The sequence below is a fragment of the Aeromonas sp. FDAARGOS 1409 genome (genome assembly GCF_019048705.1).
In the GTDB taxonomy this organism is placed as follows: Bacteria; Pseudomonadota; Gammaproteobacteria; order Enterobacterales; family Aeromonadaceae; genus Aeromonas; species Aeromonas sanarellii.
Genome location: NZ_CP077395.1, coordinates 2162501 through 2277843 on the forward strand (window position 1 = coordinate 2162501; position 115343 = coordinate 2277843).

85 protein-coding genes, 2 tRNA genes, 2 rRNA genes and 3 pseudogenes (2 of these 92 running past the window's edge) are annotated in these 115343 nt (G+C 60.1%); 53 read left to right on the forward strand and 39 right to left on the reverse strand.

The features are described from left to right. From I6L39_RS10365 to I6L39_RS10375, 3 genes are all read left to right on the forward strand, one after another. Window positions 1-2446, forward strand: a 23S ribosomal RNA gene (locus I6L39_RS10365) (it extends 443 nt beyond the left edge of the window). A gap of 122 nt (window positions 2447-2568) precedes the next feature. After that, window positions 2569-2683: ribosomal RNA gene (rrf, locus tag I6L39_RS10370) — 5S ribosomal RNA — on the forward strand. A gap of 300 nt (window positions 2684-2983) precedes the next feature. After that, window positions 2984-3616, forward strand: coding sequence for a LysE family translocator (locus tag I6L39_RS10375; protein WP_216991714.1), 633 nt, complete (start codon window positions 2984-2986; stop codon window positions 3614-3616). 88 nt (window positions 3617-3704) lie between these two features. On the opposite strand, the gene fis is transcribed toward I6L39_RS10375, so the two are convergent. Then, the gene (gene fis / locus I6L39_RS10380; protein WP_005309538.1) at window positions 3705-4001 is read right to left on the reverse strand and encodes a DNA-binding transcriptional regulator Fis; all 297 of its coding nucleotides are present in this window, start codon (window positions 3999-4001) and stop codon (window positions 3705-3707) included. Between the two features lie 25 nt (window positions 4002-4026). Then, window positions 4027-4992, reverse strand: a complete 966-nt coding sequence (dusB, locus tag I6L39_RS10385; RefSeq protein WP_042076799.1) for a tRNA dihydrouridine synthase DusB — start codon at window positions 4990-4992, stop codon at window positions 4027-4029. A gap of 290 nt (window positions 4993-5282) precedes the next feature. Here dusB and I6L39_RS10390 point away from each other — a divergent pair, with 290 nt between their 5' ends. The 4 genes from I6L39_RS10390 to I6L39_RS10405 all read left to right on the forward strand — a co-directional run bounded on the left by I6L39_RS10390 (window position 5283) and on the right by I6L39_RS10405 (window position 10147). After that, window positions 5283-6689: a TolC family protein gene (locus I6L39_RS10390; protein ID WP_216991715.1), complete on the forward strand. Its 1407-nt coding sequence runs from the start codon at window positions 5283-5285 to the stop codon at window positions 6687-6689. Window positions 6690-6762: 73 nt separating this feature from the next. After that, a complete protein-coding gene (locus tag I6L39_RS10395; RefSeq protein ID WP_216991716.1) occupies window positions 6763-7767 on the forward strand; it encodes an HlyD family secretion protein in 1005 nt (334 codons plus the stop codon). Then, window positions 7767-8915 (forward strand): ABC transporter permease, encoded by a 1149-nt coding sequence (locus tag I6L39_RS10400; protein ID WP_216991717.1) that lies wholly within the window; start codon window positions 7767-7769, stop codon window positions 8913-8915. The genes I6L39_RS10395 and I6L39_RS10400 overlap by 1 nt, the downstream gene beginning before the upstream one ends. Next, complete coding sequence (locus I6L39_RS10405) at window positions 8915-10147, forward strand: ABC transporter permease (RefSeq protein ID WP_254203768.1); 1233 nt, start codon at window positions 8915-8917, stop codon at window positions 10145-10147. Before I6L39_RS10400 ends, I6L39_RS10405 begins: the two co-directional genes overlap by 1 nt. A 21-nt stretch (window positions 10148-10168) precedes the next feature. Here I6L39_RS10405 and I6L39_RS10410 read toward each other — a convergent pair whose 3' ends face one another. The 3 genes from I6L39_RS10410 to I6L39_RS10420 all read right to left on the reverse strand — a co-directional run bounded on the left by I6L39_RS10410 (window position 10169) and on the right by I6L39_RS10420 (window position 12532). Further along, complete coding sequence (locus I6L39_RS10410; RefSeq protein WP_216991718.1) at window positions 10169-10804, reverse strand: SDR family oxidoreductase; 636 nt, start codon at window positions 10802-10804, stop codon at window positions 10169-10171. A gap of 129 nt (window positions 10805-10933) precedes the next feature. Further along, window positions 10934-11788 carry a DnaA/Hda family protein gene (locus tag I6L39_RS10415; RefSeq protein WP_216991719.1) on the reverse strand — a complete coding sequence of 285 codons (855 nt, stop codon included), beginning with the start codon at window positions 11786-11788 and terminating at the stop codon, window positions 10934-10936. Window positions 11789-11863: 75 nt separating this feature from the next. Next, a complete protein-coding gene (locus I6L39_RS10420) occupies window positions 11864-12532 on the reverse strand; it encodes a DnaT-like ssDNA-binding domain-containing protein (RefSeq protein ID WP_216991720.1) in 669 nt (222 codons plus the stop codon). A gap of 257 nt (window positions 12533-12789) precedes the next feature. On the opposite strand from I6L39_RS10420, the gene I6L39_RS10425 reads away from it, so the two are divergent. Then, window positions 12790-13761 carry a response regulator gene (locus I6L39_RS10425; RefSeq protein WP_216991721.1) on the forward strand — a complete coding sequence of 324 codons (972 nt, stop codon included), beginning with the start codon at window positions 12790-12792 and terminating at the stop codon, window positions 13759-13761. A gap of 72 nt (window positions 13762-13833) precedes the next feature. On the opposite strand, the gene I6L39_RS10430 is transcribed toward I6L39_RS10425, so the two are convergent. The 3 genes from I6L39_RS10430 to I6L39_RS10440 all read right to left on the reverse strand — a co-directional run bounded on the left by I6L39_RS10430 (window position 13834) and on the right by I6L39_RS10440 (window position 16768). Further along, window positions 13834-15228: a peptide MFS transporter gene (locus tag I6L39_RS10430; protein WP_209795105.1), complete on the reverse strand. Its 1395-nt coding sequence runs from the start codon at window positions 15226-15228 to the stop codon at window positions 13834-13836. Between the two features lie 213 nt (window positions 15229-15441). Continuing rightward, window positions 15442-16353, reverse strand: coding sequence for a UTP--glucose-1-phosphate uridylyltransferase GalU (galU, locus tag I6L39_RS10435; RefSeq protein WP_209795104.1), 912 nt, complete (start codon window positions 16351-16353; stop codon window positions 15442-15444). Between the two features lie 94 nt (window positions 16354-16447). After that, on the reverse strand, window positions 16448-16768 hold the full coding sequence (locus I6L39_RS10440; protein WP_216991722.1) for a helix-hairpin-helix domain-containing protein: 321 nt from the start codon (window positions 16766-16768) through the stop codon (window positions 16448-16450). 167 nt (window positions 16769-16935) lie between these two features. On the opposite strand from I6L39_RS10440, the gene cysQ reads away from it, so the two are divergent. Next, on the forward strand, window positions 16936-17706 hold the full coding sequence (gene cysQ, locus I6L39_RS10445) for a 3'(2'),5'-bisphosphate nucleotidase CysQ (protein WP_216991723.1): 771 nt from the start codon (window positions 16936-16938) through the stop codon (window positions 17704-17706). Window positions 17707-17774: 68 nt separating this feature from the next. Here cysQ and I6L39_RS10450 read toward each other — a convergent pair whose 3' ends face one another. The 3 genes from I6L39_RS10450 to I6L39_RS10460 form a co-directional block, all read right to left on the reverse strand. Continuing rightward, the gene (locus I6L39_RS10450; protein WP_216991724.1) at window positions 17775-18071 is read right to left on the reverse strand and encodes a YciI family protein; all 297 of its coding nucleotides are present in this window, start codon (window positions 18069-18071) and stop codon (window positions 17775-17777) included. A gap of 24 nt (window positions 18072-18095) precedes the next feature. Beyond that, on the reverse strand, window positions 18096-18647 hold the full coding sequence (locus tag I6L39_RS10455) for a septation protein A (RefSeq protein ID WP_209795101.1): 552 nt from the start codon (window positions 18645-18647) through the stop codon (window positions 18096-18098). A gap of 90 nt (window positions 18648-18737) precedes the next feature. Then, window positions 18738-20243, reverse strand: coding sequence for an aminotransferase class V-fold PLP-dependent enzyme (locus I6L39_RS10460; protein ID WP_216991725.1), 1506 nt, complete (start codon window positions 20241-20243; stop codon window positions 18738-18740). 194 nt (window positions 20244-20437) lie between these two features. On the opposite strand from I6L39_RS10460, the gene I6L39_RS10465 reads away from it, so the two are divergent. The 3 genes from I6L39_RS10465 (at window position 20438) to I6L39_RS10475 (ending at window position 39300) form a co-directional block, all read left to right on the forward strand. Beyond that, on the forward strand, window positions 20438-21070 hold the full coding sequence (locus I6L39_RS10465; protein ID WP_209795099.1) for a hemolysin III family protein: 633 nt from the start codon (window positions 20438-20440) through the stop codon (window positions 21068-21070). Between the two features lie 185 nt (window positions 21071-21255). After that, window positions 21256-22917 (forward strand): putative transporter, encoded by a 1662-nt coding sequence (locus I6L39_RS10470; protein WP_216991726.1) that lies wholly within the window; start codon window positions 21256-21258, stop codon window positions 22915-22917. Window positions 22918-23139: 222 nt separating this feature from the next. Then, on the forward strand, window positions 23140-39300 hold the full coding sequence (locus tag I6L39_RS10475) for an Ig-like domain-containing protein (RefSeq protein WP_216991727.1): 16161 nt from the start codon (window positions 23140-23142) through the stop codon (window positions 39298-39300). Between the two features lie 166 nt (window positions 39301-39466). Here the strand turns inward: I6L39_RS10475 and mdtH are convergent, their stop codons facing one another. Next, window positions 39467-40660, reverse strand: a complete 1194-nt coding sequence (gene mdtH / locus I6L39_RS10480) for a multidrug efflux MFS transporter MdtH (RefSeq protein ID WP_042074011.1) — start codon at window positions 40658-40660, stop codon at window positions 39467-39469. A 206-nt stretch (window positions 40661-40866) separates the two neighbouring features. Here mdtH and I6L39_RS10485 point away from each other — a divergent pair, with 206 nt between their 5' ends. Next, complete coding sequence (locus tag I6L39_RS10485; protein ID WP_042074010.1) at window positions 40867-41766, forward strand: LysR family transcriptional regulator; 900 nt, start codon at window positions 40867-40869, stop codon at window positions 41764-41766. 57 nt (window positions 41767-41823) lie between these two features. Here the strand turns inward: I6L39_RS10485 and I6L39_RS10490 are convergent, their stop codons facing one another. Further along, window positions 41824-43590, reverse strand: coding sequence for a M4 family metallopeptidase (locus I6L39_RS10490; RefSeq protein WP_216989615.1), 1767 nt, complete (start codon window positions 43588-43590; stop codon window positions 41824-41826). A 348-nt stretch (window positions 43591-43938) separates the two neighbouring features. Here I6L39_RS10490 and I6L39_RS10495 point away from each other — a divergent pair, with 348 nt between their 5' ends. The 8 genes from I6L39_RS10495 (at window position 43939) to putP (ending at window position 52930) form a co-directional block, all read left to right on the forward strand. Further along, window positions 43939-44493: a GNAT family N-acetyltransferase gene (locus I6L39_RS10495; protein ID WP_209795053.1), complete on the forward strand. Its 555-nt coding sequence runs from the start codon at window positions 43939-43941 to the stop codon at window positions 44491-44493. A 37-nt stretch (window positions 44494-44530) separates the two neighbouring features. Continuing rightward, window positions 44531-45085 carry a GNAT family N-acetyltransferase gene (locus I6L39_RS10500; protein WP_216989616.1) on the forward strand — a complete coding sequence of 185 codons (555 nt, stop codon included), beginning with the start codon at window positions 44531-44533 and terminating at the stop codon, window positions 45083-45085. Between the two features lie 189 nt (window positions 45086-45274). After that, a complete protein-coding gene (locus I6L39_RS10505; RefSeq protein WP_216989617.1) occupies window positions 45275-46381 on the forward strand; it encodes a 1-acyl-sn-glycerol-3-phosphate acyltransferase in 1107 nt (368 codons plus the stop codon). A 310-nt stretch (window positions 46382-46691) separates the two neighbouring features. Further along, complete coding sequence (locus I6L39_RS10510) at window positions 46692-47162, forward strand: YhcH/YjgK/YiaL family protein (protein ID WP_216989618.1); 471 nt, start codon at window positions 46692-46694, stop codon at window positions 47160-47162. A gap of 300 nt (window positions 47163-47462) precedes the next feature. Further along, window positions 47463-48662: an acetate kinase gene (locus tag I6L39_RS10515; RefSeq protein ID WP_216989619.1), complete on the forward strand. Its 1200-nt coding sequence runs from the start codon at window positions 47463-47465 to the stop codon at window positions 48660-48662. A gap of 133 nt (window positions 48663-48795) precedes the next feature. Then, window positions 48796-50037: a mechanosensitive ion channel family protein gene (locus I6L39_RS10520; RefSeq protein ID WP_042074000.1), complete on the forward strand. Its 1242-nt coding sequence runs from the start codon at window positions 48796-48798 to the stop codon at window positions 50035-50037. 185 nt (window positions 50038-50222) lie between these two features. Then, the gene (locus I6L39_RS10525; RefSeq protein WP_209795048.1) at window positions 50223-51149 is read left to right on the forward strand and encodes a L,D-transpeptidase family protein; all 927 of its coding nucleotides are present in this window, start codon (window positions 50223-50225) and stop codon (window positions 51147-51149) included. 272 nt (window positions 51150-51421) lie between these two features. After that, window positions 51422-52930, forward strand: a complete 1509-nt coding sequence (gene putP, locus I6L39_RS10530; RefSeq protein WP_216989620.1) for a sodium/proline symporter PutP — start codon at window positions 51422-51424, stop codon at window positions 52928-52930. A 74-nt stretch (window positions 52931-53004) separates the two neighbouring features. Here the strand turns inward: putP and I6L39_RS10535 are convergent, their stop codons facing one another. The 6 genes from I6L39_RS10535 to I6L39_RS10560 form a co-directional block, all read right to left on the reverse strand. Next, window positions 53005-53610 (reverse strand): NAD(P)H-dependent oxidoreductase, encoded by a 606-nt coding sequence (locus I6L39_RS10535; protein ID WP_216989621.1) that lies wholly within the window; start codon window positions 53608-53610, stop codon window positions 53005-53007. 54 nt (window positions 53611-53664) lie between these two features. Further along, window positions 53665-54096, reverse strand: a complete 432-nt coding sequence (locus I6L39_RS10540) for a MerR family transcriptional regulator (RefSeq protein WP_216989622.1) — start codon at window positions 54094-54096, stop codon at window positions 53665-53667. 249 nt (window positions 54097-54345) lie between these two features. Next, window positions 54346-55371 carry a hypothetical protein gene (locus I6L39_RS10545; RefSeq protein ID WP_201887919.1) on the reverse strand — a complete coding sequence of 342 codons (1026 nt, stop codon included), beginning with the start codon at window positions 55369-55371 and terminating at the stop codon, window positions 54346-54348. 303 nt (window positions 55372-55674) lie between these two features. Next, window positions 55675-56103 carry a VOC family protein gene (locus tag I6L39_RS10550; RefSeq protein WP_216989623.1) on the reverse strand — a complete coding sequence of 143 codons (429 nt, stop codon included), beginning with the start codon at window positions 56101-56103 and terminating at the stop codon, window positions 55675-55677. A gap of 379 nt (window positions 56104-56482) precedes the next feature. Beyond that, window positions 56483-57076: an MliC family protein gene (locus tag I6L39_RS10555; protein ID WP_216989624.1), complete on the reverse strand. Its 594-nt coding sequence runs from the start codon at window positions 57074-57076 to the stop codon at window positions 56483-56485. Between the two features lie 94 nt (window positions 57077-57170). Continuing rightward, window positions 57171-57539: a DUF2061 domain-containing protein gene (locus tag I6L39_RS10560; protein WP_216989625.1), complete on the reverse strand. Its 369-nt coding sequence runs from the start codon at window positions 57537-57539 to the stop codon at window positions 57171-57173. Between the two features lie 178 nt (window positions 57540-57717). Between I6L39_RS10560 and I6L39_RS10565 the strand changes: the two genes are divergently transcribed. Further along, on the forward strand, window positions 57718-57939 hold the full coding sequence (locus tag I6L39_RS10565; protein ID WP_216989626.1) for a hypothetical protein: 222 nt from the start codon (window positions 57718-57720) through the stop codon (window positions 57937-57939). Between the two features lie 66 nt (window positions 57940-58005). Here the strand turns inward: I6L39_RS10565 and I6L39_RS10570 are convergent, their stop codons facing one another. Genes I6L39_RS10570 through I6L39_RS10580 form a run of 3 tightly spaced genes read right to left on the reverse strand, consistent with a single transcriptional unit; the run spans window position 58006 to window position 61218 of the window. Continuing rightward, window positions 58006-58860 carry a 23S rRNA (adenine(2030)-N(6))-methyltransferase RlmJ gene (locus I6L39_RS10570; protein ID WP_042073988.1) on the reverse strand — a complete coding sequence of 285 codons (855 nt, stop codon included), beginning with the start codon at window positions 58858-58860 and terminating at the stop codon, window positions 58006-58008. After that, window positions 58854-59315: a DUF2390 domain-containing protein gene (locus I6L39_RS10575; protein ID WP_042073986.1), complete on the reverse strand. Its 462-nt coding sequence runs from the start codon at window positions 59313-59315 to the stop codon at window positions 58854-58856. The genes I6L39_RS10570 and I6L39_RS10575 overlap by 7 nt, the downstream gene beginning before the upstream one ends. Beyond that, on the reverse strand, window positions 59308-61218 hold the full coding sequence (locus I6L39_RS10580; RefSeq protein ID WP_216989627.1) for an ABC transporter ATP-binding protein: 1911 nt from the start codon (window positions 61216-61218) through the stop codon (window positions 59308-59310). The genes I6L39_RS10575 and I6L39_RS10580 overlap by 8 nt, the downstream gene beginning before the upstream one ends. A gap of 146 nt (window positions 61219-61364) precedes the next feature. On the opposite strand from I6L39_RS10580, the gene I6L39_RS10585 reads away from it, so the two are divergent. The 3 genes from I6L39_RS10585 to I6L39_RS10595 all read left to right on the forward strand — a co-directional run bounded on the left by I6L39_RS10585 (window position 61365) and on the right by I6L39_RS10595 (window position 64453). After that, on the forward strand, window positions 61365-61775 hold the full coding sequence (locus tag I6L39_RS10585; RefSeq protein WP_042073983.1) for a CBS domain-containing protein: 411 nt from the start codon (window positions 61365-61367) through the stop codon (window positions 61773-61775). A 320-nt stretch (window positions 61776-62095) separates the two neighbouring features. After that, window positions 62096-63166 (forward strand): porin, encoded by a 1071-nt coding sequence (locus tag I6L39_RS10590; protein WP_042073981.1) that lies wholly within the window; start codon window positions 62096-62098, stop codon window positions 63164-63166. Window positions 63167-63508: 342 nt separating this feature from the next. Continuing rightward, the gene (locus I6L39_RS10595; RefSeq protein ID WP_042073980.1) at window positions 63509-64453 is read left to right on the forward strand and encodes a chemotaxis protein CheV; all 945 of its coding nucleotides are present in this window, start codon (window positions 63509-63511) and stop codon (window positions 64451-64453) included. Between the two features lie 65 nt (window positions 64454-64518). Here I6L39_RS10595 and I6L39_RS10600 read toward each other — a convergent pair whose 3' ends face one another. Next, entirely contained in the window at window positions 64519-65127 is a 609-nt protein-coding gene (locus I6L39_RS10600) for an arylesterase (protein ID WP_042073979.1), read from the reverse strand. 57 nt (window positions 65128-65184) lie between these two features. Between I6L39_RS10600 and I6L39_RS10605 the strand changes: the two genes are divergently transcribed. Then, complete coding sequence (locus I6L39_RS10605) at window positions 65185-65901, forward strand: ABC transporter ATP-binding protein (protein WP_042073978.1); 717 nt, start codon at window positions 65185-65187, stop codon at window positions 65899-65901. Window positions 65902-66063: 162 nt separating this feature from the next. Continuing rightward, on the forward strand, window positions 66064-68517 hold the full coding sequence (locus tag I6L39_RS10610; RefSeq protein ID WP_216989628.1) for an ABC transporter permease: 2454 nt from the start codon (window positions 66064-66066) through the stop codon (window positions 68515-68517). 42 nt (window positions 68518-68559) lie between these two features. Here I6L39_RS10610 and I6L39_RS10615 read toward each other — a convergent pair whose 3' ends face one another. Continuing rightward, on the reverse strand, window positions 68560-69465 hold the full coding sequence (locus tag I6L39_RS10615) for a TIGR01777 family oxidoreductase (RefSeq protein WP_216989629.1): 906 nt from the start codon (window positions 69463-69465) through the stop codon (window positions 68560-68562). Between the two features lie 235 nt (window positions 69466-69700). Between I6L39_RS10615 and I6L39_RS10620 the strand changes: the two genes are divergently transcribed. After that, on the forward strand, window positions 69701-71242 hold the full coding sequence (locus tag I6L39_RS10620; RefSeq protein WP_216989630.1) for a cyclic diguanylate phosphodiesterase: 1542 nt from the start codon (window positions 69701-69703) through the stop codon (window positions 71240-71242). 63 nt (window positions 71243-71305) lie between these two features. Here I6L39_RS10620 and I6L39_RS10625 read toward each other — a convergent pair whose 3' ends face one another. Together I6L39_RS10625 and I6L39_RS10630 are read right to left on the reverse strand one after the other, a co-directional pair. Next, window positions 71306-72487 (reverse strand): PLP-dependent aminotransferase family protein, encoded by a 1182-nt coding sequence (locus I6L39_RS10625; protein WP_042078047.1) that lies wholly within the window; start codon window positions 72485-72487, stop codon window positions 71306-71308. 188 nt (window positions 72488-72675) lie between these two features. Beyond that, entirely contained in the window at window positions 72676-73743 is a 1068-nt protein-coding gene (locus I6L39_RS10630) for a M28 family metallopeptidase (RefSeq protein WP_216989631.1), read from the reverse strand. Window positions 73744-74003: 260 nt separating this feature from the next. Between I6L39_RS10630 and trmB the strand changes: the two genes are divergently transcribed. The 5 genes from trmB to I6L39_RS10655 all read left to right on the forward strand — a co-directional run bounded on the left by trmB (window position 74004) and on the right by I6L39_RS10655 (window position 77826). Beyond that, window positions 74004-74717 (forward strand): tRNA (guanosine(46)-N7)-methyltransferase TrmB, encoded by a 714-nt coding sequence (gene trmB, locus I6L39_RS10635; RefSeq protein WP_042078043.1) that lies wholly within the window; start codon window positions 74004-74006, stop codon window positions 74715-74717. A 26-nt stretch (window positions 74718-74743) separates the two neighbouring features. Further along, window positions 74744-75076, forward strand: a complete 333-nt coding sequence (locus I6L39_RS10640) for a YggL family protein (protein WP_216989632.1) — start codon at window positions 74744-74746, stop codon at window positions 75074-75076. Between the two features lie 98 nt (window positions 75077-75174). Further along, a complete protein-coding gene (gene glsB, locus I6L39_RS10645; RefSeq protein ID WP_164884769.1) occupies window positions 75175-76095 on the forward strand; it encodes a glutaminase B in 921 nt (306 codons plus the stop codon). Between the two features lie 29 nt (window positions 76096-76124). Then, on the forward strand, window positions 76125-77417 hold the full coding sequence (locus tag I6L39_RS10650) for a sulfurtransferase (RefSeq protein WP_216989633.1): 1293 nt from the start codon (window positions 76125-76127) through the stop codon (window positions 77415-77417). A gap of 199 nt (window positions 77418-77616) precedes the next feature. Then, a complete protein-coding gene (locus tag I6L39_RS10655; RefSeq protein WP_042078035.1) occupies window positions 77617-77826 on the forward strand; it encodes a YgdI/YgdR family lipoprotein in 210 nt (69 codons plus the stop codon). Window positions 77827-77879: 53 nt separating this feature from the next. On the opposite strand, the gene I6L39_RS10660 is transcribed toward I6L39_RS10655, so the two are convergent. Both I6L39_RS10660 and I6L39_RS10665 read right to left on the reverse strand, forming a co-directional pair. After that, a complete protein-coding gene (locus I6L39_RS10660; protein ID WP_216989634.1) occupies window positions 77880-81443 on the reverse strand; it encodes an ATP-binding cassette domain-containing protein in 3564 nt (1187 codons plus the stop codon). Window positions 81444-81542: 99 nt separating this feature from the next. After that, complete coding sequence (locus I6L39_RS10665; RefSeq protein WP_216989635.1) at window positions 81543-82820, reverse strand: alpha/beta hydrolase; 1278 nt, start codon at window positions 82818-82820, stop codon at window positions 81543-81545. A 224-nt stretch (window positions 82821-83044) separates the two neighbouring features. On the opposite strand from I6L39_RS10665, the gene I6L39_RS20330 reads away from it, so the two are divergent. After that, window positions 83045-83179: a hypothetical protein gene (locus I6L39_RS20330; RefSeq protein WP_081843827.1), complete on the forward strand. Its 135-nt coding sequence runs from the start codon at window positions 83045-83047 to the stop codon at window positions 83177-83179. A 164-nt stretch (window positions 83180-83343) separates the two neighbouring features. Beyond that, window positions 83344-83565 (forward strand): hypothetical protein, encoded by a 222-nt coding sequence (locus tag I6L39_RS10670; protein WP_042078030.1) that lies wholly within the window; start codon window positions 83344-83346, stop codon window positions 83563-83565. A gap of 65 nt (window positions 83566-83630) precedes the next feature. Here the strand turns inward: I6L39_RS10670 and I6L39_RS10675 are convergent. Together I6L39_RS10675 and I6L39_RS10680 are read right to left on the reverse strand one after the other, a co-directional pair. Continuing rightward, a tRNA-Asn gene (locus I6L39_RS10675) sits at window positions 83631-83706 on the reverse strand. A 7-nt stretch (window positions 83707-83713) separates the two neighbouring features. Next, window positions 83714-83789: transfer RNA gene (locus tag I6L39_RS10680), tRNA-Phe, on the reverse strand. A 724-nt stretch (window positions 83790-84513) separates the two neighbouring features. On the opposite strand from I6L39_RS10680, the gene I6L39_RS10685 reads away from it, so the two are divergent. The 9 genes from I6L39_RS10685 to I6L39_RS10725 all read left to right on the forward strand — a co-directional run bounded on the left by I6L39_RS10685 (window position 84514) and on the right by I6L39_RS10725 (window position 98027). Then, window positions 84514-85668, forward strand: coding sequence for a site-specific integrase (locus I6L39_RS10685; RefSeq protein ID WP_216989636.1), 1155 nt, complete (start codon window positions 84514-84516; stop codon window positions 85666-85668). Window positions 85669-85712: 44 nt separating this feature from the next. Further along, window positions 85713-88013, forward strand: a complete 2301-nt coding sequence (locus tag I6L39_RS10690; RefSeq protein WP_216989637.1) for a DUF927 domain-containing protein — start codon at window positions 85713-85715, stop codon at window positions 88011-88013. A gap of 466 nt (window positions 88014-88479) precedes the next feature. After that, window positions 88480-89487 carry a CBASS cGAMP-activated phospholipase gene (locus tag I6L39_RS10695; protein ID WP_254203628.1) on the forward strand — a complete coding sequence of 336 codons (1008 nt, stop codon included), beginning with the start codon at window positions 88480-88482 and terminating at the stop codon, window positions 89485-89487. Then, window positions 89488-90639, forward strand: coding sequence for a cyclic GMP-AMP synthase DncV-like nucleotidyltransferase (locus I6L39_RS10700; RefSeq protein ID WP_216989638.1), 1152 nt, complete (start codon window positions 89488-89490; stop codon window positions 90637-90639). It abuts the gene before it with no gap. 5 nt (window positions 90640-90644) lie between these two features. Then, window positions 90645-92270 carry a ThiF family adenylyltransferase gene (locus I6L39_RS10705; protein ID WP_216989639.1) on the forward strand — a complete coding sequence of 542 codons (1626 nt, stop codon included), beginning with the start codon at window positions 90645-90647 and terminating at the stop codon, window positions 92268-92270. Continuing rightward, entirely contained in the window at window positions 92258-92743 is a 486-nt protein-coding gene (locus I6L39_RS10710; protein WP_216989640.1) for a Mov34/MPN/PAD-1 family protein, read from the forward strand. Before I6L39_RS10705 ends, I6L39_RS10710 begins: the two co-directional genes overlap by 13 nt. 344 nt (window positions 92744-93087) lie before the next feature. Next, window positions 93088-94238 (forward strand): IS3 family transposase gene (locus I6L39_RS10715; RefSeq protein WP_216989641.1). Its coding sequence is split into 2 segments (ribosomal slippage): window positions 93088-93325 and window positions 93325-94238, totalling 1152 coding nucleotides; the frame shifts between segments, so codons are not numbered across the junction. Window positions 94239-94922: 684 nt separating this feature from the next. Beyond that, on the forward strand, window positions 94923-95960 hold the full coding sequence (locus I6L39_RS10720; protein WP_216989642.1) for a hypothetical protein: 1038 nt from the start codon (window positions 94923-94925) through the stop codon (window positions 95958-95960). Window positions 95961-96254: 294 nt separating this feature from the next. Then, window positions 96255-98027: a tetratricopeptide repeat protein gene (locus I6L39_RS10725; protein ID WP_216989643.1), complete on the forward strand. Its 1773-nt coding sequence runs from the start codon at window positions 96255-96257 to the stop codon at window positions 98025-98027. A 299-nt stretch (window positions 98028-98326) separates the two neighbouring features. Here I6L39_RS10725 and I6L39_RS10730 read toward each other — a convergent pair. From I6L39_RS10730 to I6L39_RS10760, 7 genes and pseudogenes are all read right to left on the reverse strand, one after another. Further along, a pseudogene (locus I6L39_RS10730) lies at window positions 98327-98503 on the reverse strand (IS5/IS1182 family transposase); the annotation flags it as partial. A 275-nt stretch (window positions 98504-98778) separates the two neighbouring features. After that, window positions 98779-99870: a succinylglutamate desuccinylase/aspartoacylase family protein gene (locus I6L39_RS10735; RefSeq protein WP_216989644.1), complete on the reverse strand. Its 1092-nt coding sequence runs from the start codon at window positions 99868-99870 to the stop codon at window positions 98779-98781. Between the two features lie 324 nt (window positions 99871-100194). Continuing rightward, a complete protein-coding gene (locus I6L39_RS10740; protein WP_216989645.1) occupies window positions 100195-101436 on the reverse strand; it encodes a site-specific integrase in 1242 nt (413 codons plus the stop codon). Window positions 101437-101928: 492 nt separating this feature from the next. Further along, window positions 101929-102363 carry a DUF2787 family protein gene (locus I6L39_RS10745; protein ID WP_216989646.1) on the reverse strand — a complete coding sequence of 145 codons (435 nt, stop codon included), beginning with the start codon at window positions 102361-102363 and terminating at the stop codon, window positions 101929-101931. Continuing rightward, on the reverse strand, window positions 102360-102980 hold the full coding sequence (locus I6L39_RS10750) for a hypothetical protein (protein ID WP_216989647.1): 621 nt from the start codon (window positions 102978-102980) through the stop codon (window positions 102360-102362). The genes I6L39_RS10745 and I6L39_RS10750 overlap by 4 nt, the downstream gene beginning before the upstream one ends. Before the next feature lie 22 nt (window positions 102981-103002). Continuing rightward, the gene (locus tag I6L39_RS10755; protein ID WP_216989648.1) at window positions 103003-103305 is read right to left on the reverse strand and encodes a YkvA family protein; all 303 of its coding nucleotides are present in this window, start codon (window positions 103303-103305) and stop codon (window positions 103003-103005) included. Further along, on the reverse strand, window positions 103302-103850 hold the full coding sequence (locus tag I6L39_RS10760) for a hypothetical protein (protein WP_216989649.1): 549 nt from the start codon (window positions 103848-103850) through the stop codon (window positions 103302-103304). The genes I6L39_RS10755 and I6L39_RS10760 overlap by 4 nt, the downstream gene beginning before the upstream one ends. Window positions 103851-104719: 869 nt before the next feature. Here I6L39_RS10760 and I6L39_RS10765 point away from each other — a divergent pair. Then, window positions 104720-105202: a HEPN domain-containing protein gene (locus I6L39_RS10765; protein WP_216989650.1), complete on the forward strand. Its 483-nt coding sequence runs from the start codon at window positions 104720-104722 to the stop codon at window positions 105200-105202. 62 nt (window positions 105203-105264) lie between these two features. Here the strand turns inward: I6L39_RS10765 and I6L39_RS10770 are convergent. Beyond that, a pseudogene (locus tag I6L39_RS10770) lies at window positions 105265-105450 on the reverse strand (transposase); the annotation flags it as partial. Window positions 105451-105902: 452 nt separating this feature from the next. Between I6L39_RS10770 and I6L39_RS10775 the strand changes: the two are divergent. The 3 genes from I6L39_RS10775 to I6L39_RS10785 all read left to right on the forward strand — a co-directional run bounded on the left by I6L39_RS10775 (window position 105903) and on the right by I6L39_RS10785 (window position 110045). Then, window positions 105903-107627 (forward strand): S8 family serine peptidase, encoded by a 1725-nt coding sequence (locus I6L39_RS10775; protein ID WP_216989651.1) that lies wholly within the window; start codon window positions 105903-105905, stop codon window positions 107625-107627. 84 nt (window positions 107628-107711) lie between these two features. After that, the gene (locus I6L39_RS10780; RefSeq protein ID WP_216989652.1) at window positions 107712-108659 is read left to right on the forward strand and encodes an IS481 family transposase; all 948 of its coding nucleotides are present in this window, start codon (window positions 107712-107714) and stop codon (window positions 108657-108659) included. A gap of 165 nt (window positions 108660-108824) precedes the next feature. Beyond that, window positions 108825-110045 (forward strand): PKD domain-containing protein, encoded by a 1221-nt coding sequence (locus I6L39_RS10785; protein WP_216989653.1) that lies wholly within the window; start codon window positions 108825-108827, stop codon window positions 110043-110045. Between the two features lie 231 nt (window positions 110046-110276). Here the strand turns inward: I6L39_RS10785 and I6L39_RS10790 are convergent. Continuing rightward, window positions 110277-111065: pseudogene (locus tag I6L39_RS10790) on the reverse strand (IS3 family transposase); the annotation flags it as partial. Between the two features lie 197 nt (window positions 111066-111262). Between I6L39_RS10790 and deoC the strand changes: the two are divergent. The 5 genes from deoC to I6L39_RS10815 all read left to right on the forward strand — a co-directional run. Beyond that, the gene (gene deoC / locus I6L39_RS10795; RefSeq protein WP_216989654.1) at window positions 111263-111976 is read left to right on the forward strand and encodes a deoxyribose-phosphate aldolase; all 714 of its coding nucleotides are present in this window, start codon (window positions 111263-111265) and stop codon (window positions 111974-111976) included. 38 nt (window positions 111977-112014) lie between these two features. After that, window positions 112015-113544 carry an FGGY-family carbohydrate kinase gene (locus I6L39_RS10800; protein ID WP_216989655.1) on the forward strand — a complete coding sequence of 510 codons (1530 nt, stop codon included), beginning with the start codon at window positions 112015-112017 and terminating at the stop codon, window positions 113542-113544. Further along, window positions 113541-114869, forward strand: coding sequence for an L-fucose:H+ symporter permease (gene fucP / locus I6L39_RS10805; RefSeq protein ID WP_216989656.1), 1329 nt, complete (start codon window positions 113541-113543; stop codon window positions 114867-114869). The genes I6L39_RS10800 and fucP overlap by 4 nt, the downstream gene beginning before the upstream one ends. A 1-nt stretch (window position 114870) precedes the next feature. Then, a complete protein-coding gene (locus tag I6L39_RS10810) occupies window positions 114871-115245 on the forward strand; it encodes a VOC family protein (RefSeq protein WP_216989657.1) in 375 nt (124 codons plus the stop codon). Window positions 115246-115316: 71 nt separating this feature from the next. After that, window positions 115317-115343: the 5' portion of a DeoR/GlpR family DNA-binding transcription regulator gene (locus I6L39_RS10815; RefSeq protein WP_216989658.1), read on the forward strand. 735 nt of this gene lie beyond the right edge of the window; the window shows 27 of its 762 coding nt (coding positions 1-27); its start codon is at window positions 115317-115319; the stop codon falls past the right edge of the window.

Below are 115343 nucleotides of genomic sequence, written 5' to 3' on the forward strand. Positions count from 1 at the left end.
TGAACCAGTACCGTGAGGGAAAGGCGAAAAGAACCCCTGTGAGGGGAGTGAAATAGAACCTGAAACCGTGTACGTACAAGCAGTGGGAGCCCTTCGGGGTGACTGCGTACCTTTTGTATAATGGGTCAGCGACTTACATTTTGTAGCGAGGTTAACCGTATAGGGGAGCCGTAGGGAAACCGAGTCTTAACTGGGCGTCTAGTTGCAAGGTGTAGACCCGAAACCGGGTGATCTAGCCATGGGCAGGTTGAAGGTTGAGTAACATCAACTGGAGGACCGAACCCACTAACGTTGCAAAGTTAGGGGATGACCTGTGGCTGGGGGTGAAAGGCCAATCAAACTCGGAGATAGCTGGTTCTCCCCGAAAGCTATTTAGGTAGCGCCTCGGACGAATACTACTGGGGGTAGAGCACTGTTTGGGCTAGGGGGTCATCCCGACTTACCAACCCCATGCAAACTCCGAATACCAGTAAGTACTATCCGGGAGACACACGGCGGGTGCTAACGTCCGTCGTGAAGAGGGAAACAACCCAGACCGCCGGCTAAGGTCCCAAAGTTCTGGTTAAGTGGGAAACGATGTGGGAAGGCTCAGACAGCTAGGATGTTGGCTTAGAAGCAGCCATCATTTAAAGAAAGCGTAATAGCTCACTAGTCGAGTCGGCCTGCGCGGAAGATGTAACGGGGCTCAAACCAGGCACCGAAGCCGCGGATTCACGCTAAGCGTGAGTGGTAGGGGAGCGTTCTGTAAGTCTGCGAAGGTGTGTCGAGAGGCATGCTGGAGATATCAGAAGTGCGAATGCTGACGTAAGTAACGATAAAGGGGGTGAAAAGCCTCCTCGCCGGAAGACCAAGGGTTCCTGTCCAACGTTAATCGGGGCAGGGTGAGTCGACCCCTAAGGTGAGGCCGAAAGGCGTAATCGATGGGAAGCAGGTTAATATTCCTGCACGACTTGTAATTGCGATGGGGGGACGGAGAAGGCTAGGTGGGCCAGGCGACGGTTGTCCTGGTGAAAGTGCGTAGGTGGTGTTTCTAGGCAAATCCGGAGACACAACACTGAGACACGAGACGAACGCACCACGGTGCGGAAGCCATTGATGCCCTGCTTCCAGGAAAAGCCTCTAAGCTTCAGATTACAAGTCATCGTACCCCAAACCGACACAGGTGGTCGGGTAGAGAATACCAAGGCGCTTGAGAGAACTCGGGTGAAGGAACTAGGCAAAATAGAACCGTAACTTCGGGAGAAGGTTCGCTCTTGTTGGTGAAGTCCCTTGCGGATGGAGCTGACGGGAGTCGCAGTGACCAGATGGCTGGGACTGTTTATCAAAAACACAGCACTCTGCAAACACGAAAGTGGACGTATAGGGTGTGACACCTGCCCGGTGCCGGAAGGTTAATTGATGGGGTTAGCGCAAGCGAAGCTCTTGATCGAAGCCCCGGTAAACGGCGGCCGTAACTATAACGGTCCTAAGGTAGCGAAATTCCTTGTCGGGTAAGTTCCGACCTGCACGAATGGTGTAACCATGGCCATGCTGTCTCCACCCGAGACTCAGTGAAATCGAATTCGCCGTGAAGATGCGGTGTACCCGCGGCTAGACGGAAAGACCCCGTGAACCTTTACTACAGCTTGGCACTGAACATTGAACCTACATGTGTAGGATAGGTGGGAGGCTTTGAAGGCGTGACGCCAGTTGCGCTGGAGCCGTCCTTGAAATACCACCCTTGTATGTTTGATGTTCTAACGCAGGGCCCTGAATCGGGCTCGCGGACAGTGCCTGGTGGGTAGTTTGACTGGGGCGGTCTCCTCCCAAAGAGTAACGGAGGAGCACGAAGGTTGGCTAATCCTGGTCGGACATCAGGAGGTTAGTGCAATGGCATAAGCCAGCTTAACTGCGAGACGGACAGGTCGAGCAGGTACGAAAGTAGGTCATAGTGATCCGGTGGTTCTGAATGGAAGGGCCATCGCTCAACGGATAAAAGGTACTCCGGGGATAACAGGCTGATACCGCCCAAGAGTTCATATCGACGGCGGTGTTTGGCACCTCGATGTCGGCTCATCACATCCTGGGGCTGAAGTCGGTCCCAAGGGTATGGCTGTTCGCCATTTAAAGTGGTACGCGAGCTGGGTTCAGAACGTCGTGAGACAGTTCGGTCCCTATCTGCCGTGGGCGTTGGATGATTGAAGGGAGTTGCTCCTAGTACGAGAGGACCGGAGTGAACGAACCTCTGGTGTTCGGGTTGTCACGCCAGTGGCACTGCCCGGTAGCTAAGTTCGGAATCGATAACCGCTGAAAGCATCTAAGCGGGAAGCGAGCCCTGAGATGAGTCATCCCTGACCCCTTGAGGGTCCTAAAGGGCCGTTGGAGACCACAACGTTGATAGGTGGGGTGTGTAAGCGCGGCGACGTGTTGAGCTAACCCATACTAATTACCCGTGAGGCTTAACCATACAACACCCAAGAAGTGTTTCTGGCCTTGTAGCAAGTGCATGAACTACTAACAAATTCAGTGATAGTGACAAGCCAAGCGCAACATCACTACTCACGTCAGCTTTCTGGATTGAAGAATTTGCCTGGCGGCAATAGCGCAGTGGAACCACCTGACCCCATGCCGAACTCAGAAGTGAAACGCTGTAGCGCCGATGGTAGTGTGGCATTCGCCATGCGAGAGTAGGACACTGCCAGGCACCCAACACGAGAAACCCCGCTCATTTGAGCGGGGTTTTTTATTTGCCTGAAATTCGGCTCCCGCGTAGCCTTGCCTATCTTTACTCCGCTACTCCTCCGGCTTCTATTGCATCTGCCATCCCCTTTCCTCCGCACAAAGTGTCTGCCTGCCAAGGTGGTTACCAGTCGCCCTGGGGGCTCATGACCTTGGGTGCAATGAGTTACCATTCCTTTTTCTGATGATCACTATTGCGGCGGGAGGGAGTGACAAGCGTTGCCGGATCCTTAGACTGTGAATCTCATCGATAAGGGAGCTGTGTATGTTGGGGATCCACGATCTGGCGTTGTTTATCGTCTCCGGTCTGCTGTTGAACATGATGCCGGGACCGGATTCCCTGCTTATCATGCTGCGCAGCGGTTCACAAGGCTGGCGGGCCGGCTCGGTGGCGGCGCTGGGGATAGGAACGGGCACCATGGTGCACGTGCTAGCCGCAGCCCTGGGGCTGTCGGCCCTGCTGAGTACCTCGGCCGAGCTGTTCGCCGTCATCAAGCTGATGGGGGCGTTCTATCTGGTCTATCTGGGGATATCACTGCTCAGGCATAGGACTGGCGCTGCGGTCGCCGGGAATGAGGCTGTGGCACTGCCCAGGCTCTCCTATGGGCGGATCTTCCGGCAAGGGTTGCTCACCAATGTGCTCAATCCCAAGGTGGCGCTCTTCTTCCTCGCCTTCGTGCCCCAGTTTATCGATCCCGCTGCGCCGCAGAAGGCGCTGGCCTTCATCGTGCTGGGTTGCATCTTCAACCTCAACGGCATGATCTGGTGCCATCTGCTGGCGTTTTCCACCGAGTTTGCAAGCCGCAAGGTGCGATTGCCCGCCCGGGTAGCAACTTGGCTGAACCGCGTGATGGGAGGGCTGTTCGTGGGGTTAGGGGTCAAGTTGGCAGCCGAGTGACGGCCCGCGTCGAAATGACCGGCCATAGAAAAAGGCGTATCCCATCGCTGGGATACGCCTTTTTCCGCACTGCAGACAGGGACTGAGATCAGTTCATGCCGTAGCGCTTGAGCTTCTTGCGCAGGGTACCGCGGTTGATGCCCATCATCACGGCGGCGCGAGTCTGGTTACCACGGGTGTACTGCATGATCACGTCCAGCATGGGGGCTTCGACTTCGGAGAGAACCATATCGTACAGATCAATCACTTCCTGACCGTTCAACTGGGCCAGGTAGTTACGCAGGGCCTGTTGCACAGAGTCACGCAGGGGGCGTTGGGTCGGCTCGGCAGCGTGATTGTGAGTAGTTGTTACCAATGCATCAGAAGTCAGGGTTTGTTCGAACATATTCGGTCGGCTCTTTAGTTATGCGTTAACCTAATCCATCGAAATACGCTTCGAGTGCCTCAAGCTGTGCGTCTGCACAATCCAGGGCATTGAAGTGCTTACGGAATTCTCGGCCCGCCTCTTCTTCATCCAGATACCAGCCCACGTGTTTACGGGCAATGCGCGCCCCCAGATAGGCACCGTAAAACCGGTGCAGATTGGTGACATGCTCGTTCATCAGGGTGCGAACCTCTTCCCTGTCGGGAGGTGGCAGCTTGGTGCCCGTCTCAAGAAAATGGCGAATTTCCCGGAAAATCCAGGGTCGTCCTTGCGCAGCACGGCCGATCATCACGGCATCGACACCGGTATAGTCGAGGACATACCGGGCCTTCTCCGGGCTATCGATGTCGCCATTGGCGACAACAGGAATCGATACGGCCTGCTTAATCGCCCTGATAGTGTCGTACTCCGCTTCACCCTTGTAGAGGCAGGCACGGGTACGACCATGCACGGCAAGGGCCGCGATACCGCAATCTTCGGCGATTCGGGCGATCTCCTCGCCATTGCGGTTATCCGGATCCCATCCTGTGCGGATCTTCAAGGTGACAGGCACCTCCACCGCGTCCACCACGGCCCGGCAGATGGATCTGACCAGGTCTGGTTGGCGCAGCAGGGCGGAACCTGCCAGCTTCTTATTCACTTTTTTTGCCGGACATCCCATGTTGATGTCGACGATCTGAGCGCCCTGCTCCACGTTGTAGCGGGCAGCAAACGCCATCATCTCGGGGTCGGCACCGGCAATCTGGACCGATCGCAAGCCACCTTCTGCAGAGTGATCCATTCTCATCCGGGTTTTCTGGGTATCCCAGACATCCGGGTTGGCCAGCAGCATCTCGGAAACGGCCATGCCGGCACCCAGCCGCAAACAGAGTTCACGAAATGGTCGGTCTGTTACACCGGCCATGGGGGCCACGATCAGGGGAGTTTCAAGCGTGTGGGGACCTATCTGCATTACACGGTTACCATCGGCTTAGGGCGGCGTATATTACGCATTTTTTAGTCAGGAGAAAAGGTTAGTATTTGAGCGTCAGCCATTTTTTTCTGAAAAAAACGTCGCGCCAAGGCTTGCAAATTCAGGAGTGCTTGAAAATCGGGCATATTGTCTGGGAGCATGTTCAGTGTCAAATGGGTGAGGGGCGCGGTGAATTGTGAGTCTCCTTCCTTGGCCGGTTTAGGCTATGATAGCGGGCCTGAATCGAGCAAAAGCTCCACACAATTTCATTACAAACGGATCGGGGATGTATGACGGCAAGGTTCATCAAATTGCTCTGCCCATGCCTGCTGGGTGTCGTGCTGGGGTCGGCCCAGGCGCAGACGGTCAGCTTCAGCGAGGCCTGGAGCCGGGTCATCCAGCAGGATGACGGCCTGGCGGCGGAACAGGCCGGGGTGGAGAGGGCCCAGCAACTGCGGGAGGCGGCCAAGGCCATGTACCTGCCCAAGGTGGATGTGGGGGCCAGCTATACCCACCTCGATCAGCCGATGGAGCTGGACATGCTGGATCTCAACCCCATAGCCAACCACCCCGAGTTCGGCAAGGTGCTGGGGCCCGTCATGCAGGCGCTCAATCTCAGCCCGAGCGACTTCGTCACCCCGCTCACCAAGCAGAACGTGGTCACCAGTTCGGTCAAGATGCTGTGGCCGCTCTTTACCGGCGGGCGCATCGATGCGGCCCAGGATATTCGTCAGGCCCAGGTGAGCGAGGCCGAGCAGTTGCTGGTGCTCAAACAGCAGTCCACCTTCGAGAGCCTCTCCCAGACCTACTTCGGCGTGGTGCTGGCGGCCCAGGTGGTGCAAACCAAGCAGGAGATCGAGGAGGGGCTTGCCCATCACCTGGATCATGCCAACAAACTCGAGGCCCAGGGCCAGATCGCCAAGGTGGAGCGCCTTTCGGCCCAGTCGGCCTATGACAGGGCACGCATCGACACCCAGAAGGCGCGACGCAGTCTGGAGATCGCCCAGCTGGCCCTAGGTCACCTGCTCAAGCTCAAACAGGCTGAGCCCAATACCCGCCTCTTCATCAACGAGGGGATGCCACAGCTCGCTCCCCTGGTGCAGGAGACCCTGGCGGTGCACCCCGGCCTCAAGCTGCTGGCGGCCAAGAAGGAGCAGGCCCAGGGCATGATCAAGCTGGAGAAGGGCAAATACGCCCCCGAGCTGTTCCTGTTCGGCAACTACAACCTCTATGAGGATGACTCCATCGTCTCCAAGACCACACCGGACTGGCTGGTCGGGGTCGGGGTCAGCATGCCGCTGGTGAGTCGTGATGGCCGTTCCGAGACGGTCCAGGCGGCCAAGAGCGCCGAACTCCAGGTCAACCTGCTGCAAGCCAAGACCCGCCAGGATCTGGAGCTGCTGGTCGAGAAGACCTGGCGCGAGGCGGCCCAGGGGCTGGAGGAGTACCACTCCCTCTCCTCGACCCAGGCGCTGGCCGAGGAGAACGTGCGGTTGCGTGACAAGGCGTTCGGGCAGGGGCTCTCCACCTCGTTGGATGTGGTGGATGCGCAGACCCAGCTGGCCGGGGTCAAGACCCAGCGCGCCGCTGCCGCCTACCAATATGTGATCTCCCTGGCCCGCCTGCTGGCGCTCTCCGGCCAGATGAACAGTTTCAACCAGTATCAGCATGGCCAGGCCATCGAGGTGAACTCATGAGCACGCGCCACTCCGTTCCCGTTTTCATGTCCGTGTCGACCGCCAAGGGTCGCCTGTTTGCCGAGGTGAATTCATGAGTCATCCCCCCATCAAGAAGAAGATGAGCCAGGGCAAGCCCTGGTTGCTGCCCCTGGTCCTGGTGCTGCTGGTCCTCTGGCTCGGCTGGCGCTTCTGGCTGGCCTATCAGCCGGAACCGGTCCGGCTGCAGGGGCAGATAGAGGCGCAGCAGTATTCGGTCTCTTCCAAGGTGGCGGGCCGTATCGACGAGGTGCTGGTGAAGAAGGGGGATCAACTGGCCAGGGGACAGCTGGCGTTCACCCTGGCGAGCCCCGAGATCGAGGCCAAGCTGAGCCAGGCCAAGGCGGGCCAGGCGGCGGCCGGCGCCATGGCCGAGGAGGCCGAGAAAGGGGCGCGAGTCCAGCAGATCGCCGCCGCCAAGGATCAGTGGCAGCAGGCCAAGGCGGCCGCCCTGCTCCATGGCAAGACCTATGAGCGCATCGCCAGCCTGCACCGGGATGGCGTGATGTCGCTGCAAAAGCGTGACGAGGCCTGGACGGCCTGGCAGGCGGCGAAGTACAGCGAGGGTATGGCCTGGCAGCAATACCAGATGGCGCTGGAAGGGGCGCGGGAAGAGACCAAGGTCGCGGCCCGGGAGCAGGCCAAGATGGCGGCAGGGGGAGTGGCCGAAGTGGAGGCCTATCTGGCCGACACCCGCATCGCCAGCCCCCACGAGGGGGAAGTCGCTCAGGTGCTGCTGCGCAGCGGCGAGCTGGCCCCCCAGGGCTTCCCCGTGGTGACCCTGCTCGACATGAAGGATGCCTGGGCCCAGTTCCATGTACGTGAGGACCTGCTGCCAAGGTTCCCGGTCGGTACCGAGTTTGATGCCCGTATTCCCGGCCTGGGGGATCAGCTGGTGCGCTTCAAGGTGACCCATGTGGCCGTGATGGGGGATTTCGCCACCTGGCGTGCCACCGACACCCGCCAGGGGTTCGACATGAAGAGCTTCCAGGTGGAGGCGCGCCCCCTGCAGCCGGTTGACGGGCTGCGGGTCGGCATGAGCGTGCTGGTCGAGCTCTGATGGGACGCGAATGGCGGTTGCTGTGGCAGGACCCGATCGGCCGGGCGCTGGCGAGCTGGGTCCCCTTGGTGCTGATAGGGATCCTGTGCTGGATCTTTTCAGCCGGCCTGGCGCGGGATCTCAAGGTCGGTCTGGTGGATCTGGATCGCAGCCCCCTCTCCCGACAACTGGCGTTCTCTCTCGATGGTTCCGCCGGGCTCAAGATAGCGCGGCAGTTTGACGCCATCGACGAGGGGGCCAACGCCCTGCGGGGGGGCGACATCTACGCCCTGGTGGTGATCCCCCATCACCTGGAGCGGGACGCCCGCGAGGGGACCCAGCCCAGGGTGACGGTGTTCAACAACGGCCAGTTCATCCTGATCGCCAAGCTGGTCAACTCGGCGCTGGCCCAGGTGGTGGGGACTCTCAACGGCCAGGTAGGGGTACTGGAGGCCATGGCCGACGGCAAGGCGCTGCCCGGTGCGCTGGGGCAGTCGGTGCCCATCGCCAGCCAGGTGACGGCGCTCTACAACCTCAATTCCAGCTACGCCCAGTTTCTGTTGAGCGCCCTGTTGCCGGCGGTGTGGCAGATCCTGGTGGTGCTCTATGGCCTCAATGCCCTGGCCCGCACCGATCGCCTCGGGTTGGACTGGACCACCAGAGGGGTCTGGTTCGGCCTCTGGCGTACCCTGTTGCCCCATGTGCTCATCGGCTGGGGGTGGGGGCTGGCGTGGAGTCTGCTGCTGTTCAAGGGGCTGGGGTACCCCATGCAAGGCAGTTGGCTGGTGCTGACGGTGGGGTTGGGGCTGGCCTCGGCCGCCTGCGTCACCATGGGGGCCTTCTTCTACGCCATCATCCGGGATCCGGCGCGGGCGCTCTCTCTGGCCGGTGCCTACACGGCGCCGGGATTCGCCTTCATGGGGGTCACCTTTCCGGTCAGCGCCATGGGGGATGTGGCCCAGTTCTGGCGCAGCCTGCTGCCCATCTCTCACTATGTCGAGCTGCAGATAGGCCAGAGCAACTACGGCCAGCCGCTGGCGGCGGCACTGCCCCAGCTCGGGGCACTGCTGCTGTTTCTGCTGCCCCTGCTGTTGGTGGTGCGCCGTTACCGGCAGCAGGCGGAACTGGTCCGTCAATCCGTCGCAATCGCCGAGAAGGAGCCTGAGTGATGCTGGGATTTGTCGATCTGTTGCGCCTTGAGCTGCGCACCCTCTTGGCGGATCGCGCCATCATGCTGACTCTGTTTGGCGGCGTGCTTTTCTACTCCTTCCTCTATCCGCAGCCTTACCTGCACCAGCTGCCGCGGGAAGAGCCCGTGGTGGTGGTCAACGAGGATGGCAGCCAGCTCTCGCGCCAGCTGGAGTTCATGGCCGATGCCACGGCGCAGGTCAAACTGGTGGCGCGGGCAGACTCCCTCGATGAGGCACGCCAGATGATGGTGGCCGGGAAGGCGAGCGGCATCTTGCACATCCCCCGCCATTTCTATCGGGACCTGATGCTGGGCAGGAGCGTGACCCTGGGCTATGCGGGCGATGCCTCCTACTTCCTGGTCTACGGCACCATAGCCGAAGGGCTGGCCCAGGCGGGGGGGACGCTCGCCGCCCAGATCAAGGTGGCCCGGCTGCTGAGCCATGGGGAGGCGCTGCCCCAGGCCGCCATGGGCTGGAATGCGGTGGCCCTCAACGTGCTGCCTGTGTTCAACCCCACCATGGGCTATGTGAACTATGTGGTGCCGGCGGTATTCGTGCTGATCCTGCACCAGGTGCTGCTGATGGGCACCGGCATCCTGGGGGCGACCCAGAACCAGCGCAGCCGCCGTGGGGAGTCAGGTTACTGGCAGAGTGCCCCCGTGCTGGCGCTGCTGCTGGCCCGCACCCTGGTGGTGGGGGGGCTCTTCGTGCTGCCGGTGACCTACTTCTTCGGCTTCTGCTTCGATCACTACGGCATTGCCCGCACTGCGGCGCCGGGGGCGCTCTGGCTGTTCACCCTGCCGTTCCTGCTGGCGACCACCTGGCTTGGGGTGGTGCTGGGGGCCCTGGTCAGTCGCCGCGACCTGCCGACCCAGGTGGTGCTGGTGTCATCCCTGCCGCTGGTGTTCCTCGCCGGCTTTATCTGGCCCCTTGAACTCATTCCGGCGCCCCTCAACTGGCTGGCCCAGTGGGCGCCGAGCACGCCGGCCATCGAAGGCTTCCTGCGCCTCAACCAGATGGGGGCGAGCTTTGCCCAGGTCTCTGCCTACTGGTGGCAGCTATGGGGGCTGGCACTGCTGTATGGAACACTGGCGTGCCTGCTGCTGCGCTGGCGCCAGCAGTCCCCGGCAGGCAAGAGGGATAGACCGGATGGCCCGGTCGCAGACCGCGCAGGGGCCCCCTTCACCGGCAACGGTCAGCCCCTGGGCTGACCGTTTTGCTATTCGCCCCGCTCACCCCCGGCTGAGGCCGGGATCGCCGATGGCGTAGATCTGGCCAAGGGCCTGCGGGTCGGTGAGCAGTTGCATACCCCGTATCGCCACATCCTGGCGGCGCACCAGGCCGTGTAGCTCCTTGTTCTGGCTCAGCTCGGCCTGTCCCGTCGCCTCCCCATCCTGCAAGCCGGCCGGCCGCAAGATGGTCCAGTCAAGGGTGCTGGTCTGCAGCCAGCTCTCCGCCAGACTCTTCAGACGCACCTCGTGACCGAAGGCCTCCCGCGCCCGTTGGGGCAGGTATTGCCAGCTATCGCCACAACCTAGGGAGGTCACCAGCAGCAGGCGGCTGAGCCCGGCCCGCTCCATCTCGTCGATCACCAGGCGATTGCCCAGGTAGTCGACGGGCTCGGCCTGGCGGAAGCTGCCGAGGGTGGAGATGACTCGCGCAGCGTTGCCGGCTGCCTGGCATGCCATGGTCACGGCCTGTGGGTCCAGGGCATTCCCGGTGACGACCTCGACACCCAGAGATTGCAGTTCGGCGGCCATGTCGGCATGGCGCACCAGGGCGACGACCCTGTGACCCTGGCGCAGCGCCTGCCCGGTGAAGGCACGGCCCAGCCCGCGGCTGGCACCGAAGATGAGTGTGGTTGGCATGAGAGGCTCCCTTTGAAGAAAAGGGTTAGCCTAGGAGGGCGCAGCCCTCCTGTAAATGAGAGCCGTTTTTATTTGTGAGGACGAGAGGGGAAATGACGGGCCGGACGTCGGGGACGCCGGCCCGAGGAGTCAACCCTGATAGTTGCCTATGCTGGGGCGACGGCTGGGGCCGCTCAGGTGAATGTCCACCGGGTTGAACGCCTTGATCGCCTCGAAGCTGAAGTCGCCGATGGCCTGATGCAGGCTCTGGGGGCCGTGGTTGGTGATGATGATGACGCTTTTCGACAGGTTGCGGCGCCGGCGCAGCAGGTGGCCGAGGAAGCTGGACTGGCTCTCCGCCATCTTGGCGCGGTTGGCCGCCACCTCGTCGATGATCAGCAGATCCACCTCTTCCAGGGCGCGGCGGTACTGGTTGCGCTCCTCCTGATCCTGGATGACGTTGAAGAAGAGCCGGTCCACGATGGAGGCCCACTGCTGGAAGATCACCGATTTCTGATGGCGCGCGATCAACTCGTGGGCCACGGCGCCCGCCAGGGTGGACTTGCCGGTGCCGTAGTCGCCATAGATGAGCATGCAGCCGCCGCCGCTCTTCTCCCAGTGCTCGAAGCCGCTGATGAAGTAGCGGGCTGTTTCGATGGGATACTGCAGGGCGGGGTCGCTCGCATCCATCTTGTCGAAGATCCAGTCCGGATTGAGATCCGCCTGGGCGATCAGCTTCTGGATCCGCTCCTGGCGCGCCGCCTTCTGCAGCTCGCGTACCTCGGCGTTGGCCTTGGCGTCATACTCCTTGCGCAGGGTCTCGTAGTCGTACTGAGTGCCGCCGGTCTGGGCCTGCAGGCGGCGGATGCGCTCGAGCAGGCCACCCACATGCCGGCTCAGCTCGGGATCGCGCACGCGCTGATCCTGTTTGGCCTTGGCGATCTTCTGGCGTCTTGCCTCGATCTCCTGCAGCTCCTCGCGCAGTGGGTCGTGCGGATCTGTCATGAATGGCTCCTTCTGCGAGGGAAATGGCAAGCGTCTGATGATACGGCTAATGGTGCCAGCGGCGAATACCCGGGATCAATCATTCTCCGGCTCCTGAGCGAGACGCTTGGCCACTTCGATCATCTCCTGTGCCCGCTTGCTCGGGCCCGTCTCGGCCGGGGCCGGGGTGATCTGCTGATATCCCGCTACCACAGTCGGTTGGCGACGGGCATAGCGCCGACCCTTAAGGGCGCGAATGAATTTCAGCATCCACTGGTGCTGGGAATCGAACACCTCGGGGCGGCCGAGCCAGTAGGCGATGAACTCGCCGAGATCCTCCTCGCTGTAGCTGGCGTCGATCACTCCGCACAGGCGGGCGAGGGCGGGCAGCTCTTCATCCGGCCGCCACTGCAGGTGCATCTGGAACGGCCGCTCCGGCAGCGGGCTGCGTACCCGCTGGCTCAGCAGTGGCAGCAGGAAGGGGCACTGATGGTAGTGCTCACTGTCAGCCTGCGCCTCGACCTGCAGCAGTTCGGCCTCCATCAGCTCGTCGAGTAGCTCGGTCAGCTGGCGGGCGTTGACCTGATAGCTGAAACTGCCGGGATTGCCCGGATCGACGACCGCCAGGGCGCGACCCAGTTCAGGGTAGTTGAGCCTTTGCTGCCGATTTTCCAGCACCAGCCGGCGCAGCTGCAGGGTATAGAGGCTGCGTGCCGGATGGGAGAGTCTGGGATGGGCGAGGGCGCTGTATTCGGCTGGCGTCATGGTCTGCTTCACGATCTGGAGTGGGGGGCATTATCCCTCATGGCGGGGTCTCACACAATTCGAGACGACCCTGGACGGGACATCCGCTCGTCAAGGCGGCCATGACCGCACAGGGAGTGTTGATAAAATAATCAGTCCATTTCAAATGGTTGGCAGACATCGCGACCGTTGGCGGCAAGATGGAGTGGCGGGATTCAACCCCCATGATCTAGTCTTAATGCTCAAATAACCATTTGACTAATAAGAGCTTTGTCAAGATGTCAAAAGCCGGACTACGGATCTTGGTGGTGGAAGACGAAGCGGTTTTTCGCCACTCGCTGGTATCTTATCTCGAGCACGACGGGGCCTGCGTCTTCCAGGCCGAGGATGGAATAGAGGGGCTCTCGGCGGCGGCGCTCTATCACCCCGATGTCGTGTTGTGTGACCTCAACATGCCGAACATGGATGGCCATGAGGTGATCGCCTGCCTCAGTGCCCGCTACCCCGAGGTGCCCGTCATCGTCATCTCAGGCCAGGATCAGATGGCTGCGATCGAGCGGGCGCTGCGGGCGGGGGCCCGTGACTTCTTCATCAAGCCGGTGGATGACTATGAGCAGATCCGGCGCAGCATCGATCAGTGCCTGATGCACAACGGCCAACACAGCCAGCAACTGGAGCTGATGGAACACATCGACTTCTTCCGGGGACACGATCTGGCTTCCAGTCGCCTGCTGGCCTGGCTGGCACCGCCGGGCATGCAGGAGTGGGGACCCTGGCAGGTGACCTTTGCCGGTATGGGGAACCTCTTCATCCCCGATACCTTCAAGCTGGACGACAAGCTGCTGGTGCTGGTGATGGAGCTGCCTATCCTCGGTGTGGACGCCGCCTTCTGCGGGGCCCTGGTGCGCTCCCTGATGAACGGCCCCTATCGCCAGTTCCAGCAGCAGGAGAGCCGACTCCTGACCCAGCCACACAGGCTGCTGGACTACCTCAACCTGCAATTGCTGGAATCTGGCCTGCGCCACTCCTTCGCCATGGCAGCGCTGCTGTTCGATCAGGAGGACGGACTGGTCTTCGCCAATGCCGGTCTCACTTCCCCCCACTGGTTGATGCGTTGTGGCGGGTTGCCGCTCGGCCTGATGCGCAGCAGCCGCTATGCGCTGCACAGGCGCAGCTGGCATGAGCCGTTCGAGCTGCTGTTTCGCAGCGACAGCGGCAGCGCCCTGAAAATGCAGGTACGCCATCACTGAGCACGCCGACGACGGCACAAACAAGCAGGGCGCCCATGGGCGCCCTGCTTGCATTGCACAATCCTGACCGAATCAGACGGTGGCGGACTGCAGCTTGTTCTCCTGCTCCGGCTCCTTGGCGGGGCCTTCGGCACCGTGCATCCAGTAGACCAGGCGGTTGGCCATGGTCAGCAGGATCAGGGCGCTGATCACGGCGGCCAGGGCGATGCCACCGAAGATGGCCATGGCACCGGATTCGCCTACGAAGGAGCCGATGAAACCGGCGGCATAGTTGGCCAGGGCCACGAAGCCGAACCAGGCACCCATCATCAGGGAGGCCAGGCGCAGCGGAGCCAGCTTGGTCACCATGGAGAGGCCGATGGGGGAGAGGCAGAGCTCGCCCAGGGTATGGAACAGGTAGGCGCCGACCAGCCAGAACATGGAGGTCTTGACGGCCTGATCACCCCCCTGCTCCAGCACGGCACCGATCATGAACAGGAAGCCGATGGCCAGGAACAGCAGACCCATGGCGAACTTCACCGGGGAGTTCGGCTCTTTCTTGCCGAGCTTGATCCAGATGGCCGCGACTATGGGGGCTAGGGTGATGATGAAGAAGGGGTTCAGGGACTGGAACCAGGCGGTCGGCACTTCGAAGCTGCCGATCATGCGATCGGTATATTCCTGTGCGTACAGGTTCATCAGGCCGCCGGCCTGCTCGAAGCCGGCCCAGAAGATGATGGTGAACAGACCCAGCACCAGGATGACCTTGATGCGATCCACTTCCTGCTTGGTCAGCGGGGCCTTCTGCTCCTTGGAGCGCTGCAGGGCGGCGCGCTGGGCGGCCGGCACGCGGCCGATGTCGCCGAGGAAACGCTGGGCCATGGTGGCCTGCACCACCAGGGAGAGCAGCATGCCGATACCGGCGCTGACGAAGGCGGCCTGCCAGCCGTAGGCGGTGGCAGCGGCGCCGCAGATCACCCCTGCCAGCAGGGAGCCCAGGTTGATGCCCATGTAGAAGATGGTGAAGGCACCGTCACGGCGGTGATCCCCTTCCTGATACAGGTCACCCACCATGGTGGAGATGTTCGGCTTGAACAGGCCGTTCCCCAGGATCAGCAGGCCGAGGCCCGCGTAGAAGACGGTGTTGACCATGTCCGGGAACATGGCGTGGGGCAGGGCCAGGGTAAACTGGCCGGCGGCCATCAGCACGGCACCGAACAGGATAGCGCGACGTTGGCCCAGGAAGGTATCTGCCAGCCAGCCGCCGATGATCGGAGTGATGTAGACCAGGCCGGTGTAGATGCCGTACAGCTTGAGGGCATCGGCCTGGGTCCAGCCCATGCCACCGTTGGCGGTCATGTCGGTCAGATAGAGGACGAGCACGGCACGCATGCCGTAGTAGGAGAATCTCTCCCAGAGTTCGGTACTAAAGAGCAAAAAAAGCCCTTTAGGGTGACCTAAAAAGGTCCCTTTGGACGGGTTATTCATTGGAACTTCCACCTGTGTCTTATATTTTTTTAGAAATTTTATGCAAGGGCTAGGAACAAGCCATATTCCTTATAAAACAAGCAGGATTGAATTACAATGACAGGTTTTGACGATATTTTATCTATCGATGGTTGAATATTTGTTTATAAAATGAAAATGGGCATCGAATGATGCCCAGTTTTTTATTCTGCTTGTTGTGCAAATATTCAGCGATTACAACTGTTTGACGAACTGCTTCAACCAGGCGGTAAATTCGCCGTCCAGCTCGCGGTGGCGCACGGCGTACTCCACGTTGGCCTTCATGTAACCGAGCTTGCTGCCGCAATCGTGGCTGCGCCCCTTCATGAAGTAGGCGTTGACCTGCTCTTTCTCCATCAGCATGGCGATGGCATCGGTCAGCTGGATCTCGTCGCCGGCACCGGCCGGGGTCTTCTCCAGCAGTGGCCAGATGTTGGCGGAGAGCACATAGCGACCGACCACGGCCAGGTTGGAGGGGGCCTCGTCACGGGGCGGCTTCTCGACGATGGCCTGCATGGGCAGGGACATGCCGGCGCTCAGCGCCTCGCCCTTGATGTCGGCGATGCCGTACTTGTCCACCTCGCTCTCGGGGACGGCCTCCACCATGATCTGGCTGATCTGGTTCTCTTCGAACAGGTGCACCATCTCCGCCAGGTTGTCCTGCTTGAGATCGCTGGCCACCTCGTCGATGAGCACGTCCGGCAGCAGGACGGCGAAGGGCTGATCCCCGATCAGCGGGCGGGCGCACAGCACCGCGTGGCCCAGGCCTTTTGCCTCACCCTGGCGCACGTGCATGATGGTGACGTCTTTGGGGCAGATGTGCTGCACCTCTTCCAGCAACTGGCGCTTGACCCGTTTCTCCAGGGTCGCTTCCAGCTCGAAGCTCTTGTCGAAGTGGTTCTCGATGGAGTTCTTGCTGGAGTGGGTCACCAGGATGATCTCCTTGATGCCAGCGGCGATGGCCTCGCGCACCACATACTGGATCAGCGGCTTGTCGACCACAGGCAGCATCTCCTTGGGGATGGCCTTGGTGGCGGGCAGCATGCGGGTACCCAGGCCGGCGACGGGGAGAACGGCCTTGCGAACAACGAGGGGTGTCTTTTTCATGGAGTGAGTCCGAAGATACGAAGTGGGCTCATGATACCCGAAGAAAAATAGGGCAGCCACAGGCCGCCCTCGAGATGATGGGGATTCAAACCGGTTACTTGACGATAATCATGTCCCGATTCGCCTCCAGGGTGGCGGGCCCGATGCCGCTCACGTCCGCCAGCTGATCCACCGAGGTGAACTTGCCCTGTTTCTCGCGATGGTCGACGATGGCCTGTGCCTTCTTCTCGCCGATGCCCTTCAGGGACGCGAGTTCATCGGCGCTGGCGGTATTGAGGTTGATCTTGCCGGCCTCAGTGGTGGTCGCGACGGTCGCGGCAGGCTTGGTGGCCGGCTTGTCGGCGGCCAGTACGGGCTGAGTCAGCAGAGGGAGGCAGCCCAGCAACAGGGCGGCGATCAGGGGCTTTTTGATCATGGTGTCACATCCTTATGATATTGCCTTATTGGCATATTCATCATTAGTTGGGTTGCGCCACTTTTTGTCTGTCAGTTTTGACACTTTATAAGTCAGTGCAAACGGCTATAAGCCGAAGATGCCCGCTCGGTTACACTGACTAACCCTTTGAGCGAGATGTCTTTTCTATGTATCTACCCACCATTTCCGAGCTGGAACCCATCGCCCGCGCCGCCGGTGAGTCCATCATGGCCATCTACAGTCAACCCTTCGCGGTGGAGTACAAGCAGGACGAGAGCCCGCTGACTGCCGCGGACAAGGGGGCCCACGAGGTGATCGTCCGGGCGCTGGCCCGGCTCACGCCCTCGATCCCCGTGCTGTCGGAAGAGTCGGACGTCGCGACCCTGCAGGCCAGGCTCGCATGGTCCCGCTACTGGCTGGTGGATCCGCTGGATGGCACCAAGGAGTTTGTCTCCCGCAACGGCGAGTTCACGGTGAACATCGCGCTGATTGAACAGGGCGCTCCGGTCTGGGGGCTGGTCTATGCCCCTGTGCTGGACAAGCTCTGGTATGGGGGAAAGGGGCTGGGGGCCTGGCGTGTGGTCGATGGCAGGCATGAGGCCATTCAGACCCATCCCCACGAAGAGGGGCAGGCGTGGCGCGTGGTGGGCAGCCGCAACCACCTCTCCGGGGAGACCCTGGATTACCTGGCCCGCTTTGGTGACATGGAGCGGGGCGACATCGAGCTGGTCTCCATGGGCAGCTCGCTCAAGTTCTGTATCATTGCCGAGGGCGGGGCCGAGCTCTACCCCCGTCTCGCCCCGACCTGCGAGTGGGACACCGGCGCTGCCCAGGCGGTGCTGGAGGGGGCGGGGGGCAGCGTCACCCAGCTGGACGGTTCCCCCCTGCGTTACAACAAGCCGGATATCCTCAACCCCTGGTTTGTGGCCAGGGCCTGAGCCGGGCATCGGATGCAAAAAGGCCGGACATTGTCCGGCCTTTTTGTTTGCGATGAGCATCGATGAGGTCAGAAGACTCTCTTGAACGGCTTGATGGTGACGCGGGCATAGACGCCGGCCGCTACATAGGGATCCGCATCGGCCCAGGCCTGGGCCTCGGCCTGGCTGCCGAACTCGGCGATGACGGTGCTGCCGGTGAAACCCGCATCGGCGGGATCCTCGGCATCGATGGCCGGGTTGGGGCCCGCGGTCAGCAGGCGCCCCTCATCCTGCAGCGCCTGCAGGCGGGCGAGGTGGGCGGGGCGAGCCAGCTTGCGCTGTGGCAGGCTGTTCGCGACGTCTTCGGAGTAGATCAGATACCACATGAGAGGCTCCTTTTCTGGTTGCGGTTATTTTTTCTGCTCTGCTTTCTGCTCGGCCGGCATGTGGCGATAGAGGTAGACGCCGCTGAGCAGGGTGAATACGAGCGTCATGCCCAGCAGGCCGAATACCTTGAAGTTGACCCACATCTCCTGGGAGAGGTTGAAGGCCACATAGAGGTTGAGCAGGCCGCAGAGGGCAAAGAAACCGACCCAGCCCAGGTTGACGTTGTCCCAGATCCGGTCGGGAGCCTGCAGCTCCTTGGCCAGCATCTGCTTGATCAGGTTCTTGCCAAAGCCGTAGCGGCTGACGAGCAGGGCGAGGGCAAACAGCACGTTGATGACGGTCACCTTCCACTTGATGAAGGCGTCGTCGTGGAAGAAGACGGTGAGGCCGCCGAAGAAGCCGACCAGCAGGAAGGTAAAGAGCTGCATCTTCTCGACCTTGCGATAGCGGATCCAGCCGTAGGCGAGCTGCAGACCGGTGACCACCACCAGGGCGCCGGTGGCGGTGTAGATGTCGTAGAACTTGTAGACCGCGAAGAAGACGATCAGGGGGATAAACTCGATAAACTGCTTCATGCTGGGCTCATTACCTCAAAATTTCACTCAGTGTACCTGTCCGTCAGACAACGGCAAATGAATAAGACCGCTCATTTGCCCCCCAGTTCCTCAGCCAAAAAGCTGCCGTGCCACCTCGATCCCCAGCCGCTGCTGATCCGCCAGCAGCTCGCGAATATGGCGCTCCTCGATCAGCGGATTGAGCAGCACGGCGCGCAGCAGAGTGAGCGATTGCTCGCCGTAGCGGCTCACCGCCCGCTGGGTGCGGGAGACGAAGCTGTGTCCCTCGGCGCGCTGTGCCTTCTGCAGTGCCACGTTGAAGGCATTGATCTCGTCGTTGGCTGCCTCGTCCAGGACCTTGCCCTGTAGATGGGGCGGGATGCAGCGGTAGGAGAGCAGGTTCATCACCGGCGCCGACATCAGCTCGAAGGCGGGGCTCGCCTCGATGAGCGCCGCCATCCGCCGCGCCCTGTCGTAGTTGGCGTCGATGAGCTCGGCATACCCCTGCCGCCCCAGCATCTGGAAGGCGGCATCCAGATAGAGGGCGTTGGCGGGACGGGTGCCCTCCAGGGTGAAGCGTCCCTGATCGAAGGAGGTGGCGCGAATGGCGTAGGGCGCCTCGCGCTTCACCGCCATCATCAGATCCGGCTGGCGGCAGAGCAGCATGCCGGTGCCAAGAGGGACCAGCAGTTGCTTGTGGCCGTCCAGGGTCACGGTATCGGCCTGATCGATCCCTTCCAGCAGGCCCTGATAGCGGGGGGAGAAGAGGGTCGGGCCACCCCAGGCGGCATCCACGTGGAAGTGGATCTGCTCGCGCCGTGCGATGGCGGCGAGTTCCGGCAGGGGATCGATGGAGCCGAAGTCCGTGCTGCCGGCGACCCCGACCAGGGCCAGCACCTTGATCTTCTGCTCCTTGCATTGGCGCAGCGCCTGCTCCAGCGCGGCCAGGCTGAGCCGGTTGTGTTCGTCGGTGTCGAGGCGCCAGACGCTGCGGGCCCCCAGCCCCAGCAGATCCATCCCCTTGTCGAAGGAGTAGTGCATCAGCCGTGACCCCAGGATCACGGCGCCGCGATAGCCCTGCTCAAAGAGCGAAAACAGGTTGTCGCCACAGGCCCGGTTGCGGGCCAGCCAGAGGGCGGTGACATTGGCGATGGTGCCGCCGCTGGTCATGACGCCCAGGGCCGCATCCTTGGCGTGCATCTGGGCCGCATAGAAGGCATCGTCCTCGCGATAGACGAGGCGATGCAACTTGGCCAGCACCTCCCGCTCCAGGAAGCTCAGCAGGCGGGAGGACTCCATCTTCATGGGATTCTGGTTCAGCATCACCAAGAGGCGCGACAGCTCGGCGGTGAAGGCTGGCAGGGGCGCCGTCATGTGCCCCATATAGCGCGGGGAGGTCAGGTGTGATGCGCCGGGCACCAGGGTGGCGAGCCGTTCCAGATAGGCTTGCGTGCTGATGCCGGTGGCAGGCATGGACGACTGGTCGAGTTGGTGGACGAAGCTGTCGCGTTCATAGGGAGCCTGACTGTCGTCGGAGTGATGGAAGGTCTCCAGCAGGGCCGTCATGGCCTGGCCGAAGTCAGGATCCGGTTGTGTAAACAGTTCAGTCAGCTTCATCGGGTTCTCCAGACCAGATTGTCGGGCAGACGCGGCCATCCGTCCCGGCGGCGTCGGCCGCAGAGCATACACCAAAGGGGCGGGGGGCACAGCCATCTCCTGGCCCCCCGACCGTTGGTTCTTTATTTTGAGCTAACACTTGTAGCCTGAAACGTCGGCCGCTAGAGTGAACCGGTTCAGGTCAGGAGGTGGTGATGACGGATGTGACGGGGTATTCCCCTCGGGAAGAGTGGGCCAATCGCCTCAGCCATGGGCTGGGGTTGCTGCTGGGCGGACTGGGTCTTGCCTTGCTGCTGCACAAGGGGTGGGATCAGGGACCCAGGGTGCTGCTGAGCTACGGCCTCTATGGGGCCAGCCTGGTGCTGCTCTATCTCGCCTCGACGCTCTATCACAGCATGACCTCGGAGCGGGCCAGGCGCAGGTGCAAGCTGTTCGATCACTGCGCCATCTATCTGCTGATCGCCGGCACCTATACCCCCTTCCTGCTGGTGGCGCTCGATACGCCGCTGGCACAGGGGCTGATGGTGGTGATCTGGGGGCTGGCCCTGGCCGGGGTGCTGTTCAAGCTGCTCTTCATCAACCGCTTCAGGCGTTTGTCGCTCTTCACCTATCTGATGCTGGGCTGGCTGTCCCTGGTGGTCGTCTACCAGCTCTACCTGCATCTGGACGGTGCCGGGCTCCTGCTGCTGGGGCTCGGCGGACTCATCTACAGCCTGGGGGTGATCTTCTACGTGGCCAGGGGCATCCCCTACAACCACGCCATCTGGCACCTGTTCGTGCTGGGGGGCAGCCTGTGCCACTTCGCGGCCATCTATGGCTACGTCTAACCACAGGCCCTGGCCCTGTCGCAGGAGTCGTACGGCCACAGAAGATGGTGGCGAGCAATGACCGGATCTAGCCCTTAATTGGTATCTTTGCGCTCATCAAAGCCCGAATACGTGCGGCACTCCACAGTTGCTCCCTTCGTTTGCTGACAAGCTAGGGCCAGTTCAGCTTGGAAAGGATGCAAACGATGAGTGAAATCGCGCTTTCCATCAGCATGTTGTCGCTGGTGGCGGTGCTGGGGCTCTGGCTGGGAAACTGGCGGGTCTATGGCGTGGGTTTGGGCATTGGCGGGGTGCTGTTCGGCGGCATCATAGTGGGCCACTTCGCCGGCCTGTCCGGCTTGAAGCTGGATGAGCAAACACTTCATTTTATTCAGGAATTTGGCCTGATCCTGTTCGTCTATACCATAGGCATCCAGGTCGGTCCCGGCTTCTTCTCCTCCCTGCGCAGCTCGGGCCTCAAGCTCAATGGCTTTGCCGCCCTGCTGGTGGTGCTCGGCTGCGTGGTGGCGGCGGCACTGCACCAGTTGTTCGACGTGCCGCTGCCGGTGATCCTCGGGGTCTTCTCCGGCGCCGTGACCAATACCCCCTCCCTGGGGGCGGGCCAGCAGATCCTGGCGGAGCTCGGGGCGGATCCGGGCTCCACCGGCCTGATGGGGATGGGGTACGCGGTGGCTTACCCGTTCGGGATCTGCGGCATCCTGCTCACCATGTGGCTCATCCGGGTGTTCTTCCACATCAAGATCGAGGAGGAGGCGGCCGCATTCGAGCAGCAGGCGGGCAAGACCAAGGAGAGCCTGCAAACCATCAACATCGCGGTGCGCAACCCCAACATGCACGGCCTGATGCTGAGCGAGATCCCCAGCCTGGACGAGGCCGACGTCATCTGCTCGCGCCTCAAGCGCGGCGACGAGCTGATGGTGCCCAGACCCGACTCGCGCATCGAGCTCGGCGATCTGCTGCACCTGGTGGGAGAGCGCCACGCCCTGCACAAGGTGCTGCTGGTGCTGGGGGAGGAGGTGGATACGTCCCTCTCCACCCGGGGCACCGAGCTGCGGGTGGAGCGGGTGGTGGTCACCAACGAGCAGGTGCTCGGCAAGCGGATCCGCGATCTCGACATCAAGCAGAAGTACGACGTGGTCATCTCGCGCCTCAACCGGGCCGGCATCGAGCTGGTCCCGACCAGCCAGACCAGCCTGCAGTTTGGCGACATCCTGAACCTGGTGGGACGGCTGGACGCCATCGAGGCGGTGACCAGCGTGGTCGGCAACGTGCAGCAGAAGCTGCAGCAGGTGCAGATGCTGCCGGTCTTCATCGGCATCGGATTGGGGGTGTTGCTCGGCTCCATCCCCTTCTATCTGCCGGGCTTCCCCGCGGCCCTCAAGCTCGGGCTGGCAGGGGGGCCCCTGGTGGTGGCGCTCATCCTGTCGCGCATCGGCAGCATCGGCAAGCTCTACTGGTTCATGCCGCCGAGCGCCAACCTGGCGCTGCGGGAGATCGGCATAGTGCTGTTCCTGGCGGTGGTGGGGTTCAAGTCGGGGGCCGGGTTCATCGACACCCTGATCAACGGCGACGGCCCGGCCTGGATGATGTACGGCGTGGCGATCACCCTGATCCCGCTGCTGGTGGTCGGGATGCTGGCGCGCCATTATGGCAAGGTCAACTACCTCACCCTGTGCGGCCTGCTGGCTGGCTCCATGACGGATCCTCCCGCCCTGGCCTTCGCCAACGGCATGCACCCCACCAGCGGGGCCAGCGCGCTCTCCTACGCGACCGTCTACCCACTGGTGATGTTCCTGCGGATCATCTCTCCCCAGCTGCTGGCCATCCTGCTGTGGGCCGGTGCCTGATGGGGGAAAAAATGGGGGCCATTACGGCTCCCATCTTCTTGCTGTCATAATTGATGCTATTGATTTAGTTAATTTTATTTACTTCCCACATCCCTTCGGTTTCATCACGAAACCAGGCCTCATTTCGGTCTGTTCGTTCGATTTTTCTCACTGGTTTCTGGCCCGATTAACAGGCAAATTGCACGCTGGAGCCATATGCCCATCGATATTTCAGGAGAAACCATGAGCAACAAGCGCATCGTATTGGATCAGGCCGTCGTCGTTAGCCACTTGCAAGGAAAAGTCTATCTGGTTGCCGCTGACGGGAGCCAGACGCTTCTTGTAGAAGGCGATGCGCTGCCCAAGGATGCGGTCTTGCTCGCTCCGGAAGGGGCCAGCTTCCAGGGTGGGGAGACCACCTTCACCCTGAGCCCGAGCAACACTCCCGAGTCTGAAGAGCCCCAGCTGGCACAACGGGCGCAAGCCGGGGCTCCTGACGACATTGCGGCCCTGCAGCAGGCCATTCTGGAAGGGATAGACCCGACCCAGACATTTGAGGCGTCGGCGGCGGGCGGGGCACCCGCTGCGGGCAACGTAGGCGGCGTTGCTGGTGCCAGCGGTAATGGCGGCTTCATCACCATCGACAGAACCGGCGATGCCACCATCTCCACTGCCGGCTTCGATACCGCCAATCCGGAGGCGGTGGCGCCGCTGGTGGACGCGCAAGGCAACGAGGATGAACTGCTCGATCTCACCGCTCCCGTCATCACAGTCTCAGCCCCCGACAACACCAATGACCGGACGCCGACCCTGACCGGCACCACGGATGCCCCGGCGGGCAGCACGGTCACTCTGGTGGTCACCGACGCCAATGGCAACCAGCAGACCCTGGTCACCACGGTCAATCCGGATGGCAGCTTCAGCGTGGATGTCGGCACGCCGCTGGCCGAGGGGGGCTATCAGGTGACCGCCTCCGTCACCGATCCCGCTGGCAACACGGGGACGGGGAGCGACGATGGCAGTGTGGACACCACGGCGCCTTCCGTGACGGTGAATGCCCCGGACAATACCAGCGACAGCACGCCGACCATCACGGGGACCACGAACGCAGCGCCAGGCAGCACAGTGACCCTGACGGTGACCGATGCCAACGGCAACCAGCAGACGCTGACCGCAACTGTGCAGCCGGATGGCAGCTACAGCACAGACGTGCTCACCCCTCTGCCGGATGGCGGCTATGAGGTGACCGCCAGGGTGACCGATCCTGCTGGCAACACTGGCAGCGCCACCGATGACGGCAGCGTGGACACCATCGCCACCATCACGGTGAGCCTGGAGGATGTGAACGCGGCCAATGTGGCCGACGCGCCCATCAGCGGCACCTCCGACGTGGGCCCGGGTCGCACCGTGACCCTGATCATCACCGATGCCAACGGCAAGAGCGTCACCATCAGCGCGGTGACCGATGCGGATGGCAGCTACCGCACCACCGCCGACCTGAGCGGGCTGGCGGATGGCAATCTGGTGGTGGATGCCAGCGTGACCGATGGGGCGGGCAACCGCGCCAGCGCCACCGACGACACCACGCTGCTGGATACCACACCACCGGAAGTCCGCATCACCCTGGATGCCGACATCACCGCCGACGACGTCATCAACGCCGCCGAAGCGGGTCAGCCGATCCCGGTCAGCGGCACCGTGACCGGCGAGTTCAAGGCCGGCGACATCGTCACCCTGACCGTCAACGGCAAACCGTTCACCGGTCCGGTGGACGCCGATGGCCGCTTCACCATCCTGGTGGCGGGCAGCGACTTGGCGGCGGATAGCGACCGCACCATCGACGCCAGCGTGACCAGCACCGACGCGGCGGGCAACCGCGCCACCGCGACTGACAGCGAAGGCTACGGGGTCGACACCCAGGCGCCGGTGGACCTCGCCATCACCCTGGATGCCGACATCACCGCCGACGACGTCATCAACGCCGCCGAAGCGGGTCAGCCGATCCCGGTCAGCGGCACCGTGACCGGCGAGTTCAAGGAAGGTGACACCGTCACCCTGACCGTCAACAACGTCGACTACAGCGGCAAGGTGGCTGCCGATGGCCGCTTCACCATCCTGGTGGCGGGCAGCGACCTGGCAGCCGATGGCAACAAGACCATCGATGCCAGCGTGACCAGCACCGATGCGGCGGGCAACAGCGCCACCGCGACTGACAGCGAAGGCTACGGGGTCGACACCCAGGCGCCGGTGGACCTGGCCATCGAGCTGGATGCCAACATCACCGCCGACGACGTCATCAACGCCGCCGAGGCGGGTCAGCCGATCCCGGTCAGCGGCACCGTGACCGGCGAGTTCAAGGCCGGCGACATCGTCACCCTGACCGTCAACGGCAAACCGTTCACCGGTCCGGTGGACGCCGATGGCCGCTTCACCATCCTGGTGGCGGGCAGCGATCTGGCAGCCGATGGCAACAAGACCATCGACGCCAGCGTGACCAGCACCGACGCGGCGGGCAACAGCGCCACCGCGACCGACAGCGAAGGCTACGGGGTCGACACCCAGGCGCCGGTGGACCTGGCCATCAAGCTCGATGACGACATCACCGCCGACGACGTCATCAACGCCGCCGAAGCGGGTCAGCAGATCCCGGTCAGCGGCACCGTGACCGGCGAGTTCAAGGCCGGGGACACCGTCACCCTGACCGTCAACAACGTCGACTACAGCGGCAAGGTGGCTGCCGATGGCCGCTTCACCATCCTGGTGGCGGGCAGCGACCTGGCAGCCGATGGCAACAAGACCATCGACGCCAGCGTGACCAGCACCGATGCGGCGGGCAACAGCGCCACCGCGACCGACAGCGAAGGCTACGGGGTCGACACCCAGGCGCCGGTGGACCTGGCCATCGAGCTCGATGCCAACATCACCGCCGACGACGTCATCAACGCCGCCGAGGCGGGTCAGCAGATCCCGGTCAGCGGCACCGTGACCGGCGAGTTCAAGGCAGGGGACATCGTCACCCTGACCGTCAACGGCAAACCGTTCACCGGTCCGGTGGACGCCGATGGCCGCTTCACCATCCTGGTGGCGGGCAGCGACCTGGCAGCCGATGGCAACAAGACCATCGACGCCAGCGTGACCAGCACCGATGCGGCGGGCAACAGCGCCACCGCGACTGACAGCGAAGGCTACGGGGTCGACACCCAGGCGCCGGTGGACCTGGCCATCAAGCTCGATGACGACATCACCGCCGACGACGTCATCAACGCCGCCGAAGCGGGTCAGCCGATCCCGGTCAGCGGCACCGTGACCGGCGAGTTCAAGGCAGGGGACACCGTCACCCTGACCGTCAACAACGTCGACTACAGCGGCAAGGTGGCTGCCGATGGCCGCTTCACCATCCTGGTGGCGGGCAGCGACCTGGCAGCCGATGGCAACAAGACCATCGACGCCAGCGTGACCAGCACCGATGCGGCGGGCAACAGCGCCACCGCGACCGACAGCGAAGGCTACGGGGTCGACACCACGGCGCCGGTGGACCTGGCCATCGAGCTCGATGCCAACATCACCGCCGACGACGTCATCAACGCCGCCGAGGCGGGTCAGCCGATCCCGGTCAGCGGCACCGTGACCGGCGAGTTCAAGGCAGGGGACACCGTCACCCTGACCGTCAACAACGTCGACTACAGCGGCAAGGTGGCTGCCGATGGCCGCTTCACCATCCTGGTGGCGGGCAGCGACCTGGCAGCCGATGGCAACAAGACCATCGACGCCAGCGTGACCAGCACCGATGCGGCGGGCAACAGCGCCACCGCGACCGACAGCGAAGGCTACGGGGTCGACACCACGGCGCCGGTGGACCTGGCCATCAAGCTCGATGACGACATCACCGCCGACGACGTCATCAACGCCACCGAAGCGGGTCAGCAGATCCCGGTCAGCGGCACCGTGACCGGCGAGTTCAAGGCAGGGGACACCGTCACCCTGACCGTCAACGGCAAACCGTTCACCGGTCCGGTGGACGCCGATGGCCGCTTCACCATCCTGGTGGCGGGCAGCGACCTGGCAGCCGATGGCAACAAGACCATCGACGCCAGCGTGACCAGCACCGATGCGGCGGGCAACAGCGCCACCGCGACCGACAGCGAAGGCTACGGGGTCGACACCCAGGCGCCGGTGGACCTGGCCATCGAGCTCGATGCCAACATCACCGCCGACGACGTCATCAACGCCGCCGAGGCGGGTCAGCCGATCCCGGTCAGCGGCACCGTGACCGGCGAGTTCAAGGCAGGGGACACCGTCACCCTGACCGTCAACAACGTCGACTACAGCGGCAAGGTGGCTGCCGATGGCCGCTTCACCATCCTGGTGGCGGGCAGCGACCTGGCGGCCGATAGCGACCGCACCATCGACGCCAGCGTGACCAGCACCGACGCGGCGGGCAACAGTGCCACCGCGACCGACAGCGAAGGCTACGGGGTCGACACCACGGCGCCGGTGGATCTCGCCATCACCCTGGATGCCAACATCACCGCCGACGACGTCATCAACGCCGCCGAAGCGGGTCAGCCGATCCCGGTCAGCGGCACCGTGACCGGCGAGTTCAAGGCCGGGGACACCGTCACCCTGACCGTCAACGGCAAACCGTTCACCGGTCCGGTGGATGCCGATGGCCGCTTCACCATCCTGGTGGCGGGCAGCGACCTGGCGGCCGATAGCGACCGCACCATCGACGCCAGCGTGACCAGCACCGACGCGGCGGGCAACAGTGCCACCGCCACCGACAGCGAAGGCTACGGGGTCGACACCACGGCGCCGGTGGATCTCGCCATCACCCTGGATGCCGACATCACCGCCGACGACGTCATCAACGCCGCCGAAGCGGGTCAGCCGATCCCGGTCAGCGGCACCGTGACCGGCGAGTTCAAGGCTGGCGACATCGTCACCCTGACCGTCAACGGCAAGCCGTTCACCGGTCCGGTGGACGCCGATGGCCGCTTCACCATCCTGGTGGCGGGCAGCGATCTGGCGGCCGATGGCGACAAGACCATCGACGCCAGCGTGACCAGCACCGACGCGGCGGGCAACAGTGCCACCGCGACCGACAGCGAAGGCTATGGGGTCGACACCACGGCGCCGGTGGATCTCGCCATTGAGCTCGATGCCGACATCACCGCCGACGACGTCATCAACGCCGCCGAAGCGGGTCAGCCGATCCCGGTCAGCGGCACCGTGACCGGCGAGTTCAAGGCCGGGGACACCGTCACCCTGACCGTCAACGGCAAACCGTTCACCGGTCCGGTGGATGCCGATGGCCGCTTCACCATCCTGGTGGCGGGCAGCGACCTGGCGGCCGATAGCGACCGCACCATCGACGCCAGCGTGACCAGCACCGACGCGGCGGGCAACAGTGCCACCGCCACCGACAGCGAAGGCTACGGGGTCGACACCACGGCGCCGGTGGATCTCGCCATCACCCTGGATGCCGACATCACCGCCGACGACGTCATCAACGCCGCCGAAGCGGGTCAGCCGATCCCGGTCAGCGGCACCGTGACCGGCGAGTTCAAGGCTGGCGACATCGTCACCCTGACCGTCAACGGCAAGCCGTTCACCGGTCCGGTGGACGCCGATGGCCGCTTCACCATCCTGGTGGCGGGCAGCGACCTGGCGGCCGATGGCGACAAGACCATCGACGCCAGCGTGACCAGCACCGACGCGGCGGGCAACAGTGCCACCGCGACCGACAGCGAAGGCTATGGGGTCGACACCACGGCGCCGGTGGATCTCGCCATTGAGCTCGATGCCGACATCACCGCCGACGACGTCATCAACGCCGCCGAAGCGGGTCAGCCGATCCCGGTCAGCGGCACCGTGACCGGCGAGTTCAAGGCCGGCGACACCGTCACCCTGACCGTCAACGGCAAACCGTTCACCGGTCCGGTGGATGCCGATGGCCGCTTCACCATCCTGGTGGCGGGCAGCGACCTGGCGGCGGACACCGACCGCACCATCGACGCCAGCGTGACCAGCACCGACGCGGCGGGCAACAGCGCCACCGCGACCGACAGCGAAGGCTACGGGGTCGACACCCAGGCGCCGGTGGATCTCGCCATTGAGCTCGATGCCGACATCACCGCCGACGACGTCATCAACGCCGCCGAAGCGGGTCAGCCGATCCCGGTCAGCGGCACCGTGACCGGCGAGTTCAAGGCCGGCGACACCGTCACCCTGACCGTCAACGGCAAACCGTTCACCGGTCCGGTGGATGCCGATGGCCGCTTCACCATCCTGGTGGCGGGCAGCGACCTGGCGGCGGACACCGACCGCACCATCGACGCCAGCGTGACCAGCACCGACGCGGCGGGCAACAGTGCCACCGCGACCGACAGCGAAGGCTACGGGGTCGACACCCAGGCGCCGGTGGATCTCGCCATTGAGCTCGATGCCGACATCACCGCCGACGACGTCATCAACGCCGCCGAAGCGGGTCAGCCGATCCCGGTCAGCGGCACCGTGACCGGCGAGTTCAAGGAAGGTGACACCGTCACCCTGACCGTCAACAACGTCGACTACAGCGGCAAGGTGGCTGCCGATGGCCGCTTCACCATCCTGGTGGCGGGCAGCGACCTGGCAGCCGATGGCAACAAGACCATCGACGCCAGCGTGACCAGCACCGATGCGGCGGGCAACAGTGCCACCGCGACTGACAGCGAAGGCTACGGGGTCGACACCCAGGCGCCGGTGGACCTCGCCATCACCCTGGATGCCGACATCACCGCCGACGACGTCATCAACGCCGCCGAAGCGGGTCAGCCGATCCCGGTCAGCGGCACCGTGACCGGCGAGTTCAAGGCCGGGGACACCGTCACCCTGACCGTCAACAACGTCGACTACAGCGGCAAGGTGGCTGCCGATGGCCGCTTCACCATCCTGGTGGCGGGCAGCGACCTGGCAGCCGATGGCAACAAGACCATCGACGCCAGCGTGACCAGCACCGATGCGGCGGGCAACAGCGCCACCGCGACCGACAGCGAAGGCTACGGGGTCGACACCCAGGCGCCGGTGGACCTGGCCATCGAGCTCGATGCCAACATCACCGCCGACGACGTCATCAACGCCGCCGAGGCGGGTCAGCCGATCCCGGTCAGCGGCACCGTGACCGGCGAGTTCAAGGAAGGTGACACCGTCACCCTGACCGTCAACAACGTCGACTACAGCGGCAAGGTGGCTGCCGATGGCCGCTTCACCATCCTGGTGGCGGGCAGCGACCTGGCAGCCGATGGCAACAAGACCATCGACGCCAGCGTGACCAGCACCGACGCGGCGGGCAACAACGCCACCGCGACCGACAGCGAAGGCTACGGGGTCGACACCCAGGCGCCGGTGGACCTGGCCATCGAGCTCGATGCCAACATCACCGCCGACGACGTCATCAACGCCGCCGAGGCGGGTCAGCCGATCCCGGTCAGCGGCACCGTGACCGGCGAGTTCAAGGCCGGGGACACCGTCACCCTGACCGTCAACAACGTCGACTACAGCGGCAAGGTGGCTGCCGATGGCCGCTTCACCATCCTGGTGGCGGGCAGCGATCTGGCAGCCGATGGCAACAAGACCATCGACGCCAGCGTGACCAGCACCGATGCGGCGGGCAACAGCGCCACCGCGACTGACAGCGAAGGCTACGGGGTCGACACCCAGGCGCCGGTGGACCTGGCCATCAAGCTCGATGACGACATCACCGCCGACGACGTCATCAACGCCGCCGAAGCGGGTCAGCCGATCCCGGTCAGCGGCACCGTGACCGGCGAGTTCAAGGCAGGGGACACCGTCACCCTGACCGTCAACAACGTCGACTACAGCGGCAAGGTGGCTGCCGATGGCCGCTTCACCATCCTGGTGGCGGGCAGCGACCTGGCAGCCGATGGCAACAAGACCATCGACGCCAGCGTGACCAGCACCGATGCGGCGGGCAACAGCGCCACCGCGACCGACAGCGAAGGCTACGGGGTCGACACCCAGGCGCCGGTGGACCTGGCCATCGAGCTCGATGCCAACATCACCGCCGACGACGTCATCAACGCCGCCGAGGCGGGTCAGCCGATCCCGGTCAGCGGCACCGTGACCGGCGAGTTCAAGGAAGGTGACACCGTCACCCTGACCGTCAACAACGTCGACTACAGCGGCAAGGTGGCTGCCGATGGCCGCTTCACCATCCTGGTGGCGGGCAGCGACCTGGCGGCCGATAGCGACCGCACCATCGACGCCAGCGTGACCAGCACCGACGCGGCGGGCAACAGTGCCACCGCGACCGACAGCGAAGGCTACGGGGTCGACACCACGGCGCCGGTGGATCTCGCCATCACCCTGGATGCCAACATCACCGCCGACGACGTCATCAACGCCGCCGAAGCGGGTCAGCCGATCCCGGTCAGCGGCACCGTGACCGGCGAGTTCAAGGCCGGGGACACCGTCACCCTGACCGTCAACGGCAAACCGTTCACCGGTCCGGTGGATGCCGATGGCCGCTTCACCATCCTGGTGGCGGGCAGCGACCTGGCGGCCGATAGCGACCGCACCATCGACGCCAGCGTGACCAGCACCGACGCGGCGGGCAACAGTGCCACCGCGACCGACAGCGAAGGCTACGGGGTCGACACCCAGGCGCCGGTGGACTTGGCCATCACCCTGGATGCCGACATCACCGCCGACGACGTCATCAACGCCGCCGAAGCGGGTCAGCAGATCCCGGTCAGCGGCACCGTGACGGGCGAGTTCAAGGCAGGGGACATCGTCACCCTGACCGTCAACGGCAAACCGTTCACCGGTCCGGTGGACGCCGATGGCCGCTTCACCATCCTGGTGGCGGGCAGCGATCTGGCGGCCGATAGCGACCGCACCATCGACGCCAGCGTGACCAGCACCGACGCGGCGGGCAACAGCGCCACCGCGACCGACAGCGAAGGCTACGGGGTCGACACCACGGCGCCGGTGGACCTGGCCATCAAGCTCGATGACGACATCACCGCCGACGACGTCATCAACGCCGCCGAAGCGGGTCAGCCGATCCCGGTCAGCGGCACCGTGACCGGCGAGTTCAAGGCCGGGGACACCGTCACCCTGACCGTCAACGGCAAACCGTTCACCGGTCCGGTGGATGCCGATGGCCGCTTCACCATCCTGGTGGCGGGCAGCGACCTGGCAGCCGATGGCAACAAGACCATCGACGCCAGCGTGACCAGCACCGACGCGGCGGGCAACAGCGCCACCGCGACTGACAGCGAAGGCTACGGGGTCGACACCCAGGCGCCGGTGGACTTGGCCATCACCCTGGATGCCAACATCACCGCCGACGACGTCATCAACGCCGCCGAAGCGGGTCAGCCGATCCCGGTCAGCGGCACCGTGACCGGCGAGTTCAAGGCCGGGGACATCGTCACCCTGACCGTCAACGGCAAACCGTTCACCGGTCCGGTGGACGCCGATGGCCGCTTCACCATCCTGGTGGCGGGCAGCGACCTGGCAGCCGATGGCAACAAGACCATCGACGCCAGCGTGACCAGCACCGATGCGGCGGGCAACAGCGCCACCGCGACCGACAGCGAAGGCTACGGGGTCGACACCACGGCGCCGGTGGACCTGGCCATCAAGCTCGATGACGACATCACCGCCGACGACGTCATCAACGCCACCGAAGCGGGTCAGCAGATCCCGGTCAGCGGCACCGTGACCGGCGAGTTCAAGGCAGGGGACACCGTCACCCTGACCGTCAACGGCAAACCGTTCACCGGTCCGGTGGACGCCGATGGCCGCTTCACCATCCTGGTGGCGGGCAGCGACCTGGCAGCCGATGGCAACAAGACCATCGACGCCAGCGTGACCAGCACCGATGCGGCGGGCAACAGCGCCACCGCGACCGACAGCGAAGGCTACGGGGTCGACACCCAGGCGCCGGTGGACCTGGCCATCGAGCTCGATGCCAACATCACCGCCGACGACGTCATCAACGCCGCCGAGGCGGGTCAGCAGATCCCGGTCAGCGGCACCGTGACCGGCGAGTTCAAGGAAGGTGACACCGTCACCCTGACCGTCAACAACGTCGACTACAGCGGCAAGGTGGCTGCCGATGGCCGCTTCACCATCCTGGTGGCGGGCAGCGACCTGGCAGCCGATGGCAACAAGACCATCGACGCCAGCGTGACCAGCACCGATGCGGCGGGCAACAGTGCCACCGCGACTGACAGCGAAGGCTACGGGGTCGACACCCAGGCGCCGGTGGACCTCGCCATCACCCTGGATGCCGACATCACCGCCGACGACGTCATCAACGCCGCCGAAGCGGGTCAGCCGATCCCGGTCAGCGGCACCGTGACCGGCGAGTTCAAGGCAGGGGACACCGTCACCCTGACCGTCAACAACGTCGACTACAGCGGCAAGGTGGCGGCCGATGGCCGCTTCACCATCCTGGTGGCGGGCAGCGACCTGGCAGCCGATGGCAACAAGACCATCGACGCCAGCGTGACCAGCACCGATGCGGCGGGCAACAGCGCCACCGCGACCGACAGCGAAGGCTACGGGGTCGACACCACGGCGCCGGTGGACCTGGCCATCAAGCTCGATGCCAACATCACCGCCGACGACGTCATCAACGCCGCCGAGGCGGGTCAGCAGATCCCGGTCAGCGGCACCGTGACCGGCGAGTTCAAGGAAGGTGACACCGTCACCCTGACCGTCAACAACGTCGACTACAGCGGCAAGGTGGCTGCCGATGGCCGCTTCACCATCCTGGTGGCGGGCAGCGACCTGGCGGCCGATACCGACCGCACCATCGATGCCAGCGTGACCAGCACCGACGCGGCGGGCAACAGTGCCACCGCGACCGACAGCGAAGGCTACGGGGTGGACACCACCGCGACCGGGGCGCCGACCGTGGTCATCGTGGACGATGCCAACAACGACCAGATGTTGACCAAGACCGAGATCGGCAGCGATCAGATCCAGGTGCAGGCCGGAGTCAATCACGCCGATCTGGTGGCGGGTGGCAAGGTAACGCTGACCATCAACAATGGCGGTGTGAACAGCACGGTGCAGCTGACGCTGAAGGCTGATGGCTCCCTGCTGGCGAGCGATGGCAAGAACTACGGCTATCAGAATGGCACCATCAGCTGGACCGAGACGACCCCGACCAACGGCAAGTCGTTGACCGTGACCGCGACCCAGACCGACGCGGCGGGCAATGTCTCCCTGCCGGGCCGCGACACGGCGGAGATCCTGAACGAGGCCCCGGAGACGGCAAACAAGCAGGCAAACGGTCAGGAAGATGCATCCAGCATCGCCATCCCGCCGCTTTCCGGCAGCGACATCGACGGCAGCGTGGTGAGTTTCACCATCAAGAGCCTGCCGGCCAACGGTACCCTCTATCTGAACGGGGTGGCCGTGACAGCGGATCAGAGCATTGCGGTGGCAGATGCCGGCAAGCTCACTTTCACCCCGAATGCCAACTGGAACGGCAACACCAGCTTCAACTATGCGGCGGTGGACAACGACGGCGCCCTGGATGCGAGCCCGGCGACCGTGACCATCAGGGTGGATGAGGTCAACGACCTGCCGACCCTGATCATCACCAGCGGAGCTGTCGTCTCCGAAGAGGGGCTTACGGGCGGTATTGCTGATACGGCGGGTAGCAGCGATACCACCAACAGCGTGGCTGCCAGTGGCAAGTTCTCGGTTGGCGATGTCGACAGCAACGACAACCTGATCATCAGCCTGAGTGGGCCGAGTGACCTCACCTCAGGCGGTGTGGCGGTGCAATGGAGCTGGAATGCCGCCACCAAGGTATTGACCGGTTATACCGGCACACCGGGTGGTGCCGACTACAAGGCGGTCATGGATGTGCAGCTGACGGCACCCAACACCAGTGGCAAGGGGGAGTGGAGCTACGACGTGACCCTCAAGGCCTCGATTGACCATCCGGTCAAGGGAAGCGAAGACGTACTGAACTTCCAGATCGGTGTGACGGTATCGGATGGCAAGACCACCGATACCAAGAGTCTGTCCATCTCGGTCGAGGACGACTCGCCGGTGGCAGGCGACATGGATGCCGTGGCCGTGACCAGAACGAATATCCCTGACACCCTGACTGGTCTGTTCGATCTGACCAAATACAGCGGCAATCAGGCCACCCTGAATGCAAACGGCTTCAGCATCGCGGCGATGGGCTTCACCTCGGCGACCGACTCGACGCTGACGGCGGCCAATGTCAACGGCTCCAGCGCCGGGCTGGGGGTTGCCAGCGTCGGCTCACCGAACCACAACCTCGCCAACGAGATAGATTTCCGCCACTTCGCGGATGGCTCCTCCGCTTCCGAGCAGCTGATCGTCAGACTGGACGCGGGCAAGGTGGCCTATGGCGCCAATATCAAGTTCAGCAAGATGTTTGGTGGCGAGCTGGAGAGCGGGGTCGTGGAGTTCTATCGTGGCGGGGTGCTGATCAATACCCTGGTATTCAACTCGACGGCGGCAGGTGGGGAGTTCAACCAGAACTTCCAGGTGCAGCAGGGCGGCTTCGATACCATGGTGATCAAGGCCACCAACAATGGTAACGGCCTCTACGGTGACAACAGCGACTTCACGGTGAAGAGCATCGAGTTCCTCGGTGCCGACACGGCGCAGGCCATCGCCTATGGTTCCGGCACCGTGACCCCGCAGTGGGGGGCCGATGGCAAGGGGTCCATGGGGCTGGTCCTGGATCCGGACGCCTTCGAGAGCGGCCTGCGGACGGCCGCCGGTTCCCTGGTCACCATCAGCTCAAGCGGGGCCAATACCCTGCTCGGCAAGGATGCGGGTGGCAATCTGGTCTTCCGGCTGGAGTTCACCCCGGCCACCGGCAAGTGGGAGTTCTTCCAGTATCAGAACATGTCCAAGCCCCAGGGAGATGGCGACATCGACTTCCAGATCCGGGTGGTGGATGGGGATGGTGACGTCAGCATTGGGTCCTTTGCCACCAAGCCGCTCTTTACGCCGACGGTACAGGGGATCTCTGCCGACAGCGTGACCGAAGGCGGCAGCCTGCAACATACGGTGACCCTGTCCGACGCGACCCAGGAGGCGACGCAATATGACTTCGCCATCAGGGGCAGCGGCAGCAACCCCGCCTCCAACCAGGATTGGGGCAATGCCCAGTTCAGCAACGGCGTGACCTACAACAGCACCACCGGCAAGATCACGGTACCGGCCGGGGTATCCGGTTTCAGCGTGACCATTCCGACGGTGAACGACCGTCTGGTCGAGGCAAACGAGACCCTGTCGCTGACCATAGGTGGCCAGAGCGGCACCGGCACCATCCTTGACAACGATCGGGCGCCGACGGCTGCCGGGGGCCACAGTGCCGGGCAGGAAGACAAGCCCCAGGTGCTGACTTGGGCCCAGTTCGGTGCCAGTGACGATCAGGCCGCGACCGATCTCGGGGTGCAGATCAACACCCTGCCGCTGAATGGCACCCTCGAATATCTGAACGCTGCGGGTCAGTGGGTTGCGGTGCAAACCGGAGCCCTCATCTCCTATGCCGAGGTCAATGCAGGCCATCTGCGCTTCGTGCCCGGTCTGAACGAGTCGAGCACCAATGCCGGCAACGGCAACGGCGCCCTGATCGGCAACCTGAAGGGGGACTATGCCAGCATTGGCTATCAGATAAGCGACGGCGCCAACCTCAGCAACGGCGGCAAGCTGGTGATCGATGTGACGGCGGTGGCCGACAAGCCGACCGTCAACGTCACCCTGACGGGGAATGGCATTCCGTTGTACAGCCCGAGCTTCCCGAGCGCGGGCGTTACCACGGAGCAGTTCCAATCCGGCAACGTCAACAAGACGGCCCTTGGCATCACCAACTCGCTGACGGACAGCAGCAGTGGTCAGGAGCGGGTTGATGGCACCAATGGCAACGACTATATCGTCAGCGTGAAGGGCGGCGGTGACCACTTCGTCGGCGGCCTGGGCAATGATGTCCTGGTCGGTGGCGATGTTGCCACGGGCGATACACTCGATGGTGGCACGGGCGACGATGTGCTGGTATCCGGTCTTGGCAGCGATGGCCTCTATGGCGGCATCGGTACCGATATCGCCGTGCTGCCTGGCAACCGAGCCGATTACGCCATCAAGATGGGCAGCGGATACTCGGTCAATGATCGCTGGTTCGACTTCTCCGTCACGGAGAAGGGCGTCGGCATCACCAAGGCGCTGCACGACGTGGAGTATGTTCAGTTCGCCGACGGCATCTACCAGCTCAACCAGAGCACTGGCGAGCTGACCCTGGTACAGCCGGTGGTGGTCGACTACCCGCTGGAGCTGAGCGCCTCCCTGAGCGATCGGGATGGCAGCGAAGTACTCGACAGCCTGGTGCTGAGCGGCATGCCGAAGGGGGCCGAGCTCTACAACGGCAACCAGTTGCTGGGGACCGTCGGGGTTGATGGCAAGCTCACTCTCACCGCCAGCAGCGGCCTGTGGAGTGCGAGCGCGCTGGATGTGAAGCTGACCGGCTTGACGCTGCGAGTCCCCGGCAACAATGCCGGTCAGGTCGATCTCAAGGTGGACGCCATCGCCAAGGAGGTGGGGACCGATCAGACCAGCTCCGCGTTCGACGATGACAGCATCCGCCTGAGCTACTTCAACGCCACCGAAGGGGAGCCGGGTAGCCAGGATCATGCTTATGGCAGCGAGCACAATATCGTGGTGGGGGATCTGGACGGCAGCGTGGTGCTGCCCGGCCAGAACTACAACATCGCCTTTATGGTGGACAGCTCCGGCAGTATCGGCAGCGATGCCATGAAGACCATCAAGAACCAGCTGGCGCAGGTTTTTGCCAGTCTCAAGACAAGTGTTGGGACCGAGGGGGCGGGCAAGGTCAATATCTTCCTGGTGGACTTCGACAGTCAGGCCAACAAGTCCATCAGTGTAAATCTGAAGGATTCTGATGCCTTGAACCAGTTGCAAAACATTATCAAAACCATGGATGGCAGTGAGAAAAATGGCGGTGCTACAAACTATGAGGATGTATTTAAAACTACCGCTAACTGGTTCAAAAGTGATTTTGCCGAGTTAAACACCAATGCCAAGAATGTTGCCTACTTCATAACGGATGGCCAGCCGAATACGTTCAATTCCGAGTCTGATCCTTTCATTGGCTATCAATGGGAAGGAGGCAAGTGGAATGCTGTTTATTTGAGTCAGATTGTTGCTGGCGGATACCAACTTGGTCAGGAATATTATCTTGATGGTCGTCTGGTGATTACAACGACAGGCCAAGTATATAGTGCTGACGGACGCTGGAAAGGAGTTATGCGCCCTGATGGTAAAGGGGGTTATGAAGCGGTGACACTCTCTGGTGATCGAGACGGTAATAGCGATCAAAATGCGAGAGATGGTTACGCGCTATTGGTTGCGGCAGGCGTTACTGTAGAGGCTATTGGTATTGGTGACCAGTTGAGTGTCAACGATTTGAGAGGATTCGACAGTGACGGCAAAGTGTTGACAGGGATTAGTGCTGATGGTTTGGCCAATGCCATCCTGGGGACCTCCATCAACAACCTGCCGGGGGCCGACCGTTTCAATGGCGGGGCGGGCGACGACATCCTGTTTGGCGACGCGGTGCGCTTCACCGGTATCGGCGGGGAGGGCTATGCGGCCATCAAGCAGTATGTGAGCGGCAAGCTGGGGGCCGGGTCGGCGACCGATGCCCAGGTGCATTCCTACATCAGGGATCACGCCAGCGAGTTCGATCAGTCGTCGGCCAATGACAAGGGCGACACCCTCTACGGCGGGGATGGCAATGACATCCTGTTCGGTCAGGGCAGTGACGACTTCCTGTATGGCGGGGCCGGCAACGACATCCTGTTCGGTGGCAGCGGCAACGACACCCTCTATGGCGAGAGTGGCAGCGACGTGCTGAGTGGTGGCAGCGGCAACGACACCCTGTACGGCGGGACTGGCAACGACGTGCTGAGGGGCGGTCTTGGCAACGACATCCTGGTTGGCGGGCTCGGCGACGACATCCTCAAGGGGGATGCTGGAGCCGATACCTTCACCTGGCTGAAGGGGGATACCGAGGCTGGCAAGGTCGCCAAGGACTACATCGTCGATTTCAGCAAGTCGGAAGGGGACAAGCTGGATCTCAGCGACCTGCTCGACAGCGATGGCAGCAAGAACGAGAGCTCCCTGAAGAGCCTGCTCTCGGTGTTCCAGGACAGCGAAGGGGTGCACTTGCAGGTCAAGGAGAGCGGCGCGGCGCCGGTGACCCAGGAAATCGTGCTGGTGAACCACACCTTCGACACCCTGACGGGGAGCTCGGGCACCACGGCCAATCAGGTCATCGACTACATGCTGAACAACAACCTGCTGGACATCGACAAGTAATCCGGTCAGATGGACACAAAGCGGCGGAGCAATCTGCCGCTTTTTTTATGGGCGCTTTTCGGGTAGATGGGCGGTGACGAGAGGGAGGGCAATGCAAGGAGAAGGTAAAAAAGGGCGCCCTTCAAGAGAAGGACGCCCGGGTTGGAATGGCATGATTGCCAGGGGCTCAGGCATTGACCCCGGCCAGACGAGAGCCGCGCTGGAAGCAGTTTGCCAGCAGCAGCAAGGTGGTGACACCGACGGTGCCGAGCACCAGCCAGGGCAGCCAGGGTTGCCCCTGGGCCATGGCGTAGTCGTGCAGGGCGCCGCCCCCCACGTAACCCGTCATGCCGCCGAGCGCCAGCCCCAGCCGGCTGAAGCCCATGTAGCTGCCGCGCGCCCCGGGTTGGGCCAGCTTGGTCATCAGCGTCTCCCGCGCCGGCTCGGCGATGACGATGCCGAGGTAGAAGCAGGCGAGCAGCAGGAAGACGGCGGGCAGGGTGGTGGCGAAGGCGACCAGGCCTATCCCCGCCGTCATCAGCAAGACCCCGGCCATCAGGCGGTTCTCCAGCTTGAAGTGGCGCTCGCCGTAGCGGGCCAGGGGGTAGAGCAGGGCCAGGGAGATGGCGGTCTCCAGGGTATACATCCAGCCCACCGCCGTGGTGCTGCCCGCCATCTGCTTGACCAGGATGGGGAAGATCAGCATGACCTGCACCCAGAGCGCGTAGTAGCCGCTCAGGATCAGCACCAGCCGGCAGAAGGCCTTGTCCGCCAGCACCTGGCCGAGGCCGTCGCGGATCGGTGTCGGTCGCACCGAGAGCTTGTAGGGGGGCAGGATCAGCAGGTTGCACAGGGCGGCGCAGACGAACAGGCCGGCTCCCAGCAGGCAGACATACTCGAAGTCGAAGTTCAGCAGCCAGCTGCCGAGCAGGGCGCCCACCACGGCGCCGGCGCTCTCCAGCATCATCAGCAGGGAGATGTAGCGACCCCGTTCCCGTGGCCGGGTGAACTTGATCACCAGGGCGGCGCGGGGGGGATCGAACAGGCAGCCGCCGAGGCCCGAGATGACGCAGGAGAGGATGAGTTCCAGCCCGCTCTGGGCATAAGCCAGGCTGGCAAATCCCAGCGCCCGCAGCAGCATGCCGCAGACGATGAGCGGGCGGGCTCCGAACTTGTCGGCGAGGGAGCCGCCAAAGACCCCCAGCCCCTGCTGGGTCAGCTGGCGCAGGCCCAGCGCCAGCCCGACCACTCCGGCGGCCCAGCCGAGCTGATCCACGAAGCGCAGGCTGATCATGGGCATGACCACGAAGAAGCCGAGGATCACCAGGAGGGAATCCAATGCCAAGAACCACCGCCCCAACCGCCTCGCCCGCTCCACCATGATCCTGTTACCTCTGTTCGCTTCGTTGATATTGTCGTTTTGTCTTTTTGCCCGAATGGCGCCGTCACCAAACAGAGCCAAGGGCGATGACAAGTCCCTGACTCGGTGGCGTTTTGCCATTTCATGACGATTGATGCTGCTATTCTGGTGGGGCGCCAGATATAGTGGTAGCCGACAACTGGCTATATTTCATATTGGATTTGGTTATGGCTGTGACACTCGACGATTTGCAATTGCTGCTGGATGTGGCCAACCGTGGCAGCTTCAGCAAGGTGGCGGCCATTCGCGGCTGGTCACAACCCATGGTCAGCCAGCGGATCGCCGTGCTGGAACAGGAGCTGGGCCAGTCCTTGTTCCGTCGCCACCGCCGTGGCGCCACCCCGACTCCGGCCTGCGAGCAGTTTCTGCCGGCGGCGACCGCGGCCCTGACGGCGCTGGAAGGGGGGCGGCTCGCGATGCAGGGGGCGCCGGCCCTGCCGCGGATCCGGCTCTCCTGCCTGCCCTCTCTGACCACGGCGGTGTTCGGTCCCCTGCTGCTGGCCCTGGTGGACGAGTCCTTCGAGATCCGCTGCAACACGGATCACTCCGGCATCATCATGCAGGAGCTGCTGACCGGCGAGACCGACGTCGGCTTCATTCTCAAGTGTCCCGCCATCGCCGGCATCCAGCTCGAGCTGCTCTACCGTTCCCCCATCATCGCCGTGGCCTGCGCCACCCATCCCCTGGCCGGGCGGCAGGGGCTGACCCTGCAGGACATCGCCAACGAGCGGCTGGCTCCCCAGCAGTGGGGCACGGGCTGCGACGAGCTGATCCTGCAGCTGCGGCTGCTGCGCCAGGTGGCGAGCCCGCTGCACGCAATCCAGCCCGCCAGCGCGGCGCGGGAGCTGGCGCTGGAGCACGGCTTCATCACCCTGATGCCGGCGCTCGCCATCACCCGGGATCTGGAGTTCGGTCGCCTGGTGAAGCTGGACGTGGTGGATCTGCCGCCGGATCACTGGGACGTCATGATGGCCTGGCGCAGCGGAAAACGGCCCAATCCTGCCAAGGAGCGGGTGCTGGAGGCGGCCCGCACCCTGGCCCGGCGCTGGGCGGGCAAGCGGGAATGAAAAAGCGCCGGACCAGGCCGGCGCTCTTCTCTTATTCCCGTTTATGTCTGTTCAGGCTCAGTAGCTGGCCTTGAGGGTCACGCCGGAGAAGGCGCTGAACCCGCTCAGCTGCACATGCCAGGTGCCCGCCTTGGGCGCATTCAGGGTGCAGGTCTCGGCGTTGCCGCTCTTGTAGGGGCGGCAGTCATAGCTGGTGCTGGTCGGGGCCGAGCCGAACTTCACGTAGAGATCCGCATCCCCGGTGCCGCCGCTGCTGGCGACCACCAGCTGGCTCTTGCCGGCGGGCACCTCTATGGTGTAGCTCAGCTTGCCCCCCTTGGCGGCGGCGAGGCCGGTCACCGGCACCCCGTTCTGCAGCACGCTGCCCGGTTGCGGCGTGGTGCCACAGCTGGCATTGACACCGACCGCGGTGAAGGCTGCCGCCACATCGGTCAGGCTGTAGCCGAGATCCGTGGCCGCCTTGGTCACGCCGCAGGCGCCCTGATCGAAGGTGGTGTTGGCGCCCCAATAGAGGCGGTTGGCCAGCACGAACACCTCGAACGCCTTGCGGGTATTCCAGCCGCCGGTGTTGGCCAGCAGGTAGAAGGCGCGGTTGTAGACCCCCGAGCTGTGGTGCACATCGATGCCGTCATAGTAATCGCTGGCGTGGCCGATGGAGCTGCCGTCCCGGGTCGGGTCCTCGAAGTAGCGCAGTGAGCCGTTGCCCTTGAAGATCTGGGCCCCCACCAGCCAGTCGTTGCTGCCCTTCATGTAGTACTCGGCCGCTTCCCCCGCCATGTCGGAGAAGGCCTCGTTGATGCCGCCCGACTGGCCGGAGTAGACCAGGCCCGAGTTCTGCTCGGTGAAGCCGTGGCTCACCTCGTGGGCCGCCACGTCCAGACTCACCAGCGGGTAGAAGGTGGTGGCGCCGTCACCGAAGGTCATCTGGCTGCCGTCCCAGAAGGCGTTCTCGTAGTTGCGGCTGTAGTGCACCCGCATCTTGAGCTTGAAGCTCAGCGGCGCCGTGTTGTACCAGTTGCGGTACATGTCGAACACCACATTGCCGAAGTAGTGGGCGTCGTTGAGCGGCGAGTAGGCACCGTTGATCTCCTTGACCGTGTTCTCCGGGCAGGTGAACTGGTGCACGGCGCCGCCACTGGTGGCGTGGTTGAGGTTGACGGTGTCCACGTTGGCGCTGCTCATGCGGCAGCTGTCGTCCACCTGGAGGGGACCGAAGTCGGCGCCGTAGAAGTACTTGCCGGTCTTGATGTTGCCGCCCGGGCCTGTGGCGTCCTTGTGGTTGATCCCCTCCCAGCGCTTGAGCTCGCTGCCGGTCTGGGCGTCGATCATCACGAAGGGGCGGCTCGGCTGCTCGCTCGCCGCCAGCCAGGAGACCAGGTAGACCAGCCGGGCCTGGCCGGCATCATCCTGGACCACGAACAGCTTGACCCGCTCGTTGCTGCCCTTGGCGCCGGCACGCGCCTTGCTGGCGGCATCGCTGGGGGAGAGGGCGGCGGTCGGGCTCGCCAGATCGGCCTCGATCTGGCGCAGCATGGTGCCGGAAACCTGGCTTATCTGGCCACCGAGGGAGTGCTCGGCCACCAGCACCTGGCCCCAGACCGGGATGCCGTGCCAGGTCTGCTCATAGCGCACCCGCTGCTGGCCATTGGGCAGCTTGACCGCCCGCACCTGCCGAAACTCGCCATCCCCGGCCAGGGCGCTGACCCCGGCGGCGCCGCTCGGTGCCCCCTGAAGGCCTGCGACCCGATTCACTTCCACCTGTTCTGCCGCCACGGCGGCGCTTCCCCAGCAGGCCAGTACCACGGCCAAATAGACTTTGTTCATCTCGTCTTTCCTTAGTCGATGAAAATTGCACGCCGAGTCCGTTGCCCGGCGCTCTTACACTAGTGGGAAGGGGGGAAATAACGGCCTGTCATTTGTCACAGGGCAGAGAAAGTGGGTAGCACAATTCACTTTTGTGGCACTTATCATCCAAAAAACCGGGCGTTTTTAGTGTGTTAATCCAATGGACGGCGAGATTGATGACATGCTCGATAACGCACCCGGATGGGCATCGCCATATGGGGGTTGCCAGCGGGGGAGGCGCGCCGAAAGTCCTTGGCAAACAAGGGATTGATTGACTACATTGGCTCCCATGACGGCGCATGCCGGGTCAAAACAGGGGGAGTGGCGATGTTTTCATGGCAACTGGATGACGAGCTGGCGCTCCTGTTCCTGCAACCCGACATGGCCAGCGAACTCTTTCGCCTCTGCCAGCGCAATCGCGACTACCTGAGTCAGTGGCTGCCCTGGGTGCCCCATATCCAGCAACCCTCGGACAGCGCCACCTTCATCCGCCATGCCATCGAGAAATTTGCCCGGGGCGAGGGGCTGACCACAGCCATCGAGTATCAGGGAGAGGTGGTCGGCGTCATCGGCTACAACCGGATCGATCATGAGCTGGCCAAGGTCTGCATCGGTTACTGGCTGGCGGAGCGCTGGCAGGGGCACGGCATCATCACCCGGGCCTGCCAGGCCCTGATCCATCACGCCTTCGAGGAGATGGGGATGGAGAAGGTGGAGATCAGCGCCGCCCTGGAGAACGAGGCGAGCCGGGCGGTGTGCGAGCGGCTCGGCATGGTGCAGGAGGGGGTGACCCGGCGGGCGGAGCGGCTGGCGGACAGGGTGGTGGACCATGTCAACTACGGTCTGCTGCGGGACGAATGGCTCAGGCAGAGGGAGCACTGATGGCCCTCCTGTCCGCCTCCCACTTCCGGGGGGAAAGATGACGACGCTGCCCCATCTCGTCACGGCCCGTACCCGGATGACCGTGCTGCCCCCGGAGCGGGCCGGTCTGATGCTGGATTTCTACCTGCGCAACCGCGCCCACCTCGCCCTCTGGGAACCCAGGCGGGACGAGAGCTTCTATACCCTGGCCCACTGGCAGGCGCGCCTGCGCGACGGTTACGGCCAGTTCTTCGACGGCAGCGCCGTGCAACTGGTGGCGCTCGACCCCCAGGGGGAGCGGGTGCTGGCCACCTGCAACTTCACCCAGATCATGATGGGTATGTTCAAGGCGTGCCACCTGGGCTATGCCATCGACCAGGCGCACGAGGGGCAGGGGTTGATGCGGGAGGTGGTGAGCGCCGGCATCGACTACCTGTTCCATGAGTTCGGCCTGCACCGCATCATGGCGAGCTACATGCCCGCCAACCTGCGCAGCGGCGCCCTGCTCACGCGGCTCGGCTTCGAGCGGGAAGGCTATGCCCGGGACTACCTGATGATCAACGGCCGCTGGGAGGATCATGTCCTCACCGCGCGGATCAACCCCGCCGTCTAACCGACACCAGCCCGCATTCCCTCGGCACGGCTCGCGATGGCGCCCGGTCCACAGAGGGCTTTTTCACGGCAAGATCGCACTATCTGTATGCGTCTCATACCCCTGACCACAAAAGCGTGTAAAATTGCGCCCTGAATTTTCCCGGCCGGCAGACGCTGGCCGCGACTCCATACTTGCAAGGCAGACATTGTGACAGAAGTAGACAGATTCGCGGACATTCGCCCCTATCGCGATGAAGAAGTGCCGGCTGCCATCGAGCGGCTGATCCAGGATGACGAGTTTATCGGCGCCATCGCCAAATACCGTTTCGGTTCCCTGATGAGCTGGTTGGGCTGGGCCATCCGCCCGCTGATCCGCCAGTTCCTGCGCCACAAGTGGGCCAAGGTCAGCACGGTTCACCAGGTGCAGATGGGGGTGACCCGCTACATGACCCGGATGATCGCCACCTCCACCCAGGGGGTGAGCTTCTCCGGCCTGGAGCACCTGAAGAAGGAGCAGGGTTACCTGTTCGTCTCCAACCACAGGGACATCGCCATGGATCCGGCGTTCGTCAACTGGGGTCTGCATACCCACGGCTTCGATACCGTGCGCATCGCCATCGGTGACAACCTGCTGCGCAAGCCCTGCGCCACCGAGCTGATGAAGCTCAACAAGAGCTTCATCGTCAAGCGCTCCGCCAAGGGGCCGCGGGAGATGATGAAGGCCCTCGGCGAGCTGTCGGCCTACATAGGCCAGTCGGTGCACGAAGGCCACTCCATCTGGATCGCCCAGAAGGAAGGGCGCGCCAAGGACGGGGATGACAAGACGGATCCGGCCATCCTCAAGATGTTCTACGTGGACGGCAAGAAGCAGAAGATCGAGTTCGTTGACTATATGCGCAGCCTCAACATAGTGCCGGTCAGCATCAGCTACGAGCTGGATCCCACTGACAAGGCCAAGGCGCGCGAGCTCTACGAGAAATCGGTCAACGGCAGCTACGAGAAGGGTGAGTTCGAGGACATCGAGAGCATAGTCGCCGGCATCGTCGGCCAGAAGGGGCGGGTACACGTCTCCTTCGGCACCCCCATCACCGAGGGGTTCAGCGATCCGGACGAGCTGGCCGCCCTGATCGACAAGGCCATCTGGAGCAGCTATCGCCTCTTCCCCGGCAACTATCTGGCGGCGGATGTGCCCGGCAAGGCCAGCACCATAGAGCAGACCGCCTTCCTGACCCGCCAGTCGGAGGTGCCACAAGAGCACAAGGCCATCTGGCGCGCCATGTACGCCAAGCCGGTGGAAAACGCCGGCAAGGTTTGAATGGCACCGGTTATCACCAGGTGATGCGAAAAAAACGGGAGCAGATGCTCCCGTTTTTGCGTCTGGTCAAAGTCAGGGGAGATTGGGTAGTGAATAATATTGTTTCAACTGGTACGATCATCGAGTGAACGAGCGACTATCTCTTGGCAAGGTGCGGGCGGCTGTGCAACAGTGAGCCGGCGTCCTCGTTGCGAGAGACGCAGTTCAAGCCTGCACGGATAGCAGGTGACACCACAAAAAGGACCTTTGCGGGTCCTTTTTCGTTGATGAAGAAAGATGGACCACGGATAAACCTAAGGATGCGAGCCCCATGATCACCGGCAGTCTGAATACCCTGCAACGCACCCCCTTGCCCGCCCCGCTGGACCGCATCATGGTCGAGGTGGTGAAGGGCGTCGAGCGCTGGCTGAACGCCCCCCTCGGCAAACAGGAGATAGACGGCCTCAGGCTGTTCTGCCTGGTGAGCGAGGATCTGACCGAGCCGGTGGCGGATCGCCGCGGCGAGTTCCATCAGCAGTACCTGGACATCCAGCTGCTGCTGCGCGGCGAGGAGTGGATCGGCGTCGGTCCCCATGTTTATGAGGGGGAGGGCGCCGATCATCCTTACCCCGATCTCTGGTTCGTCGACGACGAACAGACCAGTTATCTGGCGTTGCAGCCCGGCGACTTTGCCATCTTCTGGCCGGGAGAACTGCATCGCCCCCTCTGCACCCCCCACTCGCCGGCTCAGGTGAAGAAGCTGGTGGTCAAGGTGCACCGGGATCTGCTGGCCGGGCTCTGATCGCCCGTACCGGCCGCCTGCGGAGCGCACTGCGCAGACCGAATCGATGATTCTATGAGTGCGCCAGACTATGAGTCGGCGCCAGAGAGTTTGAAAGGATAAGCGCGCCAGACTATGAGTCGGCGCCAGACAGTTTGAAAGGATAAGCGCGCCAGGCCCAGAGTTGGCGGTCGGCGCCAGACAGTTTGAAAAATTGGGCGCACTTTCCTGCGACCATAAGCCCCCGGCAGGGGAATCCCATCCATCGCTGGATGACACGACACTGTCGGCATAAAGCCGAAGCACAGGAAGATGTAGAACATGAGCAAGTTGGTATTGATCCTTAACTGCGGTAGCTCTTCCCTGAAATTTGCCGTAATGGACGCCGAAACGGGTGAGGACATGCTGTCCGGCCTGGCCGAATGCTTCAATCTGGACGATGCACGCATCAAATGGAAACTCCACGGGGTCAAGGGCGAGGCCATGCTGGGCGCGGGTGCCGCGCACCAGGAAGCCCTCGACCACATAGTGGGTCACATCCTGCCCCAGGATCCCGCGCTGGCCGAGCAGCTGGTGGCCATCGGCCATCGCATTGTGCACGGCGGCGAGCAGTTCTCCCGCTCCGTGCGCATCGATGAGGGCGTGATCGCCGGCATCGAGGCCGCCATCCCGTTCGCCCCCCTGCACAACCCGGCGCACCTCATCGGCATCCGTGCCGCCCTCAAGGTGTTCCCGGCCCTGGCCGAGAAGAACGTGGCCGTGTTCGACACCGCCTTCCACCAGACCCTGCCAGAGGAGGCCTACCTCTACGCGCTGCCCTACAGGCTCTACAAGGAGAACGGCATCCGCCGTTACGGCGCCCACGGCACCTCCCACCGCTTCATCGCCGAAGAGACCGCCAAGGCGCTCGGCAAGCCGCTCGAAGAGCTCAACATCATCAACTGCCACCTGGGCAACGGCGCCTCCGTCTGCGCCATCCGTGGCGGCGAGTCCGTCGACACCTCCATGGGCCTGACCCCGCTGGAAGGGCTGGCGATGGGCACCCGCTCCGGTGACATCGACCCCGCCGTGGTCTTCTTCATGCACGACCAGCTCGGTTACAGCGTGGAGCAGATCAACCACACCCTGACCCGCGAGTCCGGCCTGCTGGGCATGACCGAGGCGAGCAGTGACTGCCGCTACGTCACCTCCAACTACGCCACCGACGCCGGTGCCAAGCGTGCGCTGGACGTCTTCACCTACCGGGTGGCCAAGTATGTGGGCGCCTACGCCGCCGCCATGGGCGGTCGCCTGGACGCCCTGGTGTTCACCGGCGGCATCGGCGAGAACGCCGCCATGGTGCGCGAGATGGTGCTGGAGCGCCTGGCCCTGTTCGGCTTCAAGGTCGACAAGGAGACCAACAACGCCGCCGTGCTGGGCGGTGAAGGCCCCATCACCACCAAAGAGAGCCGTCTGGCCATGGTGATGCCCACCAACGAAGAGCTGGTCATCGCCCGCGATGCCCTGAGCCTGGTCGGCTGACGCCACCTCGCAGCGAATCAACGCCCGGCCTGTGCCGGGCGTTGTCATTTCCGGCGCCCAGTGAGCGGCCTGTCATTTGACATGACGGACCAGATACGTACCCTGACCGCAGTGTGATATTGCGGAGAGTGCGATGAAGAAGATGTTTTTCGACTGGCTTGCCAGTCTGGGAGTAGAGGTTACCGCCATGATGGCCCTGGTGATCGCCCTGGGGTTCATCGTGCTGACCGCCCTGGTGCTGCACCTGGTACTGCATCGCATCCTGCTGGTACGTCTGGTGGCCCTGCTCGGCAAGACCAAGCAGGTGTGGCTGCCGCCCCAGCTGCAGCAGCGGCTCTTCTACCGGCTCGCCTTCGTGCTGCAGGGGGCCGTGCTGCTGGGTCAGGCGGAGATCTGGCTGCCCAGGGCGTCCGACAGCCTGCAACTGATCGAACTGGTGGCCCAGCTCTGGATCCTGCTGTTCCTGCTGCTGGCGCTGTTCGCCCTGCTCGACTGCCTGCTGTCGGTGAGCCGCCATACCCGGCTCGGACGGGATCTGCCCCTGCGCGGCATCTTCCAGGGGGTGAAACTGGTGGCCAGCATCCTGGTGGGCATCCTGATGATCGCCCTGCTGCTCGGCAAGTCGCCACTCTTCCTGTTCAGCGGCCTGGGGGCCATGACCGCGGTCCTGATGCTGGTGTTCAAGGATCCCATCCTGGGCCTGGTGGCCGGGATCCAGCTCTCCGCCAACCGCATGCTGAGCGTCGGTGACTGGCTGCAGATGGACAAGTACGGGGCGGACGGCGAGGTGACCGACATCGGCCTCACCACGGTCAAGGTGTCGAACTGGGACAAGACCATCACCACCATCCCCACCTATGCCCTTATCTCCGACTCCTTCAAGAACTGGCAGGGGATGACAGAGTCGGGTGGCCGGCGCATCAAGCGCAGCGTCAACATCGACATGACCAGCGTGCGCTTCCTCACCTCGGAGGAGCAGTTGCGGCTCAAGCAGGCCAGATTGCTGGCCCCCTATCTCAGCCGCAAGGAGCAGGAACTCAGCAGCTACAACCAGCAGCTCAGCGATGCCATCAGCTGCCCCATCAATGGCCGCCATCTCACCAACCTGGGGACCCTGCGGGCCTACCTCGATGCCTACCTGCGCGCCCATCCGGGCATTCGCAAGGACATGACCCTGATGGTGCGCCAGCTGGCACCGACCCCGGACGGCCTGCCGCTCGAGATCTACTGCTTCACGGCGACCACCGCCTGGGCCGAGTACGAGGGGATACAGGCTGATATATTCGACCACATATTTGCCATTATCGAGCAATTCCATCTGCGCCTGCATCAGTCGCCAACTGGTTATGACATGCATGCCTGGAAAAATGGTTGATGCTGCTTTTCACGTGATATGGGGGGAGGGGCGCCGCCCCCTATTTAATCGCCGACCCGTCGCCACGTGGCGGTTGAAATTTGCAAGACAGAGGAGAAAAATGGCGGCCTTCTCGTCGCCCCGGGTGTGCAAGCCGCTCCCGGTCTGGCCAGAGTGCTGATCCATCCCCTTATCACAGGAAAGTTATGAAGCTCCTCCACAACACGGCGGCCGCCCTGTGCTGCGGTCTGATCCTGACCGCCATGCCCGCCTTCGCCATCGAATATGCCCTGCCTGCGGCCAACAGCCGCCTGGTGGGCGAGAACCTGGACTACGTGGTGTCGCCCGAAGAGGCCGGCCAGCCCCTGGAGGCGGCCGCCGCCAAGTTCCAGCTCGGCCTGACCAACATGCTGGAGGCTAATCCCAAGGCGGATCCCCTGCTACTGCAGGCGGGCGAGAAGCTGGTCATCCCGCACCAGCTGATCCTGCCGGATGCCCCCCGTGAGGGCATAGTGCTGAACGTGGCCGAGATGCGCCTCTACTACTACCCGAAGGGCAAGAAGGTGGTGGAAGTGCTGCCCATCGGCATCGGCCAGCTCGGCACCGACACCCCGGAAGACTGGGTGACCAGCGTGCAGCGCAAGAAGGCGGGCCCGACCTGGACCCCTACGGCCAAGATGCACGCCGAGTACGCCGCCCGCGGCGAGACCCTGCCCGCGGTCTGGCCGGCCGGCCCGGACAACCCCATGGGGCTGTTTGCGCTCTACATCGGCAAGATGTACGCCATCCACGGCACCAACGCCCAGTTCGGCATCGGCCTGCGGGTGAGCCACGGCTGCGTGCGCCTGCGCAACGACGACATCGAGTACCTGTTCAAGCAGGTCCCGGTCGGTACCCGGGTCCAGTTCGTCAACCAGCCCATCAAGGCTTCTGTCGAGCCGGATGGCCGCCGCTATCTGGAAGTGCACCAGCCGCTCTCCCGCAACCAGGAGGAGTTCGACTCCAGCCTGCCTGCGCCGCTGCCCATGTCCACCGCGGTGACCCGTTTCATCGCCCACGCGGACAGCGACTCCCAGCTGGTCAAGCAGGCCCTGGAGCAGCGCAGCGGCATGCCCATCGCCATCAACCGCTGAGCCCCGGTCCCGGATTGCGAGCCCTGGCCACTGCCGGGGCTTTTTTGTGTCTTCGGGGAGGGGGGGGTCAGGGGAAATTCCTGGTTGGTTAGGATAAAATCCGGCCCTTATGGCTCTGAGTGGTTACTTGATTAGGTGTTAAACGTTTTCTGTGTGTTTTTTATTTGTTAAAAATGGTTGTGATCAGGCGATCTGCTGATTACTCTAGGCCGGTTTTTTAAGGAAGAGTCCGTCACAAGAACGGACACAGACGTCACATAACGGAGTTTTGAATGACAGCTAGCACCCCAATGCTCATCACCTTTCTGGTGTACATCCTCGGGATGGTGTTGATCGGCTTCATCGCCTATCGCGCCACCCGCAACTTTGACGACTACATTCTCGGCGGCCGCCGGATGGGGAGCTGGGTGACCGCCCTCTCCGCCGGTGCCTCCGACATGAGTGGCTGGCTCCTGATGGGCCTGCCTGGCGCTGTCTTCATCGGCGGCATCTCCGAGAGCTGGATCGCCATCGGCCTCATCATCGGCGCCTACTTCAACTGGCGCTGGGTGGCCGGTCGGCTGCGGGTTCACACCGAGAAGAACCGCAACGCCCTGACCCTGCCGGACTATTTCACCTACCGCTTCGAAGACAAGAGCCGGGTGCTGCGCATCCTCTCCGCCCTGGTGATCCTGCTGTTCTTCACCATCTACTGCGCCTCCGGCGTGGTGGCCGGTGCCCGCTTGTTCGAGAGCACCTTCGGCATGAGCTATGACACCGCCCTCTGGATCGGTGCCGCGGCCACCATCACCTACACCTTCTTCGGCGGCTTCCTCGCGGTAAGCTGGACCGACACCGTGCAGGCGACCCTGATGATCTTCGCCCTCATCCTGACTCCTGTGTTCGTCATCATCGCCGTGGGCGGCATCGACACCGCCATGGTGCAGGTGGCGGCGCAGAACGCCAGCAACCTCGACATGTTCAAGAACCTGGACTTCATCGCCATCATCTCTCTGATGGCCTGGGGCCTGGGCTACTTCGGCCAGCCCCACATCCTGGCGCGCTTCATGGCGGCGGACTCCCACCACTCTATGGCCAGCGCCCGTCGCATCAGCATGACCTGGATGATCCTGTGCCTGGGCGGCGCCGTGGCCATCGGCTTCTTCGGTCTGGCCTACTTCGCCACCTTCGCCGAGCAGGCGACCGGCGTCACCGGCAACCCGGAGCGCGTCTTTATCGAGCTCTCCAAGATCCTGTTCAACCCCTGGGTCGCCGGCGTGCTGCTCTCCGCCATCCTGGCGGCGGTGATGAGTACCCTCAGCTGCCAGCTGCTGGTCTGCTCCAGCGCCATCACCGAGGATCTCTACAAGCCCTTCCTGCGCAAGAACGCCTCCCAGAAAGAGCTGGTGTGGGTCGGCCGCGCCATGGTGCTGCTGATCTCCCTCATCGCCATCGCCGTGGCCGTGAACCCGGAAAACCGGGTGCTGGGGCTGGTGAGCTACGCCTGGGCCGGCTTCGGTGCCGCCTTCGGCCCCGTGGTGCTGCTCTCCGTGCTCTGGTCGCGCATGACCCGTAACGGCGCCCTGGCGGGCATGCTGGTAGGCGCCCTGACCGTCATCGTCTGGAAGCAGTTCGGCTGGCTGGGGCTGTACGAGATCATCCCGGGCTTCCTGTTTGCCACCCTGGCGATCGTGGTGTTCAGCCTGCTGGACAAGGCCCCCTCCCAGGCCATGCTGGAACGCTTTGCCGATGCCGAGCAGGAGTTTCAGAGCCCCCTGACGGAGGCGGTCGCGGTGAAATAACCCGCGCCATCCATGACAAAAAGCCCCGCCATGGCGGGGCTTTTTTATGGGCAAAAAAATGCCCATGGCAGGGGTTAGGCGGGGCGTCTGCCCAGCCGCCGCACATCCTGGCGGGCGGCGGCCCCGGCTTGAGTGAGCCAGCGCTGGCGGGCCGCCTCATCCGAGGTGTGGACGGGCCCCAGATGCTGGCGGTGGGTCAGCCGGATGCCGCACAGCCCCAGCACCGGCTGGTCCAGGGTACGCTCCACGGGGGCGCCCTGCCACCAGCGGTAATACCAGGGGGGGCTGTCCATGGTGAGCAGCAGGCGCGCCGTCTTGCCGGCGAGCAGCCGCTCCGGGTGCGCCTTCCCCGGCTGGTAGCGAAAGGCGAAGCCCGGCAGCAGGGTGCGATCCAGCAGCCCCTTGAGGCGGGCAGGCAGGTGGCCCCACCAGACGGGGGCGACGATCACCAGATGGTGGGCCTGCGCCAGGCTCTGCTGCACCGCCTGCAGATCGGGCTCGAGGGGCTGCGCCTCGTCATAGCCGTGGTGCAGGTCCGGCTCGAAGGCGAGCCCTCCCACGTGATGCAGGGTGACGCGGGCGCCCCCCTCCTCGGCGCCGCAGGCATACTCCCGGGCGAGGGCGTGGCAGAGGCTGTCGGGTTTGGGGTTGCCGTTGAGAACAAGCAGGTTGGGGGTCATGGCATGGCTCCTTGCAGTGAGCCTCCATTACACCCCTTGTCCCATGGGACAGAGTCAAGCCACCTTTTGCCCCCGATCCGCTGCTGCGGGATGATCCTGAGCGTCGGGGGCGTGCCGGACCGGGGCACCATAGCGGCAAGGGTGCTGCGCCAGCAGCGTGGCGCACTGGCTCAGGCCCTGGTGCTGGCGTTGCAGCCTGGCGACCTCCGCTTCGATCTGTGCCAGCTTGTCCGCGATAAGCTGCTCCACCCTTTGCCAGGGGAAGTGGTCGAGGCTGGTGACGCCCGCGAGCAGGGGAACCAGCTCCCCGAGCTTGCAGCCAAGCCGCTGGGCCTCGCGGATAAAGCCGACCCACTCCAGATCCTCGGCCCGGTAGACGCGATACTTGCCGCGCCGCCTGGGCTCGGGCAGCAGCCCGAGCTGCTCGTAGAGACGGATTGCTTTTGGGGTGGTGCCCGCCAGCCGGGCAAATTCGCCGATATACATGGTGTTGCTCGCAAAGGTTGTTCGAGTAGGGGCTCACTATAGGTCAGTGGCAGGGGGGATTTCCCGATCCTGAAGGAGGGAGGGAAATATCTCTTTTGTAGGTCTGATTAGCGAAGCGTAATCAGACGATCGCGGCAGAATGATCGTTGGAAGGGCGCCTGACGATTATCCGGCTACCGGTGTGATGATTCTTCGCTGCTGTCTGATACGCTTCGCTATTCGAGCCTACGAGTTATTAGAACCTATGTGCTAATCTAGTTTAATAAATTTTGGCTTCGGAGAAATTATTTTGGGTGCCATAGCTTTAACATGCAGCCAGTCAGGGGCATTTACGCTTATAAGTTTATGCGTGCTAGCTACCAAGTCTTGTTGAGCTGCATCATTCAATGCATCTTCAATTTCTAGCGCTTTGGCGTCTGGATATTTTTCAATCTGCTCTTGTATCTTCTGGGCTTTAGCGCTTGGCTTGATGAAATATGGAGGTTGCTCTTGTTTACCTAATGTGCAGATAGCCCTGGCAACTGCATGATAAGCATCATTAAATAGACCCATGAATCCGTTAGGGTCAGCTAATGTTACGAGCCATAACCCATGTTTTTGACTATATTTAACACCGCTATTGTTGTTGAAGTGCGTAGATTCAGGAACTATGCCTATTCTAAGGCCAGCACCACCTTCTAGTTGTGCAAAATTTGACTTTATCGTAGCAGCAAAATATCGAGGGTCATCTGAGGCAGATAGAAAAAGATCTGTCTTCCATATTTTTTTGATTCTATTGTTTAGTTCTGCCTCGGCTGTATGTCCACGAGCAGCGATTTGAACCCAAGGGCCAAACCGAAAAGGCTTTCCACTCCCTTGTGGTAACAGGTAAGAGTCAGTTCCTGCCTCATCAACTACTGCATCAAGAAAGCCTAAATATTTTGCTCGTTCTTGCCCAAACAGTAATGAGGTTGGTTCAGAGTCTTTAACGTATTTTGATGCTCGTCTCATTGCATGACTTACAGGATTTATTACACTCGGCTCTTTGCCAAGGATCGCTTCGTGTACTGCCCACTCAAAACCATCGCCTCGCATCCCTTTGTCGCGCTCAAGACGAGCAATTTTCGCTAGCTGCCTCATCCGTACTTGATCTAATGGTGTGTTGATATCCCTCAAGTCCTCATCTGAGATAGAGTCAATAAGTGCTCTAAGCACAGATCTGCAAACAGCATAAAGTGCACGTCCATATTCATCTATTGGTGCATTTTGTTCGATAAAAGTAACATTTGCGGACAATGTATTTCTCCCATTTTTACAGATTACATCAGATTAGGTGAAAGACGTTAATAATCAGATATTTAACCCTTCCGTGTAACACTGCTTCGACATTGCTAAAATTACTGAAAATTTGCTTTAAATTATAATAGTGCCTGCTTGAGTCTATGTCTTTTTGTATTATTTTAACTTCCTATGCTTGCTTTTCCTTTACTCCTGTAAAAGTACGGTACTAAGAAAATCAGGGTATCACTATGTTGAGCAAGGCGTAGTCACCTCGCTGCACAATGGCGAGGCCCATATCACTGGCGTTCCGTTCTTTATCTAAAACCGAATTTCCACCGATTCTGCACTGCGCTTTGCCTCGCCGTGATACACAGCTTCGATATTATTGCCGTCGGGGTCGAGGACAAAGGCGGCGTAATAGCCGGGGTGATAGACCCGCTCGCCGGGGGCGCCGTTGTCCTGGCCGCCGTGGGCCAGGGCTGCCTGATAGAAGCGATCCACCGTGGCCCTGTCCTGCGCCTGGAAAGCGAGATGGTGGCGACCGGTCAGTGCGCCGAGCGCAGCCGGGCTGTCGATGGCGGTGACAAACAGCTCGTCAGCCCAGAAGTAACCCTCACCCGCGCCGCCGATTGGCACATCGAGGGTGGCCAGTATGGCCCTGTAAAAGCGCTCGCTGGCGGCCAGGTCTTTCACCACCAACTGGAGATGGTCGATCAGCCGACCCCGATGCAGTGCGTGCGTTTCCATACATTCACTCCACTCGACATGGTTGAATCAGTCACTTACCTCTTGCCGGTCGCGCCCTTTGGCGACGCTACCGCACTGGATCTCAGCCTCCAGTCTGCTGCACGTTACCTGCGAGAGGGTTGGCATGGCTCATGGGAGACTCCGACGAGGCGTATGTTGCCAATTGGCTATATTAACGGCCCGCGAGCGAAGGGAAAGGAGGAAATGGCGAATTGCCGGGCAAGATCAACAAATGGACGCCAGCCCGAAAGCCTGGCGCCCGGGCCGGATTGGCGAGAGGGGGCAGGGGATAGGAAAAAGGGGGGCGAGCGGCCACCTGTTGGTGACCCTCTTGCTGCCTGTACGGAAGTGGTTGCCCGGCCCCTGGCCGGGCGGGGGATCAGTTGCCCGGGATCTCGTTGCAGGCGAGGGTGGGCTGACCATGGCGCTCCAGCCTGGCGTCGCTTCCCTTGGTAAAGAGGGTGAGGTTTTGCCCCTCGTAGCGGGCGCCGCTGGCGCTGGGGGTCTCATAGGCGAGCACCTGCTGCTGGTTGTCCCCCTCGCTCAGGTTGATCATGGCGGCGGGCCGCTTGGCCTCGTTGTAGAAGTAGGTGGAGAGGGTGACGTGCTTGCCGCACTGGTAGTCCACCGGCGTCGGCACCCTCAGCTGGCCGCCCTTGATCTGCAGCTCGGTGATCCGTATCTGGTAGCTCTCTTCCACGCACTGGCGCAGGTCGCCCGCCTTCCAGCAGTCGTTGCGCCCCTTGATCCAGCCGCGCTGGATGGCGCGCTCCGTCTTCTGCTGCTCGGGGGAGAACCCGGCAATCGCCTTGGGATAGAGGGCTGACAGCTCGTTATCCAGCGCCGCCAGTCCGGCATCCTTGCAGATGAGGGTTTCGGCGGCGCCTTTCGCCTTGGCGCAATCGAAGGACGGGGTGGCCGCCGCGGCCAGCAGAGGGGAAAACAGCAGGGTGCCAAGCAAGATCTTGTTCATCCATAGGGTTCCAGCAAGGGGGGATTCCGCTACTAGAACATAATGGCACGAGGCCGCCGAGCGCTTTTTTGCGCCGGGCGGCCCTGCATTACAATCAGACGCCGGCCAGCGCCAGTGGCTGGCGGCTGCGCCACAGCCGCTCGTGGAAGAAGAAGACGACGGTGTTGATGGCAGGTTCGATCAGTGCCATCACGCCGCCGGTGAGCAGCTCGCCGCTCAACAGGTAGGCGACACCGAAGGCCACCGAGAAGTGGACCAGGGCGAAGCTGCTGGTCTTGGCCTGCAGGCTGTGATCGGGTTTGAGCCTGTGCCAGCCAAGGTCGTGGAAGTAGAAGGCGACGGTGTTGACGGCGGGCTCGATGAGGGCGATCAGGCTGGCGGTCAGCAGCTCGCCGGTCAGCAGGTAAGCCACGGTGAAGGCGACACTGAAGTGCAAGATGGCGAAGCTGATGGTCTTTTTCATGTTGGTGTCTCCTCTGGCGATGAAGGCAGTATCACCCAGAATTTCACCAAATGAAAACCATTCTCATCTATCGGCGAAATAGAAAAAGCCTATCGACCGGCGAGCCCCACCGGATCGGGAGTTGCCTGGGGCCACAACGGCGCTAGAGTGTGCCTTTTGCCATGAAAAAGGAGCTTTCATGACCATCAATGCCAACATCGATGTGCTGTTTATCCTGCTGCTGATGATCGTCGTCGGCGTCCTGGCCTGGCGACTGGCCCGGCGCAAGAGCCGTCATCCCGTGCTTGTCACCGTCCTGTGCGTGCTGCTCTGTCTGGCCCCGCCCTTCGCCCTGCTGGCGCTGCTCATTCTGGCGCTGTGGCGGGATATGCCCGCAGGAGCGGATGCCAGGCAAGCCTAGTCCCCTCGGTCGCAGCAATAGAAAAGCCCCTTGCGGGGCTTTGTCGTGTTTGCAGCGGATGAACAGTCAGGCCTCGGCCTTGTTCAGCCACTCCACCCTGTACTGGGCGCCGGCGCCCTGGGCCAGCTTGGCGCACAGGGGCTTGAGGAAGGCTTCTATCTGCTCGTCCAGCATCCAGGGGGGGCTGACGATGAGCATGCCGGAGCCGTTCATGCCCCAGTCGGCAGTCTGGCCGGCCACTTCCAGCTCGGCGACCAGGACGTTGCCGAAGTTCTCCCGCTTGATCGCTTTCAGCATGTCGCGGGACTTGTCCGCCTCCTGCCCCAGGATGGGATACCAGAGGGCATAGATGCCGGTGGCCCAGCGCTTCTGCGCCTTCTTAAGGGTGTCGACCACGGCGAAGTAGTCTTCCTTGAGCTCATAGGGCGGATCGATCAGCACCAGGCCGCGGCGCGGGGTAGGGGGCAGCAGGGCCACCAGCCCCTCGAAGCCGTCGCGATGGTGCACGGCGACGCGGGGGTCGTACCCCATGTTGGCGCGCAGATCCTCCACCTCGTTGTTGTGCAGCTCCATCAGCGCCAGCTTGTCCTGCTCGCGGAGAAGGCGGCGCGACAGCTCGGGGGAACCCGGGTAGTAGTGCAGCTCGCCGCTCGCATTCATCTCCTCGATGACGCCCAGATAGGGGGCCATGGCAGACCACTGGGCCCGCTCGTCCCACAGCCGACCTATGCCGTCGGCGTATTCCGCCTTCTTCTGGGACCAGTCGCCGCGCAGGTCGTAGAGACCGCCACCGGCATGGGTGTCCAGCACGATGAAGGGTTTCTCCTTCTTCTTGAGGGACTCGATGATCAGGGCCTGGACGGCGTGTTTCAGCACGTCGGCGTGGTTGCCGGCGTGAAAGGCGTGGCGGTAGCTCAGCATATGAGATCTCTGAGGGGGCCCTGCTGGGCTCCCAGTAACGATAGATAGTTCGACAGGTTGTGGCTGTCGCCGCGAAATAGGGTGAGGGCGCGCAGGGTCTGCAGCAGGACCCCCTGTTGCAGCCGCTCCAGCTCCAGTTCGTGGGCCAGCATGGTCTGGTACTCGTCGTCGGCCAGCCTGGCCTTGGCCTGCTGGCGCAGGGTGCGCCAGGGGATCAGCACCGCCTCGGTCTGCACCAGGGCCGGCTGCAAGTCCGTGAGGTCGACCGGGATGCAGAGCAGATCCAGGTGGTGCAGCAGCAGGGCCAGATTGACGTTGCCCCCCAGCGTCTGGACATGGAGCCAGTCCTGACTGCGCTGGCCATAGGCCCCAGTGCTCCACGCCCAGAAGTCGGGCGGGCTGGGCAGCTCGTGGGCCTGCACTCGGGTGCCTTCCATCCGCTGTGTGTCACGCAAAGAAGGCTTGCTCCATGGCTTCCAGCTCCTCGGAGAGACTCATCCACTCCAGCTCGACGTTTTCCAGCTCCTCCTTGAGGGGGCCCTGGGACTTGAGCAGCTCGGAGAGTTTGCCCTTGGCGCCCTCCTCGTAGATGGCCGGGTCGGCCAACTGCTGCTCGATGTCGGCTAGCCTGCCCTGCAGCTTCTCCATGGCGGCCTCGAGCTTCTCCAGCTTCTGGCGAAGCGGCCGGGTCTGCTGGCGGAACTGGGCCTCGAGGCGCTTCTGATCCTTGCGCGCCACCGCCGAGTTGGCGGAGACGGGGCCGTCCAACGGCTTGGCGTTCGCCTCCTTCTCCTGCTCGCCGAGCCACTTGTGGTAGTCGTCGAGATCCCCGTCGAACGGCTCGACCCGGCCACCGTGGACCAGGTAGAAGTCGTCGGTGGTGGTGCGCAGCAGGTGCCTGTCGTGAGAGACCACCACCATGGCCCCTTCGAACCCTTGCAGCGCCATGGTCAGGGCGTGGCGCATCTCCAGATCCAGGTGGTTGGTCGGTTCATCCAGCAGCAGCAGGTTCGGCTTTTGCCAAGTGATGAGGGCCAGCACCAGGCGCGCCTTCTCGCCGCCGGAGAAGGGGGCCACCTTGTCGAGCACCTTGTCGCCGTGAAAGCCGAAGCTGCCGAGGTAGTTGCGAAGCTCCTGCTCCGTCTTGTCCGGGGCGAGTCGCACCAGATGATCGAGCGGGGAGTCGTTCAGGCGCAGGGTCTCGAGCTGGTGCTGGGCGAAGTAGCCGATGCTGACCCCGGCGCTCACCTCCAGCTTGCCCGACAGCGGCGGATTGCTGCCCGCCAGCATCTTGATAAAGGTGGACTTGCCGGCGCCATTGCGCCCCAGGAGGCCGATGCGCGACCCCGGCACCAGGTTTAGCTTGATCTTCTCCAGGATCACCTTGTCGCCGTAACCGGCGCTGAGGTTCTCCATGGCGATAAGGGGCGTCGGGAGGGCCGAGGGCTCGCGAAACTCGAAGCTGAACTCGGAGTCGGCGTGAGCGGGCAGGATCTTCTCCATCCGCTCCATGGCCTTGAGGCGGCTCTGGGCCTGCCGGGCCTTGGAGGCCTTGTAGCGAAAGCGGTCCACATAAGATTGCATGTGGGCCATCTCCCGCTGCTGCTTCTCATACATGGACTGCTGCTGGGCGAGCTGCTCGGCGCGCTGCAGCTCGAAGTCGGAATAGCCGCCGGTGTATTCGTTGAGCTTGCCGTTCTCGATATGAATGATGCGCCCGACCACGGAGTCGAGGAAGTCCCGGTCGTGGGAGATCAGCACCAGCGTGCCCTGGTAGCTCTTGAGCCACTTCTCCAGCCAGATGACGGCGTCCAGATCCAGGTGGTTGGTCGGTTCATCGAGCAGCAGCAGATCGGAGCGACACAGCAGCGCCTGGGCCAGGTTCAGGCGCATGCGCCAGCCGCCGGAGAAACTTCTCACCGGCGAGTCGAGCTGATCGCCGCCAAAGCCCAGGCCGTGCAGCAGCTCGGCTGCGCGCGCGCGAATGCTGTAGGCACCTATGGTGTCGAGCCTGCCGTGCAGCTCGGCCACCAGCAGACCGTTGTCATCCGCCTCGGCCCGGGCGAGCTCGGCCTCCAGGGCGCGGAACTCCTTGTCGCCGTCGATCACGTACTCCAGGGCGGAGCACTCCAGCGCCGGGGTCTCCTGGGCGACGCCTGCGATCTGCCAGCCGGCGGGCAGGCTGAAGCTGCCGTTGTCGATGGCCAGCTCGCCCCGCACCAGTGCAAAGAAGGTGGACTTGCCACAGCCGTTCTTGCCCACCAGACCCACCTTGTGGCCGGGGTGGATGGTGGCGGACGCGTTGTCCAGCAGCGTGCGGCCGCCGCGGATCAGTTCGATTTGACTGGCAACTATCATGGATGGGTCTGCTTGGTTCGAGTGAAGGAGGAAAACTGGCGCGGATCTTACGTGAAATGACACAAATTTGCACTTGAGGGCGGGAGGGATGGCTGAGGCAGGAAAAACGTGTCATAACAGAGACATCTGGTGGCAGGAGGCTGACCATGCTGATTAAAGAGATCATGACGACCCGGGTGGCGACCGTTTCCATGGACGACAGGCTGAGCGTCATCAAGGAGATCTTCGAGCAGGCCCACTTTCGTCACCTGCTGGTGGTGGAGGATGAGGTGCTGGTGGGTGTCATCTCGGACCGGGATCTGCTGCGCGCCATCAGCCCCTATCTCGACACGGATGCCGAGATGAACCGGGACACCGAGACCCTCAACCGGCGGGCCCACCAGATCATGAGCCGCCACCCCATCACCATCTCCCCCGAGCTATCCCTGCAAGACGCCGCCGCCATCATGCTGCAGCAGCACGTCTCCTGCCTGCCGGTGCTGGAGAACGGCGCCCTGGTCGGCATAGTGAGCTGGAAGGATCTGTTGAAGGTCATGCGCGGCTGGCAACCCGCCTGAACGAGCCCGAACGAACCGTACACGCCCCCTGGCAGGTCCATCCGCCCTCTTTATCGACTGTTCAAGCTGTCATTGAAATAAATGACAGCTTTTTTGTTTGTACATCCTCATTCAGCTAGTTTTAAGTTCTGCTGATTATTGTTGTCACGACGCCTGGCGTCGTGGGCAAACGGTTCATGCCATGTTTTTGGAATTAATCGTTCCCCGCTTCAGTTCCCATCAAGGTTTCCGGATCTACTTTAGGCCATCGGAACATAGACCCGATCATAAACGACCGAGCACAGGTCTGACAGAGAGTGTTTACACCAGAGGAACGAACAATGAAAAAGACAGCATTGACGATGGCCATCTCCAGCCTGCTGCTGGCCGGTGGTGCACAGGCTTCTACCGTATACAACCAGGACGGTACCAAGCTTGATATCGGTGGTCGTGTTCAAGGCATGTATTACGGCAGCGACAACGACGACGAGAGCGGCGACCAGAGCTACCTGCGTCTGAACATCGCTGGCGAGACCCGCATCAACAACGAAACCGTCGCCAACGGTTTTGTGCAGTACAACGTACCGACCAACAGCTCCGACAATGAGCTGCGTTATGCCTATGTTGGCATCAAGAACGATCGCTTCGGTGCCTTCAGCTACGGTCGTCAGGACGGCCTGATTGCCAAGGCGGTCAACGACTACACCGACGTCCTGCCGGAGTGGGGCGGTGATGGCCTGGGCAAGGGGACCGAAGTCTTCGGTACCGGCCGTACCAACGGTCTGGCCCAGTACATCTACACCTTCGACGGTCTGGTGCTGGGTGCCCAGTTCACCGGCGAGAACGAAGCGCAGAACGAAAGCGATTCCAGCTGGACCCGGGGCTCCGAAGAGGGTTACGCCCTGTCCGCCAACTACAACTTCGACATGGGCATCAGCCTGGGTCTGGCCTATAACCAGGCTGGCAAGACGGCCGATCAGGCTGCCAACACCAACTTCGGTGGCAGCGAAGACGCCAAGCTGACCGCCGTCGGCATCAAGTACAACGCCAACAACCTGTACGCCGCCGCGACCTATGCCTACGGTGAAAACCACGTCTACGTGAACCAGGCCGGCAACGACGGCTATGCCTCCGAGAGCAACGGCTACGAAGCCGTGGTGCAGTACACCTGGGGTCAGTGGAAGCCGTCCCTGGCGTATAACCGTCTGGACGTGAAAGATTCCGACCAGAACCTGGATGACACCCTGACCGAGTACGTCTCCATCGGTGCCTGGTACAACATCAACGAGAACTTCGACATCTACGTTGACTACAAGGCCAACCTGCTGAGCAGCGAAGGGTCCGACGGTTACAACAAGTTTGGCCAGAACACCGACGACGTCGTTGGCGTGGCCATGCAGTACCACTTCTAAGTCATTCCCTGACTGCCTGCTGTATATTGTTGACCGGCCGCATTGCGGCCGGTTTTTTTATGGGTTTTATTGGGCGCAAGGGGTCGCGGGGTGGATCCGGGGTTCAGCATTCTTCCTTGCTGGTCGATACCCTTGTGGTAGGGCGCAGGGCCGCCGTATGGTCCTGTGACGGAGGCGGCGATGGGGCGAGGATCACGCCCCGTGGTCAAGAGCCTATCTTTCCTCGACCCTTTTCATTATTTCTATAGGGACTCGCGTCGCCCAGGCAGGGGAGGGCGAGTCTGGTTGGCATCTTGCAACCCCTTGGGGGCGGCACTCGGGAAACGGACGTAAGGGCTTTATATGGCGAGCATATTGGATTCAGTGGATCAACGTACCCAGCTGGTGGGGGAGAATCGCCTGGAGCTGTTGATGTTCCGTTTGGGGGGCCAGCAACTCTTTGCGATCAACGTCTTCAAGGTGCGGGAGGTGGTCAAGCTGCCCCATCTCAACAAGATGCCGGGCGCCCATCACAACATCAGCGGCGTGGCGAACATCCGCGGCGTTTCCATCCCCGTCATCAACCTGCGCGGGGCCATCGGCATGCGCCCCATGGCCATCGACCATGAGTCCAACCTCATCATCACCGAGTACAACCGCACCATTCAGGGATTCCTGGTGGGACAGGTCGCGCACATCGTCAACATGACCTGGAAGGACATACTGCCGCCCCCCCGTTCGGCGGGCCGCTCCAACTACCTGACCGCCATCACCCGCGTCCCGGAGGGGGGCGTCGACCAGATCGTCGAGATCATCGACGTGGAGAAGGTGCTGGCCGAGATCATCACCTATGACGTGCGCATCTCGGCCGAGGTGCTGGACGAGGAGATCCTGCCCCAGATGCAGGGGCGCAGAGTGCTCATCGTCGACGACTCCAGCACGGCGCGCAACCAGGTGCGCGAGACGCTCGCCCAGCTCGGACTCGAGGTGATCGAGTGCCAGGATGGTCTGCAGGCGCTCAAGCTGCTCAAGGGGTGGTGCGACGGGGGCAGGAAGGTGACCGACGAGATCATGCTGATGATCACGGATGCCGAGATGCCGGAGATGGATGGCTACCGGCTCACCCACGAGGTGCGCAGCGATCCGCGCATGTCCGATCTCTTCATCACCCTCAACACTTCCCTGAGCGGCAACTTCAACGAGGCCATGGTCAAGAAGGTGGGATGCAACCGCTTTATCTCCAAGTTCCAGCCCGATCTGCTGGTGGACGTGGTACAGGAGCGGATGCGGCAGATCCTGGGGCGCTGAGCCTGGGCCCTGATCGGCAACCGACGAGCACTAAGCCCCCGCCCTGGCGGGGGCTTTGCGTTGGGCTACTGGGTCAGCAGGGGCTCGATGAAGCGGGCGACCTTGTCGCGGATCTGGGGCTGGGCGGCCGCCGTCGGGTGAAGCCCATCGTTCATCATGAGTTCAGGGCGCAGCACAATATCATCCAGAAAGAAGGGCATCAGCGGCAGGTCGTTGGCCTGCGCCAGCTCAGGGAAGATCTGCTCGAACTGTTGCAGATAGCGTGCGCCATAGTTGCGGGGCAGCTGGATCTGGGTCAGCACCGTCTTCGCCTGGCTCGCCTTGGCCAGCGCCACCATCTTGGTGAGGTTGGCCCGGGTGATGGCGGGGGAAAACCCGCGCAGGCCGTCGTTGCCGCCGAGTTCGATCAGCACCCAGTCCGGCTTGTGGGTCTCGAGCAGGGCTGGCAGGCGGGCGAGCCCGCCCTGGGTGGTTTCACCGCTGATGCTGGCGTTGATGAGCCTGTGTTCCCCGCCCTGCTGCTGCCATTTTTCATTGAGCAGGGCAGGCCAGCTCTGTTCGGCCTTCATCTGATAGCCGGCGCTCAGGCTGTCGCCCAGCACCAGCAGGGTCTGGGCCTGGACAGAGGCTGCCCAGCACCACAGGCAGCTCACGGCAAACAAGAGACGCATCATGCATTCAACTCCCAAGATCTATTGTCATTACAGGTTCAGGCAAACAGGAAACCCAAGATGAGTTCAACGCCCATTATCACCGTCAGGGGGCTCGGCAAAACCGTTCGCCTCGGCCAGGAAAGTCTCACCATCCTTGAAGGGATCGATCTGCAAGTCAATACCGGCGAGACACTGGCGCTGGTCGGCGCGTCCGGTTCCGGCAAGTCCACCCTGCTCGGCCTGCTGGCCGGCCTCGACCTGCCGAGCTGTGGCGAGATCGAGATCCTCGGTCAGTCCCTGACCCGGCTGGACGAGGAGGGACGCGCCAGACTGCGCGCCGATCAGGTGGGCTTCGTGTTCCAGTCCTTCCTGCTGCTGCCCACCCTGAGCGCCCTGGAGAACGTCATGCTGCCGGCGGAGCTGCGCGGCGAGACCGACAGCGAGCCCCGTGCCCGCGCGCTGCTTGCCCAGGTCGGGCTGGCCGAGCGGCTGCACCACCTGCCGCCACGCCTCTCCGGCGGGGAGCAGCAGCGGGTCGCCATCGCCAGGGCCTTCATGACCCGCCCCAGCCTGCTGTTGGCGGACGAGCCCACCGGCAACCTCGACAGCAAGACGGGGGAGACGGTGATCGAGCTGCTGTTTCGCCTGAACCGCGAGCACAACACCACCCTGGTGGTGGTGACCCATGACCATGAGCTGGCAAAGCGCTGCCAGCGGCAACTGGTGATGGCGGCAGGGCGGCTGCAGTCGGACTCCGGCGCCGTGGTGGCCGCCCGGGTCGGGGAGTTGTCATGAGTCAGCGAAAGCAGGGATTCACGCCATCGCGCAAGCCGGTGCGGGCTAGGAGGTGTACGTCATGAGTCAGTGGCGACTGGGATTGACCTTGCTGCGCCGGGAAGGGTTCAGTGGCGAGCTGCCACCCCGGTTTGTGCTGGCGTCGGCGGTGAGGGGGGAGTCATGAGTCACTGGCGACTGGGATTGACATTGCTGCGCCGGGAAGGGTTCAGCGGCGAGCTGCGCTGGTTTGTGCTGGCGCTGGCGCTGAGCGTGGCCTGCGTGCTGAGCGTGGCCCTGGTGGCGGACCGGCTGGATGCGGGGCTCAAGGCGTCGGGACGCGACTTCATCGGGGCGGATCGGGTGCTGCGCTCCGCCACACCGGCGCCTGCCGACTGGCTGGCGCGGGCGAGTCAGGAGGGATTGGCTGTGCAGACCACGGTCAGCTTCAACAGCATGCTGTTTCACGGCGACGGCCTGCAACTGGCCTCCATCCGCGCCGTGCCGGGGGACTTCCCCTTCTACGGCAAGCTGGAGCTTAATCCCCAGCGCGCCCCTGTCCCCGGCGAGATCTGGCTCTCCGCCCGGGTGATGCTGCTGCTCGGCGCCAAGGTGGGGGACGAGCTGGAGGTCGGCAACACCCGGCTGAGGGTGGCCGGCGAGCTGGGGCAGGAGCCGGATCAGGGCTTCAGCCCCTTCCAGATGGCGCCGCGGGCCCTGATCCACAGCGCCGATGTGGAGGCGACCGGCGCCCTCCTGCCGGGCAGCCGTCAGCAGTGGCGCTACCTCATCAAGGGCTCCCGGGAGGGGATCGCCCGCTATGAGGCCTGGCTCGGCCCCAAACTGACCGCCGGGCAGAAGCTGATCAAGCCGGACGACGAGGGCTCCCAGGTCGGCAAGCCCCTGGCCAATGCCGAGCGCTTCTTCCGCCTGGCGTCCCTCGCCGGCGTGCTGCTGGGGGCGCTGGCCATGGGCATAGCGGTGCGCCATTTCGCCGAGCGCCAGACCAACATGGTGGCGCTGCTCAAGACGCTCGGCGCGTCGCGGCGCACCCTCTGGCAGCTGATGGGCACCCTGCTGTTCTCCCTCACCCTGGCGGGGGCGGTCATGGGCCTGGTGGCGGGGAGCGCCATGCAGTGGCTGACGCTGCAACTGCTGGGGGACCTGCTGCCGGCGGATCTGCCGCCTCCCTCCTGGCGGCCGTTCGCCCTGGGGATCGCGGTCGCCTTCTTCATCACCCTGTTGCTGGCGTTCGTGCCCTTCCTTCGCCTGCTCAAGGTGCCGCCGCTGCGGGTGCTGCGCCGTGAGCTGGAGGCCGGGATCCCTCCCTGGCTGACGGTGCCGGTGGGCCTGATCGGCCTGTTCGCGCTGGTGTGGGGTTTCACCGCGGACGTCCGGCTGGCGCTCGGCCTCATCGGCGGCATGGGGGTGTTGATGCTGCTGCTGGCGCTGCTCGCCTCCGGGCTGCTGCGCCTCGGCAGCCGGCTCAAGGGGCCTCATGCCTTGCGGCTCGCCATCAGCCACCTCTCTCGGGAGCGTGGCAGCGGCCTGTTCCAGCTGGCAGGCTTCGCCCTGGCGCTCATGCTGTTCGGGCTGCTGTGGGCGGCGCGGGTCGATCTGCTCGAAGACTTCTCCGCCCGCCTGCCCGCCGATGCCCCGAACCGCTTCCTGGTCAACGTGGCCGATGAGGAGCGCGACGGCATTCTGGCTGACCTGCAGCGGGCCGGCGCCATCACCTCGGACTTCTATCCCATGGTGCGCGGACGCCTGACCAGGATAGCGGGGGAGGCCGTGGGGGAGGATGCGGCGCGGGAGGGGGTGGACAGGGAGCTCAACTTCACCACCACCACGACCCTGCCCCCCGACAACAAGGTGACGTCCGGCCAATGGCTCGCCGGCAAGGGGGAGGTCTCCGTCGACGAGGCGCTGGCGGAGCGGCTCGGCATCGCGCTGGGGGATGTGCTCGGCTTCACCATAGAGGGGCGGGCGTTCGAGGCCAGGGTGACCAGCCTGAGATCCATCAAGTGGGACAACATGAGGCCCAACTTCTACATGATCTTCTCGCCGGACGTGCTGGCCCCCTTCTCCCAGACCTGGCTCGGCAGCTACCGCCTGCCCGCCCGGCTGGCCGAGCAGGGACGCCGCGCCGAGGTGGAGATCATCCGCCATCACCCCACGGTGAGCCTCATCGACGTGGAGGATCTGATCGCCAGGCTGACCCTGGTGTCCGATCAGGTGAGCCGGGCCCTGGGGCTGATGCTGGGGCTGGTGACGGTGGCCGCCCTGCTGGTGCTGCTGACCCAGACCCAGGCCAGCATGGCCCATCGGCGCCGGGAGCTGCTGCTGATGCGCACCCTGGGGGCGGGCAGCGCCCTGCTCGAGAAGATGCTGCGCTGGGAGCTGGTGGCGAGCGGCGCCCTGGCGGGGCTCTGCGCCGCCATGGTGGTGGAGCTCTGCTCCTTCGGCCTGCAGTGGTGGTGGCAGGATGCCCAGTGGCAGTTCCACTGGGCCATCTGGGCCGGACTCCCCCTGCTGGGGGCCCTGCTGGTGACCCTGGCCGGGCAGGGCATGCGCCGCCAGCTGCTGGCGGGCACCCTGAGCGACAGACTCAGGGGGCTGGGGCAGGGGCTGCTCTGAGGCAGACGACAATCCCGACTTCGGTCGGGATTTTTCATGGGGTCAGCGCGGGGAGCGCAGCAGGTCGGCCAGGGCCTCGGGCAGGGCCGGATAGGTGAAATGGAAGCCTGCCTGCTGCAAACGGACGGGGAGCACCTGCTGGCCGGTGAGCAGCAGATCCGCCGCCTCTCCCATCAGGAGGCGCAAGAGGGGCGCTGGCACGAAGAAGAGGTGTGGGCGATGGAGCGTGGCGGCCAGGGCCTGGCTGAACGCGCGATTGCTGACGGGCTGCGGGGCCGTGCCGTTGAAGATGCCGTCGCACTCGTCGTGCTCAATGAGGAACAGCATGGCGCGTACCAGATCCTGCACGTGGATCCAGCTCATCATCTGGGTGCCGCTGCCCATGGGGCCGCCGAGGCCGAGCCGATAGGGGGGCAGCATTCTGGGCAGGGCCCCTCCCTCCATGCCGAGCACCAGGCCGATGCGCACTATGCAGACCCGGGTCTGGGGCGTGCGGGCCTGCAGGGCCAGCTGCTCCCACTGCTGGCAGAGGCGGTGGGTGAACTCGTCGTGGGGCGTCTGGCACGTTTCATCCAGCGGGGCATCCCCCTGGCGACCATACCAGCCGATGGCGGAGGCATTGAGCAGCAGCCTGGGGGGCGTGCCGGAGAGCTTGATGAGATCCACCAGCTGTTCGGTCAGCAGCCAGCGGCTGTTGCACAGCAACTGCTTGCGGGATTCGCTCCAGCGTCCGGCGGCGATGGGCTCGCCGGCCAGATTGATGACGATGTCCACGTCGTTGAGATGATCCAGCCTGTCCAGGCTGTCGAGCAGGGTGACGTCGTGACCGAGCAGATCATAGGCCCGGCTGCCCTGGCGGGTCAGGACCACTACCTCGTGTGCCACCTTGAGGTGCGCCACCAGGCGGCGACCGATGAACCCCGTGCCTCCCGTGATCAGTATCTTCATGTGCTGCCTCCCCCGACCCTGTTGGCTCTACTCTAGAGGCTGGGGGCTGGATGGACAAGGTCCTGTTTTTATAAGCATTATAATTTCCGCTGGCCAGGGGGCGCGGGGCTGGCCCCGCGGCCACCTGTCGGCGATGATCCGGGCCGGCTCGGCATCCCGAGTCTCCTTCGTGCTTGCCAAGCGAGCACCAGCGGGTACACTTGTGCGCTTTTTCGCCATGACCATGAGGGCTCTTATGCCATTTCGTCGTTTAAGGGTGCGTCAATTCTATATCAGGCTGCTGTGCGCCTTGCTGGCCGGCCTGCTGCCCATGGTGCTGGGGCTGGCCATCGTCACCTGGCAGACCGCCAACGGCGTGAGACAGGATGCGGTGGAGCGGCTGGAGCATGCCAGAGTCATGTTCGACCGCACCCTGGACAACGCCGGGCAGGCGGCGTCGGCCCTCATCGGCAGCCTGGACAAGCCCTGTCTCGAGGTGGTGCAGGGGCTGCGGGATCAGGTGGCCACGGTGCCGGATGTGCGCAGCGTCAACCTGGCCAGGGGCGATACCATCTACTGCTCCTCCCTCTATGGCCCGGTCAGCGGCAAGTTCTCGCGGGACGACTATGTGGGCGGCAGGCTCGATCTGATGAAGGGCAACCCGGTCACGCCCAATCGCCCTCTCATCGTCTACCGGGAGGCGGCGGGGGAGTTCAGCGTGCTGGTGGGGGTCGACGGCTACTACCTGCTCAACATACTGGACATGCTGAGCCGCAACTCGCCCCTCGGGCTGGTGGTGGGGCAGCAGATGCTGCTGCGGGACAGCCGGCTCACCGATCGGCTCATTCCCGAGGAGAGCCAGGGTTACCTCGAGCAGGCCTCGACCAGATATCCGTTCAAGGTGGTGACCAGGGTGTCGCTCAACGAGTACGGCGCCCACATCTGGGACTACTCCAAGGTCGGCGTCATCTTCTATCCCCTGCTGGGGCTGCTGCTCGGGGTGGGGGTCTTCTGGCTGACGGGGCGCCCGACCTCGCCGGTTCAGGAGCTGAAGCGGGCGCTGGATCAGCAGGAGTTCATCCCCTACCTGCAACCCGTGGTGACCGGGGACGATGCCCACTGGAGCGGCTGCGAGGTGCTGATGCGCTGGCAGCATCCTCGTCAGGGCATGATCTCGCCGGATCGCTTCATCCCCATGGCGGAGGAGTGCGGCCTCATCGTGCCCATGACCCGCTCCCTGATGATGCAGGTGCGCGAGGCCTTTGCGCCCCTGGTGGAGACGCTGCCAAGGGGGTTTCACTTCGGATTCAACATCAGCGCGAGCCACTGCAAGGATCTGAGCCTGGTGGAGGACTGCCGGGACTTCATCAACGCCTTCAGGGCCAACCCGATCAAGCTGGTGCTGGAGCTGACCGAGCGGGAGCTCATCGTCGCGGACGAGACCACGGACCAGCTGTTTGCCGAACTGCACGCCCTCGGCGTCTTCATCGCCATCGACGACTTTGGCACAGGCCACTCCAGCCTCACCTATCTGCAGACCTTCCAGGTCGACTTCCTCAAGATCGATCAGAGCTTCGTCGGCATGATAGGGTCGGACGCCCTCTCCAGCCACATCGTCGAGAACGTCATCGATCTCGCGACCCGGCTCGGGCTGCAACTGGTGGCGGAAGGGGTGGAGAACCAGGTGCAGGCCGACTACCTGCGAGCGCGCCAGGTGACCTTCCTGCAGGGCTATCTCTTCGGCAGGCCCATGCCCATGAAGCACTTTGCCGGCCTGCTGGCGAAGGGCGGGTCCTGAGGCCGAACGGGGGACGAAAAAAAACCAGCGACCGGGTCGCTGGTTTTTTTATGGCCGGTCGGCTCAGAGCATGCGGGCGAGGGCGCGGCACAGCCGCTGGATGCCCTCTTCCGTGGTGGCTTCGTCCACGCAGGAGAAGCTCAGACGCAGGGTGTTCTGGATCTCGGGGCGCACGTAGAAGGGGGCGCCGGGCACGAAGGCCACCTTCTCCTTGATCGCCTCGTCGAACAGGGCCATGGCGCTGACGCTGGATGGCAGGGTCAGCCAGAGGAACATGCCCCCCTCGGGGCGGGTGTAGCTGACGCCGGGCGGGCAGTGACGGGCCAGGGCGGCCTCCATGGCGGCACGCTGGCGGCCGTAGACCTCCTTGATCTTCTCCAGATGGGCATCCAGCGAGTTGTCGGTCAGGAAGCGGTGCAGCACCTGCTGGCTGAAGGCGTTGCTGTGCAGGTCGGTGGCCTGCTTGGCGATGGTGACCTTCTTGCGCAGCCAGTCCGGCACCAGCATCCAGCCCAGGCGGAACGCGGGCACCACCGTCTTGGAGAAGGAGCCGAGCAGCACTGTATTGTGGGGGGCCAGCTTGGCGACGGGGGGCAGGTGCTCCCCTTCGAAGCGCAGCTCGCCATAGGGGTCGTCTTCCACCATCAGCAGCTCGTGGCGCACCAGGCGCTGTGCCAGCGCCTCGCGGTTGGCACGGCTGTAGGAGACACCGCTCGGGTTCTGGAAGTTCGGAACCCCGTACAGCAGCTTGGCGTTGGACCCCTGCTCCAGCAGCGCATCCAGCGCGGCCAGATCCAGTCCCTCCTCTCCCAGGGTGATGGGCTTGAAGGTCGGCTGGTAGACGGAGAACGCCTGGATGGCGCCCAGGTAGCCCGGCTCCTCGATGATGAGATCCTGCCCCTCGTCGATCAGCACCTTGCCCAGCAGATCCAGCGCCTGCTGGGAGCCGCTGGTGATCAGGATGTTGTCAGGATTGACGGCCATGCCGTGGCGGCTCAGGTAGCGGTCGGCGATGAACTGGCGCAGCGGGGCGAAGCCCTCGGTGGTGGCGTATTGCAGCGCGGCGGCTCCCTGCTCGCGCAGCACGTCCTGGCACGCTTGCTCGATGGCCTTGACCGGGAACAGATGGGGGTTGGGCAGGCCGCCGGCGAAGGAGATGATCTCCGGATTGGCGGCGACTTTGAGGATTTCACGGATAAAGGAAGGCTCGACCTTCTCGAAGCGCTGGGCAAAAAACGGCTGCATAGGGTTCTCTCTGACTAGGTGGCGGTCGCTCCATTCAACCGCCAGGTTATCCGTTTGTATCAGATTTCAGAAATGAGGCAATGGCTGTCACAAAAATCCATAAAAAAGGGCAGGTTTGACACCTGCCCGAATTTTATCGCTTCAACACTGGCCGGGGGCGCAAAAAGCCCTGCCGGAGCGCCCTGGGATCAGAGCCCTGGTTCTTTCAGGAAACGGATCATCAGATCGGTGTTGGCCCCGAGCTGCTGCTCTATGCGGCCCGGGAAGAGCTCCGCCATCCTGTCGAGGCGGTCGTGCTCGGTATGCCAGATCTTGCCCCACTGGGTCTCGCTGTCCCGATCGCAGGCGCTCTTGGTGGCATCGTCGTAGCAGTCCCACAGGGCCGGGTTGGTGCTCTGGGAGTAGCCGTCATAGCCGGCCTCGCCGTTGATGGTGAAGTTGGTGGCCTCCACATAGGCGATGGGCACACCCAGGCAGGCAAAGGGCGCGTGATCGGACCAGCTGCCGGTCTCCCCCTCCGGGTAGCCGTCGTAGCTGGGGTGGATGGCGAAGGGGGTCGACGTCTGCCTGGAGATGGCCAGCAGGCGGTCGCGCACCTTGGGATCGAAACTGTAGCGGCTCGGGTCGGCACAGTTGTACTCGGCCACGTCGGAGTGGGCGGAGTGGACGTAGACGATGTCGCCACCGGCGATGGTGTCGTAGTTCACCATGGCCAGCAGCTTGGCGACGGCGGCGCCATCGAGGCTGGCGGCATAGGCCCTGGAGCCGTTGAGGCCGTTCTCCTCGGCCCCGAAGAAGGCGAAGCGCACCGTGTAGGGCAGGGTCTGATCCTTGAGCGCCTCGGCGACCGCCAAGAGGGCCGCGACACCGGCGCCGTTGTCGGTGGCACCTTCCGAGCCCTTCTTCTCGCCGGTGCTGTCGTAGTGGGCACCGATGAGGATCACCTTGTCACTCTGGCCCTTGAGCTCGGCGACCAGGTTTTGGGAGTGCTTCTCGGTGCCGCCCCGGGTGTAGGTGAAAGGCTGGTTCTGCACCTCGTAACCCCAGCCGGTCAGATGGTCCTGGATCCAGGCGGCGGCCCGGGTCTCGGCCTCGGTGCCCGTGGGTCTGGCGCCTATGCCTTCGGCGCTCGAGCTCAGCTGCACCAGATATTCATGGGCCTGGGTCCCGGGGGCGGGGGGCTGGGAGTCGTTTTCAGAGGGGTTGCACCCGGCCAGCAGGGTCGGGATGGCGAGGGCCAACAGGGTTTTCTTCATACTGCAATCCTTTGTTGTGTATGGTTTTATTTTTCCGCGTCAGGATGCGCCTGACGCCCGGCAGATTCTGTGAAGGGGGCGGCATTTGTCAACCTTGCCGGCGGAAGTGGGCAGTTCGAGGGGATTTGTTGTGCGAAACACTTGCACCCCGTGGCTATCTTGGGATAATTCGCTCCCCTGTTTTTGCCGATTGATGCAATAACGAGCGATCCATTTATGTCGCCTCTGCTCCAGAGCGATGAAATAACGAGCAATTTACTATGTCTGTGACCCAAGATGTGTTTAACGAAGACGGCAAGTTCATGCGCAAGATCCGCAGCTTCGTCCGTCGCGAAGGCCGCCTGACCAAGGGGCAGGAGAAGGCCCTGGAAGAGCTCTGGCCGGTCATGGGCATCGATTTTGAGCAAAAGCAGCTCGACCTGGTCGCGCTGTTTGGTCGCGAGGCCCCCGTGGTGCTGGAGATCGGCTTCGGCATGGGCGCCTCCCTGGTGGAGATGGCCAAGCATGCCCCCGAGAAGAACTTCATCGGCATCGAGGTGCACTCCCCGGGCGTGGGCGCCTGCCTCGGCACCGCCCAGGAGGCGGGTGTCACCAACCTGCGCGTCCTCTGCCACGATGCGGTGGAGGTGCTGGAGCACATGATCCCGAACGGTTCCCTCTCCTGCCTGCAGCTCTTCTTCCCCGACCCCTGGCACAAGAGCCGTCACCACAAGCGCCGCATCGTGCAGCCGGCCTTTGCCCAGGCCATTCGCCAGAAGCTCGCCATCGGTGGCGTCTTCCACATGGCCACCGACTGGGAAAACTACGCCGAGCACATGCTGGAGGTGATGAGCGCCGCCGAAGGGTACGAGAACACCTCCGCCAGCGGCAACTGGGTGCCCCGTCCCGACTGGCGCCCGCTGACCAAATTCGAGCAACGTGGCCATCGTCTGGGTCACGGGGTCTGGGATCTGATTTTCAAACGAGTCAACTGAGTCAACGTATCAACTAAGGAGCTATCATGGCCAACCGTAGCCGCCGCCTGCGTAAGAAACTGCGCGTCGACGAATTCCAGGAAATGGGGTTCGACATCAGTTTCAACTTCCCGGTCGGCACCGCCGAAGAGACCATTGATGCCGTGGTCGATGCGCTGATCGACGAGGTGGTGGAGCCTCGCAAGCTGGCCTTCGCCGGCTCGGGTCACCTGGCCTGGGAAGGCATGATCTGCACCCAGCAGCTCGGCAAGTGCACCGACGAGGATCGCGCCGCCATCCAGTCCTGGCTGCAAGGCAAGGGGCTGGAAGCCGTGGTGGTCACCGAGCTGTTCGACCTCTGGTACGGCGAGCCGGCCTGATATCGGACTGCCTGTCACGGGCACATAGAAAATCCCGCCGCCGGCGGGATTTTTGTCGGTGGGCTGGTCCCGCCTCGTCTCACGTCATGGAATTGCCGATGGTGTTGTCATCCGAATTACTGGCCAGCATCCTGGAAGAGGTGCGACCGCTGCTCGGGCAGGGCAAGGTGGCCGATTACATTCCCGCGCTGGCCCAGGTGCCGGCGAACCGGCTGGGGATCGCGGTCTGTACTGTTGAAGGGGAATTGTTCACCGCAGGTGATGCTTTCGAGCCCTTCTCCATCCAGAGCATCTCCAAGGCCCTGAGCCTGACCCTGGCTCTCACCCTCTATCAGGAGGAGGAGATTTGGGCCAGGGTCGGCAAGGAGCCCTCGGGGCAGCCGTTCAACTCCCTGGTGCAGCTGGAGTTCGAGCACGGTATCCCCCGCAACCCCTTCATCAACGCCGGCGCCCTGGTGGTGAGCGATCTGCTGGAGACCCGGCTCACCGCCCCGCGCCAGCGCACCCTGGAGCTGGCCCGCCGCCTCTCGGGCAACCCGGCCATCATGGCGGATCAGGTGGTGGCCCGCTCCGAATACCAGCACGCCGCCCGCAACGCCGCCATCGCCTATCTGATGAAGGCCTACGGCAACTTCGAGAACGAGGTGGACAAGGTGCTGCAGAGCTATTTCAATGCCTGCGCCATCCGCATGAGTTGCGTCGATCTGGCCAGGACCTTCATCTATCTGGCCAACCGCGGCGTGCCCCTTGGCGAGACGACGCCCCTGCTGCCGGCCCGCACCACCAAGCAGGTCAACGCCCTGCTCGCCACCTGTGGCCTCTACGACGAGGCGGGCGACTTCGCCTACCGGGTCGGCATGCCGGGCAAGTCCGGGGTAGGGGGCGGCATCATGGCGCTGATCCCGGGGGAGCTGGTGGTCTGCGTCTGGTCGCCCGAGCTCAACAAGGCGGGCAACTCCCTGGCGGGGACGGCGGCGCTGGAATTGCTGGCAGAGCGCCTTGGCCGCTCCATCTTTTAACCTTTGTTCACTAGCATCGAGACGACATCATGAAACGAATGACAGCTGTGTGGCGGGCCGCGCTGGCGGCCTTGCTGCTCTGGTCTGCCTGGCCGGCTCTGGCCGCCGAACTGCCGCCCCTCTCCTTGGCCGATGCCAAGGCGAAGCAGGCGGTGATCCTGGATACCCGCCCCAGCTATTTCTATCAGGGCTGGCCCATGGAAGGGGAGAAGCAGGGGGGCCACGTGGCCGGCGCCGAGCTGCTCTCCGCCGAGTGGAAATACAGTGACGAGGAGTGGGCCAAGGCGCTGACAAGCAAGGGGCTGAAGGCCGATCGGCCGGTCGCCCTCTACGGCGCCCCGCGGGAAGTGGCCGAGGTGGCCCGCCTGCTGCGCCAGCAGGGCATCAAGCAGCTGTTCGAGCTGCAGGGCTGGAAGGAGGCTCCCCGGGAGCACCTGGCCCGCTGGCAGCAGCTGGTCTATCCGCTCTGGCTGGCGGATCTGCAGGCCGGCAAGCCGGTCGCCGCCGCCCCCAAGGGGGATTGGAAGGTCTTCGAAGTGGACTGGGGCGCGCCCAAGGCCTACCTGCTGAGCCACATCCCGGGGGCCGGTTACATCGACACCAACCGCCTGGAGGCGGAACCGCTCTGGAACAAGGTCTCTGACGAGGCGCTCAAGGCCCTGCTGCTGGAGAACGGCATTCGCCACGACACCACCGTCATCCTCTACGGTCGCAACACCATGGCGGCAGCCCGGGCGGCGCACCTGATGATGTACGCGGGCGTCGAGGACGTGCGCCTGCTGGACGGCGGCCTGGACGCCTGGTTCGTGCAGCACCTGCGCACCGAGACCGGCCTGGCCAACACCTTCAAACCGGCCAAGGAGTTCGGCGTCGCCATTCCGGCCCGTCCCGAGTACTACACCACCCTGAGTCAGGCGAAAGAGCTGCTCAAGCAGCCCGACGGCGCCCTGGTCAGCGTGCGCACCTGGGACGAGTTCGTCGGCAACACCTCCGGCTACAGCTACATCAAGCCCAAGGGCGACATCCCCGGGGCCAAGTGGGGTCGTGGGGGCGTGGATGCCAACAGCATGAGCGACTTCCACAACCCGGACGGCACCATGAAGCCGGCCCGGGAGATCCTCGCCATGTGGGACGAGTGGCACATCGAGCCGACCCAGCAGGCCGCCTTCTACTGCGGCACCGGCTGGCGCGCCTCCGAGGCCTTCTTCTACGCCTGGCTGATGAACTGGAAGCGGATCAGCGTCTACGACGGCGGCTGGTACGAGTGGAGTGCCGACCCTGCCAACCCCACGGTCACCGGCGAGCGCAAGCCTGCCGAGTGATGTTTGCACCGATGGAAACCAGAGGCCGGACCCATGTCCGGCCTTTTTCATTGGTGCATCCTGGCATATCCCACTGTCAATTCGCTGTTCAGCCTCGCTGTTCTCATATTCTGGCGGCACTCATTCGGGGGAAGGCGCCTGAGCTAGGCTTCAAGAAACATCCTCGTCCTGAGGATGCCAGAGGGAGAAGAGGCGGGCGATGAAACGACTGACGATGATCCTGGTGTGTGCCCTGGGGCTGGTGGCGTGCAGCTCCCAATACATCATGAGCACCCGGGACGGGAAGATGATTACCACCGACAGCAAGCCCAGGCTGGATGAGGACACGGGCATGTACCGCTACTACGACGAAGAGGGGCGGGAGATGTTGATCAATAAGGACGACATCACCCAGATCATGGAGCGCTGAGGCGCGAGGCATGGCGAGAGGGCTGCCCCTGGGCAGCCCTCTTTGTTTCGGCGCTATCTGATCAGCTCCTCCACCTGACGGTTGACCTGGCCGGCGAACAGGCGGTGGAAGCGGGAGTCCGGGTTGGCCAGCAGGCTAACCGGCGACCCCTGCTCCACCACAGTGCCGGCCTCCATCACCACCACCTTGTCCACCGACAAGAGCGGCTCCAGGTGGTGGGCGATCACCAGGTAGCTGGCTTCCGGGCGGTAGCGATAGAGCAGCTCCGCCATCTTGCGCATGCCGCCGTGGCTGAGATCCGAGGTGGCCTCGTCCAGCACGATGAGCGGTCGGTGCGACAGCAGGATGCGGGCGATCACCAGCAGCTGGGTCTCGCCAGCGGAGAGTTGCAGCCTGTCGAGATCCTCATCCAGCCGGCCGGCGCAGCGCTCGGCCAGCCCCACCCGGGCCAGGGCCTGTTCCAGCGCGGCGTCGTCGTGTGCAGCCAGGGGGGCCAGGTTTGCCCTCAGGGTGCCGAAGAAGGTGAGGGGGATCTGGGAGACGGTGTCGTAGAGTGCGCGCACCGCCTCAGGCGCAAGCCGGGAGAGCGGCTGATCGCCGTAATGGATCTCCCCCTGGGAGGCGGGATACATGGCCTGCAGCACCCCCAGCAGCGAGCTCTTGCCCGCCCCGGTGCGGCCACAGACGCCCACCTTCTCGCCGGGGGCCAGCTCGAAGCTCACCCTGTGCAGCGCCCACTGGCTGGCGCCGGGATAGCGCAGCCCCAGGTTGTCGAAGCGCACCGCCGGATGGAGGGTGGCGAGGGCCTCCCCCTCCTGGCGCTCGCTCTCTATCTCGCTGTATTCCCGCACCCGCTCCACCGCGTTCATCACCTGCTCCACCTCGGCGAAGGTACGGATGAGGGAATTGAGCATGGCCGAGGCGGTAAAGGCGTAGGTGATGGCCACGGCACCCAGCAGCGGGCTGTTGCCAAAGGCCACCATTAGCGCCACGGCACCCACCAGGGCGGCGGAGAGCAGGGTCTGGTGCATGCCGAGCCAGCGGTTGATGGAGGTGGTGGTGTACCAGCTGCGCAGGTTGTTGTCATAGTGATGCAGCACCTGATCCAGTGCGAAGCGCTCGGCCCCGGCCAGACGCAGGGCGGGGGCGCCGCGGATGGTCTCGCTGATGCTGATGTAGAGCGGGGAGCGCAGCACCGAGGACTGGCGCCGCAGCTTGAGCTGCACCGCCCGGTAGCGGCGCTGCAGCACGTAGAGCGCCCAGCCCACCAGGGGGACGATGAGCAGCAGCAGGGGGATGTTGATGCCGATCACCACCACCTGCAGAGCTACCGACACCAGCATGCCGAACAGCCCCATCAGCATGGAGAGCAGGATCTCCTGGGCCTCCCCGAGATCCCGATCGAAGCGGTTGAGGATGCGCCCCTGGGGCACCTTGTCGAAGAAGGCCATGGGGGCGCGGCTGATGCGCCCCAGCATGCCGTCGAACAGGGTCCAGGCCAGCCTGAGGCCGAGTTTGTAGTTGATGACCCGCACCACCATGATGCAGACCAGCGATCCAGCCCCCAGCAGCACATAGATGCCGAGCAGGGTGCTGACATCGCTCACCTCGGCCTTGCCGCCGAGCCAGAGATCCGAGGCGATGCGCAGCCCCTCCTGACCTAGCGTGAGCAGCAGGGCGATCAGGATGGCACCGGGGGCGGCCAGGCGCTGCCACATGAAGCCGAACAGTCCCCAGTCCACCTTGCCCTCCACCACCTTCTCCTCGCTGAACTGCTCCGCCTCCTGGGGGGTGAGCAGAGGGGCAGGCTGCGGGTGCTGGATGAGGTCTGCCAGCTGGTGGGCGTCTAGCTCCACCAGTCGGCCCTGCTCGATGCGGATCACCCGATCGCAGCGGGCCAGCACGTCGGGGTCATGGCTCACCAGCAGCCGGGTCGGTCCCGGCCTGAAGGCGAGTCCCTGCGCCAGCACCTGGGCCGCGACCACGGGGTCGAGCGCAGACAAGGGGTTGTCCAGCAGCAGGATATCGGCCCGGGCGTAGAGGGCGCGGGCCAGGGCGACCCGCTGTTGCTGACCGCCGGAGAGGCGGGTGCCGAGCTCCCCCACCAGGGTCTGATCCCCGTGGCTGAGCAGCTCGAGATCGGCGGTGAGGGCGCAGGCGCCCTGCACCCAGCGATAGCGCGCCTCATCCCAGGGCTGGCCGAACAGGATGTTGTTGCGGATGCTGTCGTTCATCAGCCAGGGCTTGTGCCCCAGGTGGGCGACCCGGCCATAGCGGCGGATGCTGCCCTCGAAGCCGTCGTCGAAGCCGGCGATGAGGTGCAACAGGCAGCTCTTGCCCGCCCCGGTGGGGCCTGTAATCCCCACCAGCTCCCCCGGTGCGATGGCGAGACTGATCCCCTCCAGCACCGGCTTTTGCTGGTGCAGGGCGGTGACGCAATCCAGTTGCAAGGCCCCTGCCGGCAGGTTGGGGTCGTCGAGATCCCGGTGCTGCTCGGGGCTGTTGAGGAATTCGCACAGCCGGTTGAAGCCGGTGTTGAAGTTGATCAGGGTGCGGATGAGGTAAGGCAGCCGCATCATGGGGATGCGCAGCACGGTGAACAGGGCGATGGTGGTGAACACCTGGGGCAGGGTGAGGGTGTTGCCCGACACCAGGTAGGTGGTGAAGGTGGCGAGCGTCACCAGCAGCGGAGTACTCAGCATCAGCCCTTCGTTGAGGGCATCGAGCCTGAGTACCCGGCCAAGCACTCCCAGCTCCTGCCGGCGCTTGGCGTTGGCCGCCCCGGTGAAGAAGGGGCCCAGCCCGTTCTGGCGCACCAGCCGCAGCTTCTTGATGTATTCCGCCAGGATGCCGTTGCGCTCGTCCTGCTGGCGCTTGAGCTGCTGCTCCTGCTGGTTCATGCGCCGCACCACCCGGGTGGAGACGAGCAGCAGCAGGGCGAGCACCGCGAAGCCCACCAGGCCGGCGCTGCCCACCTGCCACACCAGCAGGGTGATGGTGCCCGCCAGCTGTAGTGCCATGGTGAGCGGCATGGCGGGGTCCGCAAGAATCCAAGTAATGTCCCAGACGTCCCGGTTGATGAGGTTCTGCACCCGGCCACCGGCCCGGTCGTCGAAGCTCTTGCCCCCCAGCTTCATCACCTTGGCGAGCAGGGACTCCGCCAGCAGGCGGCGGATGGGGACGTGCATCTTGAGGGCCAGTTGCAGGGAGTGCTCCGCCAGCATGCCGGAGGCGAGCACGGAGGCAAACAGGGCCAGGGCCAGCAGCAGCTTGTGGCTGGTGGTGGCGTCGGTACCGAGCTGGGTCATGCCGTGGTTGAGCAGCCAGGGGCTGGCCAGGGTCGCCAGCATGCCGAGCAGTTGCAGCAGGGTGAGCAGGCCAATCCGCCCCTTGTAGTGGCGCCAGATAAAGGCGGTGATGGGCCAGGGGCGTACCGGCTGGCGGGCGGTGAGCGCGAGGAAGGCGTCGGCGCGCTCGTCGCGCCTGTCCTCCGGCAGCAGGGGGTAGAGATCGTCGAGACCGACCTGGGGCTGGCTCAGCCCCTTGCGCAGCAGCGGGCCCGTCCAGCGATAGAAGAGGCGACTCAGCCAGCCGGCCGAGATTTCCGGGTGATCCAATGGGTGTCCTTATTATTTTGTGTTGCTTCCATGGGCGGGGCGGCTCATGGGCCGCCCTCGATATTCTTTTTTTGTGGTGGGGGCGTTGCCCGCGCGGGATCAGCGATCCCGGTTCAAGCGGATGAGCCGGTTCAGGATCTGTTCGCCATCGACCCGCAGGCCGTTGTGCTCGTGCTCGTTGGTGATCCAGGCGCGGCTGTTGCCAAGCCCCCGCAAGGTGTCGCGGCTGTAGTCAAACTCCACGTACATGTCCTCGGCATAGACGGCGCAGGCCACCGGCACCCGGTTGCGGGCCAGCTGCGCCGGATCGTAGAGAGGGCCCCAGTCCGCCTTCTGGGCCAGCAGATGGGCGGCTTCCTTCAGGGGAATGAGTTCGCGGAACTGCTCGAACATCCAGGGGAAGATCATCTCGCCGGTGAAGGCGAAATCCTTGCCCGGTGCCCAGTTGAGCTCGGGGTGTTCGCCCCTGACCCGCTCGGCCGCCCAGTTGCTGGCGCTGCCTTCGCAGTAGATGGATTCGTGCAGGATGGCAAACACCGGGTTGGTGTTGAACGGCTGCATGGCCTGCACCTGGTAGAGGAAGGCGGGGTTGAGCCGCTCGCCGATGAAGGCGTCCTCCAGGAGGTAGTAGAGCTCCTCGAAGGCGCCGCTGGCCCCGAGATCCAGCCCCTGCTGCTGTAGCTGCTCCACCGTCAGGCGCTGGCCGTTGGGCAGGCGCACGTCGTGGTGGTGCAGGTGGTTGGCCAGCCGGTTGGCGATGGCCTGGGCATGGGGGAAGCGGGTGAAGAAGGCGCGGTTCTTGTCCGCCACCCGCCGGTAGGTGGCGCGGTAGACCTCGTCCGCGCTGCGACCTATGGGGGCCACCCCGCCGGTGAGGTAGACCTCGTGCAGGCTGTCCGGGAACAGGGAGAGGTAGGTGAGGCTGCAAAAACCGCCGAAGCTCTGGCCGAGCAGGCTCCAGGGGCGACCCGGGCTCAGTACCTCGCGAACGTATTCGGCATCCCGCACTATGCTGTCGGCGCGAAAATGGCCGAGGTAGTGCGCCTGCTCCCGGGGGGACATCCCCGCCAGGGCCTCGGCGTGGATGGGACTGGAGTGGCCGGTGCCGCGCTGATCGAGCAGCAGCACCCGAAACTCCTGCAGGGCCCGCTTGATCCAGCCGCCGCTTGCGGTCGGGCGCGGGGCGCCGAAGCCCGGGCCCCCCTGCAGATAGAGCAGCCAGGGCAGATCAGCGTCTCGCTTGTCCTGGCGACAGAGGGTGCGACCGAACAGGGTGAGGGTCTCCTCGTCGTCCGGTCGCTGGTGGTCGAGGGGCACGGTGAAGAAGTGTGGCTCGCAATGGATGCCATCCAGCACGTAGTGCAAGGGGCTGCTCATCTGGGGTCTCCCTGGGGTGGAAATCGTCGGCTTCATCATAGCCCTGGCGCGCAGAGGGGTCACGCCGGTTTTCCTGATGGTTAACAAGATGATGGGCCGTGGTCATGGCGGGAGCGGGGAGCTGAATTATTGCGCCCGGGCGATTGACGGCGGGTGTCTCCCCGGACCAAGATGGGCCGCCTGCCGAGAAGGGCAGGGGTGCAGGAAAGGATGGAGCAGGCTCGATGAAGCCTAGATGGACAAGGTTCAGGAAGAAAAGGAAACAGACGGATCCGGAGGGGGTGTTGCAGGCGGGCTTGCTGGTTTTCAGCGCCACCTGCGGGGCCACCCTGCTGCTGGCGGCCTGCAACGGCGGCTAGCAGAATGAAGCAAAAGCCCGCTCTTGATGAGCGGGCTTTTTCATGTCTGTCGCCCCGGGCACTAACCAGGACCGGCCTGAAGCCCTTTGCTGGCGCGGGTTTGCGATATTCGGAGCGCTGCTGCTATGGTCAAGTTACGACGGGATCCACAGAGGGAGGCGATCATGAATAGTCGTGAAAAAGTTCTGGCCCATTTGGCCACCGATCACCGGGTTGCAGGATTGACCGCTGGCGAGGCGCTGGCCGGCATGAATCACTCGATGAGTTCGCTCCTGCTGCAACAGGATCAGCATTTCTTCCGCCGCCATGCGGACGACCCCTGTCACGAGGTCGCGCGGGCCTGTTCGGCAGGGCATGTGTGGCACGGCGACGAGAACCGCTACTAGGATGACGCGCCCGGGGAAGGACAAGATGCAGAAAGGCCCGCTCGATTGAGCGGGCCTTTCAAATTTGGCTCCTCCGACTGGACTCGAACCAGTGACATACGGATTAACAGTCCGCCGTTCTACCGACTGAACTACGGAGGAAGAGTCTTGGTGCCCAGAGACGGAATCGAACCGCCGACACGGGGATTTTCAATCCCCTGCTCTACCGACTGAGCTATCTGGGCAACGGCGCGCATTAAACCCTTTCTGGACTGGGGTGTCAACCTTGAAGCCCCAGTTTCTGGCATGTTTTTGCATAGGGTGAACCAAGTGGCGAGATAGTGTGCAAGGAGCCCCTGACTCCACACCGGGATCCGGTTGTCGGCAGGTTCTGCTATCGAGGTTTTTTCCCTTTATAGAATTACCTTTTCGCTCTCTCACCCATCCCGAGCCTCCAACAAGTGAGCCCATTTTTTGTCAAAAAACGGATGAACTAACGTGCATGTTTTTTGTGCGCTGAAAAGTTACCAGAAATTGACCAGACAGGGTTTGGTGTGTCGCGGCCTCTGTACCTCCGGTCGTCAGCTCCTCAGCGTCCCTGTGAAGAAGAGAATTGATGGTGTTTCGGCGGGTGAACTCAAATTTATTGTGACTCAAATCACAAAAACGAATCTTGGTTACACCTTACAAAAGGGCTCAATCGACAAGCTTTTTCGGGTTAGCAAATCACGATCACCCCAGTAAATCAGGAGCGTTTTTCACGAGATTCAAAAAGTCGGTCTCCAGAGGACGATCCTGAAATTTGCCTCTGAATCGCCTCTCCAGACGGCCTTCAGAACCTTCACACATAAAAAAATGCATTAAATATCAATGTGTTGATCATTTTTTGAGCGGTTGTTCTTTGGCTATGAAAATGCAAAATGCCTCCCATAACCGTCAATCCCGGCGGTTATGGTTAGAGAGGTAGTTGTGAGCAGCGAAGTGTCAACGCCAACTGCTAAAAGTAGGCAGGAGTCGTGTGGAGAACACGTCTCCAAACAAAAAGAGGTAAAAGACGAGTACGTACCTAGGCTCATATGGATTACTTATAAATCTGGTACCAAGGTCGGCTACTTCGATACGCACAGAAAAAAGCATCGTCGGAAAAGGATTGCGAGCACCAGTGAGGCTAGCCTCAAAGTGATACGCGACAAAGCACGTAAACTGTTGGCGGAGTTCATCATTGATCCAGATGGATTCGAGCAAACCTATTACGCTAGTTTATCGGTAGAGCGCTTCATTTATGATGATTACCTACCCGCAGTGCAGGAAACTCATCTTTCTATCAGGACTATTAAGTCCCGTATAAAGCCAATCGTTGCAGCCTTAGGGCACAAGCCACTGAACCGTGTCAACCGTGATGACATCGAGCGCTTTCAAGCGGAGCAAGCTAAAACCAAATCTGTTGCTACGGTGAATCGCTACCTAGCGCAGATTAAGGCTATTGCGACCTTCGCAGTGGAGCGCGGCATACTCAAATCGTCTCCCGCAGCAGGTATACCCGCCAAATACGAGCCTGTCCTGCCTCCCAAGGGCTTACCCGATGAGACAGTCAATAAGCTGGTCGCTCGCTTGATGGAAGACATTGACGAAGAAAAGGCTCGTCTGTTGCTCTTCCTGTTCGCAACGGGCTCCCGGATGGGAGAAGCCAGAGCTCTAAAGCTGCAAGATTGCGATCTCAATCGACAGATAGCGTACCTACCTACCAGTAAGTCTGGTCGGGAAAGGTTAATACCGCTTAATCAATTCGCTCTGGGGTTAATTCGACTTCAACTCCAGCGCCATGGCACGACTGGTCTGCTGTTTCGAGGCCAGGACTGTGTCTCTCAAATTTCAGAACCACGTCGGTATTGGTACCGAGTCTGCAATGATTGTGGGCTAACAGAGGTACGCATCCACGATGCCCGTCATACCGTCGCGACTTCACTGCTGAACAAGGGCTGTTCGCTCGATGTCTTGCAGAAAGTCTTGGGCCACAGCTCTCCTCGGATGACTGAAAGGTACGCCAGGTACCACGATAAGACGTTGGTCAAGGCCGTCGACGCACTTCACACCGTCTGGGACCTCCCCAACCTCACCTGCTAACCAACTTTAGGAGATGGGGGAGGGAGCCTCCCCCATAGAGAATTATGAGTCTTTCAAAAACAAATGATAACTGCAAACAGAATCGTTTCTGTTCTATTGAGGAGTCCCGTAATGGGTCTCTAGGAGCCCCCAATAGTGCTGGTCAGGGTGTATCGCCGACAGGTTCGGCATTAGGCCCCATTCAGGAGGCATCCGCGCCAGAATCAGTGCCTGTCTCTGCTATCGCTCCGGTAGTTCGGCCATCAGAGTCAGCTTTATTAGTGCCCAACGAACCCTATTGCAGCCATCAAAACTTAGCGCTGCAAGAACTGGCGCGTATCCATCAGTGGTCTCAAGAAGCGACCTATCTGGCATCCGAAGAGGGGCTAGCCCTTAATCAGGGGAAGGGCTCTTCTGAGCGTCCCATCAGGTCGGATGGTACTCATCTGTCGTATACCATTGATGAACTCCAAACATGGATGAAATCCAGTCTGTTACCCGAGCACTACGTTGTTAGCCCTGACCTGAAAGTGGTGAACCTTGAAGGAAGGAAGCCCGTTGAGCTGTTCGATACGTTAATCCTTCCGCTCAATTGCATTATTGATAATAACAATCAGTTCAAAGGGTTGGTGTTGGTCTGCATTGGCTATGATGGTAAGCCACATGTCTTTACAGTCCTGCTTGATGATGTCCTGCATGACTTGAAAAGGGTCAAGGTCCAGTTGGGTGAGCTACGTGTTGGGTATTATGGTCATGACGATCGGCAGCTTTCTCGGTTTATGAACCACTGCTCAAGATGGAACTCAATTGAGCCAATTTATCGCGTTGAGCAGGCTGGATTTATCTCTGGAAAGTTGATCTATATATCGCATGAGACCGTGCTACAGCGGAACATTGGAACCCCGGAAACCAAGCTCAGCTATCAAATCCGTAAAGCATTGCCGCAACTGAGAGCACAAGGCACCTTGCTGGAATGGCAAGAGCATGTGGCTGGGCCTGTCCGGCAGCTCCCTAACATGATTTTTCCGATTTTGGCGATGCTTGGGAATGTATTGTTGAACCTCCTGAAGGAGGGGACGGTTATTGTTCACTTGCATGGGCTCAGCTCAGGCGGCAAGACGACTCGGGCGCAGATGGCACAGAGTGTCGTAGGACGAGCTACTGACCCAAGCAAAGATGGTGGGTCTGCTATCAGGAAGTGGCATGGCACGACGAATTGGCTGTTTGCTGTGGCAAAAAGTCACCACGGTATGGGGTTAGTACTGGATGAGCTTGGGTCACACAACAGCAAAAATTTCGACGGAACCATCTATGCCCTATCCAATGGGAAAACCAAAGGAAGGTGTGAAACGGGTGGGGATGAGAAGGAGGATCAAGACTCAGCCATCCTCTGTATTATATCCACTGGTGAACTCAGCACAGATGACTATCTGAGGAAAACGGGTGGCAGCGCCAATTCCGGTGTCTATGTGCGGATGCTCAACATCGAGGTTCACCCCGATGATGCGAAATTGCCCGACGAAACCCTGGCCCAAGCCAAAGCCCGGATTGACCAACTCAAAGCGGCCTGTGGTCAATACTACGGCACAGCCCTTCCGGCTTTGGCACAAGGGCTGTTGAACTTGCCGGAGGCCACTTCTTATGAGGCTTTGCAAGAGTTAGTTCGCAACCGGGTTCATGAGTGTGCCGAGCGCCTGATGCAGATGGTCAATGGCGCGATGGATTCACCTTTGGTTCGTCGTGGCCTGGATTTCTTCGCTATAACGCTGGCTACCGGCTTGTATGGTATCGAGCTGGGTGTGTTGCCCTATACCGAGAATGAGGTGGAAGCCGCCGTGCTTGAGGGTGCCAATCGCTGGGTTGCGTCCTTGGAGGAGCAACTGGATGACGTTACCCGAGCCGCTACCCAATTCAAGAATACGGTAGCGCTCCAACGACATAAAATTCACCTTGGCAAGCCAGCCGTTGTAACGAGGGAGCTCCTAGGCTTCATAGAAGGCGAACGGTGTTACATCTTTAAGGAGCAGTTTGACAAACTGGTTCCGAGCATGAGTGAAGCTGTTAAAGCATGGTTGTTAGATAACCAGTATCTTGAGAGGTATGCACCAGACCGCTATGTAAGAAAGATCAAGGTAGCGGGTGTGGATAGTGGCGTTTACTCGTTCTATTTGAATCGATTGTTTGGCAGTACTGGTGAGGTCGTCAGTAGCCATGCCGGAGAGAGTGACAGCCTGAAGGATTCGCTGCCAAAATGCGAACCATCAAAGCGAATTTTTAGCCGATTCTCAAGCAGCAAGGCGGGTAGCATCAACGTCCCCCCCACATCGGAAACACCGGAGGAGACGACACACATCGAGCAGTTTTAAGAGTAAGGGGGGGCCAGTGCGAACTGGCCCCTTTGCTTTTATGGGATCCGGTGGCAAAAGCAGGCAGCAAGGGGAGGAACGTTTTAGCAGGCCGAGAAGGCCAGGATGATCTTGTTGCGGAGGTTCGGAGGGTAGTGAGGTCAAAGTGGCTTATTAGGTTGCTAAATCGCTATACAGGCGTCTTATTGACCGATTCAGCATCCCATGATGCTGGCTTGAAGTGAAATATGGTGATGAGAACAACGGGCACTCTTAAATTCCACTCGAACTATCAGGATTTGGAAACCCCGTCCAAGACAACCAGATTTGACAAGTCTCTACTTTTCTCGTCCATCAGGAGGAGTCACTACTGTTATCTTGGAATCATTCAAAAATGAGCGTATAACAATATGTGCGCTTTTTTTTAAAATTTATCACTATATGTAGTAGTGGCATTTTTTCAGAGATAAGTCCCAAGAGAGGTGAAATGGCTAATGACATCGAACATCTGCCTACGTACCACGTGCTAGCCCTTTCGGGTGGTGGGTACAGAGCGTTGTACTCTGCCACCATACTCAAAGAATTTGAACAGGTTCTCGGCCGACCCATAGCCTCTCATTTTGACTTGATCTGTGGCACTTCGGCAGGAGGATTGCTTGCACTTGGCCTTGCAAGCGAGATTCCCGCCAGCGAGCTGAAATCGTTGTTTGAAGACCAAGGTCAGCAAATCTTTGGCACACGAGATAGCATACGTAAACTACTGGGTTTCCTCACTCGAGCGAAGCATTCAAACGCAGGTCTACGCTCAGTGCTTGAACAACGATTCGGTAAAACCACCATGGGTGAGTTGAAACATCGAGTGCTTATACCTGCAGTCAACTACACCACGGGTCGTGGCCAGTTTTTCAAAACACCCCATCATCCAACGTTTGAACTCGATCATCGCATGAGCCTAGTAGACGTCGCATTGGCTACATCGGCTGCTCCTGTGTATTTTCCATCGGTTCGAAATGAGCGTGGAGTCTTTGTTGATGGGGGTTTGGTCGGAAATGCTCCTGGGCTATTTGGGCTCCATGAAGTACGTACATTCCTAGCCCCCAAACAAGATGTCTGCATACGTGTGCTTGCTATTGGAACGATGACGGTTGGCGCTACTGTGAGCGGCGGAAAGGATTTGGATCAAGGGATTATCGGGTGGGGGGGGGGCCTTTTTGATCTGGTCATATCTGCCCAAGAATCCTCAGTCGACTACATGCTTTCACAGTCCTTAGGTGATAATTATTTCAAGATTGATGATCTCGTTACGCCGCAGCAGAGCAGTGACATCAAGGCACTGGATGATGTGTCTGAAGCATCAACAAACACTCTGCGTGATCGCGGCACTGCTGCCGCCCAGCGTGCGTTAGGTGATCGCCGATTCTATCCGTTCCGTGCTCATAATCCATCTCGTCCCATGTTCTACCACGGCCCCAACAAAAACTCGGAGGATCTCTAAATGCTGAACCTGTCACCTCTTTTCAACACCTCCGAAGATGAGCCTAATTTGCTCCAAGCTCTGGAGCTTTCTGCGGCTGAACGACTTCAAATCACGTCGGCGAAAAATGAGGTCCGTCAGTGTCTTCGTTCTGGAATCCCGAGGGTGCTTCGTGAGCAGGGATATCAACAAGACGACATCCCTCTGCCGCGCTTCTTTACCCAAGGTTCGTGGGCATACAAAACGCTCAATAGCCCCGCGCATTTGCCACCACAGCAGTCTGATGTCGATGACGGTGTGTACCTGCCAATCAGTTTTTTGAAGGTCACTAAAAAGCCCAGTGTTGCCAGCAGCATTTTCTTCAAAGCTGCAGAAGAAGCATTGAGGCCGTTAGTCGAATCAAAGCGGAGCGAAAATTGGAAGCTGCTGTCTGACAAACCGACCTGTATTCGTATTGAAATCTCGGCGACAGCTCATATTGACGTTCCCTTATACTCAATCCCTGATGACGAGTATGTTCAGTTGGAAAAGGCGGCAGCCAGTTATGGCTTTGATAGTCTTATGGATGCTGTAAATACGCGTAAGGCAGATTCTTGGACACGACTTCCAGTCAACGAAGTGCTACTGGCTCACCGTGAGGAAGACTGGGTGACTTCTGACCCCCGACCGGTCAAAGACTGGTTCGTGGAACAGGTAGAGGAGAAGGGTGAACAGCTTCGTCGTGTTGTTCGTTACTTGAAGGCGTTCCGCGATTGGCAATGGAAGACTGGTGGTCCGTCTTCCATCTTGTTGATGGCTGCTGCTGCACCATTGTTTTCGAAGATGGATCGCCGGGATGACTTGGCACTTCTCGAGGTGTTGAAGGGACTTCCTGCGGCGCTTAGGGACGGTGTGAGCAATCCGGTTGATGATGAGGAAACTCTGAGCGGGCGCATGTCGGAAGATGCACTTGAAGAGGCTGCCAAGAAATTTGAGATGTTCGAAAACTATCTTAATGGCGCGGTAAATGCCTCTGATGAGACTGTCGCGTGTAAATGGATGATCAACATGTTCGGACCTCGTTTCCCTTATCGTCCTAGTAGGGTCAAAAAAGTAACCGTCGCCGCAACCATTGCGGCAGTACCAGCCCAAGCCGCTGCTAGCGAGTTAGTTGGTCGCACCAAGGCTGGATAACCAAAATGGTTGCAGCATTACCTGATCTTATTCTGGAAATGCAATCCCGCGGTTTCAACTACCGTGGGCGCACGCCAGAGCGGTGGATTCAGTTTGAAGGCCCGCTGAATACTTCCGAAGGGACATTTCCTTGCAGTTTCACGGTCGATCCGCACTTTTTTTCCCTACCAGTTGTAAAGCTTAAAAAGCTACCCGCGTCATTGAGGCCAGTTACGCCACACCTTGGCGCAAGCGGATGGCTTTGCTATCTGGCTGCTAGCACAGTTGTTCTCGATATCTTTGATCCAATTGGCCAGACACTTAGATGCTTAGCTGAAGCTGAACGTGTTTTGGGGTGTGTACTCAGGGGAGAAATGGTTGAAGACTTAGCAGAAGAATTTTTAGTTCATTGGTACAGTAAATTTTGCATTTTTGACGTGCAAAAGCCGGCTCTGGGAGAAATACCTGCTTTTTGCGTGATTTCAGATAAGGGTGAGCGAACACCAGTACTCACTGATGATCAAGAGCGCACGAACCATAGAATCAATACTCTCAGCTTCTACTCTAAAAGAGAGGCGATACTGGCTTATCTTGTCGGAACTGTCGCACAACCTCGACCTAGTCAGAGTGTTTGGCCTCCACAGACTGTCGCTGATATTTTGCAATGGCAGAGAGAATTGGATAAGAGATGTGCCAGAAAAATTTTACAACGTATCGATGAAGCATACAGAAAGAAGCACATTGATGTTGTCATTCTCATCAAATCCCCAAATCTCAATTATGGCTTTCAAGTACATTTTGAGCAGTCCATATTAGACGATGAGAGATTTAAGTACGCCAGAGGTACTGAAAGGCTCTACAGCTTTCGGGTAACAAGACTGACAATGGCTCGTATTGATGAGCACTACATTACACAGAGAAATATTCCAACCTTAAAAACACTGGCCGGTTTGAAGATTGCCTTGGTCGGGTGTGGAACTATCGGAGGTTACTTAGCCGACCAGCTAGCGAAGGCTGGAGCAGGGACGGGAGGAGGCAAACTTACACTTGTGGATTTTGAGCTGTTGATGCCGCAGAACGTTGGCAGACATCGTTTGGGACTACCATTTTCTTTAAAAAATAAAGCTTGGGGCGTCAGCATGATGCTTCAATTTGACTCCCCTGGAATCGAAGTTCGAGCTCTCGAAGTCGATGTGCGCGATGCTCATCTGGGGAATATTGACTTGTTGATTGATGCAACTGGTGAAGAGGCCTTAGGACATTGGCTAGCCGCCAATTATGTCTCATCAACGCCAATTCTGTCGGTATGGATTGAAGGCCCTGGAACTGCTGTCCGTGCTCTTCTTAAAAAACCTGGGGATGGTGCCTGTTACAGGTGTCTCTCTACGTACTCAAGAGCCAGACAATTCCCAACCGTCGAAGGAGAGGTACCATATGTTATGGCGGGGCATGGCTGCGAAGGGTTATATGTTCCATTTCCTGCAACTGTATCAATACAAGCGGCAGCGTTAGGTGTTGAGATGGTACTGGCGTGGGCAAATGGTAAAACCAGTCCTTCCTTGCGTACCAAGATTACGGACAGTGGATTTACATTAGCGACAGTTGATTGCGATCCTCCAAGGATTGAGGCCTGTCCGGCATGCACTTCGTAGCAGAATGGTCAGCTAACCAAGGACGTAATCTGATTTATATCCGCCCATCGGTGATTGAAGTGTTTCTGCACCATATTCAATCTGGGCCATCAGACTTGGAAGGGGGCGGGATTTTACTAGGCTATGTTAGAGGATCACACTTAGAAATTATTGAAGCCACCGAACCAACAAGGTTTGATCGGCGGCTCAGGATGTTTTTTGAACGAATGCATAATTTACATGAACAGATCGCACATAAGCAGTGGACCGAAAGTGAAGGTTTGATCCGATACATAGGAGAGTGGCACACGCATCCTCAAGATTACCCGTCGCCGTCAGAAACTGACTTGATTGAATGGCAAAAACTCGCCCTAAAGCGCAAAGATAAACACCCAGTACTTGGTCTAATCGTAGGTCGAAAAACTCTATACCTAGAATCTATGCCTAGTTCTGGGGAAGGAACTAAATTTTATCCCATTGATGAGTATAGATAAAAATAATATTGTGATTGTCATGGGACTCCCCAATATTTCTCTAGGCAAGCAGCGACTATTTATGGCTCGGACTGATAGTCGATGGCCACTTTTTTTTCAGCCATGTCAAAGCAGTCTGAGCCGTCCCCACTATCCTAGAAATCTCCAGAGCCAGTTATCATCTGGTAATAACCGGCTGAAAAAGCTGGGAAGACCAGTTAGGTTAGGAAGTTGTGAAGGTTAAAACCGAGCATCGAGCGGTTAAACCGTGATATCGGTATCTCACTTTTGCCGTGAGATACTGAATCGCCCCCAGTTCCCTAGACACCTCACAGCCTTAAAATGAGGCAACTATTGGAGGTGTTATGACCCGTCAGCGTTATCCAGAAACATTCAAAATCGAAGCGGTTAAACAAGTCACCGAGCGCGGGCGGCCGGTAGCTGATGTTGCACGATCCCTTGGGGTATCCAGCCACAGTCTGTATGCCTGGCTCAAGCAGTACGGTAAGCCCGCTGACCAGCTGCTCGAAGAGTCTGCCTTGCAAGTCGAGATCCGCCGTCTGAAAACCGAACTGCGCCAGGTCACCGAGGAGCGCAATATTCTAAAGGAGGCCGCCGCGTACTTTGCCAGCGAGTCAAGGAAAGGTACGCGTTCATAACCTCCCGACTCGACCGGTACAGTGTCGTTACCCTGTGCCAGACCCTGGGGGTTCACCGAAGTGGCTTCTACGCGTGGCTGAAACAGCCCGCATCGCCACGCCAGCAGGAGGACGAACGACTGACCGGATTGGTCAAGCAATCCTGGCTGGAAAGTGGTGCTGTCTACGGTTATCGCAAGATCCATCACGACCTTCGTGACGCTGGGGAAGCCTGCGGCAAACACCGTGTGGCCAAATTAATGAAGCGGGAAGGACTGCGTTCGCAAACGGGCTATCAACGCCGCAAGGGGCATTATGGAGGCAAGAGCCCACAGGCTGCCCCAAACACGCTGGCACGTCAGTTTAAAGTGCCTGCCCCCAACATCTCCTGGGTGACTGACATTACCTACATCCGCACTCAAGAAGGGTGGCTGTACCTGGCGGTGGTGCTCGACCTGTTCTCTCGCCAGATCGTCGGCTGGGCGATGAAGCCACGCATGACGGCAGACTTGGCGGTGGATGCGCTATTGATGGCCGTCTGGCGGCGCAAGCCCAAGCAGCCGGTATTGGTGCATTCGGATCAGGGCAGCCAGTTTACCGGTGGTGAATGGCAGGACTTTCTGAAGGCACACAACCTGAGTTGCAGCATGAGCCGACGTGGCAACTGTCACGACAACGCGGTCGCCGAGAGCTTCTTCCAGTTGCTCAAACGGGAGCGGATCAAGCGCAGGATTTACGCGACAAGAGACGAAGCCCGCAGCGATGTGTTTGATTATATCGAGATGTTTTACAACCCAATCAGGCGTCATGGTTCCAATGATGGGCTGTCGCCGGTAGAGTTTGAAAGGCAGTTTATTGTTCAGCAACAGAGTGTCTAGAAAACCAGGGGCGATTCATATTGCCATTTTCACTGGCCGTCATGCTCTTGACCCAGCTAGCCGCATCAGGATCCTGTGATGGTTCGTCATACGGATAGGAGAGTGCTTCGAAAGAGAGGAAATCAGGTTTTCTGCTGCCTGTAGCGTGGTTTGGCTTTTAAACCAGTGAGCAGATGTTTATTCTATCAACGTGCTGCTATTTTCTAAAAAATGAGGGGATTTCTAAGGCAGTCTCTCACCCATGTTCAGGTGTTCAGGTGTTCAGGTGTTCAGGGTGGCTAACTGCCCTTCCAGATCGACCCAGTCGTTCAGGAAGCTGAATGCGCACGCATGACGGTTATAGATGAACTGGGTGACGTAGCTCAGATCGTTAGCGGCATAGCGGTGGGTGATCGCTGGGGCCATATCGTCAGGAGCACAGTCGTTGAAGCTTTCTGCCGATGTTTTGGCCAGGTATCGCTGAAATTAGCTACTACCTGATTGGTTACTACAACTGGAGGCGACCACATCAGCATTAATGATGGGCTGCCCTAACAGACGCCGAAAATCGGCCTAACAGTTAGTTGACCACTACAGGTCACACTGACCGTCACCATCAGTGTGGATGGCCTTGTACCATAGCTTCTTCAAGTTGGTTGGATAAGGGCGAGAAGTGGTGATCCTTTCTGATGAAGGAGTCTCAATTTGGCATCCAAACCCTACATCTTTCGCTCCGAAGAAGAGCTGATCGAAAAGCTGCGTTCTAACGCTACGTTTGAGATGGCGGAAAAACTATTTTCTGAATCAATTAACACGATTGATGAAGTGGTCACAAAAGCCATCAATGGGTATACGTACAGATCATTTCCTGGTTTACCTGACAAGAACCCAGCGGAGCTATTCAGGACGTGGGCGATCAGACATATTAAAAGTACCAATGATGAGATATGTAACATCACCAATCCCGAAACGTATGAAAAATATGTCCATATGAGCACAATAAATTTATGTGAATACTGGGACAAAGTCAGAGGGTTCTCTTCCGAAATGGGCTATGGTCGAGGCTCCAAACTCTTCAACTTGGTACTAAAAAAACTCGCCTGCTTCCAAAAGTTAACTGATACGCAAAAACGTATTCTTATCTCCCTACAACATGTTCCGCTCGATCGTTTCACTATTGTAGGTCTGAAGAACATTAGACTCGAACTAAAGATACCTAAAAACGCCTCTATGGGTTACATCAAAACTCACAAACAATATTTAGCTTTTCATAAGGCTATTACTGACCTTACGGACAAGGCCGGAGTCCCTGCTATCTATTACGATATCCTCGCTTTTGATCTGTCCCACGCAGATGAGAGCGTTGTGAATGAAAAAAACACGTCTAAAACTGAGGTAAATAAAACATCAAAAGTGAACAATGTCACAACTAAATACTTTGCTGAGATCAGCCTGGAAGATATCCAATATGCGATGGATGAGTGTGATCGTCTGCGAGCAAGTGCGCCTGGTGACGATAAGTTGGCACCGTTTAGACTTCAAATAAATAAAAGTTTCCGTCCCAGCAAAAATAGCCTTTTATATCTTGGCAGTAGGGGCCCTTATGAGGCTAGACCCTTGTTGGCTGCTGCTTATGCTCATCATTTCTCTGGGGACGCTCTCCGGCCTTCTGACTTTACTGGTACCAATGGGCATGTTTTTTTAGAAAAGATATTTGGGTTTGAAATCCGATCTTCAACATGAAGATGGCTATAGTCTCACCGGGCACTTTTTAGCAGCAAAATAGGTTCCATTAGTTCCCTAGATTGCTGGATGTCGATGGAGTTCAGGGTGACTATTATTAATACCGTTGTATTGCGAGGCGAACAATTACTGTTTGCCGCCTTAATATACTCATTTGGCCACACACTCCTTTGTACTTCGTATATCTCGCAGATGGAAAACGTTTGCCAGATCAATTCTTAGGCTGTCGTTCAGGTAAACCCTCTAAAATAGTTTGAACAACCAACTATTGGTTTCTACTTATTTTGAGGTCCTATGCGTGTTCTTGCTCGCCCCTTGACGCTAGCTATTTTACTTGCTTTGGCTGGCTGTGGCCCTACCAACGATGCACCTCTTGACGCTGCTGCTCTCCGCCAGATGGCAGAGCGGGGGAATGCTAAGGCACAGTTCGACCTCGGTCAGATGTACTGGGACGGGCGAGGTGTGCCACAGGATCGCACGCAGGCTATCGCCTGGTATCGCCAAGCGGCTGAACTGGGGTATACCAATGCGCAATACCAACTTGGGCGCATGTATCAGGAGGGCGACGGCGTACCGCAGGACTATAAGCAGGCTTTTGCTTTGTTGAGCAAGGCGGCAGAACTGGGGAATGCCGAGGCACAACACCGAGTGGGGCGCCTGTACGAAAAGGGTGTCGGTGCGCCAATGGACGAAAAACAGGCCACTGTTTGGTACAGCAAAGCTGCTGAGCAGGGTCTAGCCATCGCACAATACGATCTTGGAAGAATGTACAGGCCGGGCAAAGGAGAGCAAGATCAGGCCATTGTCTTGATCCGCAAGGCGGCCGAGCAGGGACTGGCTGTTGCACAAAGAAGCCTCGGGCATATTTATCTAGTGGGCAGGGAAGTGACGCGCGATAAGGAAAAAGCGGCAACCCTGTTTCGCAAGGCTGCCGAGCAGGGGGACGCAGAGGCTCAATTCTATCTTGCTAAGCAGTACAAAGATGGTTCCGGTGTGCAGAAAGATGTTAAGCAGGCTGCTGCTTGGTATACCAAGGCTGCTGAGCAGGGGCATGTCTTGGCTCAACTCGAGTTAGGGCGCATGTATGAAGAAGGTAATGGTGTGCTGCAAGACGATAAGCAGGCCGTTACTTGGTATCGTAAGGTTGCTGAGCAAAGAACAGGCAAGGCTAAAACCGAGGCGACATTATCCCTCGCGCAGATGTATGAAAAAGGTACAGGTGTACCGCAGGATGATCAACAAGCTGTGATTTTGTACAGCTTGCTGGCCGAAAATGGGAATACTGAAGCAGAACAGCATCTTCAGCGTATGACCGCTGAGGGGCGTGGGATACCCCAAAATAATGAGCAAGCAGTTGCCTGGTATCGCAAGGCCGCTGAGCAGGGTAATGCTTGGGCGCAATACCAACTTGCACTCTGTTACGCGGAGGGGCGAGGTGTAGAGCAGAATTGGCAACACGCCGTGACTTGGTATCGCAAAGCAGCCGAACAGGGGGATGCCTGGGCACAATTCCAGCTTGGAGTAATGTATGAAAACTTCTATGAGAGGGTTGTACTAGGTTCTAATTTGGGGAACTCTGCTTGGTATGAAGAAGAAACTCAGACAAATACCATTTATCAAGCAATTGATTGGTACGTCAAGGCGGCTGAGCAGGGGCATCCCATAGCACAAAACAACTTAGGGGTTATATCCCATAACAATAATAATTATAAGGCGGCTATTGCTTGGTATCGCAAGGCGGCTATACAGGGGTACGCTGAGGCGCAATACAATTTAGCGAGTGAGTATTTAACCGGTAAGGGTGTAGATAGGGACGAGAAGCAAGCCTTTAAATGGTTCCGTATGGCGGCTGAGCAGGGATATAGCAAGGCTCAATACGTATTAGGAGTCAACTCGAAATCTAATGTAGAGGCTTATGCATGGCTTGCCGTAGCGGCGAGTGGGAGAAATGAAAACGCAATGTACCAATTGAGCCTAATAGAAAAAAAGCTTACCAAGAGTGAATTATCTAGTGCCAAAAAGCTTGCTGCGCAATATTTTAATAAGTACCGGCCAAGGAATGATTAGTGATTTTAGTGTATTGGTAGATAACAGGGCCAGCGTGCCCTGTTAATCGATATCTGCAAGAAACTAAGTCCACAGAAGTGTTTCGCCATGACCATTTCTATTCTTAGAGTTCTGCTATAGCCGGAATGCCTTGATGATGTGCTGATTCAAAAGTGTGCCGTCTGGAGTGATTTTGGTTTCAAGTCTCCCCCCCCCTCAAAAAACGCAATGCTGCTCATTTATCTAATGGCTGAGCGGTATTGATAGATATAGACGGCGTTGTTGCCTAAATCGGTCATTGAACCAGCCCCGAGGGATAGCTACACGTGCGGCTTTCTCACAGGCAGACCCAGGGTGTTCAGCTTGTTCATAGCGCACACATACGCCATCACTTCACCCACCTGGTTGTTGTAATTTCGCAAACTCAGCTTTCCTGCCAACAGCTGCTTGAACCGCGACATCGCCGTTTCCGCTAACGAGCGCCGATGATGGCCAGTAGAGGGGTTTTGTTATCAACTGGCGAGAAGCTGTTGAGCGGGCCAAGAAGGCCACTCTTGTCGGGTTGGTGTTGACTGACAACGAGAGGCCGATATGACAGTCTCACCCTGTCAGACAGAACTCGATGCTAACTACACCGTATAACCAAACGAGGGGCCTACGGGCCCCTCATGCTTTGATTTAAATGTGATGCTCAACAAACATTGTTTGGTGGATCATCCAAAGCTGAACTTAACAGAAATGTGTTCCTTGTCGCGATGGTGATAACCCTTACCTAGCAACCATTTTTGCAGGTGTCAGCGGGGTTTTGCCCCAGAATCCGAACCAGTAATGCCCGAGGCTCACGTACCGCATCAGTGCCGACTGCAAGCACTTTACCGTCCATATTTGCAGTATATTCGGCCACTACATCCCCAAAAGCATTACGCTGCAAGGCAACCTTCTGGCCCTTCTTCACATCGTCCCCCAACTTGACGAGGACTTCTGCAAAGCCACCAGTCGTTGCCCGAATCGAGCTCATTTCATTACCTATGTATGTCTTGTGGCTCTCGGCGGTGGCCCCAGGCTTTCCATCTATCACCTTGTAGTGGCTCAATACGTTTAAAGCCCCCTGTAAGCCTCGATCGATCATATCCTGTTGATACACCCGTGGCTCGCCTACTTCTGCGGTTATAGCCGGAATGCCATTCTCCACAAACGTAGTTTCCATCGACCCTGCTTCACCAGGATCCTTTTTGATTTGGTCGGCAGGGAACAGTTCTGCAATGGTCTTTACATCCGCATTGCGATAGTCGGCATAGATAAAGAGTGGGTACGCAGTTCCTGTAGACTGGGTGTGATAGTCGATAGCCAAATCGACATTCCCTTTGTAGATTTTGTTCCACATCAGCCATGCCTGACGCTCGGGAGCATTGCCTATCTCTTTCCCTGGATGGATCCGGTTGTAATCGATTACATCACCGCCGTCAGTCGAAATTGCCCAAGTACGCGACACGCGCTCCAGACCAGAACGGTTGGGACCAATAACGCCAATGACAGTCCCTTTCATCTTTGCCGGTTCAATTTGTGCCATCGCCTTTTGTACGATCCGAACACCATTGAGCTCGTCACCATGTACACCAGCCTGTAGCAATACTTTTTTACCATCGGCAGCCCCTTTGGCCACCATGACCGGCACGTACCAACGTTGACCAGTTCCGGTCTCGACGCCCTCAAACATAAAGCGGTGCTGGCCTGTGGCAAGATCAGCTACATCGAGTGCTGAAATCACAGGTACGCCTTGGACCTTATCGCCTGTGTACTGGGTGGCTGCCTGAGCAACCGAACCAAAAAGTGCTAATCCAACAGCAAACGCAATATAACGCATACGCCTCTCCATGATGCTCAATATGATTAGTAAATCTCGACTCGATAAGCTGGCAGGCAGTCCAAGGCTAAAAACATGTCGAGATGACTAGGCTATCAAGGAGATATGTCGAGTATCTACTTTGGGTTAGAAGAAATGTGACGCTAAGACATAGTCTCTGGCTCATTGAAGACAAATGAATCCAGCCTCCCTTTGCTGACATGCAATAGCTCAAGCCCGTTTGGTGAGATTGTCGCTGTTGGTAAGGAGCGTGAGCTAACACCGCACCTCGGGCGGCTAAACCGTGATATCGGTATCTCACTTTGCCGTGAGATACCGATGTTCCTAGCTGGCCTGAACCCACTCGCCCTCTTCGGGAAGCGGCTGCGGCTTGGATGGTACTGAACTGGTCAGGGCATCATGGATGCAGTTGGCTATTTTCTGGCTGGTCTGCTGCATCCGTGTGTTATGCAAGTGAGCATAACGCAGTGATGTTTGACTGCTCCGGTGTCCGAGTTGGGATTGCACATCAAACAGGGTGCCGCCGTTGGAGACAATCAACGCCGCGACCGAATGACGGCAGGTGTGCAGGCACACCCCCTCCTTATCTATACCGGCCCGCGCCAGCATCCGCTGAAAACCCTTGGTGGGATTTTGCAATGGCTGCCCTTGCCGCTTTCCTGGAAACAGATAGGGATTTCCATCTGTCACCGGCAAGTAGTTCAACAGCTCCACCGCCATATGATTCAGGTGCAACACACGGCTATGGCCATTCTTGGTGTGGGGAATGTATAGGGTCTTGTCCTCCTTGTTGTAGTGCTGCCATTTGGCCCTTGCCAGCTCGGCCCGGCGCAAGCCGGTGAGCAGCAACATCTTGACGTACTGACCGGTATAGAAACTTTCATGCTGATCGGCAGCCCGGAACAGGCGGCGTATTTCATCTGGAGTGAAGTAGCGTTCCCGCCGATTGTTCTCTCGCAGCAACGACACCAGGGCTGCGGGATTCTCTTTAATCAGCCCGGCACGGGCCGCCCAGGTCATGATGGCCTTGAGCAATGCTAATACTCGATTGCAGGTGGCCGGTGTGAGGCGCTTGAGCAACATCTGTTGCATGTTCTGGATGCGGGTGACGGTGATCTCTTCCGGGATCAGATTGCCGAAGATTGGCCGTAGGTGATTACGGAAGCGATGTTCATCCGTCTTCCAACTGCGATTTCGAGATTGCAGATAGGGGAGATAGTCTTCCTGAAACAAATTGCTCAGGGTCTTCTGGTTGCGCTTGTCCTCCTTGGCCTGTTGCGGGTCAACGCCTTCGGCGATCTTGCGTTTGTAGTCGAGCGCGAGCTTGCGAGCCGCGCTGACATCCAACGCGGGATAGTGCCCCAGGGCAATGGCCCGCTTGCGCCCATGTATCTGATAACGCAGCAGGAATTTGCGACGGCCTTCCCCTTTGCCAACCAGACAGCGCAGACCGGTCACGTCAGTATCAGAATACTCCGCTTCGGTACTGCGAGCGTCATCTGGGTTAGGGGGGAGATCGGCAATTCGCCGGTTGGTAAATTTAAATCGGGTGGGTGTTTCGTTCATGGTTCGCTCCTCAACATGTGAGCTGGTTAGACACGGCATAGGCCCCCTTCACAGTGGAAAGGAGGTCTAATCCCTGTCTCTGGCTTGGCGGTTGAAGTGGCCGTTGCTCATCGCGCCTTGGCCTGACTGGCCCGGCACGATGACAACGCGGGAAAGGTGAGTGAGCTGATGGCCGCCCCGGTCGCTACCCGGTCCGATCCCGTAAAAATGCTACCGAGCCCCGTGTCCGCCCCGCACGAACGGGGGAATACGGGGCTGGTTTTTCCCTTTGAGGGATTGGGCTTTTCCATCTCAACCCCGTGAACCCGCGAAATTTGCGGAAATAATGGGGGAGTGAATGAAGAGGTCGGGTTGCCCCGCACATTCACGGCGAGCCCCGTGCCCGCCCCGTGTGAGCGGGGGGAAACGGGGGCAGGTTTTTCACTTATAGAGACTGAGTAATTCGACGCCAACCCCGTGAACCCGTGAAATTTGCGCATTAACAGGGAGGGATCATTCAGTGGCTACCCTGATCGCGTAGACACCCAGCGACAGGTAGGTGAGGATATTTCCCTCCCATAATTCATAGAACTCACCCAACTCAGACAACGGCACCACATGCGCATAGGCAATCAGCCCTTCCTGGCTTGAGAAGTCAAAATCGACCTCCTTAGCCAATTCGGCATAGTCACCCATGCCGACATAGGAAAAGTCCGTCATATAGACCAAGGACCATAGATTTCCTCGGCGTTGCAGACGGATCTCCACCGGATGAAAGCCGCCGGTTTCCGGGCCATAACCCGGATCACGAAAGTTCATCGTGACAGCACGGGCTTGGTGCCATGTGGGATGGTGCGTGTTCAGCAGGTCGGTTAGACATACGGCGAGCCGGGGTGAAACCGGCAGAGGGAGTCCCTGCCAGTTCAGTGCTATGTCACGGTTGCTCATGGCTGGGTCTCCTCACTGGCCGCCGGGTCTGCGGTTTCAACTTCACCCCCTGTCTCATCCATCTTGTCTGACAAACCGGCCTGGTCGTTGGCTGTTTCCAAAAACGGGGGCTCATTGCCTTCCTCGATGGTTTTCTCATCGGTCGTGTCATCTTGGCCCTTCTGCTCCTTGGCTTTTCCCTTGCGAGCCTGTTTATCCATATTGGCCGGTTCACCCAGCTGAGTAGACCAGTCGCTGAGGGATAGGCCGATCCGGTGGAACGGTGAGTTGGGCTCGGCGGCGACCAGCAACTTTTCAGATCGCAGGATGGCGGCGAGGAAGCCGTGGTTATTGGCACTGCCTCGAACAAACAGCGCCTTGAGCGCTACCGATTTGAATGGAGCATCCTTGAGAAGGTCCAGCAGTGCCAGGATGTCATCGAGCGATAACCAGTGTTTGCTGAACAGGCCACCCGTGTCGTTTGCGGTAATGCGAAGGGCGTAGCGACCTTCATCGTTCTTGCCCACCTCGTAGTGCAGCAAACCACTGGCCCGAGCGCTTATCTTCGGGGCCTTAGCGGATTTAATAACAGTCCAGACCGGAGCAGCCGACGCTGCCGGTTGTGTGGCTTTAGCCATAATGAAATTCCTTCTGAAGGGATTACTTGAAGAAGTCAGCCGCTTTGCTGCGATGACCTTGATGAATATGACTGCCTAACGAGGCAATGGCACCGCTGATAACCCCCAGGTCATCGGTGAGACCGACGCCGGGGATAAAGTCCGGTACGGCATCGACCGGACAGAGCAAATAGGCGAGTGCGCTGACCACGATGGTCTTGACCCACACAGGCGTCTGCTCGTCGGTCATCAATAGGTAGAGCAAGACGGCCTGCTCTACCAGCAGCTTCATACCCTTGATGTGTTTGAGCTTGGCGAGTAGCGAGGAGCGGTTGATCTCGGTCATGCGGCCCACTCCCCATCCCACTCTGACTCTAGCGCCAGGCTGACCACGCCATCGCAGATATCCAGGACCGGAGCCGCGTTCCGGGCGGTGACGTTGAGCAACTTGAACACCGGATGGTCTTTATCGTGCAGCGCCACTTGTGTGCCCTCCAGAGCAATCCAGCGCTCCGGTAACGGCAACCAGTAGACGGCTTGCTCGGCACTGTCCGTGGTGAAGCTGCTGTCCCCCATGTCCCACACCTCTTCAAAGATGCCGTTGTCCAGGTCATGGGTAGCCTGACCGGAAAAGCGAGCAATCGACAGCACCAACTGCCCTATCTGATTAGAGGGCAGTTGGTGCAAGGTGTAGGTGTTGGTGTGACTGAAGATGGCGACCAATACCGGCAGACCGGGCATCGGCAAGGATTCCGGTACATAACGACCGTGGATGCGGATGGCTTTGACCAGTTGATGATGGCGCAGCAGTGCCCGCGACAGGGTATCCAGATAATCCTGAGTCGCGTTTTTGCCCTCGCCAATGGCATCGAATAATGAAAGTTCAGACATGGATATCTCTCCTTTGAATTCAAATCACCGGAATGGCTATTGGACATCAAAGGATTTATATATATTCCAATTGATAGGCTATTCGGCAGTTGGCGTAACCTTAAATATTGATATTGTTTATTTTCCACTCCGTTGTTCTCTCGCGCGCGAGAATTTTTGTGCAGATATAAAAATTGATTTTTTATATTTACATTATCGATAGGGGGCTGTAAATTTATAAATAATCAAGGGCAAAGTGATGGCTGAGTTGATGGGTGGATGAAAGATTTTTGATCAGGTATGGGAAAAATTACTTCCATCCTTAAGGAGAAAAACATGATTAACATATCAAACCTGATCATAAATCCAATCGACGCCTTTCAGATTAATGAACTCGTAAGTCGCGACCATCGTGAGAAGTTCGATTTAAATTCATTTGAGGAGAGTATTTATCGTGCATTGAGATCTATATTTGGTGCTGAGTTGGATGATGTCCTCATAGGAGACCGATTTTACGCATACAAACTCAAACGACGGCTGGCAACGCGCAAAGAGAAAGTACAATTAGGGCGACTGATTGTGCGCAGAATCCCCGCGCTAATCCCTGCCATCAAGAGCTACCCGCAGCGGTACCCTGAAGAGTTTAGAAGCTGTCGGAGATTGTTCCAATGCGTGAAAGCAAAGAAACGACTAGCTAAAATTACTTTACACATATCTTGAATAAGTAACCCCTAGAGATCAACGCTAGGGGTTCAAAACCAGTAGAGCCAATAGTGGAGGCAGGATGAATTCGCTTTGTGAGCGACCTAGCTTTTTTTATGAATTTTTATTTCTTAGTTTGGATGTGAGAGTTATATTGGTTGATACGTTTTATTTTCGAGTGTTGAAGTATGAAGGTTGGTGCTTTTAGGCGGCAAGTCAACGTTTCACAAGAGTATTTGGCTCTAGCTCGTTCGGATGAGATTGCTGCAGAGAAATTATCACAGGTTGATTGCTATAGACAGGCATGCTATTTCATTATCCAGTCTATGGAAAAATATATAAGGGCTAAGATATTTAGCTTGGTAAGAGCAGATGTTAAATACTTTAGGGATGAGAACAGAAATCATTCATTAGATTCTGCAGTTGATTTTCTTATTAAGGTCATAAGTTCAGATCCTATAATTCAAAAGCAAGTGTCAAAGCAGTTGGCTGAGTATGTGTTGGTTAATACAAAATATAACCACCTTCATAATAATCTCAGATATCCAGCTTATTTTTCAAAAAGTGAGTCATATTCTATGCTTGATGTTAGTAGAGAGGACTATCAAATGTTATTTAATCGACTCTCATCATTAAAGCATTTCCTGAATGACATCAATAAACTGTCATAGGGGAAAGCGAGAAACACGTTCAATAGTTGCCTCATTTTAAGACTGTGAGATGTCTAGGGAATTAGGGACGATTCAGGGCCGAAACGTTCTGGCAGATCTCGCCAAGGTGCACCGGTGTGGAGTATCCAGAGAATGCCATTGAGTACCTGGCGTGGCTCGCGAGTAGGACGTCCGCTTATGTGGTGGTATGGGAAAAGGGGCTCGATAAGCCTCCATTGTGCATCGGTCAACTGGTAACGACGGGACACTGCATAGGTCTTAAGCTATTGAGAGGATGTGAGATTATATCTTCATCACTTTAAGAACACAGCCTAGCTTCGAGGAGCCTGGGTAATAACGAAAAAGTATTACCCCTACTGACTCAGTGACTATGATTGTTACTCATTAAGAATGCTCGTGGCTTACGAGCGATGCGAAAAACAATTTCGTATGACTATACCACTGCTCAGCTGCAACGATTACACCTGACCCTTGGCCTCCAGTTTCACAGGACTGATACCAAACCGCGTTGGACACAAATGAGTTGGTGTGATAGCAGTGCTGGCATTGAAATTAGCTGCAGGCTCAATAGATACACAAGCAATGCTGCTTGTTCAGTGCAGCTGAGTTTTATAGGGGTTCACGAAAGTAAATGTGCCTCATTTGAATGTGGCTTAAATCAGCAATGCATCCGGTCACACTACTTCAGGAGATACACATAATGGAAATGCTTTGTAAATGGCAATTCCTTAGGCGGCTGCTGACTATGTGGCTGCCACTATTGGTGGGATGCTCTTTGATAGGTGGAGCGATGGCCATGACACCAGCCAAAGAGATGACCAAGGTGCTTATCTCTTTCAGCGTCCAGCCTGGCGCATCGGAGGAGGTGCTGGTGCGTGGCTTGGGCGGCAAGATCAGGCACAACTACCATCTGGTACCAGCCCTCGCCGCAACAGTCCCGCTGACAGCAATCCCCGCGCTGCGCAGGAACCCCAACATCACTGACATTGAACTAGACATTGAGGTGCATGCTGTTGATGCGGAGTTGGACAATAGCTGGGGTGTACGCCACATAGGCGCCGGCACGGCCCACGCCAGTGGTAACAGAGGGAATGGGGTCAGGGTGGCCATACTGGACTCGGGGGTTGATACCAACCATCCGGATCTGAACTATGACCCTGGCTGTAGCGCCAACTTCGTGGATGGTGAAACCATCGAGGATGGCAACGGTCACGGCACCCATGCCGCCGGCATTGTGGCTGCACTGGATAATGATATGGGCGTCGTGGGGGTTGCCCCCGAGGCAACACTCTGCATCTACAAAGTGTTGAACAACGCAGGCAGCGGTAACTTCAGTGACATCATCGCCGCCCTGCAACAAGCCATTACCGATCATGTTCAGATCACCAATAACAGCTATGGCAGCGCTGGCGATCCCGGCAATATTGTTCGTGACGCCTTCGATAACGCCTATGCTGCTGGTTTGCTACACGTCGGCGCGGCAGGCAACAGCGGAAACCCAGCAGGCACCGGTGAAAACTGCATATTTCCCGCCCGCTGGAGCTCGGTGATAGCCACCGCCGCCACTACCTCGAGTGACGTCCGGACCAGCTTCTCAAGCACCTGCCCAGAGGTGGAGTTGGCCGCCCCAGGCAACCTGATCCACTCGACCATCCCTGATGCCGAATATGGTGACATGAGCGGTACCTCCATGGCCTCTCCCCATGTGGCCGGCACAGCGGCGCTGGTGTTGGCAGCAAATCCAGGCTGGAGCAACGAAGAGATCCGCCGCCAACTGCAGGGAACAGCTCAGGATCTGGGTGAACCCGGACGAGATACCAGCTATGGCTATGGTCTGATCAATGCAGCACTGGCCAGTGGGAGCGGCGCAACCAACCAGCCACCTCAGGCGTACAGCCAGACAATGACCACGGATCAAGATAAACCGGTGGCCATCACCTTGAACGGCAGTGATCCGGATGGTGACCCCTTGAACTTCAGTGTCCTCAACGTCCCAACCAAGGGTGTCCTGAGCGGCACACCGCCGACCCTGATATACACTCCGGACCCTGGCTTCAGCGGCTCAGATAGCTTCACGTTCACCGTCAGTGATGGTGAACTTGCCAGCACGGCGGCACTGGTTTCCCTGACAGTGCTTCCTGTCATTGCGACAGACACAGTCTCCATCAGCAAGGCGACCTACAGCGCCAAGAAGAAGAAGCTGGACCTGGTTGCAACCAGCTCAGCTGGTAGCTCTGTGGCCTTGACCGCTAAAGCTTTTTCCTCCAATGGCATTGTGCTCGGCAGTGTATCCCTCTCTTACAGCCGCATTCAGGGCAAGTTCACCGGCTCCATAGCTGGCCTCTCCACTAAGCCGTTTAAAATCGTGATCAGCTCTAGCGGTGGTGGCTCGGATAGTGTGGAAGGAAATGAAATTGGTGGCTAGATGTGATCTCTCTGTAGGTTGTTCACTCGGGGCATTCCCGCAAAATTGGAGGCGCCAACCAAACCAATCATCCGAGGTGCCCGAGTGAGCAACCATAAAAATGCCCGATTAACCCTCTTCGGTCGACAGCTTCTTGTCCGACGTATCCTTGAACAAGGCCTGCGCGTTGAAGAAGTGGCTCACGCCGCCGGGGTCAGCACCCGAACCGCTTACAAGTGGCTCACGCGATATCGCCAGGAGGGACCTGATGGGTTGCACAATCGCTCTTCTCGACCAGCATCCTGTCCCCACGCCATCGATGACCAGCGGCAACAGGTGATTATCGCACTGCGCAAGCAACGACAGACCTATCGGCACATCAGCCAAGCGTTGGGCATAGGACACAGTTCCGTCGCCCGTATCCTGCAACTAATGGGACTTAATCGACTGGCGAATCTGGCGCCTGCGGCTCCGGTACAACGCTATGAACATGAGAAACCGGGTGATTTGCTGCATTTGGACATCAAAAGGCTGGGGCGTTTCCGTCGCCCCGGCCATCGAGTCACCGGTACCCGCAGCCAGGACTCCCCCGGCGCGGGATGGGAGTATGCTCATGTGGCGATTGATGCTCACTCCCGTGTGGCGTTCAGCGCCCTGCATCCTGATGAAACTGGACGCAGTGCCTGCCTGGCGCTGTTACAGGCTCTTCGTTACTACGCCTGGCTTGGTATTCGTTTCAGTCGGCTAGTCACGGATAATGGCGCGTGTTACCGGTCGAAACGCTTCCAGAAGTTGTGTCGTCGGTTGGGGCTCAAGCACCTGCGCACCAAGCCTTACACACCACAAACCAATGGAAAAGCAGAGCGCTTCATTCAGACAGCCCTGCGTGAATGGGCCTATGCCCGGAGCTATGAATCGTCAGAGCAACGGGCAGAGCACCTGCAACCGTGGCTGCATGAGTACAACTGGCATCGCCCTCATGCCAGTCTGAACTACCAGCCCCCAATCAGCCGTCTTCAATCTGTGAACAACCTGGTGGGTTTACACAGCTAAAGGCTGGCCGCCAAACATATCCATAAAACTTGAACCAAGTAACAAGCAAGGTAGGTGACAAACCCAATCTAATGTCGAGGTCGCGAAGTACCAGTGGGTGCTTTATTGAATCCTGTGTAACGAGTATGAACCAAGGAAAGAAACACAGTTGCTAAGGAGAACATCATGTTAGGTAACCTTGATTTATTTAATCTGAAGCAGTGGCGGATGCAGATAACGGGCATGCTGGCGCTGATGGCAATGTTGTCGATATCACCGGCCATGGCGGTAGAAAGCACCTCCCTTAACGGCGAACCCCCTCCCATCTCCGTTGCCCAATCACAGTTGGGACAATCGGTGCCGGCCTCGGTGATCGTGCTACACAATGGCCTGGAGTGGGTATGGGCCAGCCCCTGTGCACAGGGAGGGTGCACCGCTGGCATTGACGTGGGCCACGATGGTTTCGTGTTTGCGACTGCAGCCCAGTGGGCCCTGCGCCCCCCCGTCGCTGCCTTCACCGGCAAATGTGCCTCTCCATGGTTTGACCATACATGGGATCACTGTGACGTGGGGGATGCATTACTCAATGACGGGACGGGGGAGGGCAATTTCTACGGATTCGGAACGGTTGGATCTGCCCCCTCCGGTGGGCTCCCAGCGGGATTCGACGGAACGCTCCCTATGAATAGCGTGGGAGAGACCTGGCTGGTTCGCATCCCCAACGATCCGCCCGTCGCCGATGCGAATGGCCCCTATGTGGTACCCGTCCTCGGTACTACTCCCTTTGATGGCTCAGGATCCTCCGACCCCGATGGTGACCCCCTGACATATGCCTGGACTGCAGATGGAGGCACATTGGATGACAATATGGCGGAGCTTCCCACTTACACGGCAGGGGCCGTCCCCGGTATCTATGATGTGACCTTGGTGGTCAACGATGGCACTGTTGATTCGGAGTCCTCTGCAACCACTGTCGTCGTATACGATCCAAAGGGAGGTTTTGTTACCGGTGGTGGCTGGATTGACTCGCCTGAAGCGGCCTACAAACTCGATGAGAGTCTCACGGGTAAAGCCAACTTCGGCTTCGTCTCCAAATACCTGAAGGGGGCCACAGTCCCAAGCGGGAGCACCCAGTTCAACTTCCAGGTCGGAAACCTCAACTTCCACTCCAACGTCTATGAGTGGTTGGTGGTCAACCAGAATGGGCATAATGCCCAGTACAAAGGCACCGGCACCATCAACGGAACAGGATCCTATGGGTTCATGCTCTGGGCCGGTGACAACGGCACCACAGGCGATTCGTTCCGCATCAAGATCTGGAACAAGGGCGATAACGACAGCCTGGTCTATGACAACGGCGTCGATCAACAACTTGGTGGCGGGCAGGTCGTCATCCACATTAAGTAGTAATCTTCATCTTTCGCTGGTTCATGACATTCAGGAGCGGGCCGCAATGGCCCGCCTCCTTTTGGAATAGATTGCAGGTGCTGGTGATGTATGCGGGTTAAATGGATAGCCTCTTTTTGCGGCCTGTGCCCGCAAAACACTGCATTTTGCACGGCGTAATCTCTGATCGTGCAGCCTCTATGAGTCGCTGGCCTTAGTCTTCATCTTCGTTGTCTGCAGCCTATGTAGTGGTCAACTAAAACCGGACACTTGATTAGGCCGATCCTCGGCTTTTGCTGGCGCGATCCCGTCATTGTGTTGATGTGGACGCCGCCAGTTGTAGTAATCCATCAGGTAATAACTGATATCCCGCTTTGCTTCCCTCAGGCTCACGTATCCCGTTGCCGGGAGCCACTCTGACTTCAGGCTCCTGAACAATCGCTCCATCGGTGCATTGTCCCAACAGTTGCCACGCCGACTCATGCTCTGGGTCATGCGATAGCGCCACAGCCGCTGCCGAAATGCCCGGCTGCAATATTGGCTGCCTTGGTCGGAGTGAAACAGCATGCCTGACGGACAACCTCGTTGCTGATACGCCATCTCAAGTGCTTTGATGGCCAGCTCGGCATCTGGTTTATCTGACATCGCCCACCCCACAACCCGCCGGGTATGCAGGTCAAGCACCGCCGCCAGGTAATGCCAACGGCCACCTGCCCAGACGTAGGTGATATCGCCACACCACACCTGATTGGGTTGTTGGACATCAAATTCACGGGCCAGCAGATTGGGAATATCCGGTCGTTCAGACCGGGCGACCTGATAGCGATGAGTGCCCGGTTGCTTGGATACCAGACCGGCCTCCTTCAGCAGACTGCGCACTTTGAATCGGCCAATGTGATGCCCCAGCTCTCGCATCATCGACATCAAGGCGCGGCTGCCCGCTGAGTTCCTGCTTTCTTTGAACAAACGGTGCAACTCGCTGCGTTGCTGCATCCGCTCACGGTTAATCCTCCGCTTGCGGGCCAGATAGTCGTAAAAACAGGGGTGATTCAGGGCAATAACGCCGTTGCCATCTGTAAAAATTAGTCTACCTCACGTGACCATCAACTGTGGGTGTGGTTAACCCCCCAGTAGAAAAATTTTCGACCTAGATCACAAAAGCGATAGCTTTCATTTCATGTGCCAAATCCTTTCATATATTGTCATCTCACCTAAAACATGAAAGGAAAGAGAAGTATATGAACGAAAATACACGCCGCTTTGCCCGTATGATCGATCTAAGTGCGGTACAGGCCACCAGCACCGAAGCCGATATCCGCCAGTGTGCTGAGTTGGCTATTCGCTACAACATCATTGCTATCCATGTATTGCCCTGTTGGACGCGCTTTCTGAGCACTCTTCTGCCAGATGGTGGCCGCGGCGAAATCATGATTGGCGGTCCGGTGGGCTTTCCCTCTGGCGGCCATGCAACAGATACCAAAGTGCAGGAAGTACGCCAGCTGATTTGTGATGGTGCACGTGAGGTGGATATGGTGGTGAACATCGGCAAAGTCCTGTCCGGGGATTATGACGCGGTTCGAGAGGATTTATCCCGTGTGGTGCAAGCAGCAGCGCCGGTTGAAGCCAAGGTGATCCTTGAAACCCATTACTTGAATGAAGAGCAAATCCGCAAGGTATGCGATATCGCTGTAGATGTGGGTATGCAGTGGATCAAAACGTCTACTGGATGGGCACCAACCGGCGCAACCACAGAAAAAGTGGCAATCATTGCCGATCAACTGCAAGGTCGCATTCGCATTAAAGGTTCTGGCGGCATTCGTGATTTGGATACGGTACGCGAGCTATATCGCCTGGGCGTGCGCCGCTTCGGCATGAGTGCGGCTGCAACCGAAAAAGTGTTGTCGCAGCTGGAAGCCGACCCGACCTTATTCCCGGAACTGAACGGCAACTAATGCAGTAAAAAACATCGCCAGGGAGAAAATGAAAACAAATGAAAGATACCCTACTCACTCTGGATATTGGGACCGGCAGCACTCGCGCCGGTCTGGTCTCTCACCGGGGAGACATTATTGGCTTCGCCCAGCGCGAATACGGTCAAATCACGCCACAGCCGGGCTGGGTAGAGCAACCACCTTCGCTGTGGTGGCAAAGTGCCTGTGAAGGCATCCGCGAATTACTGCACCGTTATCCAGAATACCGTACGCGCATTGCCGCCGTTGCCGTGTGCGGACAAATGCATGGCACAGTGCTATTGGATGCCGATGGAGAATTGGTGTGTGATAGCGCTTTGTTGTGGAATGACAAACGCGCACAACCACAAGTTGCTGCGTTTCGCAGTCGTGGGAATGCAGAACATTGGTTGGCACATCTGAACAATCCACCCACGCCTGCCTGGCCCGCGTTTAAAATGGCCTGGCTGCGCGAACACCAGCCACAGCTGTGGGAGCGTGTTGCTTCGGTGTTGATGCCCAAGGACTACATCAATTTCCGCTTATCCGGCGTACGCGCCACCGACTACAGTGAGGCCTCCTGTTATTACCTCCTGGATAGTACCACTCGCCAATGGTCGGCCTCCGCGTTAGCAGAATTTGGGTTCAGCGCAACGGTACTTCCTAGCCTGCACAATGCCGATGAGGTCATTGGACAAATTACTGCAGCTGCGGCGCAAGAAACCGGCTTGCCAGTGGGTATTCCGGTCGTTGCTGGGGTAGCGGATATGGCCGCTACCTTATTAGGTTCAGGCGTTTGGCAGCCAGGTAGCGCCTCAGACAGCACGGGAACCTCCACATTACTCACCGTGGTCAGCGATAAACCGCTGTTGCACCCACAGGTAAATAATTTGCATCTTGCGAACCCAGCTTGGGGTGGTTTTACCATTCTGGATGCCGGTGGCGATGCTATGCGCTGGTGGCGTCAGTTACTGGGTGCCGAGCACTACTCCCATCCGCAACTGTTAGCAATGGCGGAAACTGTGCCTGCCAACTGTGAGGGACTACTGTTTGTGCCTTATTTAACAGGTGAGCGTCTGGGTAATCATACCAACTCTCGAGCGCAATTCTTCGGGCTTCAACGTAAACACAGCGCCGCACATCTGACTCGCGCCGTGTTGGAAGGTGTTGCTTTGGCTGGTAAATACAATTTGGATCGGCTGACTGCCTGCACCGGAATGCCAAGCCATCTAATTGCATCAGGCGGAGGCGCGCGCAGTACTCTGTGGTTGGAAATTAAAGCTGCCGCCTACAATCTGCCCATTTTAAAAACCGCCAATGTGGAAAATGGCACAACTGGTTGCGCAATTATCGCTGGCGTGGGTGTCGGCCTGTTCAGTGATATTGCTGCGGGGGTCCAGCAGTGCGTTAGCATCGAACGCGAAATTCTGCCAGATCCGCGCCTACGTGATGACTACCAGCGTGCCTTCCTCCTTTTCCAACGCCTTTGCCAGCAAACCAGTGTGCTTTATGACGATCTGGATTCGTTATCTAGTCTGCCATCACCGCAAACCGCAGGAGCGACATCATGAGTGAATTATCTGTCCGCAAACCGAAAAAAACTGAAGGTGAGCTTGTTCCGCTTAATAGCAGCGCTTACTTGCCCACAACCCCCTGGTTGCAGTTACTTATGGTGTGCTGTCTATTCGCCCTGTGGGGCATGGCTGGTAACTTGAACGATATCCTGATTGCGCAGTTTAAAAAGGGATTTGATCTAAGTGATACGCAAACTGCACTGGTACAGTCTATCTTCTTTATGGGTTATTTTCTGGTAGCGTTACCCGCGGCTGCCGTTATTAAACGCTACTCCTATAAGGTGGCGATTATTATCGGCCTGACATTATACGCCTTAGGCTGCTTCCTATTTATACCAGCCTCACATATTATGACCTATGGCGCATTCTTGGCCTGTCTTGGTGTGATTGCCAGCGGTTTATCATTCTTGGAAACGTCGGCAAACACCTATTCCAGCCTGCTCGGCCCAATAGAAACCTCTACCCAGCGCATCAATTTTTCGCAGATCTTCAATTCTGTTGGTGTAATTCTTGGAGTGTTGATTGGCCAGCAGCTGATATTTGGCGAAAACGATGCCACTCATGAGGAATTGTTGGCGATGCCCGTAGAGCAAGCCGATGCACTGCGCCAGCAAATGGTGTCTCAAGTGGTTACCCCCTACCTAATTATTGGCTCGATACTGGTGGTATTGGCGCTGATCTTCGTCGCGGTGAAATTCCCCTCCTGCAAACCCGTTCAATCGGCGAACAAGTCAACAGTGCCTTTGCTTCCAGCACTTAGAAGCTTGCTATCTATACCGCATTTTCGTCTAGGTGTGCTGTCGCAATTTCTGTATGTTGGCGCACAAGTTGGCCTGTGGAGCTTTACTATCCGCTTTGTACAGCTTATTGAAAGTGGTACGACTGAACACTCTGCGACCTGGTGGCTGCTCGCTACTCTACTGTGTTATTCCAGTGGCAAAGTAGTGACCACGCTGTTGATGAAGCGCTTTAACCCCGCTCTATTGTTGGGCCTGTTCTGCACGTTATGTGTGGTGTTACTCACCTTTGCCGTTACCGTGCAGAGCTTGGTGGCCGTGGTCGCGATTATGGGTGTGAACTTCTGTATGGCACTGTGCTGGCCAACCAACTTTGGATTAAGCATCAAAGGGATGGGCGAGAACACCCAACTAGCAGGGTCAATTGTGGTGATGTCGATTATCGGTGGCGCCGTGGTTCCGCTCGTGATGGGGATAATCTCTGACCTGAATGGCGGAGATATGCAGTTGGCTTTTGTCATACCGCTGCTGTGTTTCGCTTACGTTGCGTTTTTTGGATTCTGGTGTCACCGCAAAGGAGTGTGAGATGAATCCTGTAACTGGTTTAGCCCACATAGGCCTGCGTACTGGCGATATAGCCGCCGCCTGCAGCTTTTATGGCTCACTGGGTTTCGTTGAGGTGCAATCAATTCATGGCGATGTGGAAGTCCGTTTTATGAAGTTAGACAGCATCGTGATTGAGCTGTATCAGTTACCTACCAGTGGGCTAACCCGCGATGCACAAACTCGCGGCATCGATCACGTCGCACTGCGTGTTGTGGATCTGGACGACGCTCTTGCTTGGGTGAACGCATTGGGTCATCCCATCAGCGAAGGTCCAGCAGAACAACCGGGCATTGCACGTTACTTTTTGATTAACGGCCCTGATGGAGAACGCATCGAATTCAGCCAGTCGCATTAAATTAACAGGGGAGACGGGTTCTCCCCTGTTAATGCTATAGTACGTGCACCATTAGCTCTCCCGGAGTCACTATGTTTGTTGAGGAACGCCAGGAAAAA

Bases quoted from the DNA above. Each gene is read 5' to 3' on its own strand.
- I6L39_RS10375 (WP_216991714.1), top strand. From the start codon at position 2,984: ATGTTGGGGATCCACGATCTGGCGTTGTTTATCGTCTCCGGTCTGCTG.
- fis (WP_005309538.1), bottom strand. From the start codon at position 4,001: ATGTTCGAACAAACCCTGACTTCTGATGCATTGGTAACAACTACTCAC.
- dusB (WP_042076799.1), bottom strand. From the start codon at position 4,992: ATGCAGATAGGTCCCCACACGCTTGAAACTCCCCTGATCGTGGCCCCC.
- I6L39_RS10390 (WP_216991715.1), top strand. From the start codon at position 5,283: ATGACGGCAAGGTTCATCAAATTGCTCTGCCCATGCCTGCTGGGTGTC.
- I6L39_RS10395 (WP_216991716.1), top strand. From the start codon at position 6,763: ATGAGTCATCCCCCCATCAAGAAGAAGATGAGCCAGGGCAAGCCCTGG.
- I6L39_RS10400 (WP_216991717.1), top strand. From the start codon at position 7,767: ATGGGACGCGAATGGCGGTTGCTGTGGCAGGACCCGATCGGCCGGGCG.
- I6L39_RS10405 (WP_254203768.1), top strand. From the start codon at position 8,915: ATGCTGGGATTTGTCGATCTGTTGCGCCTTGAGCTGCGCACCCTCTTG.
- I6L39_RS10410 (WP_216991718.1), bottom strand. From the start codon at position 10,804: ATGCCAACCACACTCATCTTCGGTGCCAGCCGCGGGCTGGGCCGTGCC.
- I6L39_RS10415 (WP_216991719.1), bottom strand. From the start codon at position 11,788: ATGACAGATCCGCACGACCCACTGCGCGAGGAGCTGCAGGAGATCGAG.
- I6L39_RS10420 (WP_216991720.1), bottom strand. From the start codon at position 12,532: ATGACGCCAGCCGAATACAGCGCCCTCGCCCATCCCAGACTCTCCCAT.
- I6L39_RS10425 (WP_216991721.1), top strand. From the start codon at position 12,790: ATGTCAAAAGCCGGACTACGGATCTTGGTGGTGGAAGACGAAGCGGTT.
- I6L39_RS10430 (WP_209795105.1), bottom strand. From the start codon at position 15,228: ATGAATAACCCGTCCAAAGGGACCTTTTTAGGTCACCCTAAAGGGCTT.
- galU (WP_209795104.1), bottom strand. From the start codon at position 16,353: ATGAAAAAGACACCCCTCGTTGTTCGCAAGGCCGTTCTCCCCGTCGCC.
- I6L39_RS10440 (WP_216991722.1), bottom strand. From the start codon at position 16,768: ATGATCAAAAAGCCCCTGATCGCCGCCCTGTTGCTGGGCTGCCTCCCT.
- cysQ (WP_216991723.1), top strand. From the start codon at position 16,936: ATGTATCTACCCACCATTTCCGAGCTGGAACCCATCGCCCGCGCCGCC.
- I6L39_RS10450 (WP_216991724.1), bottom strand. From the start codon at position 18,071: ATGTGGTATCTGATCTACTCCGAAGACGTCGCGAACAGCCTGCCACAG.
- I6L39_RS10455 (WP_209795101.1), bottom strand. From the start codon at position 18,647: ATGAAGCAGTTTATCGAGTTTATCCCCCTGATCGTCTTCTTCGCGGTC.
- I6L39_RS10460 (WP_216991725.1), bottom strand. From the start codon at position 20,243: ATGAAGCTGACTGAACTGTTTACACAACCGGATCCTGACTTCGGCCAG.
- I6L39_RS10465 (WP_209795099.1), top strand. From the start codon at position 20,438: ATGACGGATGTGACGGGGTATTCCCCTCGGGAAGAGTGGGCCAATCGC.
- I6L39_RS10470 (WP_216991726.1), top strand. From the start codon at position 21,256: ATGAGTGAAATCGCGCTTTCCATCAGCATGTTGTCGCTGGTGGCGGTG.
- I6L39_RS10475 (WP_216991727.1), top strand. From the start codon at position 23,140: ATGAGCAACAAGCGCATCGTATTGGATCAGGCCGTCGTCGTTAGCCAC.
- mdtH (WP_042074011.1), bottom strand. From the start codon at position 40,660: ATGGTGGAGCGGGCGAGGCGGTTGGGGCGGTGGTTCTTGGCATTGGAT.
- I6L39_RS10485 (WP_042074010.1), top strand. From the start codon at position 40,867: ATGGCTGTGACACTCGACGATTTGCAATTGCTGCTGGATGTGGCCAAC.
- I6L39_RS10490 (WP_216989615.1), bottom strand. From the start codon at position 43,590: ATGAACAAAGTCTATTTGGCCGTGGTACTGGCCTGCTGGGGAAGCGCC.
- I6L39_RS10495 (WP_209795053.1), top strand. From the start codon at position 43,939: ATGTTTTCATGGCAACTGGATGACGAGCTGGCGCTCCTGTTCCTGCAA.
- I6L39_RS10500 (WP_216989616.1), top strand. From the start codon at position 44,531: ATGACGACGCTGCCCCATCTCGTCACGGCCCGTACCCGGATGACCGTG.
- I6L39_RS10510 (WP_216989618.1), top strand. From the start codon at position 46,692: ATGATCACCGGCAGTCTGAATACCCTGCAACGCACCCCCTTGCCCGCC.
- I6L39_RS10515 (WP_216989619.1), top strand. From the start codon at position 47,463: ATGAGCAAGTTGGTATTGATCCTTAACTGCGGTAGCTCTTCCCTGAAA.
- I6L39_RS10520 (WP_042074000.1), top strand. From the start codon at position 48,796: ATGAAGAAGATGTTTTTCGACTGGCTTGCCAGTCTGGGAGTAGAGGTT.
- I6L39_RS10525 (WP_209795048.1), top strand. From the start codon at position 50,223: ATGAAGCTCCTCCACAACACGGCGGCCGCCCTGTGCTGCGGTCTGATC.
- putP (WP_216989620.1), top strand. From the start codon at position 51,422: ATGACAGCTAGCACCCCAATGCTCATCACCTTTCTGGTGTACATCCTC.
- I6L39_RS10535 (WP_216989621.1), bottom strand. From the start codon at position 53,610: ATGACCCCCAACCTGCTTGTTCTCAACGGCAACCCCAAACCCGACAGC.
- I6L39_RS10540 (WP_216989622.1), bottom strand. From the start codon at position 54,096: ATGTATATCGGCGAATTTGCCCGGCTGGCGGGCACCACCCCAAAAGCA.
- I6L39_RS10550 (WP_216989623.1), bottom strand. From the start codon at position 56,103: ATGGAAACGCACGCACTGCATCGGGGTCGGCTGATCGACCATCTCCAG.
- I6L39_RS10555 (WP_216989624.1), bottom strand. From the start codon at position 57,076: ATGAACAAGATCTTGCTTGGCACCCTGCTGTTTTCCCCTCTGCTGGCC.
- I6L39_RS10560 (WP_216989625.1), bottom strand. From the start codon at position 57,539: ATGAAAAAGACCATCAGCTTCGCCATCTTGCACTTCAGTGTCGCCTTC.
- I6L39_RS10565 (WP_216989626.1), top strand. From the start codon at position 57,718: ATGACCATCAATGCCAACATCGATGTGCTGTTTATCCTGCTGCTGATG.
- I6L39_RS10570 (WP_042073988.1), bottom strand. From the start codon at position 58,860: ATGCTGAGCTACCGCCACGCCTTTCACGCCGGCAACCACGCCGACGTG.
- I6L39_RS10580 (WP_216989627.1), bottom strand. From the start codon at position 61,218: ATGATAGTTGCCAGTCAAATCGAACTGATCCGCGGCGGCCGCACGCTG.
- I6L39_RS10585 (WP_042073983.1), top strand. From the start codon at position 61,365: ATGCTGATTAAAGAGATCATGACGACCCGGGTGGCGACCGTTTCCATG.
- I6L39_RS10590 (WP_042073981.1), top strand. From the start codon at position 62,096: ATGAAAAAGACAGCATTGACGATGGCCATCTCCAGCCTGCTGCTGGCC.
- I6L39_RS10595 (WP_042073980.1), top strand. From the start codon at position 63,509: ATGGCGAGCATATTGGATTCAGTGGATCAACGTACCCAGCTGGTGGGG.
- I6L39_RS10600 (WP_042073979.1), bottom strand. From the start codon at position 65,127: ATGATGCGTCTCTTGTTTGCCGTGAGCTGCCTGTGGTGCTGGGCAGCC.
- I6L39_RS10605 (WP_042073978.1), top strand. From the start codon at position 65,185: ATGAGTTCAACGCCCATTATCACCGTCAGGGGGCTCGGCAAAACCGTT.
- I6L39_RS10610 (WP_216989628.1), top strand. From the start codon at position 66,064: ATGAGTCACTGGCGACTGGGATTGACATTGCTGCGCCGGGAAGGGTTC.
- I6L39_RS10615 (WP_216989629.1), bottom strand. From the start codon at position 69,465: ATGAAGATACTGATCACGGGAGGCACGGGGTTCATCGGTCGCCGCCTG.
- I6L39_RS10620 (WP_216989630.1), top strand. From the start codon at position 69,701: ATGCCATTTCGTCGTTTAAGGGTGCGTCAATTCTATATCAGGCTGCTG.
- I6L39_RS10625 (WP_042078047.1), bottom strand. From the start codon at position 72,487: ATGCAGCCGTTTTTTGCCCAGCGCTTCGAGAAGGTCGAGCCTTCCTTT.
- I6L39_RS10630 (WP_216989631.1), bottom strand. From the start codon at position 73,743: ATGAAGAAAACCCTGTTGGCCCTCGCCATCCCGACCCTGCTGGCCGGG.
- trmB (WP_042078043.1), top strand. From the start codon at position 74,004: ATGTCTGTGACCCAAGATGTGTTTAACGAAGACGGCAAGTTCATGCGC.
- I6L39_RS10640 (WP_216989632.1), top strand. From the start codon at position 74,744: ATGGCCAACCGTAGCCGCCGCCTGCGTAAGAAACTGCGCGTCGACGAA.
- glsB (WP_164884769.1), top strand. From the start codon at position 75,175: ATGGTGTTGTCATCCGAATTACTGGCCAGCATCCTGGAAGAGGTGCGA.
- I6L39_RS10650 (WP_216989633.1), top strand. From the start codon at position 76,125: ATGAAACGAATGACAGCTGTGTGGCGGGCCGCGCTGGCGGCCTTGCTG.
- I6L39_RS10655 (WP_042078035.1), top strand. From the start codon at position 77,617: ATGAAACGACTGACGATGATCCTGGTGTGTGCCCTGGGGCTGGTGGCG.
- I6L39_RS10665 (WP_216989635.1), bottom strand. From the start codon at position 82,820: ATGAGCAGCCCCTTGCACTACGTGCTGGATGGCATCCATTGCGAGCCA.
- I6L39_RS20330 (WP_081843827.1), top strand. From the start codon at position 83,045: ATGAAGCCTAGATGGACAAGGTTCAGGAAGAAAAGGAAACAGACGGAT.
- I6L39_RS10670 (WP_042078030.1), top strand. From the start codon at position 83,344: ATGAATAGTCGTGAAAAAGTTCTGGCCCATTTGGCCACCGATCACCGG.
- I6L39_RS10690 (WP_216989637.1), top strand. From the start codon at position 85,713: ATGAGTCTTTCAAAAACAAATGATAACTGCAAACAGAATCGTTTCTGT.
- I6L39_RS10695 (WP_254203628.1), top strand. From the start codon at position 88,480: ATGGCTAATGACATCGAACATCTGCCTACGTACCACGTGCTAGCCCTT.
- I6L39_RS10700 (WP_216989638.1), top strand. From the start codon at position 89,488: ATGCTGAACCTGTCACCTCTTTTCAACACCTCCGAAGATGAGCCTAAT.
- I6L39_RS10705 (WP_216989639.1), top strand. From the start codon at position 90,645: ATGGTTGCAGCATTACCTGATCTTATTCTGGAAATGCAATCCCGCGGT.
- I6L39_RS10710 (WP_216989640.1), top strand. From the start codon at position 92,258: ATGCACTTCGTAGCAGAATGGTCAGCTAACCAAGGACGTAATCTGATT.
- I6L39_RS10725 (WP_216989643.1), top strand. From the start codon at position 96,255: ATGCGTGTTCTTGCTCGCCCCTTGACGCTAGCTATTTTACTTGCTTTG.
- I6L39_RS10735 (WP_216989644.1), bottom strand. From the start codon at position 99,870: ATGCGTTATATTGCGTTTGCTGTTGGATTAGCACTTTTTGGTTCGGTT.
- I6L39_RS10740 (WP_216989645.1), bottom strand. From the start codon at position 101,436: ATGAACGAAACACCCACCCGATTTAAATTTACCAACCGGCGAATTGCC.
- I6L39_RS10745 (WP_216989646.1), bottom strand. From the start codon at position 102,363: ATGAGCAACCGTGACATAGCACTGAACTGGCAGGGACTCCCTCTGCCG.
- I6L39_RS10750 (WP_216989647.1), bottom strand. From the start codon at position 102,980: ATGGCTAAAGCCACACAACCGGCAGCGTCGGCTGCTCCGGTCTGGACT.
- I6L39_RS10755 (WP_216989648.1), bottom strand. From the start codon at position 103,305: ATGACCGAGATCAACCGCTCCTCGCTACTCGCCAAGCTCAAACACATC.
- I6L39_RS10760 (WP_216989649.1), bottom strand. From the start codon at position 103,850: ATGTCTGAACTTTCATTATTCGATGCCATTGGCGAGGGCAAAAACGCG.
- I6L39_RS10765 (WP_216989650.1), top strand. From the start codon at position 104,720: ATGAAGGTTGGTGCTTTTAGGCGGCAAGTCAACGTTTCACAAGAGTAT.
- I6L39_RS10775 (WP_216989651.1), top strand. From the start codon at position 105,903: ATGGAAATGCTTTGTAAATGGCAATTCCTTAGGCGGCTGCTGACTATG.
- I6L39_RS10785 (WP_216989653.1), top strand. From the start codon at position 108,825: ATGTTAGGTAACCTTGATTTATTTAATCTGAAGCAGTGGCGGATGCAG.
- deoC (WP_216989654.1), top strand. From the start codon at position 111,263: ATGAACGAAAATACACGCCGCTTTGCCCGTATGATCGATCTAAGTGCG.
- I6L39_RS10800 (WP_216989655.1), top strand. From the start codon at position 112,015: ATGAAAGATACCCTACTCACTCTGGATATTGGGACCGGCAGCACTCGC.
- fucP (WP_216989656.1), top strand. From the start codon at position 113,541: ATGAGTGAATTATCTGTCCGCAAACCGAAAAAAACTGAAGGTGAGCTT.
- I6L39_RS10810 (WP_216989657.1), top strand. From the start codon at position 114,871: ATGAATCCTGTAACTGGTTTAGCCCACATAGGCCTGCGTACTGGCGAT.